Origin of the sequence: Curtobacterium sp. BH-2-1-1, from assembly GCF_001806325.1 — a bacterium.
Taxonomy (GTDB): Bacteria; Actinomycetota; Actinomycetes; order Actinomycetales; family Microbacteriaceae; genus Curtobacterium.
Window position 1 is genome coordinate 115,343 of sequence record NZ_CP017580.1, and the last position, 114,080, is coordinate 229,422.

108 protein-coding genes, 1 tRNA gene and 1 pseudogene (2 of these 110 running past the window's edge) are annotated in these 114,080 nt (G+C 72.0%); 41 read left to right on the forward strand and 69 right to left on the reverse strand.

Features of this window, described 5'->3' with window-relative positions; all coding sequences use genetic code 11:
- The 8 genes from BJK06_RS00500 to BJK06_RS00535 form a co-directional block, all read right to left on the reverse strand.
- Window positions 1-115, reverse strand: the beginning of a protein-coding gene (locus BJK06_RS00500) for a proline--tRNA ligase (protein ID WP_070416271.1). 1,637 nt of this gene lie to the left of the window's left edge; the window shows 115 of its 1,752 coding nt (coding positions 1-115); its start codon is at window positions 113-115; the stop codon falls past the left edge of the window.
- Window positions 116-308: 193 nt separating this feature from the next.
- Window positions 309-1,439: a flavodoxin-dependent (E)-4-hydroxy-3-methylbut-2-enyl-diphosphate synthase gene (gene ispG, locus BJK06_RS00505; RefSeq protein WP_070419067.1), complete on the reverse strand. Its 1,131-nt coding sequence runs from the start codon at window positions 1,437-1,439 to the stop codon at window positions 309-311.
- A 74-nt stretch (window positions 1,440-1,513) separates the two neighbouring features.
- A complete protein-coding gene (locus BJK06_RS00510; protein ID WP_070416272.1) occupies window positions 1,514-2,074 on the reverse strand; it encodes a cysteine hydrolase family protein in 561 nt (186 codons plus the stop codon).
- Complete coding sequence (locus tag BJK06_RS00515) at window positions 2,071-3,516, reverse strand: cytosine permease (RefSeq protein ID WP_070416273.1); 1,446 nt, start codon at window positions 3,514-3,516, stop codon at window positions 2,071-2,073. Before BJK06_RS00515 ends, BJK06_RS00510 begins: the two co-directional genes overlap by 4 nt.
- Before the next feature lie 35 nt (window positions 3,517-3,551).
- Complete coding sequence (locus tag BJK06_RS00520; protein WP_181015120.1) at window positions 3,552-4,886, reverse strand: RIP metalloprotease; 1,335 nt, start codon at window positions 4,884-4,886, stop codon at window positions 3,552-3,554.
- Window positions 4,887-5,013: 127 nt separating this feature from the next.
- Window positions 5,014-6,099, reverse strand: coding sequence for a 1-deoxy-D-xylulose-5-phosphate reductoisomerase (gene dxr, locus BJK06_RS00525; RefSeq protein ID WP_070416275.1), 1,086 nt, complete (start codon window positions 6,097-6,099; stop codon window positions 5,014-5,016).
- 2 nt (window positions 6,100-6,101) lie between these two features.
- The gene (locus BJK06_RS00530) at window positions 6,102-7,073 is read right to left on the reverse strand and encodes an FKBP-type peptidyl-prolyl cis-trans isomerase (protein WP_070416276.1); all 972 of its coding nucleotides are present in this window, start codon (window positions 7,071-7,073) and stop codon (window positions 6,102-6,104) included.
- Window positions 7,074-7,079: 6 nt separating this feature from the next.
- Window positions 7,080-7,556, reverse strand: coding sequence for an OsmC family protein (locus BJK06_RS00535; RefSeq protein WP_070419068.1), 477 nt, complete (start codon window positions 7,554-7,556; stop codon window positions 7,080-7,082).
- Between the two features lie 33 nt (window positions 7,557-7,589).
- Between BJK06_RS00535 and BJK06_RS00540 the strand changes: the two genes are divergently transcribed.
- Window positions 7,590-8,582 (forward strand): asparaginase, encoded by a 993-nt coding sequence (locus BJK06_RS00540; protein WP_070416277.1) that lies wholly within the window; start codon window positions 7,590-7,592, stop codon window positions 8,580-8,582.
- Between the two features lie 32 nt (window positions 8,583-8,614).
- Here the strand turns inward: BJK06_RS00540 and BJK06_RS00545 are convergent, their stop codons facing one another.
- The 23 genes and pseudogenes from BJK06_RS00545 to BJK06_RS00650 form a co-directional block, all read right to left on the reverse strand.
- Complete coding sequence (locus tag BJK06_RS00545) at window positions 8,615-9,385, reverse strand: hypothetical protein (protein ID WP_070416278.1); 771 nt, start codon at window positions 9,383-9,385, stop codon at window positions 8,615-8,617.
- 98 nt (window positions 9,386-9,483) lie between these two features.
- The gene (locus tag BJK06_RS00550) at window positions 9,484-11,256 is read right to left on the reverse strand and encodes an FHA domain-containing protein (RefSeq protein WP_070416279.1); all 1,773 of its coding nucleotides are present in this window, start codon (window positions 11,254-11,256) and stop codon (window positions 9,484-9,486) included.
- 27 nt (window positions 11,257-11,283) lie between these two features.
- A pseudogene (locus BJK06_RS19145) lies at window positions 11,284-11,328 on the reverse strand (hypothetical protein); the annotation flags it as partial.
- Window positions 11,325-13,823: a transglutaminaseTgpA domain-containing protein gene (locus BJK06_RS00555; RefSeq protein ID WP_070416280.1), complete on the reverse strand. Its 2,499-nt coding sequence runs from the start codon at window positions 13,821-13,823 to the stop codon at window positions 11,325-11,327. The gene BJK06_RS00555 and the pseudogene BJK06_RS19145, both read right to left, overlap by 4 nt.
- Entirely contained in the window at window positions 13,820-15,235 is a 1,416-nt protein-coding gene (locus tag BJK06_RS00560) for a DUF58 domain-containing protein (protein ID WP_083294951.1), read from the reverse strand. Before BJK06_RS00560 ends, BJK06_RS00555 begins: the two co-directional genes overlap by 4 nt.
- Window positions 15,232-16,203: a MoxR family ATPase gene (locus BJK06_RS00565; protein WP_070416281.1), complete on the reverse strand. Its 972-nt coding sequence runs from the start codon at window positions 16,201-16,203 to the stop codon at window positions 15,232-15,234. The genes BJK06_RS00560 and BJK06_RS00565 overlap by 4 nt, the downstream gene beginning before the upstream one ends.
- A 98-nt stretch (window positions 16,204-16,301) precedes the next feature.
- Window positions 16,302-22,154 carry an Ig-like domain-containing protein gene (locus BJK06_RS00570; protein WP_156794713.1) on the reverse strand — a complete coding sequence of 1,951 codons (5,853 nt, stop codon included), beginning with the start codon at window positions 22,152-22,154 and terminating at the stop codon, window positions 16,302-16,304.
- The gene (locus BJK06_RS00575; protein ID WP_070416283.1) at window positions 22,151-23,563 is read right to left on the reverse strand and encodes a serine/threonine-protein kinase; all 1,413 of its coding nucleotides are present in this window, start codon (window positions 23,561-23,563) and stop codon (window positions 22,151-22,153) included. Before BJK06_RS00575 ends, BJK06_RS00570 begins: the two co-directional genes overlap by 4 nt.
- Before the next feature lie 129 nt (window positions 23,564-23,692).
- Window positions 23,693-24,514 carry a PP2C family serine/threonine-protein phosphatase gene (locus BJK06_RS00580; RefSeq protein WP_070416284.1) on the reverse strand — a complete coding sequence of 274 codons (822 nt, stop codon included), beginning with the start codon at window positions 24,512-24,514 and terminating at the stop codon, window positions 23,693-23,695.
- Window positions 24,515-24,517: 3 nt separating this feature from the next.
- Entirely contained in the window at window positions 24,518-25,426 is a 909-nt protein-coding gene (locus BJK06_RS00585) for a hypothetical protein (RefSeq protein WP_070416285.1), read from the reverse strand.
- A 54-nt stretch (window positions 25,427-25,480) separates the two neighbouring features.
- Complete coding sequence (locus BJK06_RS00590; protein ID WP_139202004.1) at window positions 25,481-26,038, reverse strand: hypothetical protein; 558 nt, start codon at window positions 26,036-26,038, stop codon at window positions 25,481-25,483.
- A 108-nt stretch (window positions 26,039-26,146) separates the two neighbouring features.
- Window positions 26,147-26,920, reverse strand: a complete 774-nt coding sequence (locus BJK06_RS00595) for a YaaA family protein (RefSeq protein WP_156794714.1) — start codon at window positions 26,918-26,920, stop codon at window positions 26,147-26,149.
- Window positions 26,917-27,180, reverse strand: a complete 264-nt coding sequence (locus tag BJK06_RS00600) for a F0F1 ATP synthase subunit epsilon (RefSeq protein ID WP_022905458.1) — start codon at window positions 27,178-27,180, stop codon at window positions 26,917-26,919. The genes BJK06_RS00595 and BJK06_RS00600 overlap by 4 nt, the downstream gene beginning before the upstream one ends.
- Before the next feature lies 1 nt (window position 27,181).
- Window positions 27,182-28,636, reverse strand: a complete 1,455-nt coding sequence (gene atpD, locus BJK06_RS00605) for a F0F1 ATP synthase subunit beta (RefSeq protein ID WP_022905457.1) — start codon at window positions 28,634-28,636, stop codon at window positions 27,182-27,184.
- Window positions 28,637-28,683: 47 nt separating this feature from the next.
- Entirely contained in the window at window positions 28,684-29,586 is a 903-nt protein-coding gene (locus BJK06_RS00610) for a F0F1 ATP synthase subunit gamma (protein WP_070416288.1), read from the reverse strand.
- Entirely contained in the window at window positions 29,587-31,215 is a 1,629-nt protein-coding gene (atpA, locus tag BJK06_RS00615) for a F0F1 ATP synthase subunit alpha (protein ID WP_070416289.1), read from the reverse strand.
- A 107-nt stretch (window positions 31,216-31,322) separates the two neighbouring features.
- A complete protein-coding gene (locus BJK06_RS00620; RefSeq protein WP_070416290.1) occupies window positions 31,323-32,117 on the reverse strand; it encodes a F0F1 ATP synthase subunit delta in 795 nt (264 codons plus the stop codon).
- Window positions 32,118-32,119: 2 nt separating this feature from the next.
- Window positions 32,120-32,683 carry a F0F1 ATP synthase subunit B gene (locus BJK06_RS00625; protein WP_070416291.1) on the reverse strand — a complete coding sequence of 188 codons (564 nt, stop codon included), beginning with the start codon at window positions 32,681-32,683 and terminating at the stop codon, window positions 32,120-32,122.
- Between the two features lie 9 nt (window positions 32,684-32,692).
- Window positions 32,693-32,929 (reverse strand): ATP synthase F0 subunit C, encoded by a 237-nt coding sequence (atpE, locus tag BJK06_RS00630; RefSeq protein ID WP_070416292.1) that lies wholly within the window; start codon window positions 32,927-32,929, stop codon window positions 32,693-32,695.
- A 67-nt stretch (window positions 32,930-32,996) separates the two neighbouring features.
- Complete coding sequence (atpB, locus tag BJK06_RS00635) at window positions 32,997-33,857, reverse strand: F0F1 ATP synthase subunit A (RefSeq protein ID WP_374115161.1); 861 nt, start codon at window positions 33,855-33,857, stop codon at window positions 32,997-32,999.
- Window positions 33,858-33,961: 104 nt separating this feature from the next.
- Window positions 33,962-34,441, reverse strand: coding sequence for a hypothetical protein (locus BJK06_RS00640; RefSeq protein ID WP_229085036.1), 480 nt, complete (start codon window positions 34,439-34,441; stop codon window positions 33,962-33,964).
- On the reverse strand, window positions 34,438-35,664 hold the full coding sequence (locus tag BJK06_RS00645; RefSeq protein ID WP_070416293.1) for an MraY family glycosyltransferase: 1,227 nt from the start codon (window positions 35,662-35,664) through the stop codon (window positions 34,438-34,440). The genes BJK06_RS00640 and BJK06_RS00645 overlap by 4 nt, the downstream gene beginning before the upstream one ends.
- Window positions 35,661-36,335 (reverse strand): L-threonylcarbamoyladenylate synthase, encoded by a 675-nt coding sequence (locus BJK06_RS00650; protein WP_070416294.1) that lies wholly within the window; start codon window positions 36,333-36,335, stop codon window positions 35,661-35,663. Before BJK06_RS00650 ends, BJK06_RS00645 begins: the two co-directional genes overlap by 4 nt.
- 37 nt (window positions 36,336-36,372) lie before the next feature.
- On the opposite strand from BJK06_RS00650, the gene BJK06_RS00655 reads away from it, so the two are divergent.
- The gene (locus BJK06_RS00655; RefSeq protein ID WP_258027671.1) at window positions 36,373-37,020 is read left to right on the forward strand and encodes an HAD family phosphatase; all 648 of its coding nucleotides are present in this window, start codon (window positions 36,373-36,375) and stop codon (window positions 37,018-37,020) included.
- A gap of 33 nt (window positions 37,021-37,053) precedes the next feature.
- Here BJK06_RS00655 and prmC read toward each other — a convergent pair whose 3' ends face one another.
- The 9 genes from prmC to argS form a co-directional block, all read right to left on the reverse strand.
- The gene (gene prmC / locus BJK06_RS00660) at window positions 37,054-37,965 is read right to left on the reverse strand and encodes a peptide chain release factor N(5)-glutamine methyltransferase (RefSeq protein ID WP_083294952.1); all 912 of its coding nucleotides are present in this window, start codon (window positions 37,963-37,965) and stop codon (window positions 37,054-37,056) included.
- A complete protein-coding gene (gene prfA, locus BJK06_RS00665) occupies window positions 37,962-39,044 on the reverse strand; it encodes a peptide chain release factor 1 (RefSeq protein ID WP_070416296.1) in 1,083 nt (360 codons plus the stop codon). The genes prmC and prfA overlap by 4 nt, the downstream gene beginning before the upstream one ends.
- Before the next feature lie 3 nt (window positions 39,045-39,047).
- Complete coding sequence (gene rho, locus BJK06_RS00670; protein WP_070416297.1) at window positions 39,048-41,273, reverse strand: transcription termination factor Rho; 2,226 nt, start codon at window positions 41,271-41,273, stop codon at window positions 39,048-39,050.
- A gap of 161 nt (window positions 41,274-41,434) precedes the next feature.
- On the reverse strand, window positions 41,435-42,394 hold the full coding sequence (thrB, locus tag BJK06_RS00675; RefSeq protein WP_070416298.1) for a homoserine kinase: 960 nt from the start codon (window positions 42,392-42,394) through the stop codon (window positions 41,435-41,437).
- Window positions 42,395-42,426: 32 nt separating this feature from the next.
- Complete coding sequence (gene thrC / locus BJK06_RS00680; RefSeq protein WP_070416299.1) at window positions 42,427-43,506, reverse strand: threonine synthase; 1,080 nt, start codon at window positions 43,504-43,506, stop codon at window positions 42,427-42,429.
- Between the two features lie 44 nt (window positions 43,507-43,550).
- Window positions 43,551-44,858, reverse strand: coding sequence for a homoserine dehydrogenase (locus BJK06_RS00685; protein WP_070416300.1), 1,308 nt, complete (start codon window positions 44,856-44,858; stop codon window positions 43,551-43,553).
- A 44-nt stretch (window positions 44,859-44,902) separates the two neighbouring features.
- Window positions 44,903-46,306, reverse strand: a complete 1,404-nt coding sequence (gene lysA / locus BJK06_RS00690; protein WP_070416301.1) for a diaminopimelate decarboxylase — start codon at window positions 46,304-46,306, stop codon at window positions 44,903-44,905.
- Window positions 46,307-46,364: 58 nt separating this feature from the next.
- Window positions 46,365-47,120, reverse strand: a complete 756-nt coding sequence (locus BJK06_RS00695; RefSeq protein WP_070416302.1) for an LmeA family phospholipid-binding protein — start codon at window positions 47,118-47,120, stop codon at window positions 46,365-46,367.
- Between the two features lie 209 nt (window positions 47,121-47,329).
- Window positions 47,330-49,000, reverse strand: a complete 1,671-nt coding sequence (argS, locus tag BJK06_RS00700; RefSeq protein ID WP_070416303.1) for an arginine--tRNA ligase — start codon at window positions 48,998-49,000, stop codon at window positions 47,330-47,332.
- 59 nt (window positions 49,001-49,059) lie between these two features.
- Between argS and BJK06_RS00705 the strand changes: the two genes are divergently transcribed.
- The 5 genes from BJK06_RS00705 (at window position 49,060) to BJK06_RS00725 (ending at window position 56,290) form a co-directional block, all read left to right on the forward strand.
- Entirely contained in the window at window positions 49,060-49,635 is a 576-nt protein-coding gene (locus tag BJK06_RS00705) for a hypothetical protein (protein WP_070416304.1), read from the forward strand.
- A 111-nt stretch (window positions 49,636-49,746) separates the two neighbouring features.
- Window positions 49,747-49,818: transfer RNA gene (locus tag BJK06_RS00710), tRNA-Arg, on the forward strand.
- Window positions 49,819-50,006: 188 nt separating this feature from the next.
- Complete coding sequence (locus BJK06_RS00715; protein WP_258027672.1) at window positions 50,007-51,002, forward strand: Gfo/Idh/MocA family protein; 996 nt, start codon at window positions 50,007-50,009, stop codon at window positions 51,000-51,002.
- 45 nt (window positions 51,003-51,047) lie between these two features.
- On the forward strand, window positions 51,048-54,974 hold the full coding sequence (locus BJK06_RS00720; protein ID WP_070416306.1) for a Pls/PosA family non-ribosomal peptide synthetase: 3,927 nt from the start codon (window positions 51,048-51,050) through the stop codon (window positions 54,972-54,974).
- Complete coding sequence (locus BJK06_RS00725; RefSeq protein WP_070419073.1) at window positions 54,971-56,290, forward strand: M1 family metallopeptidase; 1,320 nt, start codon at window positions 54,971-54,973, stop codon at window positions 56,288-56,290. The genes BJK06_RS00720 and BJK06_RS00725 overlap by 4 nt, the downstream gene beginning before the upstream one ends.
- Before the next feature lie 25 nt (window positions 56,291-56,315).
- On the opposite strand, the gene BJK06_RS00730 is transcribed toward BJK06_RS00725, so the two are convergent.
- Window positions 56,316-56,612 (reverse strand): helix-turn-helix domain-containing protein, encoded by a 297-nt coding sequence (locus tag BJK06_RS00730; RefSeq protein WP_070416307.1) that lies wholly within the window; start codon window positions 56,610-56,612, stop codon window positions 56,316-56,318.
- A gap of 45 nt (window positions 56,613-56,657) precedes the next feature.
- Between BJK06_RS00730 and map the strand changes: the two genes are divergently transcribed.
- Window positions 56,658-57,425, forward strand: a complete 768-nt coding sequence (gene map / locus BJK06_RS00735) for a type I methionyl aminopeptidase (protein WP_070416308.1) — start codon at window positions 56,658-56,660, stop codon at window positions 57,423-57,425.
- On the opposite strand, the gene BJK06_RS00740 is transcribed toward map, so the two are convergent.
- Together BJK06_RS00740 and BJK06_RS00745 are read right to left on the reverse strand one after the other, a co-directional pair.
- Window positions 57,409-57,972: a 4'-phosphopantetheinyl transferase superfamily protein gene (locus BJK06_RS00740; RefSeq protein WP_070416309.1), complete on the reverse strand. Its 564-nt coding sequence runs from the start codon at window positions 57,970-57,972 to the stop codon at window positions 57,409-57,411. The two genes, map and BJK06_RS00740, sit on opposite strands and share 17 nt — an antisense overlap.
- Before the next feature lie 24 nt (window positions 57,973-57,996).
- Window positions 57,997-58,200 (reverse strand): hypothetical protein, encoded by a 204-nt coding sequence (locus BJK06_RS00745; protein WP_022905704.1) that lies wholly within the window; start codon window positions 58,198-58,200, stop codon window positions 57,997-57,999.
- A gap of 274 nt (window positions 58,201-58,474) precedes the next feature.
- Between BJK06_RS00745 and BJK06_RS00750 the strand changes: the two genes are divergently transcribed.
- From BJK06_RS00750 to BJK06_RS00770, 5 genes are all read left to right on the forward strand, one after another.
- A complete protein-coding gene (locus BJK06_RS00750) occupies window positions 58,475-60,418 on the forward strand; it encodes a YgcG family protein (RefSeq protein WP_181015121.1) in 1,944 nt (647 codons plus the stop codon).
- Window positions 60,419-60,474: 56 nt separating this feature from the next.
- On the forward strand, window positions 60,475-61,200 hold the full coding sequence (locus BJK06_RS00755; RefSeq protein WP_070416310.1) for a PspA/IM30 family protein: 726 nt from the start codon (window positions 60,475-60,477) through the stop codon (window positions 61,198-61,200).
- Window positions 61,201-61,245: 45 nt separating this feature from the next.
- Window positions 61,246-62,067 carry an arginase family protein gene (locus BJK06_RS00760; protein ID WP_070416311.1) on the forward strand — a complete coding sequence of 274 codons (822 nt, stop codon included), beginning with the start codon at window positions 61,246-61,248 and terminating at the stop codon, window positions 62,065-62,067.
- 88 nt (window positions 62,068-62,155) lie between these two features.
- Window positions 62,156-63,559 (forward strand): NAD(P)/FAD-dependent oxidoreductase, encoded by a 1,404-nt coding sequence (locus BJK06_RS00765; RefSeq protein ID WP_070416312.1) that lies wholly within the window; start codon window positions 62,156-62,158, stop codon window positions 63,557-63,559.
- A 2-nt stretch (window positions 63,560-63,561) separates the two neighbouring features.
- Window positions 63,562-63,918 (forward strand): Fe-S oxidoreductase, encoded by a 357-nt coding sequence (locus BJK06_RS00770; protein ID WP_175496070.1) that lies wholly within the window; start codon window positions 63,562-63,564, stop codon window positions 63,916-63,918.
- A gap of 543 nt (window positions 63,919-64,461) precedes the next feature.
- On the opposite strand, the gene BJK06_RS00775 is transcribed toward BJK06_RS00770, so the two are convergent.
- Together BJK06_RS00775 and BJK06_RS00780 are read right to left on the reverse strand one after the other, a co-directional pair.
- Complete coding sequence (locus tag BJK06_RS00775; protein WP_219810645.1) at window positions 64,462-65,289, reverse strand: ABC transporter ATP-binding protein; 828 nt, start codon at window positions 65,287-65,289, stop codon at window positions 64,462-64,464.
- Window positions 65,286-66,182 carry a siderophore-interacting protein gene (locus BJK06_RS00780; protein ID WP_258027673.1) on the reverse strand — a complete coding sequence of 299 codons (897 nt, stop codon included), beginning with the start codon at window positions 66,180-66,182 and terminating at the stop codon, window positions 65,286-65,288. Before BJK06_RS00780 ends, BJK06_RS00775 begins: the two co-directional genes overlap by 4 nt.
- Window positions 66,183-66,247: 65 nt before the next feature.
- Between BJK06_RS00780 and BJK06_RS00785 the strand changes: the two genes are divergently transcribed.
- The 7 genes from BJK06_RS00785 (at window position 66,248) to BJK06_RS00815 (ending at window position 73,912) form a co-directional block, all read left to right on the forward strand.
- Complete coding sequence (locus BJK06_RS00785) at window positions 66,248-67,195, forward strand: alpha/beta fold hydrolase (protein WP_070416315.1); 948 nt, start codon at window positions 66,248-66,250, stop codon at window positions 67,193-67,195.
- Between the two features lie 57 nt (window positions 67,196-67,252).
- A complete protein-coding gene (locus tag BJK06_RS00790; protein ID WP_070416316.1) occupies window positions 67,253-68,788 on the forward strand; it encodes an ABC transporter substrate-binding protein in 1,536 nt (511 codons plus the stop codon).
- Window positions 68,789-68,825: 37 nt separating this feature from the next.
- A complete protein-coding gene (locus BJK06_RS00795; RefSeq protein WP_070416317.1) occupies window positions 68,826-69,779 on the forward strand; it encodes an ABC transporter permease in 954 nt (317 codons plus the stop codon).
- Window positions 69,776-70,675: an ABC transporter permease gene (locus BJK06_RS00800; protein WP_070416318.1), complete on the forward strand. Its 900-nt coding sequence runs from the start codon at window positions 69,776-69,778 to the stop codon at window positions 70,673-70,675. Before BJK06_RS00795 ends, BJK06_RS00800 begins: the two co-directional genes overlap by 4 nt.
- Window positions 70,672-71,490 carry an ABC transporter ATP-binding protein gene (locus BJK06_RS00805; protein WP_070416319.1) on the forward strand — a complete coding sequence of 273 codons (819 nt, stop codon included), beginning with the start codon at window positions 70,672-70,674 and terminating at the stop codon, window positions 71,488-71,490. Before BJK06_RS00800 ends, BJK06_RS00805 begins: the two co-directional genes overlap by 4 nt.
- Window positions 71,487-72,269: an ABC transporter ATP-binding protein gene (locus BJK06_RS00810; protein WP_070416320.1), complete on the forward strand. Its 783-nt coding sequence runs from the start codon at window positions 71,487-71,489 to the stop codon at window positions 72,267-72,269. The genes BJK06_RS00805 and BJK06_RS00810 overlap by 4 nt, the downstream gene beginning before the upstream one ends.
- 107 nt (window positions 72,270-72,376) lie before the next feature.
- A complete protein-coding gene (locus tag BJK06_RS00815) occupies window positions 72,377-73,912 on the forward strand; it encodes a hypothetical protein (RefSeq protein WP_083294954.1) in 1,536 nt (511 codons plus the stop codon).
- 52 nt (window positions 73,913-73,964) lie between these two features.
- Here BJK06_RS00815 and BJK06_RS00820 read toward each other — a convergent pair whose 3' ends face one another.
- The 4 genes from BJK06_RS00820 to BJK06_RS00835 form a co-directional block, all read right to left on the reverse strand.
- On the reverse strand, window positions 73,965-74,633 hold the full coding sequence (locus BJK06_RS00820) for a ThuA domain-containing protein (RefSeq protein ID WP_070416321.1): 669 nt from the start codon (window positions 74,631-74,633) through the stop codon (window positions 73,965-73,967).
- The gene (locus BJK06_RS00825) at window positions 74,630-76,498 is read right to left on the reverse strand and encodes a heparinase II/III family protein (RefSeq protein ID WP_070416322.1); all 1,869 of its coding nucleotides are present in this window, start codon (window positions 76,496-76,498) and stop codon (window positions 74,630-74,632) included. The genes BJK06_RS00820 and BJK06_RS00825 overlap by 4 nt, the downstream gene beginning before the upstream one ends.
- Window positions 76,499-76,512: 14 nt before the next feature.
- The gene (locus BJK06_RS00830; RefSeq protein WP_070419077.1) at window positions 76,513-77,496 is read right to left on the reverse strand and encodes a hydroxyacid dehydrogenase; all 984 of its coding nucleotides are present in this window, start codon (window positions 77,494-77,496) and stop codon (window positions 76,513-76,515) included.
- A 176-nt stretch (window positions 77,497-77,672) separates the two neighbouring features.
- On the reverse strand, window positions 77,673-78,794 hold the full coding sequence (locus BJK06_RS00835; RefSeq protein ID WP_181015122.1) for a substrate-binding domain-containing protein: 1,122 nt from the start codon (window positions 78,792-78,794) through the stop codon (window positions 77,673-77,675).
- A 120-nt stretch (window positions 78,795-78,914) separates the two neighbouring features.
- Between BJK06_RS00835 and BJK06_RS00840 the strand changes: the two genes are divergently transcribed.
- The 3 genes from BJK06_RS00840 to BJK06_RS00850 are packed head-to-tail and all read left to right on the forward strand — an operon-like array spanning window position 78,915 to window position 82,492.
- Window positions 78,915-79,898, forward strand: a complete 984-nt coding sequence (locus tag BJK06_RS00840; RefSeq protein WP_229085653.1) for a sugar ABC transporter permease — start codon at window positions 78,915-78,917, stop codon at window positions 79,896-79,898.
- Window positions 79,895-80,788, forward strand: a complete 894-nt coding sequence (locus BJK06_RS00845; protein ID WP_070416323.1) for a carbohydrate ABC transporter permease — start codon at window positions 79,895-79,897, stop codon at window positions 80,786-80,788. Before BJK06_RS00840 ends, BJK06_RS00845 begins: the two co-directional genes overlap by 4 nt.
- Window positions 80,789-80,836: 48 nt before the next feature.
- The gene (locus tag BJK06_RS00850; RefSeq protein ID WP_070416324.1) at window positions 80,837-82,492 is read left to right on the forward strand and encodes an extracellular solute-binding protein; all 1,656 of its coding nucleotides are present in this window, start codon (window positions 80,837-80,839) and stop codon (window positions 82,490-82,492) included.
- A gap of 24 nt (window positions 82,493-82,516) precedes the next feature.
- Here BJK06_RS00850 and BJK06_RS00855 read toward each other — a convergent pair whose 3' ends face one another.
- Complete coding sequence (locus BJK06_RS00855) at window positions 82,517-83,962, reverse strand: amidase (protein ID WP_070416325.1); 1,446 nt, start codon at window positions 83,960-83,962, stop codon at window positions 82,517-82,519.
- A gap of 280 nt (window positions 83,963-84,242) precedes the next feature.
- Between BJK06_RS00855 and BJK06_RS00860 the strand changes: the two genes are divergently transcribed.
- From BJK06_RS00860 to BJK06_RS00875, 4 genes are all read left to right on the forward strand, one after another.
- Window positions 84,243-85,028, forward strand: a complete 786-nt coding sequence (locus tag BJK06_RS00860; RefSeq protein WP_070416326.1) for a glycoside hydrolase family 16 protein — start codon at window positions 84,243-84,245, stop codon at window positions 85,026-85,028.
- Window positions 85,029-85,180: 152 nt separating this feature from the next.
- Window positions 85,181-86,149: a CPBP family intramembrane glutamic endopeptidase gene (locus tag BJK06_RS00865; RefSeq protein ID WP_070416327.1), complete on the forward strand. Its 969-nt coding sequence runs from the start codon at window positions 85,181-85,183 to the stop codon at window positions 86,147-86,149.
- The gene (locus BJK06_RS00870) at window positions 86,136-87,542 is read left to right on the forward strand and encodes a sensor histidine kinase (protein WP_070416328.1); all 1,407 of its coding nucleotides are present in this window, start codon (window positions 86,136-86,138) and stop codon (window positions 87,540-87,542) included. Before BJK06_RS00865 ends, BJK06_RS00870 begins: the two co-directional genes overlap by 14 nt.
- A complete protein-coding gene (locus BJK06_RS00875; protein WP_070416329.1) occupies window positions 87,539-88,213 on the forward strand; it encodes a response regulator transcription factor in 675 nt (224 codons plus the stop codon). The genes BJK06_RS00870 and BJK06_RS00875 overlap by 4 nt, the downstream gene beginning before the upstream one ends.
- On the opposite strand, the gene BJK06_RS00880 is transcribed toward BJK06_RS00875, so the two are convergent.
- From BJK06_RS00880 to BJK06_RS00890, 3 genes are read right to left on the reverse strand one after another with little or no spacing between them, the layout of a single operon-like run.
- Window positions 88,210-88,818 (reverse strand): dihydrofolate reductase family protein, encoded by a 609-nt coding sequence (locus tag BJK06_RS00880; RefSeq protein ID WP_070416330.1) that lies wholly within the window; start codon window positions 88,816-88,818, stop codon window positions 88,210-88,212. The genes BJK06_RS00875 and BJK06_RS00880 overlap by 4 nt on opposite strands.
- 41 nt (window positions 88,819-88,859) lie before the next feature.
- Complete coding sequence (locus BJK06_RS00885) at window positions 88,860-89,759, reverse strand: NmrA family NAD(P)-binding protein (protein ID WP_070416331.1); 900 nt, start codon at window positions 89,757-89,759, stop codon at window positions 88,860-88,862.
- Window positions 89,756-90,061 (reverse strand): hypothetical protein, encoded by a 306-nt coding sequence (locus tag BJK06_RS00890; protein ID WP_070416332.1) that lies wholly within the window; start codon window positions 90,059-90,061, stop codon window positions 89,756-89,758. Before BJK06_RS00890 ends, BJK06_RS00885 begins: the two co-directional genes overlap by 4 nt.
- 455 nt (window positions 90,062-90,516) lie before the next feature.
- Here BJK06_RS00890 and BJK06_RS18390 point away from each other — a divergent pair, with 455 nt between their 5' ends.
- A complete protein-coding gene (locus tag BJK06_RS18390) occupies window positions 90,517-90,687 on the forward strand; it encodes a hypothetical protein (RefSeq protein ID WP_156794716.1) in 171 nt (56 codons plus the stop codon).
- A gap of 265 nt (window positions 90,688-90,952) precedes the next feature.
- Window positions 90,953-91,519 (forward strand): cysteine hydrolase family protein, encoded by a 567-nt coding sequence (locus BJK06_RS00895; protein WP_258027674.1) that lies wholly within the window; start codon window positions 90,953-90,955, stop codon window positions 91,517-91,519.
- An 8-nt stretch (window positions 91,520-91,527) separates the two neighbouring features.
- On the opposite strand, the gene BJK06_RS00900 is transcribed toward BJK06_RS00895, so the two are convergent.
- Complete coding sequence (locus BJK06_RS00900) at window positions 91,528-92,499, reverse strand: phosphotransferase (protein ID WP_181015123.1); 972 nt, start codon at window positions 92,497-92,499, stop codon at window positions 91,528-91,530.
- Between the two features lie 85 nt (window positions 92,500-92,584).
- Here BJK06_RS00900 and BJK06_RS18060 point away from each other — a divergent pair, with 85 nt between their 5' ends.
- Window positions 92,585-93,013, forward strand: coding sequence for a hypothetical protein (locus tag BJK06_RS18060; protein ID WP_070416334.1), 429 nt, complete (start codon window positions 92,585-92,587; stop codon window positions 93,011-93,013).
- A 59-nt stretch (window positions 93,014-93,072) separates the two neighbouring features.
- Here the strand turns inward: BJK06_RS18060 and BJK06_RS00910 are convergent, their stop codons facing one another.
- A complete protein-coding gene (locus tag BJK06_RS00910) occupies window positions 93,073-94,155 on the reverse strand; it encodes a hypothetical protein (RefSeq protein WP_070416335.1) in 1,083 nt (360 codons plus the stop codon).
- A 121-nt stretch (window positions 94,156-94,276) separates the two neighbouring features.
- Window positions 94,277-94,855 (reverse strand): NADPH-dependent FMN reductase, encoded by a 579-nt coding sequence (locus BJK06_RS00915; protein ID WP_219810646.1) that lies wholly within the window; start codon window positions 94,853-94,855, stop codon window positions 94,277-94,279.
- A gap of 41 nt (window positions 94,856-94,896) precedes the next feature.
- Between BJK06_RS00915 and BJK06_RS00920 the strand changes: the two genes are divergently transcribed.
- On the forward strand, window positions 94,897-95,484 hold the full coding sequence (locus BJK06_RS00920) for a GNAT family N-acetyltransferase (RefSeq protein WP_070416336.1): 588 nt from the start codon (window positions 94,897-94,899) through the stop codon (window positions 95,482-95,484).
- Between the two features lie 123 nt (window positions 95,485-95,607).
- On the opposite strand, the gene BJK06_RS00925 is transcribed toward BJK06_RS00920, so the two are convergent.
- The 4 genes from BJK06_RS00925 to BJK06_RS00940 form a co-directional block, all read right to left on the reverse strand.
- Complete coding sequence (locus BJK06_RS00925; protein WP_070416337.1) at window positions 95,608-96,138, reverse strand: glyoxalase superfamily protein; 531 nt, start codon at window positions 96,136-96,138, stop codon at window positions 95,608-95,610.
- Between the two features lie 252 nt (window positions 96,139-96,390).
- Window positions 96,391-97,413: an LD-carboxypeptidase gene (locus tag BJK06_RS00930; RefSeq protein WP_070416338.1), complete on the reverse strand. Its 1,023-nt coding sequence runs from the start codon at window positions 97,411-97,413 to the stop codon at window positions 96,391-96,393.
- Between the two features lie 2 nt (window positions 97,414-97,415).
- Window positions 97,416-97,715 (reverse strand): hypothetical protein, encoded by a 300-nt coding sequence (locus tag BJK06_RS00935; protein ID WP_229085629.1) that lies wholly within the window; start codon window positions 97,713-97,715, stop codon window positions 97,416-97,418.
- A 31-nt stretch (window positions 97,716-97,746) separates the two neighbouring features.
- Entirely contained in the window at window positions 97,747-98,181 is a 435-nt protein-coding gene (locus BJK06_RS00940) for an HIT family protein (RefSeq protein ID WP_156794719.1), read from the reverse strand.
- A 114-nt stretch (window positions 98,182-98,295) separates the two neighbouring features.
- On the opposite strand from BJK06_RS00940, the gene BJK06_RS00945 reads away from it, so the two are divergent.
- The 5 genes from BJK06_RS00945 to BJK06_RS00965 are packed head-to-tail and all read left to right on the forward strand — an operon-like array spanning window position 98,296 to window position 102,091.
- Window positions 98,296-98,880, forward strand: a complete 585-nt coding sequence (locus BJK06_RS00945) for a DUF308 domain-containing protein (RefSeq protein ID WP_156794720.1) — start codon at window positions 98,296-98,298, stop codon at window positions 98,878-98,880.
- A complete protein-coding gene (locus BJK06_RS00950; protein WP_070416341.1) occupies window positions 98,877-99,767 on the forward strand; it encodes a universal stress protein in 891 nt (296 codons plus the stop codon). The genes BJK06_RS00945 and BJK06_RS00950 overlap by 4 nt, the downstream gene beginning before the upstream one ends.
- A 25-nt stretch (window positions 99,768-99,792) precedes the next feature.
- Window positions 99,793-100,560 (forward strand): LamB/YcsF family protein, encoded by a 768-nt coding sequence (locus BJK06_RS00955; RefSeq protein ID WP_070416342.1) that lies wholly within the window; start codon window positions 99,793-99,795, stop codon window positions 100,558-100,560.
- On the forward strand, window positions 100,557-101,210 hold the full coding sequence (locus BJK06_RS00960; protein ID WP_070416343.1) for an allophanate hydrolase subunit 1: 654 nt from the start codon (window positions 100,557-100,559) through the stop codon (window positions 101,208-101,210). The genes BJK06_RS00955 and BJK06_RS00960 overlap by 4 nt, the downstream gene beginning before the upstream one ends.
- The gene (locus BJK06_RS00965) at window positions 101,207-102,091 is read left to right on the forward strand and encodes a biotin-dependent carboxyltransferase family protein (protein ID WP_070416344.1); all 885 of its coding nucleotides are present in this window, start codon (window positions 101,207-101,209) and stop codon (window positions 102,089-102,091) included. The genes BJK06_RS00960 and BJK06_RS00965 overlap by 4 nt, the downstream gene beginning before the upstream one ends.
- A 1-nt stretch (window position 102,092) precedes the next feature.
- Here BJK06_RS00965 and BJK06_RS00970 read toward each other — a convergent pair whose 3' ends face one another.
- Both BJK06_RS00970 and BJK06_RS00975 read right to left on the reverse strand, forming a co-directional pair.
- Entirely contained in the window at window positions 102,093-102,953 is an 861-nt protein-coding gene (locus BJK06_RS00970; RefSeq protein WP_070416345.1) for a hypothetical protein, read from the reverse strand.
- Window positions 102,950-103,510 (reverse strand): RNA polymerase sigma factor, encoded by a 561-nt coding sequence (locus BJK06_RS00975; protein WP_070416346.1) that lies wholly within the window; start codon window positions 103,508-103,510, stop codon window positions 102,950-102,952. The genes BJK06_RS00970 and BJK06_RS00975 overlap by 4 nt, the downstream gene beginning before the upstream one ends.
- A 119-nt stretch (window positions 103,511-103,629) precedes the next feature.
- Here BJK06_RS00975 and BJK06_RS00980 point away from each other — a divergent pair, with 119 nt between their 5' ends.
- The 3 genes from BJK06_RS00980 (at window position 103,630) to BJK06_RS00990 (ending at window position 106,434) form a co-directional block, all read left to right on the forward strand.
- Complete coding sequence (locus tag BJK06_RS00980; protein ID WP_070416347.1) at window positions 103,630-103,935, forward strand: putative quinol monooxygenase; 306 nt, start codon at window positions 103,630-103,632, stop codon at window positions 103,933-103,935.
- 65 nt (window positions 103,936-104,000) lie between these two features.
- A complete protein-coding gene (locus tag BJK06_RS00985) occupies window positions 104,001-105,665 on the forward strand; it encodes an ABC-F family ATP-binding cassette domain-containing protein (protein WP_070416348.1) in 1,665 nt (554 codons plus the stop codon).
- A 37-nt stretch (window positions 105,666-105,702) separates the two neighbouring features.
- Window positions 105,703-106,434 carry a 3-keto-5-aminohexanoate cleavage protein gene (locus BJK06_RS00990; protein WP_070416349.1) on the forward strand — a complete coding sequence of 244 codons (732 nt, stop codon included), beginning with the start codon at window positions 105,703-105,705 and terminating at the stop codon, window positions 106,432-106,434.
- Here BJK06_RS00990 and BJK06_RS00995 read toward each other — a convergent pair.
- Both BJK06_RS00995 and BJK06_RS01000 read right to left on the reverse strand, forming a co-directional pair.
- Window positions 106,406-106,885 carry a gluconokinase gene (locus BJK06_RS00995; protein ID WP_083295375.1) on the reverse strand — a complete coding sequence of 160 codons (480 nt, stop codon included), beginning with the start codon at window positions 106,883-106,885 and terminating at the stop codon, window positions 106,406-106,408. The two genes, BJK06_RS00990 and BJK06_RS00995, sit on opposite strands and share 29 nt — an antisense overlap.
- A gap of 38 nt (window positions 106,886-106,923) precedes the next feature.
- Window positions 106,924-108,486 (reverse strand): GntP family permease, encoded by a 1,563-nt coding sequence (locus tag BJK06_RS01000; RefSeq protein ID WP_258027675.1) that lies wholly within the window; start codon window positions 108,484-108,486, stop codon window positions 106,924-106,926.
- Between the two features lie 206 nt (window positions 108,487-108,692).
- Between BJK06_RS01000 and BJK06_RS01005 the strand changes: the two genes are divergently transcribed.
- Window positions 108,693-109,391, forward strand: a complete 699-nt coding sequence (locus tag BJK06_RS01005; RefSeq protein ID WP_070416351.1) for a FadR/GntR family transcriptional regulator — start codon at window positions 108,693-108,695, stop codon at window positions 109,389-109,391.
- Window positions 109,392-109,752: 361 nt separating this feature from the next.
- On the opposite strand, the gene BJK06_RS01010 is transcribed toward BJK06_RS01005, so the two are convergent.
- The 5 genes from BJK06_RS01010 to BJK06_RS01030 all read right to left on the reverse strand — a co-directional run bounded on the left by BJK06_RS01010 (window position 109,753) and on the right by BJK06_RS01030 (window position 113,169).
- Window positions 109,753-110,355, reverse strand: coding sequence for a GNAT family N-acetyltransferase (locus tag BJK06_RS01010; RefSeq protein ID WP_070416352.1), 603 nt, complete (start codon window positions 110,353-110,355; stop codon window positions 109,753-109,755).
- A 10-nt stretch (window positions 110,356-110,365) separates the two neighbouring features.
- Entirely contained in the window at window positions 110,366-111,049 is a 684-nt protein-coding gene (locus BJK06_RS01015) for a uracil-DNA glycosylase (protein WP_070416353.1), read from the reverse strand.
- Between the two features lie 4 nt (window positions 111,050-111,053).
- Window positions 111,054-111,773, reverse strand: a complete 720-nt coding sequence (locus BJK06_RS01020; protein ID WP_070416354.1) for a Type 1 glutamine amidotransferase-like domain-containing protein — start codon at window positions 111,771-111,773, stop codon at window positions 111,054-111,056.
- Complete coding sequence (locus BJK06_RS01025) at window positions 111,770-112,303, reverse strand: phosphoribosyltransferase (RefSeq protein ID WP_175473674.1); 534 nt, start codon at window positions 112,301-112,303, stop codon at window positions 111,770-111,772. Before BJK06_RS01025 ends, BJK06_RS01020 begins: the two co-directional genes overlap by 4 nt.
- An 89-nt stretch (window positions 112,304-112,392) precedes the next feature.
- The gene (locus BJK06_RS01030) at window positions 112,393-113,169 is read right to left on the reverse strand and encodes an SDR family oxidoreductase (protein WP_070416355.1); all 777 of its coding nucleotides are present in this window, start codon (window positions 113,167-113,169) and stop codon (window positions 112,393-112,395) included.
- A gap of 80 nt (window positions 113,170-113,249) precedes the next feature.
- Here BJK06_RS01030 and BJK06_RS01035 point away from each other — a divergent pair, with 80 nt between their 5' ends.
- Window positions 113,250-114,080, forward strand: the 5' portion of a protein-coding gene (locus tag BJK06_RS01035; RefSeq protein ID WP_070416356.1) for an acyltransferase family protein. Its footprint extends 258 nt past the window's final position; only the first 831 of its 1,089 coding nucleotides appear in the window; the start codon lies at window positions 113,250-113,252; its stop codon lies off the right edge, out of view.

Below are 114,080 nucleotides of genomic sequence, written 5' to 3' on the forward strand. Positions count from 1 at the left end.
GGGACTGGCGACGGACGTAGCCGGCGCGGACGAGGAGCTTCGCGCTCGTCACCTCGGCGTCGGAGGGGTCGTCGCGGAGCGTACGGAGGAACAGATGCGAAAGCCGTGTGACCACGGGGCAAGCCTAGCGGCGCGTGGGAGTGGGTGCGGCGGGCGTCTGCGGTCGGGAGGCGCGGTGCGGGCTGGCACCGTGCCTCCCGCCCTGCGTTCGGTCCGGTGTGCGGCACTTCGTGAGCAGAAGAGGTCGGGTGCGTTCGCGCGACCCGACCTCTTCTGCTCACGAAAGCGCTGCGCGCGCCCGCGCGCGCCTACGACGTGACGACGAGCGGCTTGCCGGTGCCGGCCGCCGGCCCCATCTCGTCGGCGAGACGGTTCGCCTCGGTGATGAGGGTCTCGACGATCTCGGCTTCCGGAACCGTCTTGATGACCTCGCCCTTGACGAAGATCTGCCCCTTGCCGTTGCCGGACGCGACGCCGAGGTCGGCCTCACGCGCCTCGCCCGGGCCGTTCACGACACAGCCCATGACGGCGACGCGGAGTGGCACGGTCATGCCCTCGAGCCCCTTCGTCACGTCGTTCGCCAGCTGGTAGACGTCGACCTGGGCCCGGCCGCAGCTGGGGCACGAGACGATCTCGAGCTTGCGCTCGCGGAGGTTGAGCGACTGCAGGATCTGCAGGCCGACCTTGACCTCTTGCGCGGGCGGGGCGGAGAGGGACACGCGGATTGTGTCGCCGATGCCCTCGGCCAGCAGGATGCCGAACGCCGTGGCGCTCTTGATGGTGCCCTGGAACTCCGGGCCGGCCTCGGTCACGCCGAGGTGCAGCGGCCAGTCCCCCGCCGCGGCGAGCTGCCGGTAGGCCTTCACCATGACGATCGGGTCGTTGTGCTTGACCGAGATCTTGAAGTCGTGGAAGTCGTGCTCCTCGAACAGGGAGGCTTCCCACACGGCGGACTCGACGAGCGCCTCGGGCGTCGCCTTGCCGTACTTCTGCAGCAGGCTCGGCTCGAGGGAACCGGCGTTGACGCCGATGCGGAGCGAGACGCCGGCGTCCTTCGCGGCCTTGGCGATGGCGCCGACCTGGTCGTCGAACTTCCGGATGTTGCCCGGGTTCACGCGGACCGCGGCACACCCGGCGTCGATGGCCTGGAAGACGTACTTCGGCTGGAAGTGGATGTCGGCGATCACCGGGATCTGCGACTTCTTCGCGATGATCGGCAGCGCGTCGGCGTCGTCCTGGCTCGGCACCGCCACGCGGACGATGTCGCAGCCGGACGCCGTGAGCTCGGCGATCTGCTGGAGGGTCGCGTTGATGTTCGTCGTCGGCGTCGTGGTCATCGACTGGACGGACACCGGCGCGTCGCCGCCCACGAGCACCTTGCCGACCCGGATCTGCCGGGACTTGCGGCGCGGGCTCAGGGTTTCGGGGACTTTCGGCAGACCGAGGTTCACTGCAGGCACGAGGTGCACTCTACGCGCTCCCGGTGACGCCCAGCCCCGCGCACGCGTGATGCTCAGACGACGGTGATGAGCGGCGCGTAGAGCCGCATCGCCGCGAGGGCGCGCTCGTGGTCCTCGTCGCTCGCCCCGGCGCACGCGTCCGCCACGACGGTCACCGTCGCGCCGGCGTCCGCGGCCGCCAGCGCGGTCGACAGGACGCAGCAGTCGGTGGACACCCCGACCAGGACGAGGTGCGGGTGGTCGCCGGTGACGGCCTGGAGGCGCGTCCCCCACTTGCCGAAGGTCGTCTCGGTGACGACGGGGTCGCGTCGGTCCGCCGCGGCCGTCGCGAACGGTTCGGTCAGGTCCCAGAGCGGGTCGGTGTCCGGCACGAGCGCGAACGACCAGTCCCGGTAGTAGGGCACCCAGGCACCCCGCGGGTGCTCCGGAGCGACGAAGCGGGTGAACACCGTGCGGCCGGTGAACCGCGGGAGCAGGCGCTCGATCCCGGCGGCGGCGTGGTCGAAGCGCCCGGTGGCCCAGGGGCTCTCGCCCGTGAAGACCTCCTGCATGTCGACGACGACGAGCCACGCGTCCTCCGGTACCCCGGCGACGGCGGCCTCGACCGCGCTCATGCCTGCTCCTGCCGGCGGACCGAGCCGCGGGCGAACAGCAGGGTGCCGAGGAACCCGACGACGAGCGCCACGAGCACCCCGAGGTTCGCGTACGCCCAGGCACCGGTGCGCCCGCCGAGGCCGAACGGCTTGAGCAGGTACCCCTGCCAGTTGAGCCAGGACGGCACGCCGTACGTGTTCGTCACCAGGCCCCAGCCGAGCGCGGTCCCCACGACGACGAGACCGACGGCGAGCCAGCGCACGTCGCCGTACCGGCCACGGCGGTCCTCGAGCTCCCGCTCCGCGTAGGGCGCCCGGCGGATCACGACGTCGGCGACGAAGACCCCGCACCACGCGGCGATCGGCACGCCGAGCGTCACGAGGAACGCCTGGAACGGCTTGATGAACGAGTCGGCGAAGAACACCACGTACACGGCGCCCGCCACCATGAACACGCCGTCGACCCCGGCCGCGACGGGCCTCGGGATGCGGATGCCGGCGCTGAGCAGGGCCAGTCCGGAGCTGTAGATGTCGAGCACCGCACCGCCGACGAGCCCGAGCACCGCGACGAGGGCGAACGGGATGAGGAACCACACCGGCAGCACGGTCGTCAGCGCACCGATCGGGTCGGCGGCGATCGCCGTGTTGAGGTCCTTCGACGAGCCGGCGAGCAGGACGCCGAGCACGACGAGCACGATCGGCGCGAGCGCCCCGCCGAACGTGGTCCACCAGACGACCCCGCGGGTCGAGGCCGACCGTGGCAGGTACCGCGAGTAGTCCGCGGCGGCGTTCACCCAACCGAGGCCGAACCCGGTCATCACGAGCACGAGGGCGCCGACGACGTTCTGGGCGCTCCCGGCCGGCAGCGCGGTGATCGCACCGAGGTCGATCGAGGGCAGCGCGAGCACCACGTAGACGATCGTCAGCACCGCGGTGATGACGGTGATCCACGTCTGCAGCCGCATGATCACGTCGAACCCGGCGATGCCCGCACCGACGACGAGTGCGGCGACGACCACGAGTGCGACGAGCTTCGTCAGGACGCCGCCGTCCCACCCGAGCTCCCGGAACACCGTCGACGTGGCCAGGACCGCCGCCGACGCGAGCGCGGTCTCCCACCCGACGGTGAGGATCCAGCTGAGGAACGCCGGCAGCCGGTTCCCCCGGACGCCGAACGCCGCGCGGCCGAGCACCATCGTCGGTGCCGAGCCTCGTTTACCGGCGATGGCGACGATCCCGCACAGCAGGAACGAGAACGCGACCCCGATGACGGAGACGATCGTGGCCTGCCAGAAGGAGATGCCGAACCCGAGGACGAACGAGCCGTACGACAGGCCGAGCACCGAGATGTTCGCCGCGAACCACGGCCAGAAGAGGTCCCTCGGACGTCCCTTCCGGTCGGACTCGGCGATGACGTCGGTGCCCTGCCGCTCGACCGTGCGGACTTCCGGAGCTGTGCTCATGTGCGAAAGCGTAGTGCGCGGCCGAGAGGTCGTCGCTACCCGAACAGGTTCACGGGGCGGACGATGTCGGCGTAGATGAGCAGGGCGCTCATGCCGGCGAGCAGGACCACGACGACCATCGTCAGCGGCATCGTCTTCGCGAGGTCGATCGGCCCCGGGTCCGCCTTGCCGACCAGCGTGAAGGAGCGGCGCTTCACGGCCTCCCACAGCGCGCCGGCGATGTGGCCACCGTCCAGCGGCAGGAGCGGCACCATGTTCAGGACGAACAGGCCGATGTTCAGCGAGGCGAGCAGTCCGAGGATCGTGTACGCCTTGTCGACCACCGGCACGCCGCTCATCGACGAGACCTCGCCGATCGCGCGGCCGACGCCGACGACCGACACCGGGCTGTCCTGCGACCGCTCCTGCGAGCCGAACGCCGCGTTCCACACCGCGACGAGCCGCTGCGGCAGGTCGATGATGAGGTGCGCCGACGCCGAGATCTGCGCCCCGGTGGCCGGCAGTACCGCGGCCGGCGACTGCCGCACGAGCGACTGGCCGATGCTCACGCCGACGACGCCGACCTGCTGCGTCTTCGTGCTGCCGTCGTCGTTCTTCGCGACCGTGCCGTCGGCTGTGTAGACGTCCCGCGTGGCGGTCGTCGGCGTGATGTGCAGCGTCTTCTCGGCGCCGCCGCGGGACACCACGACGGTGACGTCCTCGCCGGCGGACCGCTGGAAGACCTCGGAGACCTGGGCGATCGTCGGGTCCTGCTTCCCGTCGACCGAGAGCACGACGTCGCCCGACCGGATGCCGGCCTGCTTCGCCGGCGAGACGGCGTCCCCGGAGGTGCACGTCGTCGCCTGGCTCGTCGGCAGCACGCAGTCGACGCTCGATGTGAACGTGGTCGTCGGCGCACCGAACCCGACGAGCAGCACCCCGAACAGCACGATGCCGATCACGAGGTTCATCGCCGGACCAGCGACCATCACGATGATCCGCTTCCACGGGGTCAACCGGTAGAACGCACGCGAGTCGTCGCCGCCGGAGTCCGCGATCTGCTCGGCGCTCGCCTGCCGGGCGTCCTGCACGAAGGCGCCGTACATGCCCGTGTTCGTGATCGCACTCGGTCGCCCGGACGCCCGCGGCTTGAGCATGCCGACCATCGAGATGTAGCCGCCGAGCAGGATCGGGCGGATGCCGTACTCGGTCTCGCCCCGCCTGAACGACCAGATCGCCTTGCCGAAGCCCAGCGAGTACTGGGTCACCTTGACGTTGAACAGCTTCGCGAAGGACAGGTGCCCCAGCTCGTGGAGTCCGATCGAGACCAGCAGGCCGATGATGAAGACGACCACGCCGAGGACGAAGAGCAGGACGGTTTCGACGGTCACCGGGAAAGGGTACGGGACGGTTCCCATGACCGAGCCGAGCGCACCCTGGGAGGTGCGCCGCGCCTCCTGGACCGCCCGGTCCGTCTGCTCCCGCAGCCGTGCTGACGGACGGGAGGCGCGACTCGCCTCAGCGGGACAGCATGCGGTCGGCCGCGGTGCGCGCCCAGCGACCCGCTGCCAGCACGCCCTCGAGGGAGGGCTCCCCCGCCGTGTGCTCGTCGACCACGCGCTCGACCGTGTCGACGATGTCGAGGAAACCGATCGCTCCCGCGTGGAACGCGGCCACGGCCTGCTCGTTCGCCGCGTTGAACACGGCCGGGAACGTCCCCCCGAGCTGCCCGACGCGCTTCGCGAGGGCGACTGCACCGAAGGCCTCGTCGTCGAGGGGCTCGAACGTCCAGGTGCTCGCCGACGTCCAGTCGAGCGGCACCCCGACGCCCGGGACCCGGTCGGGCCACGCGAGACCGAGGGCGATGGGCAGCCGCATGTCCGGCGGCGACGCCTGTGCGATCGTCGAGCCGTCGACGAACTCGACCATCGAGTGCACGATCGACTGCGCGTGCACCGTCACGTCGATGCGGTCGTAGGGGACGTCGAAGAGCAGGTGGGCCTCGATGACCTCGAGGCCCTTGTTGACGAGCGTCGCCGAGTTCGTCGTGACCACGAGGCCCATGTCCCACGTCGGGTGGGCGAGCGCCTCGGCCGGGGTGACGTCCGTGAGGTCCGCGCGCGACCGCCCGCGGAACGGGCCACCGCTCGCGGTGAGCACGAGCCGGCGGACCTCGTCCGTCGTGCCGGAGCGGAGCGCCTGGGCGATGGCGGAGTGCTCGCTGTCGACCGGGACGATCTGGCCGGGTGCAGCGGCGGCCTGCACGAGCGGGCCGCCCACGATGAGGCTCTCCTTGTTCGCCAGCGCCAGCGTGGCGCCGGACTCGAGCGCGGCCAGGGTGGGGCCGAGGCCGACCGACCCGGTGATGCCGTTGAGGACGACGTCGGCCTCGACGCTGCGGACCAGGCGTTCGGTGTCCGCGGCGCCGAAGGCAGTGTCACGGACGCCGAAGCGTGCGGCCTGCTCGGCGACCACGGCGCGGTTGCTGCCGGCGGTGAGGCCGACGACCTCGAAGCGGTCGGGGTTGCGGGCGACGACGTCGAGTGCCTGGGTGCCGATCGAGCCGGTGCTGCCGAGGATCGCGATGCGCCGCTTCTGGCGCACGGTCAGCCCTTGGCGAGGATGTCGACGACGAAGACGAGCGTGGCGTTCTTCGGGATGCCCGAGCCCTCCTGCGGGTTCGCGCCGTAGCCGTCCTCCGGCGTGACGACGATGAGGACCTGCGAGCCGACCTTCTGGCCGACCAGCCCGGTCACGAAGCCCTTGATGAGCGAGCCCTCGGAGATGGTGAAGGTCGTCGGGACGCCCTTCGACCACGAGGAGTCGAACTCCTTGCCGGTGTCGTAGACGACGCCCTTGTACTGCACGAGCGCGGTGTCGCCGTCGGCGATGGTGTCGCCGGTGCCCTGCTTGATGACTTCGGGCGTGGTCTTCGACGGTGCCGCGACGCCCTTGGGGATGGTGATCTCCGGCTCGCCGTCCGCCTTGTCCTGCACGGTCGGGAGCTTCGGGTCCTGCTGCTGGGCCTTCCCGGTGGCCTTCGTCGGGGTCTGCGCCACGACGTCGGCGACGACGACGATCTCGCCGCCGGTGTTGAAGCCGAGCGCCGACGACTGACCGACCGCCGCGATGCGGTCACCGACCTTCGAGCACGCCAGGAGGGCGCCGAAGCCCGAACCGCCCACCGAGAGGACCTGCGGGTTGCCCTGGTCGAAGCCGACCGTGCCGAGCTTCTTCGCGTCCGACGCCTGGTACACGCTGTACGAGACCTGCGCGTAGTCGCCCTCGTCCAGCGACGCACCCTTGCCGCGCACGACCGTGCTCGCCTGGGGCTTGCTCGCCGTGAGGCCGCCCGTGAACTTCACCGTCGGTGCCGTGCTGCCGCCGAACGCACCGGACACCCTGATCGCCTTCGACGCCGAACCCGGGTCGGGGCAGGACGTGATGGCCGCGGCGGTCGCGCTCGACGACGCACTCGGGGTGGCGGTCGAGTCGCTCGACCCGGATCCGGAGCACGCGGCGAGTCCCAGCACGACGGCGGGGACGAGGGCGATCGGGAGGAGACGCAGACGCTTCACGAGGACCTAGTCTGCCGCACGGACCTTGGTGTGCGGGACGTGGTGCACAGGAAAGGCCACCGAGCGTGCGATGAAGCAGAGGCTGTTCGCGGTGGCGTGCGCGGCCTCGGCGTCGGCGACGCGGTCCGCCTCGAGGATGGTGACCACCGGGTGCAGCGTCGCCTCGGTGAGCTCCCCGGAGCCGTCGCGGTTGAGGTTGAGGCTGGCCGTGGCGCGGTCCTCGTAGTCGACGACGGTGAAGCCCTCGGTCACGGCGACGTGGAGGTAGCTCAGCATGTGGCACTGGGCGAGGGACGCGACGACGAGCTCCTCGGGGTTCCATCGGTCGCGGTCCCCACGGAACGTCGGGTCGGCGGAGCCCTCGATGCCGTGCTTGCCCGCGGCGCGGACGTCGTGGTCGCGCCCGTAGTCGCGGTAGCCGCTCGTTCCGGTGCCGCGGTCGCCGGTCCAGTGGACGGAGACCTCGTAGGAGTGGTCGGACACGGTGGGCTCCTCGAAGATCAGTACGATTGCGGCATGACGGTGCTCTCCGACGTCCACACTGACCGCCATCCTCTCACCGCCGAGGGGTCGGTCGAACTGGCGGTCCTCGACCGCAACGGGTTCGACGAGAGCCGACACGTCGGTGCCGGGGTCGTCGTCGCCGCGGACGGCACCGTGATCGACGCCGTCGGTGACGTGCAGGCCAGCGTCTACCCCCGCTCCACGATGAAGCCCTTCCAGGCGCTCGCGGTCCGCCGCGCCGGAGCCGTGTTCTCCGACGAGGAGCTCGTCCTCACCACCGCGAGCCACGCCGGCACCCCCGCGCACCAGGCCATCGCGCTGCACATGCTCGAGTCGTACGACCACGTCGAGTCGGACCTCGGCTGCCCGCCGGACATGCCGTTCGACCGCGCCACCGCCCGCACCATGACCGAGCCGAGGCGCCTCGCGATGAACTGCTCCGGCAAGCACGCGGGCATGCTCGCGGCGTGCCGGGTGAACGGCTGGGACGAGGAGACCTACCTCGAGATGGCGCATCCGCTGCAGCAGCGCGTCCGCGAGACCGTCGAGGGGTTCACCCACGAGACCGTCGACGTCGTCGGGACCGACGGGTGCGGGGCCCCGGTGTTCCCCCTGACGCTTGCCGGACTCGCCCGGGGCTTCGCCGGTGTCGTCGCGCGGGCCGAGTCCGACACGGCAGCGCTCACCGATGCGGTGCTCGACCACCCCTGGGCCATCGACGGCATCGGACGGGCGAACACGGTGACGATCGAACGACTCCGGGTGCTGGCGAAGCTCGGCGCCGAGGGCGTCATGGTGATGGGGCTGCCCGGTGGTGCAGCGGTCGCGGTCAAGACCCTCGACGGCGCGCAGCGGTCCGGGACGCTCGCGGCCCTCACGCTGCTCGAGCGCAACGGCATCGTGGACGCGGCGGGGGTCGCGGACGTCATGGCGGCCACGGGCGAGCGGGTGCTCGGTGGCGGGGTGCCGGTGGGGACGCTGCGGGCGGGGTCCGGGCTGCGCTGAGGGCGGGTTCGTGGGGTGGCCCTGTGCCGGGGTCATCCGGGTTCGTCCTGCAGTTGCGGCAGTGCCGGTGCCACGGGGGTACCCCGCCGTTCGTGCGGGTGTCGGACGGTGCATCCGTGGCGGGTGACCTCGACGGCGACGTCCCAGTGCCGGGGCAGGACGCTGAGGCCGGGTACGAGGACCACGGTCGTGCGGGTCGGCGGGCACGCCCGGTCCGGGTGGCCGCCGTTCGCTGCGTGGGCTGGGCCGTTCGGGCTCGCTGTGCGGGCTGGGCGGTCGACCACGACGGCGGCCGTGCCGGAGGGCATCGCCGGGCAGTGATCGGCCCCCGCAGCCACCACCGCGCGCGCTTCGGCGCCGCACGCGGCTCGGACCTCGTCGTCCGGACCAGCCGCGGCGCGGACCTGCGACACGACGGCCCGGAACACCGCCAGCGCGAGCACGCCGGACCCGATCACGACGATGTGGGGCCGCGACCGATCGTCGACGGCGAGCTCGCGGCCGTTCGACGCCGTGCCGAGGACGATGGGCCGCCGGTGCGTCCCCGTCCCGACGGCCCCGTCCACGGTGCCCGGCTGTCCGAACGGTGTCGGAAACAGGACCGCCACGTCCGCCCCGCACTCGGCGCCGCGGGAGGGACGGACCCTGGTCGCGGGGACCACGAGGACGTCGAGCACCGCGCAACACCCCGCCGCTGCGAGGAGCACCGCGCGCGACGGCCACTCGACCGGCACGACGAGCCCCACCACGAGCAGCACCACCGCTGCGCCCACCAGGGTGCAGCGGGCGGTGAAGGGGGTCATGCCTCCAGAGCACCACACGACCCCGGTGCCACCGACGCTCAGCCACCGAACTGTGGAGAGCGCGGACGATCACACCGTTGTGGAGAACTCCCCCGCCCTCACTGGACGAGGAAGAACTGCTCCCCGATGTCCACCCGCGCGCCGCGCTCGACCCGGTAGCGGCGGCCCGGCTCGCAGCGACGGATCGACCCATCGATGTGCCGGACGACGGTGCCGTTGCCCGAGAACCGGTCGGACACCCACAGGTCGTCGCCGTCGCGCCCCAGCTCGAGGTGTGTCTTCGACACGGACTTGCCCGGGTCGTGGACGGTCAGCAGGTCGTCGAACCGTTCCCCGGGCTGGGGGCGCGGGAGTCGTCCGACGAGGCCGGTGCCGTGCACGCCGAAGCGCTCCCCGGTGCTGAAGTGCAGCACGAAGGGTGCGTGGGTCGGGGTCGCGGAGACGATGCGGGTCTCGTCGACGTCGTCCTCGAGGTCGCCGTCGGCGCTCGTCGGAGCGTCGATCGTCGACGGTGCCGGCAGCGCGGCACCGGCCACCCCGGGCAGCGGCGGCAGCGGCGCGGCCATCGGTACTCCGATCGCGCCGCTGTCCTGTGCTGAGGGTGCCGACGACGGGACGGTCGCGGAACCGGGAGCGGGCGGGACGAAGGGTGTGTCGACGGCCGGTGACTCGGGCTCCGGGGCCGCGTGCAGACCGCGCGGTCGGGGCGGGGTGTCACCGGCGGGTGCACCGTCGCCGCCACCGTTCACCCACGAGGGGAGCACACCGGCGGAGCCCTCGGCGCCCTCGTCGCCGTCGTCGGCGACCGCAGGCTCCGGCAGCGCATCGCCGTCACGCACGACGTCCGGAGCAGCGTCGTCCGACACCTCGGCGACGTCGTCGTCGGTGAGCTCGTCGTCCGGAACGTCAACCGCGTCGTCGGGAGTCTCGGCTGCGTCGTCCGCCGCCCAGTCGGGTCGGTCCATCGGGAGCGGCACGATGGGTCCGGTGAACGCCGCGGTCACGGCGGGCCGCACGGCGCCGCACTCGGCGCAGAAGATGTCGTCGGGCTCGAGACGGTGCCCGCACACGTGGCACGTCGTCGCCTGCGAGCCCGGAGTGACCAGCGGCGCCGGGCGCGGCGGGCGTCGGTCGACCAAGGGCTCGACGACCGCGGTGTCACCGGGCTGCGGCGGGGAGACGACCGCGTCCGGAGCACCGGCGGTGTCGGGGGTCACGTCCGCCGCGTCCGCAGCGGAGTCGTTCGCAGCCGTAGATCGTCCGACCCACCACGAGGGCCCGGACGGCGCCGGTGCAGCGGCCTGCTCTGCTGGTGGCGCCCAGCGCTGGGCGGCTGGGCGCTCGGCGATGCGGGTGACCTCGGGGTCCTCCCCCTCTGGCGAGGCGGAGGCCGAGACGGCGTTCGATTCCGCCGCGTCGGCGTCGGACGGGTACGCGTCCGGGTCGAGCGGCGGCTCGGGCGGCTGCGGGGTGAACGGCACCTCCGGCGCACGCGGAGCGATCGGCTCGTCGGGCTGGGACGGCTCCGACGGCTCCGCCGGACGGGCGGGCTCCGACGGGCCGACCCCACCCGGCTGCTGCCCGGACCAGTCGGTCAGCCCGGAACCGCTCCCGTGCACGTGGCTCGGTGCCGTCCGGGGCGTGAAGTCGTCGGGACGCTCGACCGGCACGGCCGCGGGCTGCTGCTCGCCACCACGGTCCGCACCCGTCAGCCAGGCACGGGTCGCGGGGTCGAGGGTCGATTCGGGCAGCCAGGCCTCGGCTGCCGGGTCCTGACGGCGTCCGTGCAGGTCCGGCTGCTGGAGCGGCGGCGGCGGTGCCTGCTCGACGGGGGGCGTCGCGACCGGGCGCCGACTCGCCGCAGCGGTCACGGCGCGTCCGCACTCACCGCAGAAGATGGCTCCGTCCGGGAGCGTCGATCCGCAGTGTTCGCATCTGATCACGTGTTCCGCCTGTCCTCACTCGGCCGTCCACGACGCTCGCCGGCCTGCACGCCATCGTAGTCGCGCCCCCCAGCGGCTCCCTCGCCACCTGTGGAGCGTCGGCCTCGGACCGTCACCGCGGAGGCGACCGATGCCCGCGCAGACCGGGTGGCGTCGACGACACGGAGCGAGCGCAGGGACACCGCCGCGCGGATCCGTTCCTTGCGGGTCCGACCGGCCCGCAGGCTCGTGATCGCGTCGTCCGTCGCCGACCACATCCGGTCGGCAGCGGTGCCGTCGGCCTCGCTCGGCCCGAAGACGGACCGGTCGGCCAACGCCGCGAGTCCGGTGCCGCCCTCCCCCGGAGCTCCCACGACGGCCTCGCGGCGGGTCGCTGCCCGCGCGACCTCGTGACCCCGGTCGACCAGGGCGTCGCGGTACTCGTCCCATGCCCCGACGATCCGGGCACGTGGCGTCGGGGCTCGGCGCCGGCGACGACGACGGATCCGCTTGAGCAGCACGATGACGCCGAACGGCAGCAGCACGAGCGCGGCGAGCCCCAGCACCCCGAGGGCCCACGGCAGCACGGCGAGCAGGATCTGCAACCAGAGCGGCTGCACCGGAGGCGTGTTGCGGTCGCTCTGCGGCGGCGCCTGCTGCGACTGGTCCTGCTGCTCGGCCGGGGGCGGCGGCACGACCGTCTCCGGGCGCGTGACCGGCTGCGGCGTCTGCTGCTGCTCGTCCGGGATCTCACGGACGGCGGGGTTCGGGTCGATCATGACCCACCCCCACTGCGCCGTGTCGACCTCGACCCGCGCGGTGACGTCGGACCCGCGGAACGTCGTCGTCCCGCCCGAGGTCGCGCTCCGGCCCGCTCCGCCGCCCGCGTCGCCGCCGGCGGTGAACCCCATGACCACGCGCGCCGGGAAGCCGAGCTGGTCCGCCATCAGCGCCGCCGCGGCAGCGTACTGCTCCTGGTCGCCGATCATCAGCGGCGACGTCAGGAGCTCCTGGATGCGATCGGCACCGTGCCCGGAACGACTCGCTCGGTCGTCGCCGACGCCGTGGCTGACGTACCCGTTGCGCTTGAGCGCCTGCACCATCGCCACGAGCTTCGCACCGTCGGTGTCGGCATCGCCGGAGTAGGCGTCCACGGTGTCCCGCACCGCGTCGGGGACCGACCGCGGCGTCGGCACCGAGGCGCTCCCCGGGCGTGCGGACGCGAGCTGCTCGTCCGTCGGTTGGTCCGGCACGACGGCGGTCAGGTCGTACCGGGTGCCGTCACCGACGCCACCGACGACCGCTCCGGTCGCGGTGGAGCCGTTGTAGAAGAACGCGCCGCGCTCCTTCTCGGCGCCGGACCCGGTGAACTCGACCCGTTCGAGGTCGCCCACCGTCGGCAGCCACACCCCGCTGTACCCGTCGACCCGGACACCGACGCGCACGGTCGTCCCCTCGACGCCCCGGACGTCGACCGAGGTCGGGACGCGCTCGAAGGTCCCGGACGCCGTCGATCCGTCCGACCCACCGACGCGGTAGACGACCCCGTCGTAGGTGTCGAGCGTGGCGATCCGGACGAACCCGTTCTCCGGCAGCCCCGTGACCGTGAGCTGCGGCGTGTTCGACGCGGTGTCCTCCTCGTAGGCGCGGAAACCGCTGAGCGGACTGACGTAGTCCCGCGGGTCGAAAGGCTTCACCACGTCGGTCCGGGCGACGGTCCGGCCGACGGACGGCGGAGCGACGAGCCCCAGTCCGGTCGCGACGACCGCCGCGGCGACGATGGTCCCCGTCCCGACGAGCGCCGGCCGGATCACCGAACGCGCCACCGGCACCCGGGACCCGATGGTCGTCGCGACGGCGACGGCACGCCGTGCGTGCCGCACCGTCAGCGCCCACACCAGCGCGATCCCGGTGAGCGCGACGGCCGTCACGATCGACGTGTCGAGCCGACCGGGTCCGACGACCACACCGGCTGCGAAGACCACCAGCGCCGGGATGCTGGCGAGTTCCTGCCTGGAGGCGCGGGTCGCCACGCTCACGCCGGTCACCGTGGCGACGAGCAACGTCGCGAAGTACGGCACGAGCAACGACTCGTAGGAGCCGACCGGCAGGCTGATGGTCACCAGCTGCTTCCAGCCGAGGGCGACGCCGGCGAACAGGTCGACGAGTCCCTGGCCGGTCGGCAGGATCCCGTTCGCCTCGCCCGGCACCGCTGCTGGCACTCCGGTGAGCGCGAACGCTGCGACCGTGGCGACGGCGACGACCGCGGTGGGCAGCCGGAACACCGTGCCCAGGAGCGCGACGAGCGTGCCGAACACCACCGCGGTGACGGCGGCGACGATCATCGCGTCGTCGCGGTAGACGGGCCACCAGGCGACGCTCGCGACGGCGAGGACGAGCCACACCGCGAGCGTGCCACCCACCAGCCGGAAGGGCGAGAGGCGGCGAGCGACACGGCGGGCATCGCGCCGGACCGTCTTCCGTGCCCGGGTGTCCGGGCCCGCTGCGACGCTCATGCGGCCGACGCCGATCGGTGCAGCGCGTGGCGGAGGTCGTCGAGGTAGCCGATCGTCATCACCGTCAGGCCCGCCACACGCAGGAACCGGGGCTGGGCCTCGGGTTCGCAGATCACGGCGACGACCTCGACGCCGACCGGGAACCGCGTCGCGGCCAGTCGCAGCGCCGGCAGCTCGACCGTCGAGCCCACCACCAGGAAGGCCACGGAGATGCCCGCGGTGTCGGTGCCGACGATGCGCGCGACCTCGGCGATCGGCAGGCAGGCGTCGGCGAGTCCGACGGACGCGAAGTCGTCGAGCAGGCGGGTGGGCGTCACGGTGGGCAGCGGGTGCACGGCGTACACGGGGCGCTTGGCGAACTCCGGCGTCCGCTCCGACACCACCACGGTGACCTCGCGGCCGTCGCGGATCGCGCGTGCGCCGAGCGACGCTGCCGCGCTCACCGCGAGCTCGAACTCCTCGTCGTCGGCGAACTCGGCACGTGAGAGGCCGAGGGCCACAACGAGGTGCGACCGGCGGGTGTCCTCGAACTGGCGCACCATCAGCGCACCGGACTTCGCCGTGGACTTCCAGTGGATCGTGCGGGGGTCGTCACCGGGCATGTACTCCCGGATGGCGTGGAAGGCGATGTCGGACGGCGACAGGTCGGTCGTCGCCTGCCCCTCGAGGTCCCGCACCAGGCCGGTGCTCGTCGACGGGATCGCGATCGTCCGCGGGTGCACGATGACCTGCTCCCGGGCCGTCCAGACGATCTCGCGCCGGACCAGGCCGACCGGGTCCGCTCGCACACCGGTCACCGGACCGACGTCGAGCACGCCGCGCCGGACCGTCGGCACCGGGACCTCGCGCTCGAACGTGCCGCGCGGGCCGATCGACGGGATCGCCACGTCCACCAGCCCGGACCCGACCGGCACCTCGACCGTCGTCGGGACCGAGGGGAACCGCACCGGGTTCTCCGCCGTGACCACCACGCCGGCGGCATCGCCCACCGCCACCCGGTGCTGCGGCAGGCGCATCCGGATCACGAGCCGCGAACGACCGATGAGCGCGACCGCAGCGACGACGACGAGGAGCGCCCCCGCGAAGCCCACGACGACGACCTCGCGCAGGCCGAACCGGTAGCCGAGCACGAACGCGACCAGCGTGAGCGCCGCGACGGTCCACCCGAGGCCGGTGACCACGGACGAGACCTCTGCCCACCCACGCTTGACGAGCCTCCAGGCCGTCGACCAGGCCCTGGCGAGACCGACGACCGCGTCCGCTGCCACGCCGTCACGGTCGCCCACCAGGCGCGTCCGGACGTTCGTGAGGCCGGCGACCGTCCCGGTGCGCTCGTAGGCCGTCGAGCCGCGACGCGACCGCGTCGAGGACGGACGGCGCGAGCGCGTCGAGACGGGCCGGCGGTCGGTCACGACCCGGCCCGGTCCGCCGGCGGCGGGGTCTCGACCAGCAACTGTGCGATGACGCTCGTGGCGCTGACGCCGTCGAACTCGGCCTCGGCGTCGAGGACCAGGCGGTGCGCGAGGATCGGCACCGCGAGTGCCTTCACGTCGTCCGGCGTGACGTAGTGGCGACCGGCCAACGCCGCGAAGACGCGGGAGGCGCGCATGAGGCCCATCGCACCGCGGACGCTGACGCCGAGCCGGACCTCGCTCGCTGAGCGGGTCGCGTCGACCAGTCGGGCCACGTAATCGGCGATCACCGGGTCGACGTGGACCGAGCGCGCCAGCGTCGCCATCTCGGTGATCGTCGCCGCGGGCACGACACTCGCGAGCGGCACCGAACTCGACGGCGCCGACGACGTCTCGAGGATCTTCACCGTCGCGGCGTGGTCCGGGTACCCGATCGACGCCTTCATGAGGAAGCGGTCGAGCTGGGCTTCCGGCAGGCGGTACGTGCCGGCCTGCTCGACGGGGTTCTGGGTCGCGATCACCATGAACGGCGCCGCGAGTCGGTGGTTCACGCCGTCGACCGTGACGGCGGACTCCTCCATCGCCTCGAGCAGGGCCGACTGGGTCTTCGGGCTCGCACGGTTGATCTCGTCAGCCAACACGATGTTCGAGAAGATCGGGCCCCGGTGGAAGTCGAACTCCTGGGTCTTCTGGTCGTAGACGCTGATACCCGTGATGTCGCCCGGCAGCAGGTCCGGCGTGAACTGGATGCGGTTCGTCGAGCCCTGCACGCTCTGTGCCATCGCCCGCGCCAGGCTCGTCTTGCCCGTGCCGGGGACGTCCTCGAGCAGCAGGTGACCCTCGCTGAGCATCGCCGTGACCGCGAGGCGGATCACGAACGTCTTCCCGAGGAGCACCTGCTCGACGTTGGTCACGATGCGGCCTGCGACGTCGGCGAACCAGGTGGCCTGCTCCGGGGTCATGCTCATGCGGTGTCGTTCCTCGTTCTCGGGGATGGTCGGTTGCCGTCGGGGGAAGTGATCGGGCGAGCGCTACTGGGCAGCGTAGGGCGTGTCCCGTGAGTTGCTCAGTTGCCCGCCGCGTTTCCGGAGTCAGCGGGCGCCGGAGCGACGGCCGCCAACGGTGAGTAGTCGCCGTTCGTCGTCAGCGCCCCGTTGTCGTTGAAGGTCACCTCTGCGCGTACTCGGACCGACTTCGCGGTGAAGAGCAGGTCGTCCGGCGGCTGTGGAGCGGCAGCACCCGCGTCCCACGAGTCCGTCCGCGGGAAGCCGCTACCGTCGTCGGTCGAGTACCAGTAGGCGGTGTACCGCACGGACACCGCCGAGGACGTCGGCCCGCTCACCGTGATCGACTTGGTCAGCTGCGCGCTCGTCACCGAGGACGTCGCGTCGAGCGCGGCGATGTTCGCGGTGTACGAGGAGCCGTCGTCCGTCGTGCAGAAGTTCGAGCCGGGGCTCCCGCACGCGCGCAGTGTCATCGCGACGGCGACGTTCCGGGCACCGTCACCGGGCACCCCGCTCCACCGTTGCCCGGGCTGCAGCGTGATCGGAGCGCCGCCCACCTCCAGCTGGTAATGGTCGACCGGGGTCGTCGGAGCGGCGACGACCACGTCCGGGGTCGAGGAGCTGTCCGACGTGAGGAAGACCGCAGGAGTGGAGGTACCCGAAGGGCGTTCGTAGGTCTGGGTGGTCGTCGTCTGCGCGTTGCAGAAGTAGCCGTTCCAGACGGTCACCGAGTAGGTCGCCGTCCCGCCGCCGACGCCGGAGTCACTGGCGGGACTCGTCTGGCCGAGCGAGCCTCGGGCGGTGCAGTCGCTCTGCGCGCCACGGAACGCGTTGTAGGAGCCGCTCGTCCCGCCGGCGAGGTCGGCGGCGCTCCACGTGATGGTGACCGACGACTTGCCGTCCCGGTCCGGGTTCTTCCCCGCCACGGCGGAGACGTTGGTCGGTTTGCCCGGCACGCCCACGGCGGAGCCGGTGGCCGAAGCGGAGTTCCACTGCACCACGGTCCCGTTGCGGTCGGCGCCGTTCCGGGCGGACACCGTCACCGTGTACTGGGCCCCGCTCTGCGCACCGGTGAAGGACGTGTTCGTGGCCGTGCCCGTGCTGCGGGTCGTCGACAGGTCCGGCCCCTCGATCGAGACGACGTAGTTGTCCACGGCGCTGCCGTTGTTCGGCGCCGCGACCGCGTTCCAGGTCACGTCGAGCTGGTTCGGCGTGCTCTTGCTCGGGGTGACGCTGATGCCGGTGGGCGGCGCCGGGACGAAGTCGGCGCTGATCGGCGCGGAGTTCGCGGAGGCAGCCGAGTCGCCGACGGCGTTCGTGGCCACGACGGAAAACTGGTACGAGCCCTTCGGGTCGAGCCCCTTGATCGTGCAGACCGTCGCCGTACCGCAGTCCTTCGACACCCCGTTCGTGCCCTGCAGGCGGTACCCGGTGATGGGCGAGTTGTTCGCCTGCGGCGTCGACCACGTCAGGGTCGCCTGCCCGCCTTCGTACGATCCGGTGCGGGTGGGAGCACCGGGTGCGTCCGGGACGTCCTGCACCGAGATCGTCACGTCGCCCCACACGTACCGGTCCGGATCGTCGGTGGCGTCGGCGACCTGGTACTGCAGGTGCGTGTCGACGGGCTTCGCACTGTCGGAGACACTGACCTGCAGCCGCGACTTGTCGGCGCTCGGCGTGACGGTCACGCCGCCGGGAAGCCCGCCGCCGAGGCCGCGGATGTTCACGACGCGCAACCGCTGGCCAGGGAACGGGTTCGTGGGCTGGTCGTTGGCGAGGACGTCGATCGTGGTCGTCTGGCCACGCTTCGTGACCGACTTGTCCGCCCCGGGCTGCACGAGCGGCCGCGTCGAGGCGACGACGTCGACGCTCACGACCCCGGACCGGCCGGCGTTGGCGTCGTCGGCGACCCCGATCCCGATCGAGGCGCTCGTGTTCTTCTTCGCGGTGTCGGCGACCTTGATCGTCAGGTTCTGCCCGCTGATCGTGGCGGTGGTGCCGTCGCTCGGCTTGCTGACGACGGAGTACTTGAGCTCGGGGAGGTCCTGCGGGTACGGGTAGTCGGTCAGCTTGCTGAGGTCGATTGTGCGCGACTCCCCCGGCTGCATGTCGACGGCGGAGCCGGTGAACGCCGGCGGCTGGTTGGACCGGGGCGTGACCTTGACCGGCAGCACGAGCGTCGCGACGCGTCCCTTGCCGCCGTTGGCGTTCGAGCCGTCGGTGACCTCGAACGAGATGGAGGCGTTGCCGTAGTAGAGCTTCGACGAGGTGAACTGCAGCGTCGAGGAGTCGACGACGAGACTCTGCCCGTTCGCGTGCGTCGCCTTCACCGTGCCCCGGTCGGTGATCTTGGCGGTCTGCCCGTTCGCCGTGACGACGTACTTCGACAGCGGGATCCGGACCGTCGCCTCGCTCTTCACCGTGATGGCACCGGCGGTCCGGTTGACCTGCGGCAGGGCGTCGTCGAAGCCGGGCACGTGGATGAACCCGTAGGAGACGATGTCCGGGTGGTCGACGCGGGCGACCGAGAACGGGATCACCTGCGAGTCGTCGGAGAGCCGGACGACGATGCGCCCGTCGTCGGTGGTGCGGGCGTTGTCGCCGTAGCCGTCGACGACACCGACCTTCAGGTCGGCCGTGGTCCCCTCGGCGAAGAAGACGTTCTCGAGGACGTCGACCGTGACGCTCTGCCGGTGCAGGATGTCCTGCAGGTCGAGCGTGGTGTCGTCGACCTCGGGCCGCAGCGGCTGGGCGTCGGGGTCGACCGTGACGGTGAGGAAGGCCGTGCTCGCCCCGCCGTTCTCGTTCGTCACCGTGTACAGCACCGCGTAGTCGCCGTTCTTCGCGGTCTTCGGGGGTGTGACCCGGATCTGCTGCTTCTGCAGGATCTTGGCGGAGACCGACTCGGCGGTGGGCTCGGCCTTCGTGACGGTGAGCTGGCCACCCTCGGGATCGGAGTCGTTCTGCAGGACGCGGACGGTCACCGAGCCGCCGGGCCGGATGGTCACGTGGTCGGCTTCGGCGACGGGGTTCGACGCCTGTTCGGCGCGGGGTGCGATGCCGACGCGCACGGTGCCGGTCGCACGGGCGCCGAGCGCGTCGACGACCGTGTACGTGAACTCGTCGGTGCCAGCGGAGTAGTCGCCGGCCTCGTACGTCAGCGAGTCGGACGACACGTCGGCGACGGAGCCCTTGTCGGGGTTCGACGCGACACCGACGAGCTGCACCGAGTCACCATCGGGGTCGATCCCGTTCAACGGGATGGACACCCGGACGGACTGCCCGGCGACGACCCGCGCGGTCACCGTCTGCGGGACGGGCGGGTTGTTCGTCGCGGCGTCCTGCTCGCGCACCGAGATCGAGACGGTCGCGTCGGCGTACTGGCCGTCGGGCCCGGCGACCCGGTACACGGCGGTGTAGTTGCCCGGGGTCTTCGGGGCGAGGTACCGCAGGTGGTCGCCCGAGACGAACAGCAGGCCACCGTCGCCGGGGACGTTCTGCACGAGGTCGGGCTGCAGCGTGAGCGGCTCCCCCTCGGGCTGGGTGTCGTTGTCGAGCACGTCGATGTTCGCCACGTCGCCGACCCGCACGGTCGCGGTGTCCGGCTGCGCCACGGGCGGCTGGATCCGGTCCGGCTTCGGGATCTCGACGACCGTTATCGTGCCGGTCGCCGAGGCGAGTCCGTTCGTCTCGGTGTAGCCGAAGGAGACCGGACCGTCGAGCGGCGCGGTGAGCGTGACCCGGACGGTGTGCTGGTCGAGGATGCTCGCCTCGACCCCGGAACCACGGCCCGGACCGTCGAGCGCGGTCACGAGCAGCACGCCGCCGGCCGGGTCGATGTCGGTGGCGGTGACGTCGGTGTCCTTCGTCGACAGGGTGTTGACGAACACGGTCTTCGGCGTCGTGATCGGCGCGGTCGAGGCGTCCGGCGGCGCGAGGATCGTGACCCGCACGATGCCGCTCGTCGTCTTCGTGCCGTCGGTCACGGTGTACTCGAGCTGGTGGTCCCCCGCGCCGGCGCCCTGCACGCGGAACGTGCCGGAGTCGTAGCTCGGGGTGACGGTGAGGCCGGTCGACGACGACACGCTCGTGAGCGTGACGGTGCCGTTCCCGCCGCGGACGTGGTCGAGCGGGTCCACCGTGAACGCCTTGCCCGCGTACCCCTGCACGGGGAACGGGTCGGCGTAGAGCGGCACGCTGCCCTGCTTCGCCACGTGGACCGTGACCGAGCCCCGACCGTCCGCACGCCCGTCGCTCACGACGAGCTGCACGGCGCGGTCACCGGTCCGCGCGCTCGCGTTCCGGTAGTCGAGGAGCCCGTCGGGCGTCGTCGACACCCGGTCCCCGTCGGCCGCGGTCGCCGACTTGAGGTACACCGGGTCGCCGTCGGGGTCGACCCAGTCACCGAGCACGTTCGAGACGACGTGCCCGTTCTGCACGACGTCGGCCGAGGTGTCGCGGACCTGTCGGGGCGGGTCGTTCTCGGAGTCGGGGCGGACGGTCACCCGGACGGTGGCGGTGTCCGACCCGCCGTTGCCGTCCGTGATCGTGTAGGGGAAGGAGACGGTCCCGGTGGCGCGGCCGGACAGCGTGATCTGGAGGCGCTGGCCGTCGCCGACGATCGCGACGTCGCCGACGGCGTCGTCGATCTTCCCGACCTCGCTCACGACGATCGGGTCGCCGTTCGGGTCGTAGTCGTTCAGCAGGACCGGGAGGCTCGTGGTGCGTCCCGGACGAGCGCCCAGGTCGTCGTCGACCGCCACCGGCGGCTTCTGGTCCTTCTCGACCTCGGGGTCGTCGTCGGACACCTGCTCCTGCCGCTGGTCCTCGTCCTTCTTGATGAGGTCGGCCCAGTTGTCGATGAGCTGTCCGCTCCGGTCGATCGCCCAGGCGCGCCCGCTCTGCGGGTCGTTCGCGACGACCGTCTCGCCGTTGTGCAGGATCTGCAGGTCCCCGGTGCCCGCGGTGCTCGCGAGTCGCTGCAGGCCGGACCCCTTGCAGGTGTCGATCGCCTGCCCGCCGGCCCACGCCGCGTACGTGCAGGAGCCGACGACCATCGGTCGTGCCGCACGACCGGAGACCTGCATCGCAGTGTTGCTGACGTCGCCGGATGCCGAGACACGGACGAGCCCGGCGGTGCCGGCGACGACGACCTCGGACGAGCTGTCCGTCGAGTGCTGCAGGGCGGGTGCACTGCCGACGCGGTCACCGAGGTCGACCGTGCGACCGTCCACCGACATCCGGCCCGAGCTGCGGTCGAGCACGGCCAGGTGGTCCCCGAAGGACGCGACCTGGAAGTCGTCGGCGCGGTCCATCTTCACTGTCCAACGCTTCGCGACCGTCGGCGTGGTGCCGACGTCGACGAGTGCGGCGGTGCCGGTCTTCGGCGAGTAGACGGCGACGTGGTCGTCCGAGGCGTCGAAGACGGCGTCGGCGCCGAGCGTCAGGTCGGCCTTCGTCGACGCATCGAATTCACCGAGGTCCTTCGCCGGGGTCGCCCAGAGCTCGCCGGTGTCCCCGTTGCCGATGACCGCCGTTGACCCTGCGAAGAAGACCTGCGGCGTGCCGGCCGGCAGCGTGACCGGGTCGGCCACCGTGGCGTCGGCCACGTCGACCTTCGCGACGGTGCCCTTCGTCTCGTCGACGCTGTAGACCGTGGAGCCGCGCTGCAGGACGGACAGGTCGTCGCTCGCGGTCTCGACGGCGGTGTTGAGCTGCAGGACGCCGGTGTTCGCCCGGCCGACCGCACCGTACTCGGCGGACGGCACCCACACGGTGCCGTCACCGAGGTCGACCCGCTGCGTGTGGTACCCGGTCGACGCGATGGCCGCGGTGGCGACGACCGCGCCGACGACGACCGAGGCGCCGACCGTCACCGCTGCGGAACGGTGCTTCTCGAGGAACGCCCGGATCACCCGGCGCTCCCGATCGTGGCGCACTTCTGGGCGCTCGCGACCCCGGTCTTGCCGTCACGGTTGACCGCGACGGCGATGCACTCCTCGTCGCCCTTCTGACCCGAGACGACGAAGCTGGTGCCGGTCTGCTGGCTCGCCGCACCGTTCGACGAGATGACGTAGGTGTCCCCCGTGCGCAGGCCCGGGTCGGCCCAGGTGAAGGTCACGGACGACGGTGACGGCTCGGCGCGCACGTCGGCGACCACCGGGATCGCGCCGGAGCCGAGGCGACCGATGACGAGCACGGTGGCGACGGCGAGTGCGGCGACCACCACGACCGCGATCGAGGTCGCCCAGACCAACGTCGACCGCGTGCGGCGGCGGGCGCGCGTGACGGAGCCGGTGCGGTGGACGGTGCCGACGCTCTGCGCCGCGGCCCCCGCCGATCCGCCCTGCAGCGCCTTGCGCGTGCGCCGACGTGCACCCACGCGGGTCGGGGGCTGCAGCTCGCGGATCATCGTCCGGTCACCGTGCGGTGTCGGCGTCGCGACGGCCCACGCCTCGACCGCGACGTCCGCCGAGGTCTGCGGGATACCGAGCTCGGCCTCGACCTGCTGGAAGCCACGGACGAGCTCCATGACGGTGGACGGCCGTCCGGCGACCTTGCGCGACATCGCGGATGCGAGCAGCCGCTCGAGCGACGGCGGGACGTCGGTCCGCCCGGTGGGCTTCACACCGCCCTTGTCGATGCGCCCCATGAGGTCGGCCGCGCCGTTCTTGCCGCCTCGGACCTCGAAGGGGCTCCGGCCCGCGAGCAGGGAGAAGACCGTCGCCGCCAGCGAGTAGACCTCGGACTGGACCGTGCCGCGGGACTCGTCGATGAGCACCTCGGGCGCGGACCACGGGATCGACATGCCGATCGGCTCGTCGGGGTCGGCCTCGCCGATGGTCGCCGCGATGCCGAAGTCGGACAGCACCGGGTTGCCGTACGCCGTGAGCAGGATGTTCGACGGCTTGATGTCGCGGTGCAGCACGCCTTCACGGTGCGCGGTCTCGAGCGCGGATCCGATGCGGATGCCGATCGCGAGGACCTCGGACACGGGGATCGGCTCGCGGCGGTACCGCTCGCTGAGGGATGACGAGCAGAGCTCCATCACCAAGTACGGCCGGCCGTCGGAGGCCACGCTCGCCTGGAACACCGTGAGGATCGACGGGTGCGTGCTGAGTCGCGCCATCAGGTTCGCCTCGGCCTGGAACATCTGCCGGACGCGGTCGTCCACGACCTCGTCGAGCAGGATCTTCACGGCGACCTGCCGGCGCGGCATGTCCTGCTCGTAGAGGAAGACGTCCGCGAAGCCGCCGGAACCGAGGACGTGCACGGGGCTGAAGCCCGCGATGACGGGCGGGGTGGACGGCAGGCGTCGCGCCATCGTCCCCTCCTCCCCGGCCGAGCGGCCAGCTCTCTCGTCACGGCCATGCCATTGTACGAACCGTGGGTGACCGACATTCCGCACACTGCGCGCAGCCCGAGGTCACCCGTCCCCCAGTTCGGGGGGCACTCAGTGCCGCGGCAGCGTGTCCTCCACGTCGCCGTCGTCCGGGGCGTCGTCCACCTGGAGGACGACGACCGTCACGTTGTCCCGACCGCCCGCGACGACCGCGTCGCCCACCAGACGCTCGGCGAGGTCCTGCGCCGCCGGCACGCGTGCGGCGATCCGGGCGATCCCGGCGTCGCCGAGTTCCTTGGTGAGCCCGTCCGAGCACACGATGTACCGGTCCCCCGCACGGAGCGGCAGGGTCCACCAGTCCGGCTCCGGCGGTTCGCCGAAGCCCACGGCCCGCGTGATCACGTTGCTGTCCGGGTGCCGCTCGGCATCCTCGGCGCGGAGGAGGCCGGCGTCGACCATCTCCTGCACGACCGAGTGGTCGACGGTGACGCGTCGGAGGACGCCGCCCTCGATCCGGTAGGTCCGGGAGTCGCCGACGTTGAAGACGAGCGCGGCCGGCTGTCCCTGCGCGGCGACGAGCGCGATGCCGGTGACGGTCGTCCCGGCGCCGATCGCGTTGCCGCCCGCTGCGCGCTCGATGTCGGCGGTGGCGAGCAGGAGCGCCCGCTGGATTGACTGCCGCGTCGTGAACGCGCTCTCCGTCGCCTGCTCGAGGCGGCGGACCACGGCGTCGCTCGCACGGTCGCCCGCGAGGTGGCCGCCCATCCCGTCGGCGACGACGAAGAAGGGCGCCCCGACGATGTAGCTGTCCTCGTTGTGGTCACGGCGCCGACCGACGTCGGTCGCGGCTCCCCACGAGAGCGTCAGGGTGGCGCCGTCGGCACCGGGGACGTCGATGGCGTGCGCAGTCGCTGCTCGGCCGAGTTCGGTCACGTTTCAGGATCGCTCTCTGGGGGTTCGGGGCGTGCCGGCGGGTGGGTCGGTCGGCCACGTGGGAAGGGGTGGGAGGTCCCTCGACGACGGTGCGACCCGCAGGTGTGGCGAGAGGACCTCGATCACGTTGCCGTCACCGATCTCGACAACCGTACCCGTCAGCACGACGTTCGACGCACCCGCCGGCATCCGGAACGGCGCCGACCCGGCGGGCCGCACCACGGTCCCGTTGGTGGACCGGAGGTCGTCGACCACGGCGGCTTCGCCCTCGGCGTGCAGCATCACGTGCGACGACGACACCTGGCCGCTCGATGACGGGACGGACACCAGTTCGGGAGCCGGACCGCGCAGGATCCGCGGCAGCGCGGGCCGCCGGCCGACGATGACGGGGTGGTCGAGTCGGATGACGCGGTCGCCGATCCGCACGGACGGCACCCTGGTCGCCGGTGCGGAGACGTCGGACGGGAGGCGCGGCTCGCCCCCGACGCGCGTCCCGCCCTGGGTGGTGGGGTGTGTCCGGGCCCCGACCACGGTGTCGTCGATCGACCCGTCCCCCGGGCGCGGCGCGCGACCGGGCCGCAGCACCGTGTCGTCGAGCGAACCGGTCGCCGGAGCGACCCGCGCACCCGGCACGGGCGGCACCGGACGGATCACCGTGTCGTCGATGTCCTGCGCTTCCGAGACGCCGTGCACCACCGGCGCGGCCGGCAACGGCGGCACCGGGCGGATCACCGTGTCGTCGACCGAGTCGGCGGTCGGAGCGCCCGGGAGTCGGGACGCACCGGGGACTGGCGGGACCGGACGGATCACGGTGTCGCCCAACAGGTCGTCCACCGACGCGTGCACCGGTTCGTTGGACGCGGCGGCGCGGGGTCGACGGACGACCGTGTCGTCGATGTCGTCGTCGCGCACCCGAGCCCTCCAAGCGTGGTCGAGACAACCGTAGACGATCCTGTCCGCCGACCGTCATCCACGGTCCCACGCGGGACCGCTCCCCGCCCGGACCGAGCGCAGCACCAGGCCCGCCAACGGATCGTCCGCCCGGGTGTCGAGGGCGTGCTGCGCCCGCGTCTGTGCCCGCGCGGCGGACCCGAGCGCCCAGGAGCACCACGCCGCCACGGCCAACGCCCCCGCGGCGCCGGCAGCCGAGTCGGCCGACGGGTCCTCCGCACGCCAGTGCCGCCAGGCATCGGCGCACCGGTCGCCGGCGGTCCGGAGTCGCGCCCGGTCCGGCTCGGGACCGAACCCGCACAGCGCCGGCGGTGTCGGGTCGGAGAAGGGGTCGAAGGCGGCCACCGCGCGGGGCTCGATCGGCCCGGGCTCGGCGAGGAACCGGATCACCGCGAGCCGGGTCGCCAGTGCTCCGCAGGCCGTGACGACGGCGATCGACGCACCACGCGACGACGGTGCGTCGCCGGGCGCGACGAGGGCCGCGCAGGCGGCGGGGAGGGTGACGGCGGCCGCGATCTCGCGCGGGTAGCGCACTGCGGCGTCGGGGTGGCTTCGTGTCGTGACGGGGATCATGCACGTCATCGAAACGCACGCCGCGCCTCCTGGACCCGCCGACCGGGGCATCTGTGGAACGCGACCGCCCCGCCCGTCCTGTGGAGGACGAGCGGGGCGGACCCGGGATCAGACCGTCGCGGGCTCGAGGCTCTCCGCGACGAGGTCCCACGAGCCGTCGTGCTCCTCGAGGACGACGCCGTGCGCGCCGGCCCAGTCGACCAGCTCGGCCGTCGTCGTGACCGCCGCGCCCGTCCGGGCGAGGAGCGCGACCAGGCGACCCTTCGCGGTCTTGTTCCAGTGGTTCAACGCCTTGCGCCGACCGGAACCGTCGATGCTCACGACGCGCGGGACGACCGCGCCCGCGACGGGGCCGAGTTGCCGGTACCCCTCGGAACGCAGGTCGAGCACCAGCCCGTCCGCCGTGTGCGCCGCGAGCACCCGGGCGGACGGCTCCGGCCAGTGCGACGCGAGCCGGACGGGGCCGAGCCGAGAGTCGTGGGAGAGCCGGTAGGCCGGGACGAGATCGCCACCGCGGACGGGGCCGAACATCGCGGACTGCACGACCACGTGCTCGAACCACCACGCGCGCGTCGCAGCGTCCGCGTCGAGCGAACCGAGCGGGTCGTAGAGCACACCCGTGTACCGGTCGATCGCCGGCATCGTGCCCGACGTGTCGAGCTCGAGGTTGCGGAACCGCTCCCCGATCGACTTCGGGCCGAGCTTCAGCGCCGTCCGGGCCGAGGACTCCTCGGAACTGACGGAACGGGCCGCGGTGATCACCGCGGCCCGTTCAGCAGCCAGTTCCGGGAACGACAGCGCACGCAGGTCGAGCGTGCGGTCCGTGTCCCCGCCCTCCCGCTTCGTCTCCGAAGGCGGGAGGAGGACGGTCAGTCCGGTCAGGACGCCAGCGCGGCCTGCCGCGCCACGATCGTGACCGTGTCGTGCTCGACCGACAGGAAGCCGTCCTCGGCGTCCGCCGCCACCGTCGAGCCGTCGGCTCGGGTGATGCGGACCTGTCCCTGCGCGAGGGTCGCGAGCAGCGGCTCGTGTCCCGCGAGGATACCGATCTGGCCCTCCGTCGTGCGAGCGACGACCATGGTGGCGTCGCCCGACCAGACCTCGCGGTCGGCCGAGACGACGCTCACGGTGAGTGCCGCCATGTCAGCGGTTCTCCTTCTGGATCTGCGCCCACTTCTCTTCGACGTCGTTGATGCCACCGACGTTGAAGAAGGCCTGCACGGCCACGTGGTCGAACTCGCCGTCGGCGATGGCGCGGAAGGACTCGATGGTGTCCTTCAGCGGGACGGTCGAACCCTCGACGCCCGTGAACTTCTTCGCCATGTACGTGTTCTGCGAGAGGAACTGCTGGATACGACGAGCGCGCTCGACCGTGATCTTGTCCTCTTCGGAGAGCTCGTCGACACCGAGGATGGCGATGATCTCCTGCAGTTCCTTGTTCTTCTGGAGGATCTGCTTGACGCGCGTGGCCGTCTCGTAGTGGTCGGCACCCAGGTAACGGGGGTCCATGATCCGCGAGGTCGACGTCAGCGGGTCGATCGCCGGGTAGAGACCCTGCGAAGCGATCTCACGCGACAGCTCGGTCGTGGCGTCGAGGTGCGCGAACGTGGTCGCCGGCGCCGGGTCGGTGTAGTCGTCAGCCGGCACGTAGATCGCCTGCAGCGAGGTGATCGAGTGACCACGCGTCGAGGTGATGCGCTCCTGGAGCACACCCATCTCGTCGGCGAGGTTGGGCTGGTAGCCCACCGCGGACGGCATGCGACCGAGCAGCGTGGAGACCTCGGAGCCGGCCTGCGTGAAGCGGAAGATGTTGTCGATGAAGAGGAGCACGTCCTGCTTCTGGACATCGCGGAAGTACTCCGCCATCGTCAGCGCCGACAGGGCCACGCGCAGACGCGTTCCCGGCGGCTCGTCCATCTGGCCGAACACGAGGGCGGTCTTGTCGAAGACGCCCGCCTCTTCCATCTCGCCGATGAGGTCGTTGCCCTCACGGGTGCGCTCGCCGACACCGGCGAACACCGACACACCACCGTGGTCCTGCGCGACGCGCTGGATCATCTCCTGGATGAGGACCGTCTTGCCGACGCCCGCACCACCGAAGAGGCCGATCTTGCCACCCTGCACGTACGGGGTGAGGAGGTCGATCGACTTGATGCCGGTCTCGAACATGGAGGTCTTCGACTCGAGCTGGTCGAAGGCCGGGGCCTTGCGGTGGATCGGCCAGCGCTCGGTGATCTCGAGCTTCTCGTCGGTGTTGAGCACGTTGCCCAGCACGTCGAAGACCTTGCCCTTGGTGACGTCGCCGACGGGGACCGAGATCGGAGCGCCCGAGTCACGGACCTCCTGGCCACGGACCAGACCGTCGGTCGGCTTCAGGGAGATGGCGCGGACGAGGTCGTCGCCGAGGTGCTGCGCGACCTCGAGGCCGATCTCCTGCGACGAGTCACCGATGGTGATGGTCGTGAACAGGAGGTTGTACATCTCGGGGATGGCGTCGTGCGGGAACTCGATGTCGACGACGGGGCCCGTGACACGGGCGATCCGGCCGACACCGGGCGCCGACGACGTCTCGACCGCGGTGGTTGCGGTGTCGGTCATGGCTGGTGCCTTCCTGAGGGTGGGTAACTGTCCGCGAACGACGCGGACTACTTCTTCTTCGACGAGAGGGCGTCGGCGCCGCCGACGATCTCGGAGATCTGCTGGGTGATCTCGGCCTGTCGGGCGTTGTTCGCGAGACGCGTGAAGTCGCGGATGAGCGAGTCGGCGTTGTCGCTCGCCGCCTTCATCGCCTTCTGCCGGGCGGCGTGCTCGGAAGCAGCCGACTGCAGCATGGCGTTGAAGATGCGGCTCTCGATGTAGACCGGGAGCAGCGCGTCGAGCACCGCGTCGGCGTCCGGCTCGAACTCGTAGAGCGGGAGCGGCTCGTCGTTCGACGGTGCCTCGACCCCCTCGACGACCTCGAGCGGGAGCAGCCGGACGACCTGCGGCTCCTGCGTGGCGAGGCTCAGGAAGCGGTTGAAGACGATGTGGATCTCGTCCACGCCACCCTCGGCCGTGTCCTGCAGGAACTTCGCCACGACGGCGTCACCGATCGACTTCGCGGTCGAGAACTCCGGCTGGTCGGTGTTGCCGACCCACTGCTGCTCCGACTCGCGCTCACGGAACGCGAAGTACCCGACGGACTTGCGCCCGACCAGGTAGAACACGACGTCCTTGCCCTCGCTGCGGAGCAGGGAGGCGAGCTCCTCGCCCTGCTTGAGGACGTTCGTGCTGAACGCACCGTTCAGGCCGCGGTCCGACGTGAACAGCACGACGGCTGCACGCGTCGACGACTCCGGCTCGGTGGTCAGCACGTGGTCGACGTTCGAGAACGTCGCCACGGCCGACACCGCACGCGTCACGGCCCGCGAGTACGGACCCGACGCGGCCATGCGGGCCTGCGCCTTCTGGATCCGCGACGCCGAGATCAACTCCATCGCGCGAGTGACCTTCTTCGTGGTCTTCGCGGACTTGATTCGCTGTCGGTAGACCCGGACCTGCGCTGCCATCTAGCGACGACCCTTGACGATCTGCTCCTGGTCGACGTCGTCGGCCGAGGCGGCCTCGAACTGCTCGGACCCGAGCGTCTTGCCGTCGCTCGTCTGGAAGCTCTTGGAGAACTCGTCGATCTGCTTGGTCATCTCGGCGACGGTGTCGTCGCTTAGCTGGTTCGTCTCACGGAGCGTCGTCAGGACGTCCGAGTTGCGACGCAGGTGGTCGAGCAACTCCGACTCGAAGCGCAGGACGTCGGCCACGGGGACCTCGTCGAGCTTGCCGTTCGTGCCGGCCCAGATCGAGACGACCTGCTCCTCGACCGGGTACGGCGAGTACTGCGGCTGCTTGAGGAGCTCGGTCAAACGGGCACCGCGCTCCAGCTGACGACGCGACGCCTGGTCGAGGTCGGACGCGAACATCGCGAAGGCCTCGAGCGAGCGGTACTGCGCGAGCTCGAGCTTGAGCGTGCCGGAGACCTTCTTGATCGACTTGACCTGCGCGTCACCACCGACGCGGGACACCGAGATGCCCACGTCGACGGCCGGACGCTGGTTCGCGTTGAACAGGTCCGACTGCAGGAAGATCTGGCCGTCGGTGATGGAGATGACGTTGGTCGGGATGTACGCCGAGACGTCGTTCGCCTTCGTCTCGATGATCGGGAGACCCGTCATCGAACCGGCGCCGAGCTCGTCGGACAGCTTCGCGCAACGCTCCAGCAGGCGGGAGTGCAGGTAGAAGACGTCACCCGGGTAGGCCTCGCGGCCCGGCGGACGACGCAGGAGGAGCGACACCGCACGGTAGGCCTCGGCCTGCTTCGACAGGTCGTCGAAGATGATCAGGACGTGCTTGCCCTGGTACATCCAGTGCTGGCCGATGGCCGAGCCGGTGTACGGGGCGAGGTACTTGAAGCCGGCCGGGTCGGAGGCCGGGGCGGCGACGATGGTGGTGTACTCCATCGCGCCGGCGTCCTCGAGCGCACCCTTGACGGAGGCGATCGTGGAGCCCTTCTGACCGATGGCGACGTAGATGCAGCGGACCTGCTTGTCCTCGTCGCCCGACTCCCAGTTGGCCTTCTGGTTGATGATCGTGTCGATCGCGATGGCCGTCTTGCCGGTCTGGCGGTCGCCGATGATCAGCTGACGCTGACCGCGGCCGACGGGGATCATCGCGTCGATGGCCTTGATGCCGGTCTGGAGCGGCTCGTGCACCGACTTGCGGGACATGACGCCGGGCGCCTGCAGCTCGAGGGCACGACGACCCTCGGCCGGGATCTCGCCGAGACCGTCGATCGGGGCGCCGAGCGGGTCGACGACGCGACCGAGGAAGCCGTCGCCGACGGGAGCCGAGAGGACCTCGCCCGTGCGGGTGACTTCCTGGCCCTCTTCGACACCGGCGAACTCGCCGAGCACGATGGCGCCGATCTCGTCCTCGTCGAGGTTCTGCGCGAGGCCGAGCGTGCCGTCCTCGAAGCGGATGAGCTCGTTCGCCATGACGCCGGGGAGGCCCTCGACGTGCGCGATGCCGTCGCCGGCGTCGATGACGTGCCCGACCTCGGCCGTGGAGGCCTTCGTCGGCTCGTAGTTCGAGACGAAGTCCTTCAGGGCATCACGGATCTCATCGGGGCTGATGGTGATGTCTGCCATGGGATTTTCCTTGTTGGTTTCCGGGGCCCTTCGGCTCCGAGAGGGTGACGCTGCCTGACTCGGCAGTTCCCGTTGTGGACTTGGGAGGAGCGGCTTCGACGGTACGCCTAGCCGGCGAGCTGGAGCCGGAGCTCCGAGAGCCGCGTGGACACGGTGCCGTCGATGACGTCGCCGCCGATCTGCACCCGGACCCCGCCGACGACCGAGGGGTCGACCACGTGGTTGATGCTGATGCCCTTGCCGTGCTGCTCCGCGAGGGCACGGGCGACGCGAGCCGCCTGACCGTCCGTGAGCGGCGTCGCGGTGATGACCGTCGCGACGAGCTTGCCGGCCTGCTCGGCCACGATGCGCGAGGCGTCGCGGACGAGTTCACCGATGCGACGACCACGCGGCTGCTGCACCAGGTGCGACAGGATCACGATGGTCTGCTCCGATGCCTTGCCGCCGAGCAGCCGCTCGACGAGGGCGCTCTTCTCCGACGGGCTGCCGAGCTTGGTGCCCAGCGCCAGCTCGAGGTCGGCGTCCGAACGGACGGCGGTCTCGAAGGAGAACAGTTCGGCTTCGATGGGCGTGCCGGACGCTGCCGTGGCGGCGACGGCGCGGATGCCCGCGTCCTCGATGCCGACGAGCAGGTCCTGGTGCGAGGACCAGCGCGAGCCGGCCACCGCGGTCAGGACCGCACGCGTCGCGGCCGACTGGCCGGCGAAGACGCGGTCGAGGACCACCTTCTTGCCGGCCGGGTCGGCCGTCGGGTCGGACAGCAGACCGAGCAGCTGCGGCGCACCGGCGATCGCACGCCCTGCGGCGAGGATCTCGGCACCGGCGGCGAGGTCGGCCGCACCGCCGAGGTCGGCGAGCACCGCCCTCGTCGACGCCAGTGCTTCCCTGGTGGCGCTGCGCATGCTCAGCGCTCCCCGGCCGACGATGCCGACGAACCCTGCGAGGCTTCGAGGTCAGCGAGGAACCGGTCCACGACCGCGGTCGACTTGGCGTCGTCCTTGAGCGACTCCCCGATCACGCCGGAGGCGAGGTCGAGGGCGAGGGTGCCCACCTCGGTCCGGAGCGACTGGAGCGCGCTCTGACGCTCGGCCTCGATCTGGGCCTGCGCGTTGGCGGTGATGCGTGCTGCATCGGCCTGCGCCTGCTCGCGGAGCTCGTTGCCGATCGCGTTGGCGTCGGAACGGGCCTGCTCACGGATGCGCGATGCCTCGGCACGGGCCTCGGCGAGCTGCTTGTTGTACTCGTCGAGCGCGGCAGCGGCCTGCTCCTGAGCAGCCTCCGCCTTCTTGATGCCACCCTCGATGGCCTCGGTGCGCTCGTCGAGCATCTTCGTGATCCGCGGGATGATGACCCGCCAGAAGACCAGCAGGATGACGACGAACGCCACCGCGGACCACACGATGTCGTACAGCGGCGGTACGAGGGGATTGTGCGTCTCCTCGGCCGCGATGATGAGTGCGTTCTGCATCGAGAGGCCTTAGTTGGTGAAGATGAAGTACGTCGCGATACCGATGAAGGCGAGGGCCTCGGTGAAGGCGATACCGATGTACATGAGGGTCGTCAGGCGGCCCTGGAGCTCCGGCTGGCGAGCGACGGACTCGATCGTCTTGCCGACGACGATGCCCACGCCGATGGCCGGGCCGATCGCCGCGAGGCCGTAGCCCACCGTCGCGATGTTGCCGGAGATTTCCGCGAGAACGGTCGTTGCGTCCACGTGTTTTCCTTTCAGGATGCGGCCCGGCGGATGCCGTGCCGTATTGGGGGTCAGTTCAGGTCGTTGGTCAGTGCTCGTCAGCCAGCGCGAGCTGGATGTACACAGCGGTCAGCAGCATGAAGACGTACGCCTGCAGCAGCGCGACCAGGATCTCGAAGAAACTGAACGCGATGCCGAATGCGAGCGTCCCGACTCCGAACGCCTTGAAACCGAGCGAGGCGTCGAAGAAGAAGAACTGCGTGGCAGCGAAGAAGAGGACGAGCAGCAGGTGGCCGACGACCATGTTCATCAGGAGTCGCAGGGTCAGCGTCACCGGACGGAGCACGAAGGTCGAGACGAGCTCGATCGGCGTCACGATGATGTACAGGTACCACGGGACCCCAGGCGGGAACAGCGAGTTCCGGAGGAAGGTGCCCGGGTGCTTGCGCAGACCCGCGTAGATGAACGCCACGTAGGCGACGATCGCAAGGATCATCGGGTACGCGATACGGCTGGTGCCCTGCAGGTTGAGCCCCGGGATCAGACCCGTGAGGTTCAGGAACAGCACGGAGAAGAAGATCGTGGCCAGCAGCGGGAGGAACCGCTTGCCGTCCTTCTCACCCAGGTTGTCGAAGGTGTTCCGGCGGACGACGTCGAACGCGTACTCGATGAGCGCCTGGCCGCGGCCGGGGACGAGCTTGAGCGAACGGGTCCCGATGATGCCGATCAGCAGCAGGACCGCGACGGCGATGAACCGGATGATGACGAGTCGGTCGATCTCGAAGGGCGTCCCGGCGAAGAAGATCGCATCCGGGAAGAACTCGTTGATCGACGGACCATGGAACTCGGCGGCCTTGCTGCTCCCCGCCGCAACGGTGTTACCCGCAGCGGTGAGGGACAGGGGAAGAGCGTGGGATAGCAGCGCTGTCTCCTGTGTCGGCGCGCGCACGCATGGCACGCGATGGTGGACGTTGTGGAGGCTCGTCCGCTCCGAGCAATGCTCCGGACGCGGACTCCGAGAAGCCTATCAGGTGCGAGAGGCTTCCCGGGCTCTCAGTTGCGGGGCGCGTCCTTCTCAGGAGACGCGGAGTCTCCGGGAAGGCTGACCCCGATCGGGATCCGGGCCTTCGCGACCGCGACCACGTCGATCACGAGCGAGCCGACGACACCGACGATGATCGCGATCGCGAGCACCGGGAAGTCCACCCAGGCTCGGTCGCGCAGCAGGACGAGCACGACGATGAACACGACGAACTTGAGCAGCCACGTGCCCATCACGATCCCGAAGAACGCGCCGGAGATCATCTGCCCCTTGGAGACGCGCAGCGCCACCAGCACGCTCACAGCGGTCAGCCCGAGGAACACCACGCTGAGGACGGCTCCGAGCAGGCCACCGGCGAGCCCGGGACCGCCGGCGACGAGCAGTCCGACGACTCCCCCGACGACGGCGAGTCCGACGGCCAGGAGCGCGCCCCAGGTGATGATGCGGCGGAACACCGGCCGGACGTGGTCGAGCGCGTTCGGTGCGGTCACGAGTTGTCTCCTGGGATCGAGCGGTCGTTGGCGGCCCGGTCGAGCGGGTCGAGGCTGGCGTCCACCACGGCGGTGGACCGGGTGGCGACCTGTGCGGCGAACTCGGCGCGTTTGCGGCCGAGCGGGGCGAAGGTGGCGACGGCGCAGACGATGAAGCCGACGGCGACGAAGACGACCACCCAGTACCAGTCCACGAAGAGGAACAGCAGGCAGCCGATCGCCACGGTGGCCGTCCACGCGTAGAAGATGAGCACGGCGTGGAAGTGCGAGTGCCCCATGTCGAGCAGGCGGTGGTGCAGGTGCTTCCGGTCGGCCGAGAACGGCGACTTGCCCGCGCTGAGCCGACGCGTGACCGCGAGCCCGAAGTCGAGGATCGGCACGATGAGGATCGCGAACGGCAGCAGGATCGGGATGAACGCCGGCAGCAGCGCCTGGCGGGTCTGCACCGCAGCCGGGTCGATGTTGCCCGTGACCGAGACCGCGCTGGTGGCCATCAGGAAGCCCACGAGCAGGGCGCCGGCATCCCCCATGAAGAGCTTCGCGGGGTGCCAGTTGAGGATGAGGAAGCCGAAGCAGGCGCCGACGAGCACGGCGGTGAGCAGTGACGGCAGGTTGAAGAAGAACTCCGTCTGCACGACCACGCGGTTGATGAAGAACGTGTAGAGGAAGAACACGCCGCCGGCGATGATCGCCACCCCGGCGACGAGGCCGTCGAGGCCGTCGATGAAGTTCACCGCGTTCATGACGAGCACCACCGCCAGCACGGTGAAGATCAGGCTCATGTAGGACGACCCGACCCCGAGCGTGTTGCCGATCGGCAGCGACACGATCGCCACGCCCTGCCAGGCGAGGATCCCCGCGGCGATGATCTGCCCGGCGAGCTTCGTCATCCAGTCGAGGTCCCAGATGTCGTCGGCGACGCCGAGGACCACGATGATGGTCGCCCCTCCGAGCACCGCCAGCACACGACCCGGCTCGGAGAACACCAACCGGAAGTAGTCCGTGCCGGCGATCGACGGGAAGAGGAACCACGCCGCGAGCAGCGACACGATGACGCCGATGTACATCGCGATGCCGCCGAGCCGGGGCGTCGGCGTGCGGTGCACGTCCCGCTCACGGACCTTCGGGTACCACTTGTACTTCAGCCCCAGCTTCCAGACGATCCAGCTGACGCAGAAGCTCACCACGGCCGCGATGGCCCCGGCGAGCAGGTAGTACTTCATCCGACGAGGTCGGCTCCGACGACCCTGGTGATCTCCTCGTCCGGGATCACACCGTGGCGGACGATCCGGAGCTTGCCGCCGTCGGAGAGTCCCGTGGCGTCGACGATCGTCGAACCGGTCGACTCCGCGAACCCCTCGTGCGGCTCGAGCGAGCCCCCGTCGAGGTACACCGCGACGCTGTCGCCGAGCATCGCCTCGGCCTGGTCGGCGTCCATCGCGGCCGGGTCCCCCGTCGTGTTCGCCGAGGACACCGCGAGCGGACCGACCTCTTGCAGGAGCTCGAGGGCGATCCGCGAGTCCGGCATCCGGAGCGCCACGGTGCCGCGTGTCTCGCCGAGGTCCCAGTCGAGGGACGGCTGCGCACGGAGGATCACGGTGAGGCCGCCGGGCCAGAACTCGTCGACGAGGTCGCGCACCTGCTGCGGGATGTCGCTCGCGAGCGCGTCCAGGGTCGGCGGTCCGGGGATGAGCACCGGCGGCGGCGACTGCCGGGTGCGTCCCTTCGCGTCGAGCAGTCGCTGGACGGCGGCCGCGCTGAAGGCGTCCGCGGCCACGCCGTAGACGGTGTCGGTGGGGACCACGACGAGCTCTCCGCGCCCGAGAGCGGCACGTGCGAGCCGCATCCCGGTCAGGAGCCCGTCGGAGTCGGTGCAGTCGTATCGGGATGCCATGACTCGACGATGATAGTGCGACACAATGGGTGGCATCGTGAACGAGTCCCCTGCGCCCCGCCTCCTGTTCCTCTTCGACATGGACGAGGTCCTCGTCCGGTACGACTGGCAGGTGCGGATGGCCGCACTCGCCGAGTTCACCGGGCACGAGTTCGCGGAGCTCCGTCGCCGGTGGTGGGACTGCGGCAACGAGCAGCGCGCCGAGGCCGGCGGGTACGCCGACGGCGACGAGTACCTGGCCGCCTTCGCCGAGGCCATGGGCTGCGACGTCCCCGAGACCGACTGGGCGCGGATCCGCGGTGCCGCGATGACCGAGCTGCCCGACCGGATCGAGGCGGTGCGCGTCGCGAGCGAGCACGGCCGCGTCGGCCTCCTGACGAACAACGGACCGCTGGCCGGCCGGTGGATCCACCGCTGGGCGCCGTCCCTCGCGCCCGTCTTCGGCGAGCACCTCGACACCACGAGCAACTTCGGGGCGCGCAAGCCCGAGCCGGAGGTCTACCGGCGCGCGCTCGAGCACCACGGTGTCCCGGCCGAGCGCACGTTCTTCGCGGACGACATGCCGATCAACGTCGAGGGCGCGCAGAGCGTCGGCATCCACGCGGTGCTCGTCGAAGAGCACACCGACCTGCGCGAAGCCGTCCTCGCCTTCGTCGCGGAACAGCACGAGACGGCAGCTGTCTAGAGACAGGGTCCAGGAGGCGCGGCTCGACCCCGCCTAGCGCGTCGCCGTGGTCGTGCGGTCGCGTCCCGTCAGGTCGACGTGCGTCTCCGGGGAACGGAACCCCCGGCGCGCCAGGACCTCGCGCACGCCGGCGCCCTGCGGCTCGGCGTGCTCGATGACGAGGACTCCCCCGGGGACGAGCAGGCGCCACGCGGTGTCGGCGAGGGCACGCACCGCATCGAGTCCGTCCGGACCGCCGTAGAGCGCCACGGCCGGGTCGTGGTCGCGGACCTCGGGGTCGATCGGAACCGCGTCGTCGGGCACGTACGGCGGGTTCGACACGACGACCGACACCGTGCCGTCGAGCTCGGGCAGTGCGTCGGCGAGGTCGCCCTCGACGAGGCGGACCGTCCCGCCGTACGCGTCGATGTTGCGCCGCGTCCACGGGAGCGCCTCGGGCGAGCGTTCGACCGCGTACACGACCGCGTTCGGCACCTCGGTGTCCATGGCGATGGCGATCGCGCCGCTGCCGGACCCGAGGTCGACGGCGACCGGCGACGGCACGGGCACCGCGCGGAGTGCGTCGATGCCGAACTGCACGACGCCCTCGGTCTCCGGCCGCGGGACGAACACGCCGGGTCCGACGGCCAGGGTCAGCGCGCGGAAGTACGCCTCGCCGGTGATGTGCTGGAGCGGCTCGCGGGTGGCGCGTCGGGCGACGGCGTGCCGGAAGCGCTCGACGTGCTCGGCGGCGATCGCGCCGCCGGTCATCGCCCGGGCCTGCACGGCGCCGCGCGAGGTGTCGGTCGCCCAGGCGAGCAACAGTTCCGCGTCCACCTGTGGGGTCGGGACGCCGGCCGCGTCGAACGCCGCGGCCGCCTCGCGCAGGAGGCGGTCCGCGGCGAACGCGACGGGCGTGTCGGAGGCGGGTCGCGCCTCCGGGCCGTCCGAGGGGACGTCGCTCACGCGTCCTGGTCGCCGATGGCGGCCAGTCGCGCCTCTTCGTCCGCCTGGATGGCGGACTGGATGACGGGCTCGAGCGCACCGTTCATGACGCGGTCCAGGTCGTACGCCTTGTACCCGGTGCGGTGGTCCGCGATGCGGTTCTCCGGGAAGTTGTACGTGCGGATGCGCTCCGAACGGTCCATGCCGCGGATCTGCGACTTGCGCGCGTCCGAGGCGATGGCGTCGAGCTCCTCCTGCTGGCGCGCGAGGATGCGGGCACGCAAGACGCGCATACCGGCCTCGCGGTTCTGCAGCTGCGACTTCTCGTTCTGCATCGCGACCGTGATGCCCGTGGGCAGGTGGGTGATGCGGACCGCGGAGTCGGTCGTGTTGACAGACTGTCCCCCGGGGCCGGAGGACCGGTAGACGTCGATCTTGAGGTCGTTCTGGTTGATCTGGACCTCTTCGGGCTCGTCGACCTCGGGGAAGACGAGGACACCGGTCGTCGAGGTGTGGATGCGCCCCTGCGACTCGGTCGCCGGCACGCGCTGCACGCGGTGCACGCCGCCCTCGTACTTGAGGTGCGCCCAGACGCCCTGCGACGGGTCGGTCGCGTTCGACTTGATCGCGACCTGGACGTCCTTGTAGCCACCGAGGTCGGACTCGGTGCGCTCGAGCATCTCGATCTTCCAGCCCTTGGACTCGGCGTAGTGCGAGTACATGCGCAGGAGGTCGGCCGCGAAGAGCGCCGATTCCTCGCCGCCCTCGCCGCCCTTGATCTCCATGATCACGTCGCGCCCGTCGTCGGGGTCGCGCGGGATGAGCAGCCGGCGGAGACGCTCCTGGCGCTCCGACAGCTGCTCCTCGAGCGCCGGGACCTCGTCCGCGAACGCCTCGTCCTCACGCGCGAGCTCCTGGGCGGCGGCGAGGTCGTCCCCCGCCGCCTTCCAGGACTCGTACGCGGACTTGATCTGGTTGAGCTCGGCGTACCGCCGGTTCACCTTCTTCGCCCGGGCCGCATCGGCGTGGAGCGCGGGGTCCGACAGCTGCTGCGTCAGGTCCTCGTGTTCCGCCAGCAGCCCTGCCACCGACTCGAACACGCGTTACTCCTGGTGACCGTTGTGGTGCCCACCGGTCGTGGGGACCGACTTCTGCACCTGGACCAGGAACTCGACGTTCGACTGCGTCTCCTTGAGGTTCCGCAGCACGATCTCGAGGGCCTGCTGCGGGTCGAGCCCGGCGAGGGCACGGCGCAGGCGCCACGTGATCTTGACCTCGTCGGCGGAGAGCAGCTGCTCCTCGCGACGGGTGCCGGACGCGTTGACGTCGACGGCCGGGAAGATCCGCTTGTCCGCCAGGTGACGGTTGAGGCGGAGCTCCATGTTGCCGGTGCCCTTGAACTCCTCGAAGATCACCTCGTCCATCTTCGACCCGGTCTCGACGAGCGCCGTCGCGAGGATGGTCAGCGAACCGCCGTCCTCGATGTTGCGCGCGGCGCCGAAGAAGCGCTTCGGCGGGTAGAGGGCCGACGAGTCGACGCCACCGGAGAGCACGCGACCGGAGGCCGGCGTCGCCAGGTTGTAGGCGCGGCCCAGACGGGTGATCGAGTCGAGGAGCAGGACCACGTCGTGACCCAGCTCGACGAGGCGCTTCGCACGCTCGATGGCGAGCTCGGCGACCGTGGTGTGGTCTTCTGCCGGACGGTCGAAGGTCGAGGCGATGACCTCGCCCTTCACCGTGCGCTGCATGTCGGTGACCTCTTCGGGCCGCTCGTCCACGAGGACGACCATGAGGTGCGCCTCGGGGTTGTTCTTGGCGATCGCGTTGGCGATGGCCTGCAGCACGACCGTCTTGCCGGCCTTCGGCGGGGAGACGATCAGGCCGCGCTGGCCCTTGCCGATCGGCGACACGAGGTCGATGATCCGCGTGCTGAGCTTCGAGGGCTCGGTCTCGAGGCGGAGACGCTCGTTCGGGTACAGCGGGGTGAGGTCCTGGAAGTCGACGCGCGCGGCGGCCTCTTCGGCCGTCTGCCCGTTGACCGAGTCGACCTTCACGAGCGCGTTGTACTTCTGGCGGCTGTGCTGTTCGTTGTCGCGCGGCTGCTTGATCGCACCGACGACCGCGTCGCCCTTGCGCAGGTGGTACTTCTTCACCTGGCCGAGGGAGACGTAGACGTCGTTCGGGCCCGGCAGGTACCCGGTCGTGCGCACGAAGGCGTAGTTGTCGAGGACGTCGAGGATGCCCGCGATCGGGATGAGGACGTCGTCCTCGGTGATCTCCGGCTCGAACTCGTCGTTCTGCCCGCCGCGGCCGCGCTTGCGGTCACGCTGGCGACGGCTGCGGCCGCCCTCGGTCTCGTCGGCGTTCTGCTGGGCCTGCTGCTGCTTCTGCTGACCCTGCTGGCCCTGCTGCTTCTGCTGGCCGTTCTGCTGCTGGCCGTTCTGCTTTTGCTCGTTCTTGTCGTCCTGCTGGGCGTTCTTCTGCTCGCCCTGCTGGCCCTGGCCGTTCTGGCCGTTCTGGCCGTTCTTCTGGGCCGCGTCGGTCTTCGGGGCGTTGTCGCGACCGTTCTGGTCGCCGCCCTGCTCGCCGTTCTCGGCGTTCTGGCCACGGCCACGACCGCGACCACGGCTGCGACGACCGCGGCGCGAGCCACCTTCGCCCTGCTGGTCGCTCTGGTCGCCCGACTCGGTGCCGTGCGCGGACTGCTCCTGCTGGTCGCCCGCGGCGTCCGGCTGGGTCGGCTGCTCGGCCTGGTCCGGCGTCTGCTCGGTGCGCTCGGTGCGCTCTGCCTGCTGGCCGTTCTGCTGGTCGCGCTGCCCGCGGCCACGACGCTGGCCGCCGGTCTGCGCGGCTTCCTGGGCGTCCTTCTCGGCGCGGACCTGGTCGAGCCCGGCGAGGAGGTCCTCGGTGCCGGTCTGACCGTGGTTGGTGTGCTCGGCGGCCGAGGTCGGCGCGGCGCTCACGGTGCCGCCGGAGGAGGCACGGCGCGAACGGCGGGCCCGCGAGGACGCCGGCTGCTCGGCCGGGGCCTCGGTCGCTGCCGGTGCGTCGGCGACGGCCTCAGCGGCGGGTGCAGCGGGTGCCTCGGTCGGCTCCGGCAGCGTCGGCTGCTCGGCCACGGGGGCCTCGACCGCGGGTGCGGCCGGCTCGGCGGGAGCGTCGTCCGTCACGGGACGCTTGTCCTCGATCGAGGCGATGAGGTCACCCTTGCGGAGCTTCGAGAGCCCCGTGATGCCGAGGGAGGAGGCGATGCGCTGGAGTTCCGGGAGCCGGAGGGCGCGCAGATCGCTGGGGATCTCCACCTGGGTGGAGTCGTTGACGTTCGTCAAGGTCGGTGTTTCCTTTCGAACCGCAGAACGCGGAGAGTTTCCACCGTCCCGGATGCACGGGTATGCATCAACCGCCGTTCAGACGACGGACCGGGATTCGGTGATCAGAAAGAGATTGCCCCCGCGCACCGGACCCAGCATGGCGAGGAAGTTCCTGCTGCCTACGCGGGTTCGGCTTGGAGCGCCGAGTGCGGCACCACTGTAGCACCACCGAGGTCGACGGCCAGCATGAGCGCCCGCCAGTCGGATTCCCCGTGTCGCGACACGAGGTCGGCCGCGGTGAGTCGCTGCGCGGGGTCGCTGCCGAGGACCAGGAGGCTCGGGCCGGCTCCGGAGACGACCGCCGCCAGGCCGTGCTGCCGCAGCAGGCCGATGAGGGCGTCGGTCTCCGGCATGGCGCTGGCACGGTAGGCCTGGTGCAACCGGTCCTCGGTCGCCGCCAGGAGCAGCTCGGGGCTCTGGATGAGCGCGGCGACGAGCAGGGCGGAGCGGGACACGTTGAACGCGGCGTCCTCGTGCGGGACGCTCGCCGGCTGCAGGGAGCGCGCGAGCTTCGTCGAGAGCGTCAAGGTCGGGACGAAGACCACCGGCGAGACACCGCGGTGGACGAGCAGGCGCTTGTACGCCGGGCCCTCCGCGGTCATCCACGCGATGGTCAGCCCGCCGAACAGCGCCGGCGCGACGTTGTCGGGGTGCCCCTCCATCTCGGTCGCGAGCGTGAGCAGGGTCGAGGCGTCGAGGTCGACGACGCCTTCGAGCAACCCGCGCGCGGCCATCAGCCCGGCGACGATCGCGGCCGCCGAGGACCCCATGCCGCGGCCGTGCGGGATGGCGTTCACCGCGTGCAGCTCGAGGCCGGGCTGCTGTGCGACGCCGGCGTGCTCGAGCCCGCGGCGCACGGCGCGGACGACGAGGTTCGTGTCGTCGGTGGCGACCTCACCCGCGCCGACACCGTCGACCGTGACGGTCGCGCCGGGCTCGGGCCGGACCCGGACGACGACCTCGTCGTAGAGCGACAGGGCGAGGCCGAGGGAGTCGAACCCCGGTCCGAGGTTCGCGGAGGTCGCCGGGACCCGTACGCGGACCGCCCGTCCGGCCGGTACAGCGATCTGGGCGGTCATGCCCTCCCCCGGTCCGGACGAGCGGTCGGGGCTCACTCGGCGCCGACCAGTCCGAGCACGTCGGCGACCGACTTGGTGTCGACCGGGACGCTCGTCGGGGTGACCTCGCCGCCGTCCTGCGTGCGGAGGGCCCACTGCGGGTCCTTGAGGCCGTGGCCGGTCACCGTGATGACGACCTTCGCGCCCTTCGGCACGACGCCGGCGTCGGCACGCTCGAGGAGCCCGGCGACGCCGATGGCCGAGGCGGGCTCGACGAAGACGCCGACCTCGGCGGAGAGGATGCGGTGCGCGGCGAGGATCGCCTCGTCGGTGATGGCACCGAAGTAGCCGTCGGTCTCGTCACGGGCCTCGAGCGCGAACTCCCACGAGGCCGGGTTGCCGATGCGGATCGCGGACGCGATGGTGTCCGGGTTGCGGACGACCTCACCGCGGACGATCGGGGCCGAGCCCGCGGCCTGGAAGCCGAACATGCGCGGGAGCCTGGACGATCGACCGGCGGCCACGTCCTCGCGGTAGCCGCGGGAGTACGCCGTGTAGTTGCCCGCGTTGCCGACCGGCAGGAAGTGGAAGTCGGGCGCGTCACCGAGGACGTCGACGACCTCGAACGCGGCGGTCTTCTGCCCCTCGATGCGGTCGTTGTTGACCGAGTTCACCAGGTGCACCGGGTAGTTCGCGGCGAGGTCGCGCGCGATGTCGAGGCAGTCGTCGAAGTTGCCCTGCACCTGCAGCAGCTGGGCGTCGTGGGCGACGGCCTGGCTGAGCTTGCCCATGGCGATCTTGCCCTCGGGCACGAGCACCGCGGCGGTGATGCCGGCGTGCGTGGCGTACGCGGCGGCGGAGGCGCTCGTGTTGCCGGTCGAGGCGCAGATGACGGCCTTCGCACCGTGCTCGACGGCCTTCGAGATCGCCATGGTCATGCCGCGGTCCTTGAACGACCCGGTCGGGTTCATGCCCTCGAACTTGACGTAGACCTCGGCCCCCGTGCGCTCGGACAGGCGGCGCGCCGGGATGAGCGGGGTCCCGCCCTCACCGAGCGTGACGACGGGCGTCGCCTCGGTGACGTCGAGACGGTCGGCGTACTCGCGCAGGACACCCTGCCACTGGTGGGCCATGAGGCTCCCCTTCTTGTCGGTTCTGGAGTTCGGTCGGGCGCGGCTCAGGCGCCGACGACGCGGAGGACGCTCGTGACCTCGGCGACGACGTCCTCGTTGCGGAGGGCGACCACGGTCGCGGCGAGGTCGGACTCGCGCGCCAGGTGCGTGCCGATGACGAGGGTCGCGGTCGCGTTGGACCCGGTGGCGACGGTCTGCTCGACGGTCTCGACGCTGACGCCGTGCTTCGCGAGGACGCCGGCGACGGTCGACAGGACACCCGGGGCGTCCGTGACGTGCAGCGTGATCTGGTAGCGCGTGCGGACGGTGCCGATCGGGAACACCGGCAGCGCGGACTGGGTCGACTCGGCGATGCCGGGGCCACCGATGACGTGTCGGCGCGCGGCGGACACCAGGTCGCCCAGGACGGCCGAGGCGGTCTCGACCCCGCCGGCACCGGCGCCGTAGAACATCAGGTCGCCGGCGGCCTCGGCCTCGACGAACACGGCGTTCTTCGCCCCGTGCACGCTCGCGAGCGGGTGCGACTCCGGCACCAGGGCCGGGTACACGCGGGCGCTGACGCCCTCGGTGCCCTGCTCGTCGGTCAGGCGCTCGGCCGTCGCGAGGATCTTCACGACGTACCCGGCCTTGCGCGCGGCCCGGACCTGCTCGATCGTCACCGAGGTGATGCCCTCGCGGTGGACGGCGGCGAGCGGCACCGAGGTGTGGAACGCGAGCGACGCCAGGATCGCGGCCTTCTGCGCGGCGTCGTAGCCCTCGATGTCGGCGGTCGGGTCGGCCTCGGCGTACCCGAGCTCGGTGGCGGTCGCGAGGGCGTCCTCGAACGTCGAGCCCTCGCGGTCCATCAGGTCGAGGATGAAGTTGGTCGTGCCGTTGACGATGCCCATGATGCGCTCGATGCGGTCACCGGCGAGGGAGTCGTGCAGCGGTCGGATGATCGGGATCGCGCCGGCGACGGCGGCCTCGTAGTAGAGCTGTGCGCCCACCTGCTCGGCGACCGCGAAGAGCTCCGGGCCGTGGGTCGCCAGGAGGGCCTTGTTGCCGGTGACGACGTCGGCGCCGGACTGCAGCGCCTGGAGCACGAGCGTCCGTGCCGGCTCGATGCCGCCGATCAGCTCGACGACGATGTCCGCGCCGAGGATGAGCGACGCCGCGTCCGTCGTGAAGAGCTCCTTCGGCAGCTCGACGTCGCGCGGGGCGTCGAGGTCGCGCACCGCGATCCCGACGAGCTCGAGGCCGGCCCCGGCTCGAGAGGCGAGCTCGTCGCCGTGTTCGAGGAGCAGGCGCGCCACCTGGGAACCGACCGAGCCGGCTCCGAGCAGCGCGACGCGGACGTTGCGGTATTCGATCATCTGGTGCGGGTCCTGTTCGTGGGGAGTCGGGTCGTCCGAGGGGCTCAGGCCCCCGGGACCACCCCGGTGTCGCGGGCGAGGAGGTCGTCGATCGACTCGCCACGCACGAGGATACGGGGTACGCCGTCGGCGACCGCCACGACCGGCGGGCGTCCGACGTGGTTGTAGTTGCTCGCCAGGCTCCAGCAGTACGCGCCGGTGGCGGCCACGGCGAGGAGGTCCCCGCGGTGCACGTCACCGGGCAGGTACTCGTCGTTCACGACGATGTCGCCGGACTCGCAGTGCTTCCCGACCACGCGGGTGAGGACCGCTGGGGCGTCGGACGTCCGGGCGAGCCGAGCCGTGTAGTCGGCGCCGTAGAGCGCGGGCCGGGCGTTGTCGCTCATGCCGCCGTCGACCGACACGTACGTCCGGGTGGCGGCCTCCTGCTCGTCGTCCGAGAGCGTCACGGGCTTGATGGTGCCGACGCGGTAGAGCGTGATCCCCGCGGGCCCGACGATGTACCGGCCGGGCTCGACCGCGATCTCGGGGACCGGGATGTCCCGCTCGGCGCAGGCCTCGGCCACGATGGTCGCGAGCGCGTCGGCGACGTCCTCCGGCTCGAACGCCGAGTCGGCCTCGGTGTAGTCGATGCCCCAGCCGCCGCCGAGGTTGAGCTCCGGCACCGGGCCGGTCGCCACGAGCGAGGCGTGCACGTCCATCAGGCGCCGCGCGGCCTCGCGGAAGCCGGATTCGTCGAAGATCTGCGAGCCGATGTGCGAGTGCAGGCCGACGAAGGCGAGCGACGGCTCGGCGCGGACGGCCTCGGCAGCGGTGACGGCCTCGGTCAGGGGGATGCCGAACTTCTGGTCCTCGCGCGCGGTCGCCAGGTACTCGTGCGTCGACGCGTGCACCCCGCTGTTGATCCGGATGCGCACGCGCTGCACGACCCCGGCATCGGCCGCGGCACGGGCGACGCGCTGCACTTCCTCGTGGCTGTCGAGGACGATGGTGCCGACGCCGACCTCGACCGCGCGGGCGATCTCGGCGTCCGACTTGTCGTTGCCGTGGAAGCCGAGGAGCGCCGGGTCGACTCCCCCGGCCAGGGCCACCGCGAGCTCGCCGCCGGTGCACACGTCGACGCGGAGGTCGGCCTCGACCATCCACGCCGCGACCTGCGTCGTCAGGAACGCCTTGCCGGCGTAGTAGACGTGCGCCCGGGTGCCGATCCGCTCGAACGCCTCGGTGAAGGCGTTCCGCACCCGCACCGCACGGGACTGCACGTCGCGTTCGTCGACCACGTACAGCGGCGTGCCGAACTGCGCGACCAGGTCGGAGGCGGCGATCCCGCCGACGACGAGCTCGCCGTCGTCGGTCCGGGTCGCGGAGGCGGGCCAGATCCGCGCGGTCAGCGCGGAGGCGTCCGTCGGGAACCGCAGGTGCTGCGGGGCAAGGGGGTTCTCGCTCACGGGACCCGATCCTACCGAGCCGAGCCGCGCCTCCTGGCCGTGTGACGCAGCCACGTGCTCAACCGCACGAACCGACCGTCTGCAGCCCCGCCTCGTTGAGCGGCAGCGAGTCGGCCGTGACGCGCACCGTCGCCTCGGAGGCTGTGACGTCGAGCGACCGCACCAGGAGCCCCGACGGCAGGAACTGCGCCGTGCAGACCTCGACGGGGACGTTCGTGACGCCCGGGATCGAGTCCACCTTGAGGCCGAGCGACGAGTTCGTGATCCGCACCGTCTTCGGCGTGATCGTGATGCCCTTGCCGTCGTCCTGCGCGGCGACGTCGCCCTTCGCCGCGTAGGTGATGTCGTAGCCGAGGACCGCGGTCTTGCCGGAGAGCTCCACGCCGCCGTCGACCAGGCTGAGCCGGTCGAACAGCGGGCTGTACTTCGACAGGTCCTTCACGGACGCGGCCGCGAGCCGGACGTGGCCGTCGACGTCGCGCACGTCGCCCTTGCCGTCGACGGGCACGTCTCGCGCGGTGACGTCGGCGGCGAGGGGGATGCCGTCGATCGTGAGCTTCTCGGAGGAGATCTCGACCTCGTCGAGCTGCCCGCTGATCAGCTGCGGGATGACGATGCCCTTCGCGTGCGCCTCGACCTCGCCGGTGGCGCCGGACGGCAGCGACTGCTCGACCTGCTGGGCGATGATGCGGTCGACGACCCCGCGGAGGACGAACTCGGCGATCACGACGAGCGCGGCGAGGACGACCACGACGACGATCAGCACGACGGGCCAGCGACGGCGCTTCCGGGGGGTCACGGTGGCGGCGGACATGCGTCCCACCTTGCCAGGTGGCCCCGGCAGCGAGCCTGGAGGCGCGGCGTGCGCCCGGCGCGCCGGCCCCGGCGTCCGCGCGGTCGCGGTCGCGCCGGCCGCGTGCGCCCAGCGCCCGCCGCACAACGAAAGTCGCCCCGAACCACGACATTCCGCAGTTCGGGGCGACTTTGGTTGTGCGCAGCGCTCCGCGCCGGGCGCGACGTCCGCTACATGCGCTCCGGCGCCGTCACGCCGAGCAGGCCCAGCCCGTTGCGGACGACCTGGCCGGTGGCGTCGTTCAGCCAGAGGCGCGTGCGGTGCAGGTCGGTCACGGCCTCGTCCCCGAGGGGCGTGACCCGGCAGGCGTCGTACCAGCGGTGGTAGAGCCCGGCGAGCTGCTCGATGTACCGCGCCACACGGTGCGGCTCGCGGAGCTCGGCCGCCTGGCGCACCACGCGCGGGTACTCCGCCAGGGCGCCGAGCAGGGCCCCCTCGGTGTCGTGCGTCAGGAGCGAGGCGTCGAAGGCCGACCGGTCCACCCCGGCGTTCGCGGCGTTGCGGGCCACGGACTGCGTGCGGGCGTGGGCGTACTGCACGTAGAAGACGGGGTTGTCGTTCGTGCGCTTCGTGAGCAGGTCGAGGTCGATGTCGATCGCGGTGTCGCTGGCGAACCGGACGAGCGAGTACCGGCCGGCGTCCACGCCCACGGCGTCGACGAGGTCCTCCATCGTGACGATCGTGCCGTTGCGCTTCGACATGCGCATCGGTTCGCCGTCCTTGAGCAGGTTGACCATCTGCCCGATGAGGATCTCGAGGTTCTTGCCCGGCTCGTCCCCGAACGCGGCGCACATCGCCATCATCCGGCCGACGTAGCCGTGGTGGTCCGCGCCGAGCATGATGAGGTTCCGCTCGAACCCGCGCTCGCGCTTGTCGAGGTAGTACGCCAGGTCGCCGGCGATGTAGGCGGGCTCGCCGTCCGACTTGATGACGACGCGGTCGCGGTCGTCGCCGAAGTCGGTGGTCCGGAGCCACTCGGCACCCTCGGCCTCGTACATCACGCCCGCCGAGCGCAGTCGCTCGATGGCGCGCTCGACGGCCTTCGACTCGTGCAGGGCGTTCTCGTGGAAGTACACGTCGAAGTCGACGCCGAAGTCGTGCAGCGACGACTTGATGTCGGCGAACATGAAGTCGACGCCCTCGCGCCGGAAGAGCTCCTGCGCCTCGTCGCGCGGCAGGTCCTTGACGTCGACCGACGGGTCGAGCGTCGCGATCACGCGCGCCGCGATCTCGGCGATGTACGCGCCGCCGTAGCCGTCCTCGGGCGTGGGCTCACCGAGCGCCGACGCGACGAGGGAGCGGGCGAAGCGGTCGATCTGCGCGCCGTGGTCGTTGAAGTAGTACTCGCGGGTGACGAGGCCGCCCTGCGCCTGGAACACCCGCGCGAGGCTGTCGCCCACCGCGGCCCAGCGCACGCCGCCCATGTGGATCGGCCCGGTCGGGTTCGCGGACACGAACTCGAGATTGATCCGCACGCCGTCGTACAGGTCGCCGTGCCCGAAGGACTCGCCGCCCTCGACGATCGTGCGCGCGATCTCGCCGGCAGCGGCGGCCTCGAGCGTGATGTTGATGAAGCCGGGGCCGGCGACGTCGACCGAGTCCACGCCGTCGAGCTCGGTCAGCTCGCCGGCGATCTCCGTCGCGAGCTCGCGCGGGTTCGTGCCGAGCCGCTTCGCGAGCTGCATCGCCGCGTTCGAGGCCCAGTCGCCGTGCGCGCGGTTCTTCGGACGTTCGAGTGCCGCGTGGGACTCCTCGATGGTCACGGTGTCGGACGCGCCTCGTCGCTCGACGATCCCGGTCAGGATCGACAGGTACGCGGCGGAGAGTTCGGCAGGAGTCACGAGGGTCGAGTCTACCGGGACGCACAGGTCCTCCCCGGTCGATGCACCATCATGTCGGGATGACCACCCGCAGCCGCGTCCGGGCGATCAGCGTCGCCCTCCTCACCGTGTCCGCGTCCGTCGCCCTGGTGGCGTGCTCCGGCGGCGGCTCGGACGGCGCCACACCGAGCGCCACGGCGGGTCCGATCGGGAAACGGGTCGCACAGACGTGCACCGAGCTCCTGCCCGCCGACGCCCTGTCCGTCTACGGGAAGACGTTCACCCTCGACGACGACTTCACGCCGGAGAAGGGGACCCCGGCGGCGCGCATCGCCGAGCAGCGCGGCCGCGTGTGCCACTGGAGTGCGACCGACGACGCCTCGACGACGATCACGGTCGCCGTCGCCGACCTGCCTGAGAAGTCGCTCACGAACCTCAAGGACGCGCTCTACGAACGGGGCGGATCCGTGCCGACCTACCGGGTCGAGGGGTACTTCTCGCTCACCGACGGCGTCGGGCGCGCGGACGCCTTCGCCGACCCGTACTGGATCACCGCGACCTCCACCCTCTTCACCGAGCCCGGCGGCGCGCAGCCGGTCGTCGACGCGGTGCGGAGCGTCGTGCAGCCGAGCGCGTCCGCGACGCCGGCCGGCTGACCCGACACGGGTCGGACGGGAGGCGCGGTGCGGGCCCGACCCGCGCCTCCCGTCACGACACGCGTGGTCTCGGACAGCCGTGCGGACCTGCTACGGTTGGTTCCACCCAGGGCCCCCATAGCTCAGGGGATAGAGCACTGCCCTCCGGAGGCAGGGGCGGAGGTTCGAATCCTCCTGGGGGCACAGTGACATTCCCGCGCAAGGCGAGTTCTTCGCTTCGCTCAGGACGCGCCGCGCGATGTCGGCTTCGCCGACCTTCCCTCCGGGGCCGGTCGGGGCAGGGGCCATCCGGTAGCGTCGGGCGTATGAGCCTCGTGTTTCCGGAACCTGGTGTTGCGCCGCTGCGAGGCGGGCCGAGGCTCGGGTGGGGCGTGATCGGGCCCGGCGAGATCGCGGGCGATTTCACGTCGACGCTCCACGCGAACTCCGACCAGCGCGTCGTCGCCGTCGGCTCCCGCTCCCCCGAACGCGCCGCCGCCTTCGCCCGGCGCCACGGGATCCCCGGCGTGCACTGCTCGTACGAGGCCCTCGTCGCCGACCCCGCCGTCGACGTCGTCTACGTCGCCTCACCGCACCCGCAGCACCTCGGCCACGCGCTCCTCGCGATCGCCGCGGGCAAGCACGTCCTCGTCGAGAAGCCGATGACCACGTCGGAGGCGGACACCCGCACGCTCGCCGAGGCCGCCCGCAGCGCCGGGGTGTTCGCGATGGAGGCGATGTGGACCCGGTACCTCCCGGGGACCACCGTCGTCGCACGACTCCTCGCGGACGGCGCCCTCGGCGACGTCCGGCTCGCGTCCGTCGACGTCGGCTGGCCGCACGACCCCGACCCCGCCGACCGCATGTTCGACCCCGCCGCCGGCGGCGGCGCCCTCCTCGATGCCGGTGTCTACGGGCACTGGTTCGCGCGGTTCGCCACCGGCGCCCCGGTGACCAGCAGCACGACGGGAGCGGTCTCCGGACGCGGGGTGGACCTCCAGTCCGTCACCGTGTCGACGTCGGCCGGCGGCGCGCAGGCCGTGGTGACCACGACGATGACGGCGTGGACGCCCGGACTCGCGGTCATCGCGGGGAGCACGGCCACCGTGCGGTACACCGACCACTTCGTGTTCCCGGCGTCCTTCGCGCTGCACCACGGCGCGGAGGCGGTGCACTGGGAGGACGAGAGCGGCCTCCGAGGCAGACAGGGCCTCGTCTGGCAGACCGCGGCGCTCGCGCAGGACGTCGCCGAGGGGCGCACGGAGTCGCCGCTGCACTCGCTCGACGACTCGATCGGCCTCGCCGCGACGCTCGACGCGGCGCGGTCCGCGCTCGGTCCTCGGGCGGACGCCCCCGGTGTTTCCGAACGCGACACGTCCACCCCCTAGGATCACGGGCCGGTCGACCCCGCACGCGACCGGGAAGAGGACTCGATGACCGCAGCCACCGGGAACCCGCAGCACGAACTCGCCCGGGGCGCCGACGCCCCGGCACCACGGACCCTGCTCGACGTCCTCACCGCGACCGCCGCCGAGCACCCCGACGCCACCGCGCTCGAGGACCCGGCCGGCACGATCGACTACGCGACGCTCGTGCGACTGGTGCACGAGCAGGCCGACGACCTCGCGCGGCGCGGGGTCCGACGGGGCGACCGGGTGGGCGTCCGGATCCCGTCCGGCGGGCGCGACCTGTACGTGTCGATCCTCGCGGTGCTCGCCGCCGGCGCCGCGTACGTCCCGGTGGACGCGGACGACCCCGAGGAACGCGCCACGCTGGTGTTCGGCGAGGCCGGCGTCGTCGGCGTGATCGGAGTGGGCGGCGTCCTGCGCGACCGCGACGGCGCGGAACTCCCGGTGACCGACCCCGTGGCGAGCGCCGAGCTCCCCCGGCAGGACGACGACGCGTGGATCATCTTCACGTCCGGGTCGACCGGCGTGCCCAAGGGCGTCGCCGTGACGCACCGGTCCGCTGCGGCGTTCGTGGACGCCGAGGCGCGGATGTTCCTGCAGGCCGCGCCGATCGGTCCGGACGACCGGGTGCTGGCGGGTCTGAGCGTGGCGTTCGACGCGTCGTGCGAGGAGATGTGGTTGGCGTGGGGCCACGGTGCGTGCCTGGTGCCGGCGCCGCGGTCGCTCGTGCGCACCGGGGTGGACCTGGGGCCGTGGCTCATCGCGCAGACGATCACCGTGGTGTCGACGGTGCCGACGCTCGCGGCGCTGTGGCCGGACGACGCGCTGGAGCAGGTGCGGTTGGTCATCTTCGGTGGTGAGGCCTGCCCGCCGGAGCTCGCTGCGCGGATCGCGAGCCGCGATCGGGAGGTGTGGAACACGTACGGTCCGACCGAGGCGACGGTGGTGGCGTGCGGTGCCCTGCTCGACGGGAGCACGCCGATCCGGATCGGGTTGCCGTTGGACGGCTGGGACCTCGCGGTCGTGGACGCGGCGGGTGCCCGGGTGGAACCGGGGGGCGTCGGGGAGCTCGTCATCGGCGGCGTCGGGCTCGGGCGGTACCTGGACCCGGCGAAGGACGCCGAGAAGTACGCGCCGTTCCCGGAACTCGGGTGGGACCGGGCGTACCGGAGCGGTGACCTGGTGCGGTACGACCCCGAGGGACTCGTGTTCCAGGGTCGTGCGGACGACCAGGTGAAGCTCGGCGGTCGTCGCATCGAGCTCGGGGAGATCGACGCGGCGCTGCAGGGGCTGCCGGACGTGGCCGGGGGTGCTGCCGTGGTGCAGCGGACGCCGGCGGGCAACCAGGTGCTGGTCGGGTACGTCGCGCCGGTCGCGGGTGCGACGGTGGACGTGGCGGCGGCGAACGCTCGGCTGCGCGAGGAGCTCCCGGCGGCGCTCGTGCCGCTGCTCGCGGTGGTGGACTCGCTGCCGACGCGGACCTCGGGCAAGGTCGACCGTGCCGCGCTCCCGTGGCCATTGCCGGGGTCGTCGGACACGGCGATGCTCCCGGACACGGTGGCGTGGATCGCCGAGCGGTGGTCCGCGATCCTCGGGGTGCCGGTGGCGAGCGTCGACGACGACTTCTTCGCGCACGGCGGCGGGTCGCTGACGGCGGCGCAGCTCGTGTCGGCGATCCGTGAGCGCTTCCCGACGACGACGGTGGCCGACGTGTACGACCACCCGCGGATCGGGGCGCTGGCGGACGCGCTCGACGACTCCGGCCCGGTGACGTCGGTGCCGCGCGACGTCCGGCCGGTCCCGCTGGCGACGGGTGTGGTGATGACGGTGCTCGGGCTGCCCCTGCAGGTGCTCCGCGGTCTGCGGGTGCTGACGTGGACGGCGCTCGTGGCGGCCGTACTGCACGCGACGACGCTGCCGTCCGTCCCGGTCCTGCCCTGGCCGGCGCTCGTCGTGGCGCTCGTCCTGTTCGTCACCCCGGCGGGGAAGATGGCCGTGACGGTCGTCCTCGTCCGGGCCCTCCTCGTCGGGGTGCGTCCGGGTGACCACCCCCGTGGCGGGTCGGTGCACGTGCGGGTCTGGCTCGCGGAGCGGATCGCTGAGGCGGTGGACGGCCCCTCGACGGCCGGTGCGCCGTGGATCAGCTACTACGCCAGGGCCTTGGGCGCGACGATCGGCAAGGACGTGGACCTGCACGCGCTGCCGCCGGTGACCGGGATGCTGACGGTCGGCAAGCGAGCGTCGATCGAGCCCGAGGTCGACCTCGCCGGACACTGGGTGGACGGCGACGTGTTCCGGCTCGGCCGGGTCCGGATCGACGCGGACGCCGTGGTGCACAGCCGGACGACGCTGCTGCCGGGTGCGCACGTGGGCGTCGGTGCCGAGGTGGAGGCCGGTTCCGCGGTCGCCGACCGGGTCCCCGACGGGGAGCGGTGGGCGGGGTCGCCGGCGGAACGCGTCGGGTCGGCTCGGCACGACCGGGAGGCGCGGCCCCCGTCCCGACGCCGGTGGCTGTTGGCGTACGGGGCCGGGTCCCTGGCCGTGGTCGGGTTGCCGGTGATCGGTGTCGCCGCGGGTGTGGCGCTGGTGTGGCTCCTCGTCGGACCGGTCGCGTCCCTCCAGCGGGCCGTGCTGCTCGCGCTGGCGTGGGTACCGGTGGGGACGGTCGTCGCGGGGCTCGTGTACGCGGCACTCGTCGTGGCAGCGGTGCGGTTGCTCGGGATCGGTCTGCACGAGGGTCGGCACCCGGTGCGCTCCCGGATCGGCTGGCAGGTGTGGACGACCGAGCGGATCCTCGACGGCGCACGGACGCTGCTGTTCCCGGTGTACGCGTCGCTCGTGACCCCGCTCTGGCTCCGACTGCTCGGGGCGCGGGTGGGACGGAACACCGAGATCTCGACGGTCCTGCTCATCCCGGCGCTCACGCAGATCGCCTCGGGGGCGTTCCTCGCCGACGACACGATGGTGGCGACGTACGAGCTCGGCGGCGGTCGGGTGCGGATCGGTCGGTCGAAGGTGGGGCGGCGGGCGTTCCTCGGCAACAGCGGGATGACCGGCGCCGGACGTTCGGTGCCGCGCGAGGCCCTGGTCGCGGTGCTGTCCGCCGTCCCGAAGAAGGCGAAGCGCGGATCGTCGTGGCTCGGCTCTCCCCCGGTGCGGCTCCGTCGCGCCACGGCGGAGTTCGACGAGGAGCGCACGTTCCGGCCGCCGCGGTCCCTCAAGGTCGCTCGAGGCTGCTGGGAACTCCTGCGCCTGGTCGCCCCGATGGTGTCCGCGGGGATCGCGCTCGGGGTCGTCGGCACGCTGCTCGCGCTCTGGACGGCCGTCGGCATCGGGTGGACGGTGCTGCTCGTCGGGCCGGTGCTCATCGTCGCCGGTGCCGTCGCGGCCGTGGTGTCGACGATCGCGAAGTGGTCCTTCGTCGGCCGGATCGCCGCCCGTGAGCACCCGCTCTGGTCGTCGTTCGTGTGGCGGAACGAGGTGCAGGACACGTTCGTCGAGACCGTCGCCCGGCCGTGGTTCGCCGAGCAGGCGACGGGGACCCCGGCCCTCGCGGCGTGGCTCCGCAGTCTCGGGGCGACGATCGGCCGCGGTACTTGGCTCGAGACGTACTGGCTCCCGGAGGCCGACCTCGTGACGATCGGGTCCGGAGCCGCCGTGGCCCGCGGCACGGTCGTGCAGACGCACCTGTTCCACGACCGGGTGATGCAGCTCGACGAGGTCCGCCTCGACCCGGGTGCGACGCTCGGGCCGCACAGCGTGGTGCTGCCGGCGGCGGGCATCGGACCGGGCGCCACCGTCGGGCCGGCGTCCCTCGTGATGCGCGGCGAGCAGGTGCCCGGCGGGACGCACTGGTCTGGTAACCCGATCGCTCCGTGGACATCGGCGCCGCCGGTGCCGGCGGGGTCGTCCGTCGAGGACATCGCCGTGGCAGACTCGACGGCACCGTGAAGCCCGCCTCGACGAACCCAGACGCCGACCCGTACACCCCGCACAGCGGCGACCGACGGTGGAGCGCCCACCACTACGAGCTCCGTCTGGAGTACCGCGTCGCGACGAACCGCCTCGACGGCACCGCGACGATCACCGGACGTGCGCACGAGGACCTCGACCGTGTCGTCCTCGACCTGCACGGCATGACGGTCGACCGGGTGGACGTCGACGGCAAGCGGGCGAAGAAGCACACGACCGCGACGCACAAGCTCACCGTGACCCCGGCCGAGCCCGTCGCCGTCGGCACGGACTTCACCGTCCACGTGCGGTACCGCGGCACACCGCACCCGCTCCGCAGTCCGTGGGGCCAGATCGGCTGGGAGGAGCTGACCGACGGTGTCATCGTCGCGGCACAGCCCACCGGCGCCCCGTCGTGGTTCCCGTGCAACGACCGACCGAACGACAAGGCCACCTACCGGTTCGAGATCACCGCCGAGGCCGCCTACGACGTCGTCGCGAACGGCGAGCTGCTCGGTAAGGAGCGCGCCCGCGCCGGCACGACGTGGACGTACTCCACGACCGAGCCGATGGCGACGTACCTCGCGACGGTGCAGATCGGGCGCTACCGCACGACGAAGCTCCGCGGCTCGGACACCCCCGTCACGCTGCACCACCCCGCCGACCTCGGCACGGCCGCGAAGACGGACTTCGGGCGGGTGCCGGACATGCTCGCCCTGTACGCGGACCGGTTCGGGCCGTACCCGTTCGCGTCGTACGGCGTCGTGGTGACCGACGACGAGCTCGAGATCCCGCTCGAGGCGCACGGCCTGGCGGTCTTCGGCCGGAACCACGTCGACGGCGAGCACGGCACCGACCGGCTCATCGCACACGAGCTCGCGCACCAGTGGTTCGGCAACTCCGTGACGGTCGCCAGGTGGAAGGACATCTGGTTGCACGAGGGCTTCGCCTGCTACGCCGAGTGGCTCTGGTCGGAGCACCGCGGCGGCGAGTCGGCGGACACCCTCGCGGCGACGTACCGCGACGGGCTCCTGGAGCAGCCCGAGGACCTCGTCGTGGCCGACCCGGGCCCGAAGGACATGTTCGACGACCGGGTCTACAAGCGCGGCGCCCTGGCCCTGCACGCCGTCCGTCGGTCGGTCGGCGACGACGCCTTCTTCGCCGGGCTCCGGACGATCACCGAGCGACACCGGTACGGGTCGGTCGCACCGGAGGACGTGCACGCCGCGTTCGCCGACGCAGCCGGGACCGACGTCGACGCGGTCCGGGCCGTGACGGCACCCTGGCTCGACGAGCCCGCCGTCCCCGCGCTCTAGGGATCGGTCGGCGGCGTCGCGCGCGTCAGCTCGCGGTCTCGACCAGGTCCGGAGCGCCGCCGACGTCGGCCGTCTCCGGGGTACCGTTCACCTCGGCCCACACCGCGTCGAGGGACAGCCCGACGACCCCGGCGACGGACGCGATCGTCGAGAACGCCGGCGTCGCGATGCGGCCGGTCTCGATCTTCCGCAGCGTCTCCGGCGAGATCCCGGCCCGCAGCGCCGTGTCGAGCATCGAGCGCTCCCCGCGGGCACGACGGAGCAGCGCTCCGAGCCGCCGACCACGGGCGACCTCGTCGGGGCTGAGCGGGAGACGGACCATGTGCCCACACTAATACCGGTCTTCCAGTACCGGTATGATCATCCCATGATCGAGATCCTCACCCCGGCCGAGGTCGACCGGGCCCGCGCCACCGGAGCCCTCGTCGGCACGATCCTGCAGACCCTGCGCGAGCGCACCCGCGTCGGCACGAACCTGCTCGAGATCGACCGGTGGACGAAGGCGATGATCGAGGACGCCGGCGCCGAGTCCTGCTACGTCGACTACGCCCCGTCGTTCGGACGCGGGCCGTTCGGCCACCACGTGTGCACCGCCGTCAACGACGCCGTCCTGCACGGACTCCCCCACGACCGGACCCTGCAGGACGGCGACCTGCTGACGCTCGACCTGGCCGTCTCGCTCGACGGCATCGCCGCCGACGCCGCCGTCAGCTTCGTGGTCGGCACACCGGACCCGGCCGACCTGGCCCTCATCGACGCCACCGAGCGCGCCCTCGCCGCAGCGATCGACACCGCCGGCCCCGGGGTCCGCACGGGCGACCTGTCGCACGCCATCGGCACGGTGCTCGAGGGCGCCGGCTACCCCGTCAACGTCGAGTTCGGCGGCCACGGCATCGGCTCGACGATGCACCAGGACCCGCACGTGTCGAACACCGGGCGACCCGGACGCGGCTACACCCTCCGCCCCGGGCTGCTCCTCGCGCTCGAGCCGTGGGTGATGGCCGACACCGACGTGCTCGTCACCGACCCGGACGGCTGGACGCTCCGCAGCGCCACGGGAGCACGCACCGCGCACACCGAGCACACGGTGGCGATCACCGAGGACGGCGTCGAGGTCCTCACGCTCCCACGCTGACCGGAGCCCCTCCCGCCGCGACCGCGAGCACCACGTCGACCGCGGGGAACGACACCGAGACCGGCTGCGACACCCCGTCCAGGACCGCCGTGCCCCTGCCCAGGTCGACGTCGACGCGGTTGGGGTCCACCCGGAGTCCTCGGCCGTCACGCTTGAGGACGGCCTCCTTCACCGCCCAGCACGCCGCCCGGGCAGTGTCGTCGCCGGACCGGGCGAGCTCCCCGGGCGTGAACGCTTCGAGCGGGGCTGCTGCGACCCGCGACACGCGCTCGAGGTCGACGCCGATCCCGGGTGGTCCGACGGCCAGTGCGACGAGGTCGGTGGTCCGTGCGAGGCTCACGCCGACGGCGGAGCCGTCGACCTCGGCCCAGGGGCGGCCGTGGTCCGTCGCGGCGCAGTGCGGGCAGACGCGCCCCGCGCGCACGGCCGAGACGCCGACACCCGCCGCCGACGCGACGGCGGTGAGCAGCGCCTCCCGGTCCGCGTCGGGACTGCCGCCGGACCGCCGGATCGTCACCACGACGGTCTGGAGGCGCGGGAGACTCACGCAGGCGAGCCTACGTCGGGTGGTTCAGGCGTGGGTGAGCGCGATGAGCGCGACGTTCATCGTGCTGTAGAGCCCTTCGGACCGGGTCGCCTGGCGCACCCGTCCGCGGAGGACCTCGTAGCGGCCGTCGTGCTCGCGCACGAAGCCGATGACACCGCTCGCCGGCGTCGACACACGGTGGTAGCCGTCCTCGAGTGGGACGACCTCGGTGCTGGTTGTTCGCTCCATTGCAGTTCCCCTGTCTCGTTCGTCGTCGAACGCTCCCCGAGCATACCCCGGTCCGGGGTACAACACCTGCACAGGCCCGGGGTTCCACGAGGGTTCGCCCGGAGTCTGTCCGAGCGCTGCGCGGCGTGGATAGACTCCGGGCAACAGCGCTCCGGGGCGCGGTTCCGGGGGTACTCGGACCGTGACCACGGCGACGGACGGAGGACGGATGCGAGCGGTCCAGGGCGGATCGGCCACGGGCAGGACGAGGACCGACAGGGGGACGCCGGGGCTGGTGGGACGCATCGCTGCGGCACTCCTGGCCGTGTTCCTCGTGCTGGCGCCGGCGGCGACGGCGCGAGCGACCGCACCGGTCGACCTCGGTGGCGCGTACGTCCTCGACGAGGCCGACGCGCTCAGCTCCTCGCAGCAGTCCCGGATCGAGAACGCCGTGCAACAGCTCTACACGGACACGAAGACCCAGCTCTACGTCGTCTTCGTCCCGACGTTCACGAACCCGTCGGACCACACCGAGTGGGGCGCCGCGACGATGTCGGCGAACCAGATCGACTCCGACGGCATCCTGCTGTCGGTCGCCGTCGACGACCGGAACTACGACGTCCAGCAGACGAACGAGACGAGCATCTCGGAGTCCGACGTCCAGTCCGCGGTGGACGACGACCTGCTGCCGGCCCTCAAGCAGAGCGACTGGTCGGGTGCCGCGCTGGCCTTCGCGAACGGCCTCGCCGACACTCAGGCGCCGCCGGACCTCACCTGGCTGTGGATCCTCCTCGCCGTCGTGGTCGTCGCGGTCGTCGTCGTGGTGCTCGTCATCCGGACGCGGAACAAGCGCCGGACGGCCGCCGCGACGAAGGCGCAGGAAGCGTCCCTCGCCGACCTCGAGCGGACCGCCGGTGGCGCCCTCGTGACGATCGACGACGAGCTGCGCACCGCCGAGCAAGAGGTCGGGTTCGCCACCGCGCAATTCGGTGCCGACGCCGCGAAGCCCTTCGCCGAGGCGGTCGCCGCGGCGCAGCAGGCCGTGCGCAAGGCCTTCACGTTCCAGCAGCAGCTCGACGACGAGATCCCGGACTCCCCGCAGCAGCGCGCCGACTGGGCGAACCAGATCATCGCCATCTGCGAGCAGGCGCACGCCTCGATCGAGGAGCAGACGGAGTCGTTCGACAAGCTCCGCTCGCTCGAGGACGGCGTCGAGGAAGCCGCTGCCGCGCTCGCGCAGGCCGTCGCCGCCGCCCCGGCATCGGTCCAGCAGGCGAGCGCCGCGCTGGACCGGGTCCGCTCGGCGTACACCGGCCGGACCCTCGCGACCGTGTCGGACAGCGTCGACCAGGCCGAGCAGGTCCTCGCCTACGCGACCGAACGGTCCCAGGCGGCCACCGCCGCGATCGCCGCGGGCAACAAGGGCGAGGCGGTCGTCGCCGTGCGCGACGCCCAGCACGCCCTCGCGCAGGTGCAGCAGCTCACGTCGAGCGCGAGCGCTGCCGAAGCGAGCTTCGCCGAGGCCACTGCACGCGCCGAGGCGATGCGCGTCGACATCGAGGGCGACGTCGCCGCGGCGCGTACTCTTACCGTCGGCGGACCGGAACTCGCCGCCGCGGTCACCCGTGCCGAGACCGTGCTGCGGCAGGGCTTCGACCCGAAGGACCCGATCACCGCGGTCGACGCCCTCACCAAGGCCAACACCGAGATCGACCAGGCCATCGCCGCGGCCCGTGGCGCCGAGGAACAGCAGCGTCGGGCGTCCCGTGCGCTCGACGACGCGCTCCGCGACGCCCGGAACCGGATCAGCCAGGCGCGCGAGTTCATCTCGCTGCACCGCGGCGGGGTCGGACCGACGGCGCGGACGCGGCTGTCCGAGGCGCAACGAGCACTCGACGACGCCGTCCAGCTCGCCACGACGGACCCGGGGCAGGCGCTGCAGGCAGCGCGTGCGGCCGAGCAGTACGCGGCGGCCGCGATGGACGCCGCGAACGACGACATGGGCGGCTGGGGCGGTGGCGGCGGCTTCGGCGGCGGTGGCGGCAACGGCGCGCAGCTCGGCGGCCTCGTCACCGGCATCGTGCTCGGTGGCCTGCTCGGCGGTCGCGGCGGCAGTTACGGCGGCGGCTCCTTCGGGGGTGGCGGCTTCGGCGGAGGCGGCGGCTTCGGGGGCGGCGGCGGCTTCGGCGGGGGCGGCGGAGGCGGCGGGGGCGGTTTCTCCGGCGGCGGCCGCTTCTAGACCGGGCTCCACAGACCAACAGCACCACACCAGTCCTTCCACGAAAGGGAACAGCAATGGCAAAGCAGACGATCTTCGGGCGGATCTCGACCCTCGTCCGGGCGAACATCAACCAGCTCATCGACGACGCCGAGGATCCCCAGAAGATGCTCGACCAGCTCGTGCGGGACTACACGAACAACATCGCGGACGCCAAGACGGCGATCGCGCAGACGATCGGCAACGTCCGACTGCTCGAGCAGGACCACGAAGAGGACAAGCGAGCAGCGGTGGAGTGGGGCCAGAAGGCCGCCAACGCCTCCTCCGCTGCGGACAAGTACCGCACCGAGGGCAAGACGGCCGAGGCGGACAAGTTCGACAACCTCGCCAAGATCGCGATCGGCAAGCAGATCGCGGCCGAGCAGGAGGTCAAGGACGCCGAGCCGAACCTCGCCTCGCAGAACGAGGCGGTGGAGAAGCTCAAGTCGGGCCTCGCCGGCATGGAGCAGAAGCTCGAGGAGCTCCGCTCGAAGCGCGACAACCTCGTCGCCCGGTCGAAGACGGCCGAGGCGCAGTCCAAGGTCAACGACGCGCTCGGCAACATCGACGTGCTCGACCCGACGAGCGACCTCGGCCGCTTCGAGGAGAAGGTGCGCCGCGAAGAGGCGAAGGTCCTCGGCCAGCAGGAGCTGCAGTCGTCGAGCCTCGACTCGCAGTTCGAGAGCCTCGAGGACGTGGGCAAGGACGCCGAGGTCGAGGCACGGCTCGCCGCCCTGAAGTCCGGCGGTTCGTCGAGCATCTGACGCGCTCCTCGGACGACGCCGGACCCCGCCTGACAGACTGGCACGATGCAGTTCCTCGTGGTCGGTCAGTGGCAGGGTTCGGCGTCGTCCCGTGCGATGCGCCTCGGGGACGGAGCCGCGGCGATCGCGGCCGACCTCCCGCGCGCGTCGACCACCGTGGTCGACGTCCCGGCGGGCGCCGGCGATCGTCTCGAGACGGCCGTCGCCCGATACACCTCGGTGCTCTCGGTGGCCGAACGGGTCGCCGAGGAGACCACGGTGTCGAGCGAGCCGGTCCTCGTCGTCGGCGGTGACGGTGCGAGCGTGCTCGGCGCCACGGTCGGGCTCGGACCGGACACCGCCTTCGTGCGGATCGCGGGGTCGAGCGGCTTCCGGGCACTCAACCGCGCCCAGCCCGTCGCCGCCGAGACCGCCGTGCTCCGCATCCTCGTGGACCGCCCCGACGACCTGTTCCCGGCCCTTCCGACCCTGGCGGCCTCGTCCGTCGTCGTCGCCGGCGTGCGCGGGGTCGAGGACGCCGAGGCAGGTGCCCTCGACCGTGCCGGGATCGTGCACCTCGACGTCGACGCCGCCACCCCGGACGCGATCTCGGCAGCGGTGGACGCCACCGGTGCCCAGGCGGTGTTCGTGCACGTCGACCTGGACGTCCTCGACCCGTCAGAGGTCGACGGGCTGCTCGAGCCCGTCCCGTTCGGGTTGGACGGCGCCGGACTCGTCGAGCGCATCCAGGCCGCCACGCGCGGACGACGACTGGCGGGCGCGGCCCTCACCGGGTTCGCGCCGGTCGACCCGGACCGCGCGGTCGACGACCTCGGCGTCATCCTGCGTGCGGTCGGCGCGCTGACGAGCGCGTCCCGCACCGTCTGACGGTCCCCGCGCTCCCCCGCGGACCCGTTCTCCACGGGTACGCACCGCGCCCGGCATGACCCATGCCGATCCGCGTACGCTCGGCGACATGACGGACTACGACCTCATCGTGATCGGCGCCGGCGCAGTCGGCGAGAACGTGGCGGACTACGCCAAGAAGCGCGGCCTGTCGGTCGCCATCGTGGAGGCCGAGCTCGTCGGCGGCGAGTGCTCCTACTGGGCGTGCATGCCGTCCAAGGCCCTGCTGCGCAGCGGGCACGCGCTCGCAGCGGCGAAGCGACTCGACGGTGCGAAGCAGGCGGTCACGGGCGACCTCGACGCGGCGCACGTGCTCGCCCGACGGAACTCCTTCACCTCGGACTGGAAGGACGACGGCCAGGTCTCGTGGCTCGAGTCCGCCGACATCGACCTCATCCGCGGCCACGCCCGGATCACCGGCGAGAAGACGATCGAGGTCGACGGCACGACGTACACGGCAGCCGCGGCGATCGCGGTCGTCACGGGCTCGCTGCACACCCTCCCCGACGTCCCGGGGCTGGCCGACGCGACGCCGTGGGGCACGCGTGAGGCCACCAGTGGGCAGACGGTGCCCGAGAGCCTGTTCGTCATCGGCGGCGGGGTCTCCGGCTCGGAGCTCGCGACCGCGTGGGCGTCCCTCGGGGCGAAGGTCACGCTCGTCGCACGGCACGGGCTGCTCGGCGGCATGGAGCCGTTCGCGGGAGAGCTCGTCGCCGACTCCCTCCGCGAGCTGGGCGTCGACGTCCGCACCGGCGTGAACCCCACCCGCGTCGACCGCGACGAGCACGGCCTCGTCACGACGACGCTCGACGACGGCTCGACGGTCATCACGAGCGAGGTCCTCGCCGCGACCGGACGCGCCGCGACCACGAAGGACCTCGGCCTCGAGTCCGTCGGGCTGACCGCGGGCGACTGGCTGCAGGTCGACGACACGATGCTCGTGCAGGGCACCGACTGGCTCTACGCCGTCGGCGACGTCAACCACCGCGTGCTCCTCACCCACCAGGGCAAGTACCAGGCGCGTGCCGCGGGCGAGGCGATCGCCGCCCGGTACCAGGGCACGCCGCTGCACACCGAACCGTGGGGTGCGCACGTCGCCACCGCCGACCACGCTGCGGTCCCGCAGGTCACCTTCACCGACCCCGAGGTCGCGAGCGTCGGCCTGACCGAGGCCACGGCCCGCGAGCAGGGGCTGAACGTCCGGGCGGTCGAGTACGAGCTCGGCAACGTCGCCGGCGCCTCGCTGCAGGCGGACGGCTACACCGGGCGGGCGAAGATGGTCGTCGACGAGGACCGCGGGGTCGTCGTCGGCGTGACCTTCGTCGGGCAGGACGTCGCCGAGATGCTGCACGCCGCGACGATCGCCGTCGTGGGCGAGGTGCCGGTCGACCGCCTCTGGCACGCCGTCCCCGCCTACCCGACGATGAACGAGATCTGGCTGCGACTGCTCGAGACCTACGGCCGCCCGGAGTAGCGGTGCGGAACCCCCTGCTCGACTCCCCCGTGTCCCGGGCGGGGTGGGCGTTCGCGACCGCGGTCGGCCTCGCCGTCGGCGTCCCGCTCTCCACCGGGAAGGTGCGGGTCGTCGACGGGCTGATCGTGTGCACGGGGCTGCCGCGGTGGGTGTTCCGCCGAGGTGGCACGTGCGTGGGGTCGGTCTACCTCACGCGGGACAACGACGGCGACCGGGTGCTCCGGCACGAGCGGGTGCACGTCGACCAGTGGCGGCGGTACGGGATGCTCATGCCGATCGTGTACGCGTTGGCGGGGCAGGATCCGCTGCGGAACCGGTTCGAGATCGAGGCCGGCCTCGAGGACGGCAACTACCGCTGACGCGCGGCGCGCCCGCGCGCCCGCCCCGAGCGGGCGAAATCTGTCCCGTTCGACGCCGGCGAGCAGCAGGTTCCGCCCGGTCGGCAGACGCGAGCGGCGTGTCGTACCCGCTCGGCTGACCGGCTGCGGGCCGGCCAAACCCGACCCAACCCGACCCAACCCAACCCGGGCCGGCCCGGCTTCGGCCCGACCCAACCCGCGCCGAGCGGGCGAAATCCGTCCCGTTCGGCGCCGGCGAGCAGCAGGTTCCGCCCGCTCGCAGTACGCGAGCGGCGCGTCGCGCCCGCTCGGGGAGCGCCCCGCCCGGAAGGAAGTGCATCTGAAGCCACGGCCGGACGGGAGGCTCGGCTCAAGCCCGCCCCGCGCCTCCCGTCCGACGGTCGCACCGCACCGGACGCGCCGCCCCGAGCGGGCAGAATACGTCCGGTTCGGGGCGGGCGAGCGGCAGGTTCCGCCCGGTCGGCAGACGCGAGCAGCGTGTCGTGCCCGCTCGCGGGCGCGCGGCGGCGCGCCCGCGCGCGGCGCCCGCGCCCGCGCAGCGCGTCAGGCCGCGGGGCGCCGCGGCACCACGAGGGGCGTGCCCGTCTCGGGGTCGGCGACGACGACGCACGGCAGCCCGAACACGTCCTCGACGAGGTCGGCCGTCACCACCGACGCCGGCGGCCCCGACGCCACGATCGACCCGTCACGCATCGCGATCACGTGCGTGGCGTACCGCGCCGCCTGGTTGAGGTCGTGCAGCACCGCGACGACCGTCCGACCGGCCGCGTGCAACGCCGAGGCCAGCTCGAGCACGTCGTACTGGTGCGCGATGTCCAGGAACGTGGTGGGCTCGTCGAGCAGGACGATGTCGGTCTCCTGCGCGAGCACCATCGCGATCCACACCCGCTGTCGCTGCCCGCCGGACAGCTCGTCCACGCTGCGGTCGGCGAGCGACACGGTCGACGTCTGCTCGAGCGCGGCCCGCACGGCCCGCCGGTCCGACCCCGACGAGGGGTGCAGCAGGTCCTGGTGCGGGAACCGCCCCCGGGACACCAGGTCGCGCACGGTGATGCCGTCCGGCGCGATCGGGGTCTGCGGGAGCATCCCGACGCGGCGCGCGACGGCCTTCGGGCGGAGGGACGAGATCGGCGACCCGTCGAGGTACACGGTGCCGGCGGTCGGCTTCAGCGTCCGCGCGAACGACTTCAGCAGCGTCGACTTGCCGCAGGCGTTCGGCCCGACGATGACCGTCAGTTCACCGTCCGGGATGTCGACGTCGAGCGCGGACACCACGACCCGGTCGTCGTACGCGAGCGTCAGCCCCCGGGCCCCGAGCGCGGTCGCCGGCACAGTCGACGCAGCCCCGGCACCGCCGACGGATCCGGTCAATTCTCGGCCTTGCCGTGCCGCCAGTACCCCATGAACGCGACCTGCTTCCGGTCGAGCCCGACACCGCGCACGAGGTGCCGGCGGAGTTCCTTGACGCACCCGGCCTCGCCAGCGATCCAGGCGTAGACGGGTCGCGGCTCGTCGCCGGCCGGGATGTCCCAGAGCACCTGCTCGTCGACGTCGACGTCCGCGAGTTCCCCCGCGTCGCCGCACGCCGGCCCCGCCGCGACGGTCGACGCCCAGGCGTGCACCTGGTCGGTCATCCGGACGCCGTGCGAGGCGCCGTTCCGGGCGATCCAGCGGACCTCGACCCCTGCGGGCGCGGACACGGGCAGCCGGTCGGCGTCGGTCGGGACCTCGATGAAGACGTGGCCGACGGTGGCGACGTCGAGCGCCTCGAGGATGGCGCAGATGGCCGGGGCGGCGGTCTCGTCGCCGGCGAGCAGGATCCGGTTCGCGGCGCCGGGGTCGAACTCGGCCGCACCGGTCGGGAGCTCCGCGGGCGACGACGGCACCGCCGGCCCGACGATGCGCAGTTCGTCGCCGACCCGGCACGCCGAGACCCAGCGCGAGGCGGGTCCGGTGTCGCCGTGCGCGACGAAGTCGATGTCGAGCTCACGGGCGTCCGGTCGGAAGGAGCGGACCGTGTAGGTGCGGAGCGGGTTCCGGAACGCGTCGGGCAGGGCACGCCAGGCGCCGTACCAGTCCTCGCCGTCGGGCAGGTCCGTGAAGCCGTGCCCGGGGATCGGCAGCACGATCTTGATGCGCTGGTCGAGGCCGACGGACGAGAACTCGGCGAGGGCGTCGCCCGTCAGGGTCACCCGGACGAAGTGCGGGGTGAGGGACGTGACGGCTGCCACGCGGACGGAGAAGACACGGTACCGGGCTGCCACGACGGCAAGTATGGCATGCCTTACCTAAGAGACCCAAGGGTCCGCACGGTGCGAGGATCGTCCCCGTGCCCGATGCCGACGAAGAATTCGCAGACCTGGCCGACCTCGCCCACGCGAGCGGCGTGACGGCGCCGATGCGCGCCTCCAGGCAGGTGGTCCGCACCACCGACGGACAGGAGATCGCCGCGATCCGCTGGGACACGGCGGACGGCCAGGAGGCGCGGATCACCTACCTGCACGGGCTCGGCATCGACGCCCACAGCTTCGACCAGACCGCGCTCGCCGTCGGCGAGCCGGCGGTCGCCGTGGACCTGCCCGGCCACGGCCGGTCCGGGTGGCGCGACGACGCGGACTACGGGGCCGGCGCGACGGCACCGAGCGTGCTCGCGGCCCTCGACGCGCTCGGGGTCCGGCCGGGGATCGTCGTGGGGCACTCCCTCGGCGCGATCCTCGCCGCCCGGCTCGCAGCGACCGCGCCGGAACGCGTCACCGGACTCGTGCTCGTCGACATGTCACCGGACTTCGCCCAGCGGGCCGTCGACCGGATCGCCCGCGCGCTCGAGGCCGAGGAGCCGTTCACGTCGCTCGAGCAGGTCGTCGACCGCGCCGTGGAGGCCCGCGTCGGCGACGACCGCGCGGTGCTCCTGCGCGAGGCCCGGCACACCACACGTCTCGGTGCCGACGGGCGGCTCGTGCGGCGCCACCACTTCCCGCACCTCCCCGCCGGACGCACCTCGTCGGTGGGGCGGTTCGCGGACGCGTGGCCGGACCTCGAGGCCCTCGACGTCCCGATCCTGCTCGTCCGCGGCGACCGCGGCTACGTGTCACCGAAGCTGCACGCGCAGTTCGCCGAGCGCCTGCCCGACGCCGAGATCGTCACGGTCGAGGCCCGGCACGCCGTGCAGAACCAGGCCCCCCTCGAACTGGCCACGGCGATCCGGGCATGGGCGGAACGTAACGGTTTGTTGCACCGGATCGAAGAACCGTCGCCGGAGCACCCCGGCCGCCGCTAACCTCGTGCAAGCGCGCGCGACGACCGTCGCCACCGCGCCGGAAGGAACCCACCACCCATGAGTCCGCTCCCCGCCCGCAGCACCTCCCGCCTCGGCCGCGCGGCCCTCGCCGCCACCGCGGTGGCCGTCGCCTCGGCCCTCGTGCTGACCGGCTGCTCCGGATCCCCGAACGAGGACGGCGGCACCGACGCCACCGTCCGCGTCGGTCTCGTCCTCGAACCGACGAGCCTCGACATCCGCACGCAGTCCGGTGCCGCACTCGACCAGGTGCTCATCGACAACGTCTACCAGGGGCTCGTCGGCCGCACGGCGGACGGTGACGTCCGCGACGTGCTGGCGTCGAAGCACGAGGTGTCGGACGACGGCCTGACGTACACGTTCACGCTGCGCGACGGCACCACGTTCCAGGACGGCAAGGACGTCACCGCGGCCGACGTCGTCTGGTCGCTGCAGCAGGTCAAGTCGAACGATTCGTACGTCGACTCCGCGCAGCTCGCCAACGTGACGTCGATCACCTCGCCGTCCTCCGGTGTGGTGGAGCTCAAGCTCGCCAAGCCCGACTCCGACCTGCTCTGGAACCTCACGGGGCGCGCAGGTCTGGTACTCGAGAAGGCCGCGAAGAACGACCTGTCGGACACCGCCAACGGCACCGGTCCGTACGAGGTGTCGAGCTGGAAGCAGGGCGACTCCCTCACCTTCGAGCGGAACGCCGACTACTGGGGCACGAAGGCCAAGGTCGCCAAGGTCGTCTTCCGGTACATCACGCAGCCGTCCACCGCGGTGAACGCCATGGCGAACGGCGACCTCGACGTGCAGACCGCCGTCGACGGCACGCTCAAGAGCCAGCTGCAGAACAGCTCGGACATCTCGCTGCACACCGGCAAGACGACCGACAAGTACACGCTCGCGTTCAACGACCAGAAGGCGCCGTTCACCGACAAGCGGGTGCGCCAGGCGATCCGGCAGGCGATCGACGCCAAGGCGATCATCAAGGCGATCGGCGGCACCGGCGTGGAGCAGGGCGGCCCGATCCCCGAGCTCGACCCCGGCTACCAGGACCTCACCGACATCGACGCGTACGACCCCGCGAACGCGAAGAAGCTCCTCGCCGAGGCCGGTCACCCGAAGCTCGACCTCACGCTGACGTTCGCGAACATCTACTCGGCGACGATCGGCGACGTGCTGAAGTCGCAGCTCGCCGACGTCGGCATCACCCTGACGGTCAAGCGCGTCGACTTCGCCACCTGGCTGTCGCAGGTGTTCGAAGCACCGAAGAGCGGCACCCGCGACTTCGACCTGTCGATGGTGAACCACGTCGAGGCGCGCGACTTCGGCAACTGGGCGAACCCGGAGTACTACTTCGGCTACGACAACGCCGAGGTGCAGTCGCTCTACGCCGACTCGGTCGCCGCGACGGACGAAGCCGCCAAGGTCGCCGACCTGCAGAAGGCGGCGCGGATCGTCAGCGAGGACGCCGCCGGCGAGTGGCTCTACACGGCGACGTCGATCACGGCGGTACGGAAGGGCGTCACGGGCTTCCCGTACGACGGCACGAACTCGCGCCTCGACCTGTCGAAGCTCGCCGTCAAGTGAGGCGGGCACGGACCACGGCTCCCGTAGCATCGGTGTCGTGACCCGGTTCCTCATCGGGCGGGTGCTCCTGCTCGTCGTCGGCCTGCTCGTGGCCAGCGTGATCATCTTCGCGACGCTCCGGGTGCTGCCCGGCGACGTGGCGCAGATCGTCGCGGGCACCCAGGCGTCGCCGGCGCAGGTGGCCGAACTGCGCCAGCAGCTCGGGCTCGACCGATCGGTCGTCGTGCAGTACCTCGACTGGATCGGCGGGCTGTTCCGCGGCGACCTCGGGCGGTCCCTCGTCACCGACGGACGGGTCGCACCCGAGATCGCCCAGAAGCTCAGCGTCACGCTGCCGCTCGCGGCCATGTCCCTCGTCGCCGCGCTCGTCATCGGGGTGCCGCTCGGCGTGCTCGCGGCGGTGCTGCGGCGTCGCCCGGGCGGGGCCGTCATCGCCTTCGTGGCGCAGGCGGTCGCGGCGATCCCGATCGTCTGGGCGGGCATGCTCCTCGTGGCGCTGTTCGCCGTCACGCTGCACTGGCTGCCGACGCAGGGCTTCCCGCTCGACGGGTGGGACGAACCCGGTCGGGCGTTCGCCGCGCTCGTGCTGCCCGCGCTGACGATCGGCGCCGTCGAGGGTGCGGTGATCCTGCGCTTCGCCCGCTCGGCGACGCTCGGGGTGCTCGACGCCGACCACGTCCGCACGGCGGCGGCGATCGGCCTCACCCGGACGCAGGCGCTCGTCAAGCACGGGCTCCCGTCGGTGGCGCTGACCGTGCTGGCCGTGCTCGGCGTGCAGATCGCCGGGCTCCTGGTCGGGGCCGTCGTCGTCGAACAGCTCTTCTCGCTCCCCGGCGTCGGGCGCATGCTCGTCACCGACGTGGGGCGCCGTGACATCACGAAGGTGCAGTCGGAGCTGCTCGTGCTCACCGGACTCGTGCTGCTCGTGGGCTTCGCGGTCGACGTCGTGCACCGCACGCTGGACCCCCGACAGCGCGAGGTGTCCGAGTGATCCGCCGCCTCCTCGCCCGGCCGACCGGGGTCTTCGCCGTGGTCGTCCTCGGCCTGCTCGTCGTCCTCGCCGTGGTGTCGCTCGTGTGGACGCCGCAGGACCCCTTCCGCGCCGACCCCTTCCACCAGTGGGAGTCACCGAGCCCCGCGCACTGGTTCGGGACCGACGCCTCCGGCCGGGACATCGCGAGCTACCTGCTCGCCGGCACCCGCACGACCGTGCTCGTCGCGGTGGGCTCCGGCGTGATCGCGAGCGTCGTCGGCATGGTCCTCACCGCGATCGGCTCGCTCACCGCGCGCTGGGTCCGCGAGGGCACCGCCGTCCTGCTCGACATCCTCGTGGCGTTCCCGACCCTCCTCACCGCGATGCTGCTCACCGCGATCGCCGGCGGGTCGCTCGGCGTCGTGATCGTCAGCGTCGGCCTGTCCTTCGGCGTCACGATCGCCCGGGTGGCCCGCGGGGAGATCCGCCGCATCGCCCGCAGCGACTACGTCACCGCCGCGCGGGCGTCGGGCGTGGGCGGTGCCGGGGTGCTGTTCCGCCACCTCGTGCCGAACGCGGCGCCGCTGTTCACCGTGCAGCTCTCGCTCGCGATGGCCACCGCGGTCCTCGCGGAGGCCGGGCTCTCGTACCTCGGGTACGGCGCCGGCTCGAACACGGCCTCGTGGGGCAGCATGCTCGCCGACCTGCAGACGTACATCGGCGTGCACCCCTGGAGCGCCACCTGGCCCGGTGCGGCCATCGCCCTGGTCGTCGCGGCACTGTCGCTGCTCGGCGACGCCGTCCGCGACGCGACGGACCCGCGCCTGACGACGAACGACCGCGCGGCCGGTGGCGGACCCGCGCCCCGCACGCCGGACGACCCGGCCACGACGAGCACGGGGGTGACCGCATGAGCGACGCGACCACTCCGGGCACCGCAGCCTCCGGGCTCGAGGTGCGGGGGTTGACGGTCCGCATCGACCGTCGGACGATCCTCGACGACGTGACGTTCACCGTGCCTCCTGGCCGCCGCGTCGGCGTGATCGGCGCGTCCGGGTCTGGCAAGTCGATGACCTCGCTGGCCCTGATGGGACTCGAGCCGACCGGCGCGACCGTCACCGGCAGCGTCCGGTTGGACGGCACCGAGCTCGTCGGCCTGCCCGACCGCGAGCGCGCCCGCCACCGCGGCGCCGGCATCGGGATGGTCTTCCAGGAACCCGGCACCGCGCTCGACCCGCTCCGCCGGGTCGGCGCGCAGATCGCCGAACCGCTGCGGCTGCACCGCGGACTCGACCGGCGTGCCGCAGCGGCCGCCGCGCTCGACCTCGCCGTCAGCGTGGGGCTGCCGGATCCCGAGTCGCTGCTGCGGCAGTACCCGCACCAGCTCTCGGGTGGGCAGCGGCAGCGGATCTGCATCGCGATGGCGATGGCGGGTCAGCCGTCCTACCTCGTGGCGGACGAACCCACCACGGCGCTCGACGTCACGACCGAGGCCCGGATCCTCGAGCTGTTCGAGGGCCTCACCGCGGGCATGGTCTTCGTCACGCACGACCTCGCGGTGCTCGCCCGGATCGCGGACACGGCCGTCGTGCTCGACGCCGGCCGGGTCGTCGAACACGGGTCGGTCGCAGGACTCCTCGCGGCACCGCAGCACCCCGCGACGGCCGCCCTCGTCGACGCCGCCCGCGCCACCGCCCGTCGTGCCCCTCGGACCGGAGGCTCCGCATGACCGACGTCCTGCACGCCAGCGACCTGCACCGCACTTACCGGCTCCCCCGCCGCGGACCGTTCGAACCCGGGCCCGTCCGGACCGCGGTGGACGGCGTCGACCTGACGGTCGCGCCCGGCGCACGCCTGGGGATCGTCGGCGAGTCCGGATCGGGCAAGTCGACGCTGGTGCGGCTGCTCGCCGGCCTGGAGGCGCCTTCCGCGGGCACCGTGACCGCCTCCGGTCGTCCGGTGGTGGCGTCCGGGTCCGCGGCCGCGATGCGCTGGTTCCGTCGCGAGACCGGGGTGGTCTTCCAGGACCCGTACGCGTCGCTCGACCCGCGGATGCGCGTGGGCGCGATCGTCGCGGAACCGCTGCGGGCGCTCCGGATCGACGGTTCGCACGACGCGCTCGTGCGGGACGTCCTCGCACGCGTCGACCTCACCGCCGACGTCGTCGACCGGTACCCGCACGAGTTCTCCGGCGGCCAACGGCAGCGCATCGCGATCGCCCGGGCCGTCGTGCACTCGCCGCGGATCCTGTTCGGGGACGAGCCGATGAGCGCCCTCGACGTGGTGGTCCGGGCCCGCGTGATCGAGCTGTTCCGGTCGCTCGCGGACGACCTCGGGCTGACGCTGGTGCTGGTGTCGCACGACATCGGCGTGGTGCAGCGGCTGTGCGACACGGTGGCGGTGATGTCCGCGGGGCGGATCGTCGAGCACGGGCCGGTGTCCCTGCTCGATGCGCCGGAGCACCCGGTGACCCGGGCCCTGGTGGAGGCTGCGCCGACGCTGCCGTAGCGCCGGCGATGTGCGACTCCTGTTCGACTGGGCGGGAGTCCTTGCCCACTGTGCGGGACCCTCGGGAGCATCGACGTGCATCGATCGCTTCTCGAAGGGGAGAACGCATGAGCACGTCGAACGACATCACCAGACGGACGGCACTCGGTCTCGGCATCGTCGCCACCGCATCGGCCGCGAGCGGGGTCCTCGGACCAGGGCACGGCCGACCACACCTCGCCGCCACGGTCACGAAGGAGTTCGCGGCCGACACGACCACGCTGCTGAAGAACCCGCTCAACGGCTGGGCGCTGTACGGCTCGTCCACCCCGGCGGCGGACTACTGGACGCAGTACGACGACGTCCCGCTGCCCGACGGCACCACGATCACCGTGTCCGACCACGCCTCGGTGCTGTACATGCGGGTGTCGTGGACGATCCTCGAACCATCAGAGGGCGTCTACGGATGGGACACGAACGCTGCCTTCGCGGGCATCCTCGCCGAGGCCCGCCGTCGGGGACTCCGGCTGGCGTTCCGCGTGGTGGTCGACAGCCGCGACAAGGCGTCGAACTTCACGCCCGACTGGGTGCGGGCCGCGGGTGCCTCCGGGTACGAGACGCAGACCGGCAGCAAGACGGTCTGGTCGCCCTACCCGGACGACCCGGTGTTCCAGGCGAAGTACGCGGCGTTCGTCGCCGCCTTCGCCGCGCAGTACGACGACCCGGAGACGACGGACTTCATCGACGGGTACGGCCTCGGCAAGTGGGGCGAGGGACACTCGATGCTCTACCGGGACGCCGCGAACCGCGAGCCCGTGTTCGACTGGATCATCGACCTGTACCAGCGGCACTTCACCACGGTGCCGCTGGCGCTGAACTACCACCGGATGATCGGCGGCGGGAAGGACTGGGGTGCGCCGGACCCCGAGAGCGAACGGATGCTCGACGGCGCGTACGAGAAGGGGTACGTCCTCCGCCACGACGCCTTCGGGATGACCACCTACTACTCCGACTGGGAGAGGTCGATGGCCGCGAAGTGGCGGTACCGGCGCCCGATCATCATGGAGGGCGGGTGGGTCACCGCCCAGCACGACGTCACGCAGGACCCCCGCGGCTACGAGACGGTCGCCGACGTGCGGCAGGGCGAGTTCGACGACTCCGTCGAGGCCCACGTCAACATGATGGACTTCCGGAACGGCGAGACACTCTCGTGGTTCGCCGCCGAGACCGCCCCGCTCACGCAGCGCTTCGACGCCGAGGGCGGGTACCGGCTCTACCCGTCGAAGGTCGTCGCCCCGGACGCGCTCCGTGCCGGCGGCACCGCTGCGATCACCCACGAGTGGACGAACCTCGGGTGGGGCTTCCTGCCGACGAACCTCCCGGTCTGGAAGCACAAGTACAAGGCCGCGCTCGCGCTGCTCGGGGCGGACGGAACGCCCGTCCGGGTCGTCGTGGACGCGGCGTCCGAGCCCTCGGACTGGCTGCGGGGCACGCCCACCGCGTACTCGTACACGCCGTCGGTCGCTGGCGTCGCCCGCGGCTCCTACCGCTGGGGCGTCGCGATCGTGGACACGACCCGGTCGGACACCCCGGCGATCGCGCTCGCGGCGCAGGGGACGACGACGAACGGCTGGCTCGTCGTCGGGGACGTCACGGTCTCCTGAGCCGTCCTGACCGTTCCGGTTCGCGATCCCCCGCGATCGCGAACCGGAACGGTCACGAGCCGGACTCGATCAGGAATCCCAGCGCCTGTGCGACCAGCCGGCGGTGATCCGGCGAGGCGAACGACGCCCCGGCGTGGCCGAGGCCGTCGTAGACCGTGACGCCGCCGCCCGGACGCTCGTGCACCCAGACCAACGGGTGTCGGACACCGTCGTGCTCGTGGTCGACCAGGACCCGGACCGCCGCCGAGACCCGCTGGTGGGAGTACCGCTCGTCGTCGAGCGAGAAGTCGCCGATGCCCGCCGTGACCGGGTGCTGGTCGTCGACCACGTGCACGGTGCACGGTCCGGACGGCGGGTGCATCGTCGTGCCGCGCACCCACACGCCGCCGAGGGCCCGTTCCCAGTCGTCGTCTCCGGCGAAGGACGTCGACGACACGTGCACGACGAGCATCGGCACGCGGCTCGCGAGCAGCCGACGGAACCCCGGTTCCGCTGCGGGCAACGGCACCGGCAGGCCGTCCCGCGGCAGGCCGAGGTCCACGACCACGAGTGACGGCAGCGGGCCGACCCCGAAGGACTCGAGCGTCCGGTCGACGTCCGACGACGACGACAGCCCGATCCCCACCTGGGCCGCGATCGCCGTCAGCGCCGCGGTCGTCTCGTCGAAGGGGTGCCAGGGGTCCGTCCACCGTCCGACCCCGCCGAGCAGCACCGCACTCACGCGGTGGCCCTCGTGATGCAGACGGTGTGCGACCCCGCGCGGGCGGGCTCGCGTTCGACGAGCAGGACCCGGTGCAGCGCCGCGCCCCAGGCCGCCCGCAGCTTCTCGTCGTCGAGCTCGCGTCGCTCCGTGCGCACCTCGAAGCGCGCGCCGTCGACCGCCACGTGTGCCGGCCCGACGTCCAGACCGCCGGGGGTCCCCACCGGTTCGTGGAGCGTCAACAGCACGAGCGTCATGACGCCCGGTTCCGCGAACGCCCACTCGTCCTGCAGCTCGACGACCTCGGCGGCCCGGTCGAGCGAGGCGATCCGCACCGCGCGCACCAGTCCGGACGCCGCGGGGTACGCCGCGGTCAGGTCCGTGGACAGCGTCGCTCGGTCGCCGTCGTCGGCGAACTCGGTGCCCGTGGCCCGGAACGACTCCCCCTCGTGCTGCTCGACCCCGTTCGGCCACGGCACGCTGTGCCAGCTCGACCGCATGGTCCAGATGCCGTACCGGTGCTCGGGCATGAACGTCTCACGGCGGTACACCCCGACACCGGCGTCCACGACGACGGGTTCGCCGTCGAGCGAGACGATGACGGACCCCGCGTCGTTGTGGTTGTGGCTGACGGCGTTGTGGCCGCCCTTCGCCGACAGGAAGAAGGCGTCGGAGCGGGCAACGGCCACCTCGGTGCCGGGCAGGTACAGCGACGTGGGCATGCCCGGCGCTGCGGGTCCGGCGTCCTGCCACCCCGGTGCCCGGAGCTCGGCGAGGGTGCGGCGGAAGAGCGCTGCGAGCTGCCCGTCGAACCGCAACGCGTGCCGGCGCCCCATCCACCGGGCATGCTGCACGACCTCGTCGTCCCCGACGCGTGCACCGCACCGGGCCAACAGGTGCCAGTTCGCGTTCTCGGGCAGCACCGGCGACCCGTCGGAGTGGTTGACCTGGCGGTGGGCGTCGATCTGCATGCCCATCGGGAACCGTGCCGTGGCGGCCACCGGCTCCACCACGAAGCCGTCGAAGGCCCCGTCGGTGAGCTGCTCGACGAGGTCGAGGGCCTCGAACAGCGTCGCACCGGCCCACCACCAGTAGGTCGCGCCCTCGTCGCAGCTGCCGTCGGCGTCGTACCCGGCCCGGAACCGGTCGAGGATGACGAGCGCGCGGTCGATCGTCGCTCCGAGTCGCTCGGCGTCGGGCTCCACCACGGCAGCACAGACGAGCACGTTCGACACGATCCACGGCGCCCAGTTGTTGGGCGGTCCGTCGACCCCGTGCCAGAAGTACTCCTCGCGTTCCCACGGGTCCAGGACGCGGCGGCGGACCTCGTGGTGCACGTGGGCACGGATGCCCGGCGCGTCGCGTTCGAGCCGCTCACCGGCGATCGCGTCGATCGCCGCCAGCATGCCGCCGACGTACGCGTCCGACAGGTCGAGCACGTCCCGGCCCGGCACCGGCAGGAACGGCCGCTCGCCGCTCTCCGGCAGCGCGTAGTGCGACGGCAGGCACCACGCGCGCAGTTCGCAGATCCGCCAGACCTGGTCGGCGAGGACCGTCGCCCACTCGTCCTCGTCGGTCACCGCGAGCGCGAGCGCGGCCGAAGCGGCCGACTCGAGCAGGTTCCGCTGCGCGCGCTCGTACGGCTGCCGGTCGCCGTCCCGGCTGTAGCGCGCCCAGAGCGAGAGGGTCGGGAAGGCGACCGCGGCGGCGTCGCGACGGTCCCTCGCCACCGCGAGCAGCGCCTCCTGGTCCGCCGTCCCCACGTCGGCCCACGCGGCGCGGTCGGTGACGGGAGGCGCGGGTCGCCACGTCCTCGGTCGGAGCGCCCGGCGGGCGGTCGCGGTGAAGCGGTCGGTGAGGGTCTGGGCGTCGACGGTGACGGTCATGGGGGTTCCAGCGGTCAGGCCTGGACGGCGAAGCCGTCGGGGACGATGGGGTCGGTGAAGGCGCCGGTCGCGGCGAAGGCGATGGTCTCGCGCACCGCGTTCTCGGCGAGCCGGCGGAGCTCGTTGCCGAGTGAGCCCGCGATGTGGGGCGTGATGAAGGTGTTCGGCGTCGAGCGGAGGCGCGCGTCCGGCGGCAGGAGCTCGGGTTCGGTGACGTCGAGCACGGCGGCGAGGTCACCGCGGTCCAGTCGGTCGGCGAGGGCGTCCTGGTCGAGGATCGCGCCACGGGCGGTGTTCACGACGGTGGTCCCCGGGCGGAGCAGGCCGATGACGTGCCGGTCGATCATGCCCCGGGTGGACGGCAGCAGCGGCGCGTGCAGCGTGACGATGTCGCTCGTGACGGCGAGCGTGTCGAGGTCGACCACGGTGACACCGAGCAGCGTGGCCTCGTCGTCGTCGAGGTACGGATCGCTGACGAGCACTCGGACGTCGTGTGCCCGGAGCCGCTCGATCACCGCACGGCCGACGCGGGAGGCACCGACCACGCCGACGGTGATGCCGTGCATACCGACGACCGGCCAGGACCCCTCGACGTCGACGGGCCCGGTGGCGGACCCGAGGGCGGCAGCGGTCGCGAATGCGCGCTTGGCGGCGAGGACGATCATCGCGACCGTGAACTCGGCGACCGGCACGGCGTTCGCAGCGGCGCTCGAGGTCACCGCGATGCCCCGGGACCAGACGTCGTCGTCCACCACGGGTTTCACCGACCCGGCGGAGTGCGCCACGGCGCGCAGCCGCGGCATCCGGTCGAGGCGGCCCGCGTCGAGCTCCGGACTCCCCCACCCGGTCACGAGGACCTCGACCTCGGTGAGGAGCACGGCGTCACGCGGGTCGTCCGGGTCGAGCGGGCGGTCGGCGATGAGCCGGACCGCCTCGGAGGCGTGGAGTGCGGCGAGGTCCCCGTGGTCGAACACCCGCGCGAAGGTCGTCTCCGGCATCACGAACGCGACGGGTACGCGGCCTGTTCCGGGCGGGGGCACGGGTTCGGACACCCGCGGTACGGCGCGGTGCGTGCGGGGGTGTGACGTCATCGTCGGCGGCTCCTCGTAGGCGGTCGGCGATCACCATGCCAGCGCCGCGCGGTGTTCGATGTCAAGAACGGCCGCGCAAACGATCACGAAGCGAACACCGTCGCGACCGAGGACCCGCGCACGCTCAGCGTCGGCGTCAGGGTCATGTGTCGTCGGGCGAACCCGGTCTGCGCCGTGGCGGAGATCCGCTCGAAGCACATCGTCGCCGCGAACCGGCCGACGTCGTTCTTCGGTGGCGCCACCGCGGTGAGCGGGACCCCGGCGAGCGCGGCGACCTCGTCGTCGTAGGCCACCACGGAGAGGTCGCCCGGGATCGTCAGGCCCATCTCGGTGACGGTCTCGACGAACTCCACGGCGTAGTGGTCCGAGTGCACGAACACCGCGGTGGTGCCCGTGTCGATGCAGCGTCGGACGAACGCCCGTGTGGCCTCGCCGACCGCGTGCGTCTCGTCGATCACCTCGACGGGTGCGTCGGTGCCGAGGCCGAGCTGGCGGACGCTGCGCTCGTAGCCGGTACGGAGCTGCGGGGTCGTCGGGGTCTCGAACACGGCCATGCCGATCTTCCGGTGCCCGAGCGAGGCGAGGTGGCGGAGGGCGATCCCGGCCCCGGCGTCGTGGTCGCTCCGGACGGACTCGAGCTGCGTGCCGACGGGTGCCTCGGTGAGGGAGCGCTCGACGACGACCACGGGCATCGGTGCCCGGTCGAGGAGCTCGAGGGTGTCGACGGCATCCGCGACGGTGGTCGTCACGAGGAGCCCGTCGACCCCGGCGGCGATGAGCCGTTCGACCTGCTGTCGTTCGCGGTCCGGGTCGTAGCGGGACACCCCGAGGACGACCCGTCCGCCGAGGGCCTCGGTGCGCTCGGCGACGCCCGCGACGATCTTCGGGAAGTAGTAGCCCGGGTCGGGGACGACGAGTCCGAGGGTGAACAGCGCGCCGGGTTCGGTCGCGGTCCGCGTGGTCGGCTCGGGTCGCGGTGCCGGACGGTGCGGTGCGCCGGCGGTGGGCAGTGTCTCGACCGACACCGCGCCGCCGTGCACACGTCGCACGAGTCCGCGGTCGGCGAGTTCGGACAGGTCGCGGCGCACCGTCATCGCCGAGATCCCTTCGCGCGCGGCGAAGTCCGAGGCGGACAGGCTGCCGTGGACACGGAGTTCGGCCAGGATCCGTTCCTGCCGTCTGGTCGGGCGCATCGTCGCTCCCATGTTCGTTTCGTGTGCGGGTGAATACGCCCGCTTGACCGTCATCATACGGACGTCCCAGGATGACGAAACCGCCACCGGAGGTCCGGCCGCGGACCCCAGCCACGTGAGCAAAGGAGCCACATGAGCGCGACGATGGTCGACCCGGCCACCGAGACGCGGACCCCACGGTCCGACGGCGTCCCGGTGGCCCGCAAGGTCCCGTTCACCGCGAGGTTGCGACGGGACTACCCGCTGCTGATCATGGTCGCGCCGGCGGTGGTCCTGCTCCTGCTGTTCGTGTACGTCCCGATGCTCGGGAACGTGATCGCGTTCATGGACTACCAGCCGTACATCCCGATCGCTCAGAGCCCCTGGGTCGGGTTGTCGAACTTCCAGGTGCTCTTCGCGGACCCGGACTTCTGGCGCGCGACGCTCAACACGCTGGAGATCACGTTCATCCAGCTGGTGCTGTTCTTCCCGGTGCCGATCGCCCTCGCGCTGCTCATCCACTCGCTGGTGTGGCCGTGGCTGCGGGCGACCGTGCAGTCGGTCCTCTACCTGCCGCACTTCCTGTCCTGGGTCATCGTCGTCGGGTTCTTCCAGCAGTCGCTCGGCTCGGGCGGTGTCGTGAACCACGCGCTCCGGCAACTCGACGCCGGCACGATCAGCGTGATGAGCGACCCGTCGACGTTCAAGCTGCTGCTGACGAGCCAGGTGATCTGGAAGGACGCCGGCTGGGGGACGATCATCTTCCTCGCGGCCCTCGCGGCGATCGACGACAACCTGTACGAGGCCGCCGCGATCGACGGCTCGGGTGCGTGGAGCCGGTTCTGGCACGTGACGCTGCCCGGCATCCGGCCGATCATCGTGCTGCTGCTCATCCTGCGGCTCGGCGAGGCGCTGTCCGTCGGCTTCGAGCAGATCATCCTGCAACGGAACGCCGTGGGGGCCGATGCCGCCGAAGTGCTCGACACCTACGTCTACTACCACGGCGTCGTCGACGGCAACTGGTCCACGGGCATCGCCGTCGGCCTGATCAAGGGCCTCGTCGGGTTCGTCCTCATCATGGCGGCGAACAAGGCCGCCCACATGCTCGGTGAGCAGGGAGTGTATTCGCGATCATGAGCACCATCGTCCGTCCGGTCTGGGCCGGGAAGCCCAAGCCCGTCGTCCTCGCGCTGAAGGCCGTCGCGATCGTCCTGATCCTCGCGGTGGTGCTGTTCCCGTTCCTCATCGTCTTCTCGACGAGCGTGTCGAGCCAGGCCGACGTCACGGCCGCCGGCGGCTACGTCGTCTGGCCGCGGTCCTTCGACCTCTCCGCCTACGTGCAGATCCTGTCCGGCGGGGTCGTCACCCGCGCCGTGGTGGTCACGCTCCTGGTGACGATCGTCGGCACGGCGATCAGCCTCGCGTCGACCGTCCTCGCCGCCTGGGCGCTCAGCCGGCAGGGATCGCTCTTCCAGCGGCCGCTGCTGACGTTCGTCCTCATCACGTTCCTGTTCGCGCCGGGGATGATCCCGCTCTACCTGATGGTCAAGCAGCTCGGGCTCCTCGACAACTACTGGGCGCTGATCCTGCCGAGCGCGTTCAGCGTGTTCAACATGGTCGTCGTCCGCGGCTTCATGATGAGCATCCCGCAGGAGCTCATCGACAGCGCGAAGATCGACGGCGCCGGCGAGTTCCGCGTCCTCTGGCAGATGGTGCTGCCGCTGTCGCGCGCGGTGATCGCCGTCGTCGGGCTGTTCTACGCGGTCGGGTACTGGAACGCGTTCTTCAACGCCCTGCTCTACCTGTCGGACTCGACGAAGTGGACGCTCCAGCTGGTGCTCCGGACGTACGTGCTGCAGGGATCGAGCCTGGTGTCCGGCGCCGGGTCGGACGCGACCATGCAGCCGCCGGCGGAGTCGATCCAGATGGCGGTGGTGATGATCGCGATCATCCCGATCCTCGCCGCCTACCCGCTCGTCCAGCGCCACCTCACCAAGGGCGTCCTGACCGGCGCCGTCAAGGGCTGACGCGGCCCCGCCGAACCACCCTCCACCGAACGCTTCAAGGGAGAAGCCATGACCGACACGACCACCGCCGGCCTCAGCCGACGGACCCTCCTCTCCGGCGCCGCCTTCGGCCTCGTCGCGTTCAGCGCGGCGGGCGGCCTCGCCGGCTGCTCCTCCGGCGGCACCGCCGCGACCATCTCCGACACGGTCGCCGCGCTGCCGACGTACGTGCCGATCACGAAGGGTCCGAAGCCGGACCTGCCCGGCAACGACGTCGTGCAGCCCGTGTACTACTCGTACCCGCAGGACAGCGAACTCTTCACCTCGGTGACCGGGAAGGTCGCCGACGGGTCGAAGACGTCCGGGTTCGTCGTCACGTACACGGCGCCGCCGCCCGCCGACAACTCGTTCCTCGACTACATCGGTGGTCTGACGAACACCGAGTACGACCTGACGTTCGTCCCCGGCGACTCGTTCGACACGAAGTTCGCCACGATGACGGCGGGCAACGACATCCCGGACATCGTCGAGTTCCTGACCTTCGCGATGCCACCACGGTTCCCGCAGCTGCTCGACGCGAAGTTCTCGGACCTGTCGGAGTACCTGTCCGGCGACGCCGTGAAGGACTACCCGAACCTCGCGAACATCCCCACCGCGTCGTGGCGGAGTGCCCGCATCAACGGGAAGATCTACGGCGTCCCGGAGCACCGTCCGCCGTTCGGCTCGGTCATGGTCTGCCGCCCCGACCTCATCGAACAGCTCACCGGCGCAGCACCCGCGCCGAAGGACAAGGACGAGTTCACCGAGCTCTGCAGGGCGGTCACGGACACCAAGGCCGGCCGGTACGCGATCGCCGGTGGCGGTGGGTCGAGCGGCGTCGACTGGTCGTACGACTTCATCGGCGCGACCTTCGGCGTCCCGAACCAGTGGAAGCAGTCCTCGGGCGGGACGCTCACGCACAAGAACGAGACCGGCGCCTGGCTCGAGATGCTCTCGTACATCAAGAAGCTCTGGAACCTCGGGATCTACCACCCGGACACCCCGAGCCTCGAGAGCGCCAAGGCGAAGACGTACATCAACAACGGCACCGTGCTCATGCACCTCGACGGCATCTCGGCGCTGCTCGACGTCACCATGCCGAAGGGGATCGTGACCGGCGGCATCGTGCCGTTCGGTGCCGACGGCGGGAAGGGCGCGAACTACCAGGGCACGTCGAGCTTCTCGTTCGCCGCACTGAAGAAGACCACCCCGGCGAGGATCCGCTCCCAGCTCCGGCTGCTCGACTACCTGTCGGCACCGTTCGGCTCGCGCGAGGCCTTCACGCTCACGCACGGCAAGAAGAACGTGCACCACACCGGCAGCGGACCGGATGCGGTGCTCACGAAGACCGGCGAGCAGATGATCAACGCCAGCTCGCTGTACCGGCTCGCGGCGGGTCCGCAGGTGCTCAACACCGCGGTCCGGATCGACGAGCAGCTCCGCCAGTCGCACGCGTGGCAGGTCGCCACGCAGGACATGCTCGTGAAGAACCCGGTCGACGGCTTCTACTCCCCGTCGGCCACGTCCACGCAGTCGGCGAACCAGGCGTTCAACAGCGTCTGCAACGACTACGTGCTCGGTCGGACGAACCTCGCCGCCGTCAAGGCCGGGGTGAAGACGTGGACCGCTGCCGCAGGCGACAAGATGCGCAAGGAGTACACCGAGGCGATGGAGAAGCAGGGCTGAGCCCCGCGCCCCGGCGGCGCCCGGTCAGGCGGTCCAGGCCGCCGGGTGCCGCCGCTGCCACCGGAGCCGCCGCTCGAGCTGCGCACCGATCGCGAGGAGCACCCGTTCGCCACCGGGACGCCCGATGAGCTGCACGCCCATCGGCAGTCCCGCGCCGTCCGGGTGCTCCTCGTCCGTCACACCGACGGGCAGCGTGATCGCCGGCAGCCCGGCCACGTTCGCCATCGACGTCCACGGCGAGTAGGCGCACTGGCGGCGGAAGTCCTCCTCCGGGTCGGACCCGTACCAGCCGAGCGGCCGCGGCGTGAGCGCGAGGGTCGGCGTGAGGACGGCGTCGAACCGGTCGAACGCGCCGATGAGCTCGGCCGAGAAGGTGTCGAGCGCCGTCATCGAGTCGAGCACCTGCGTGCCGGTCAGTGCGCGGCCGCGGTCGACGAGCCACGACACCAGCGGCGTCAACCCGGACAGGTCGATCCCGGGGACCATCGGCAGCCGGGCGGCGCTCGACTCCCACGCCACCCGGAACGCGTCGGCGTACGGCGCCCGGGGCATCCGGACGTCCTCGACGCCGTGCCCGACCTCGCCGAGCACCCGGACGGCGGTCTCGACGGCGGCGCGTGCCGCGGGGTCGACCACCACGTCGACGGTCTCGTCCCACGGGGAGCCCTCGAGCAGTCCGACGACGAAGCGCCCCTCGCCGCGGACGGCCGCGGCGGTGAACGGCCCCTCGCCGACGTCGGGCGTGACCAGCGCGTACGGGTGCGGTTCCGGGAGCCCGGTCGGCGCCACGAGCGCGTCGAGCAGCATGCCCGCGTCCGCGACGTTCCGCGTGATCGGCCCCGCGACCGACAGCCCGCCGACGCCCGAGCGCCCGGGCATCGACGGCACACGACCACGGCTCGGCTTCAGCCCCACCAACCCGGTCGCCGCCGCCGGGATCCGCACCGAGCCCCCACCGTCCGACCCCACCGCGGCCGGGAGGAGTCCGGCCGCAACCGCGACCGCCGCACCGCTCGACGATCCCCCGGGCGCGCGGCTCGTGTCGTACGGGTTCCGGGTCACGCCGAACCGGGTCTCCGACGACGACGACATCCCGAACTCGGGCGACGCCGTCTTGCCGAGGCTCACCGCGCCGGCGGCGTCGAGCGCCGCGACGAGCGGATGGTCGGCTGCCGCGGGGCGGTCGGGCAGACTCGTGGTTCCGTTCCGCGTGGCGACGCCGGCGCGGTCGTACAGGTCCTTGTCGGCGGACGGGAGGCCCCACAGCAGCCTCGACGTCGGCACCCGGTGGCCGAGGTGCTCGGCTCGGTCGCGTGCGGCGTCCGCCGTCACCGTCACGAAGGCGCCGAGACCGGGATCGAGCCGGGCGATCCTCGCCAGGTAGTGGTCGGTCACCTCGAGCGCGGTCGCCTCACCGCGTCGGATCCAGTCCCAGAGTTCCTGCGCGGCGAGGTGGTGGAGTTCGAACACCGCCTCAGCCTAGGTGCGACCCAAATCCTGAACATCCACTCAGTGACGCGTCCCCCGTTCGGGGGGCGGATCCGCGGCTGTCCCAGAGCATTGCTCATCCGATTTCCCTGCGGACTCCTCGGCGCGCGGGCAGTGAGCACGGGGTACGGTTCCGCGTCGCTCACGACCCGCAGGAGGACGCGAGCAGACGGTGATCAGGGACACCCGGAAGAAGGACATGGACAACAGGGAAACGAACCACACGACCAGGACCCGCACCAGGAGGCGAGTCGCCGCAGGGATGGCACTCGTCGCGGCCGGCGCCGTCGTCATCGGACTCGCGCAGCAACCGAGCGCGTCCGAAGCGGCGACCACCTCGCTGACCAAGATGCCCACGGGCACGGTGGTGTCGAACGGTCGGACGTGGAAGCAGACGTACGCCGAGGACTTCTCCACCGCTGCACCGCGCGGCAGCGTCCTCAGCAAGTACCCGGGCCTCGGGGCCTACGACGGCTACCGCGACACGAGTGGTCGCGGGCTCTACGCACCGGACAAGGTGCTGAGCGTCAAGGACGGCAAGCTCGACTTCTGGGTGCACTCGGAGAACGGGCAGCCACTCGTCGCCACGGTGCTGCCGGACAACTACCGCGCACACACCACGGGTCGGGTGTCCATCCGCTACAAGACGACGGACACCCCGGGCTACAAGTTCGTCGGGATGCTGTGGCCGACGGACGACGACTGGAACAAGGGCGAGATCGACTGGCCCGAGGGTGACCTCGGCAGCACGGCTCGACCCGCGTCGGCGATCCCGGGATCGATGCGGAACGGGATGATGTCGTTCGACGGCAGCGTGCAGAAGCCGACCAGGTCGGCCCAGAGCAGCGGCTACCACGTGGCGACCACCGAGTGGGACCACGGCGTGGTCCGGTTCTACTGGAACAACTCGCTCGTGTCGGTCACCCGCAAGGCGGTCCCGACGGACCCGATGCGGGTCACGCTGCAGGCGGAGACCGCCATCGGCGGCTCCGTGCCGGCGTCCGCGAGCGGACACGTCGACATCGACTGGGTCTCGATCTGGGACTGACCGAGTGAAGGACTGGAGGCGCGGTGCCAGCTGGCACCGCGCCTCCAGTCCGTGGTCCTCGCGTCCACGTCCTTGCATCCTTCGGAGGAACCCCGCGGAGTGCGTCCCTTCGCCGGTCGTCCGTCGGACGCGCCGTTCGTAGCGTCGATGCCATGACGATCACCACCGAAGACCGGCACACCGCCGGCACCGGCACCGCCCGTCGGACCGGGGTCCGCGGGGTCATCACGCGGCACCCGCTCGCCTCCTTCGCCACCCTCGCCCTCGGCCTCAGCTGGCTGGCGTGGATCCCCTACATCCTGTCGCCGCACGGCCTCGGCGTCTGGGACCTCCACTTCCCCGAGTTCCTCGGCACGGCGCAGTTCACCGGCGTCCTGCCGGGAGCGTTGCTCGGCCCCCTCGGCGGTGCCTTCCTCGTGACGGCGATCGCCGACGGCCGCCCCGGACTCCGCCGCTGGGTCGGTCGGCTCTGGCGCTGGCGGGTCGCCTGGTACTGGTACGCCCTCGCCCTCGTCGGCGTGCCCGCGATCATCGTCGCCACCGGGCTGCCCTTCGCCGGCGGCCAGGTGCAGGCGCCGAGTCCGCTCGCGCTGCTCGCCCTCGTTCCCGGCCTCGTGGTGCAGCTCTTCTCCACCGGGCTGTCCGAGGAGCCCGGCTGGCGCGACTTCGCCCTGCCGCGACTGCAGGAGCGGTTCGGCCCGCTGGGCGCAGCCGCCGTCCTCGGCCCGCTGTGGGCGCTCTGGCACATGCCGCTCTACCTCAGCGACTGGGGCGGGTGGCCGGACGCGCACTGGACGGAGCCGGTCGTGTTCGCCCTGTTCACCATCACCTTCAACGTCGTGATGACGTGGGTGTTCAACCGCACCGGCGAGAGCCTGCCGGTCGCCCTCCTCCTGCACGTCGGCGTCAACAACACCATCTCGACCCTGTGGGCCGACATGTACCCGGGGATGACCGCCGGCACGATGATGCACGGCCTCGCGATCGTGTCCACTGTCGCGGCCCTCGTCCTGCTCGTGGTGACACGGGGGCGGCTCGGCTACACCGGCGGCGGACGCGGCGGCAGCGGCCGCACCGTCGGCACGCCCCGGCTCGTAGGATCGAACGATGGCACCCGCTGACGCGCCCGACCGACGCGACGCACGCGGCGTGCCCACCCGACGACGCCGCTGGACCGACCTGCTCGTCGCCGCCGGTACCGCCGTGGTCACGCTCGGACTCCTGCTCGGCCTGCCGCCACTCGATGCCATGGACCCGGACACCACGGACACGATGGGCGCCGGTCCCGGGTTCCCCGATGTCGGCGGGACCGCGTGGACCCTCCTCGCGATCACCCTGGTCGCCCAGTCGGCCCTGCTGCTCGGCGCTCGCCGGGCTCCCCGGGCCGTGCTCCTCGCCGTCGGTGCGCTGCCGATCCTCCTGGCCCTCGTGTCGACGAGCGCCGCGTTCGGCCTCACCGCGCTGCCCGTCGTCGTGGCCGTCGTGCTCGCCACGCTCCGGGTCCCGCTCCCCCGCCTCTGGCCGGCCGTCGCGGGATCGGCGGTGCTCGTGGCGGTCGGCACGGGGATCACGTGGGCCCACGGCTCCGGCGCGATGCGGAGCGGCGTCGTGTCCGGGCTCGGCGCGTCGGCCGGGCAGGGCGTGCTGCAGGCCGTCGGCGCGGTCGGACTCCCCCTCGTGGTGACGCTCATCGTCCGGTCCCGCCGCGAGCTCCGGGCCGCACGCCGGGCCGAGTCGGACGCCCGCACCGCAGCAGCCGACGCCCGCACCGCGGCAGCCGACGCCCGGACCGCCGAGGCAGCCGCCCTCGCCCGGGAGCAGGACGCCCGCGTCGAGGCGGCCGTCTCCCGCGAACGCGCCGCGATGGCCCGCGAGCTGCACGACATCGCCGCCCACCACCTGTCCGGGATCGCCCTGATGTCGGCCGTCGTCGACCGGCAGATCGACACCGACCCGGACGGCGCGCACGAGGGTGTCCGGCAGGTGCGCGAGCAGAGCACGGCCGTCCTCGAGGACCTCCGCCGCCTCGTCGGACTCCTCCGCGACGACACCCCCGCCGAGACCGTGGTCGAGACCGTCGCCGGCATCGTCGACCTCGTCGAGGCCGCCCGCACGCGCAGCGCGGTCGAGCTCACCGTGCAGCCGGGCGACCACCCGCTGGCGGACGGCATCGGTCCGCTCACCCAGCTCGTCGCCTACCGCACCGTGCAGGAGGCCCTCGCCAACGTCGCGCTCCACGCCGCCGGCGCACCATGCCGGGTGACCGTCGACGACCGCGACCCCGACCACCTGACGGTCCGCGTCGAGAACGGGGTGCCCACCGCACCGTCCGTCGGCAGCTCGCCGTCGGGTGGGAACGGACTGCGCGGCATGCGCGAGCGGGCAGAACTGGTCGGGGCGCGCCTCCAGGTCGGACCCACCGGTGACGGCGGCTGGACGGTCGAGCTGGTGACGGCTCGGGAGGCGCGACCCGACGCCGACACGTCGGCCCACGCGCCGGAGGTGGCCGGGTGATCCGCGTGCTGGTGGCGGACGACCAGCCGCTGGTCCGCGCCGGTGTCTCCGCCCTGCTGTCCGCAGAGCCCGACATCGAGGTCGTGGGGGTCGCCGCCGACGGCGGCGAGGCCCTCGCCCTCGCCCGGAGCACCCGGCCCGACGTCGCGTGCCTCGACATCCGGATGCCGGTGCGGAACGGCATCGAGGTCACGCGCGAACTCTGCGCGCCCGGGGCCGACCCCGCGGTCCCGGTGCTCGTGCTCACCACGTTCGACCTCGACGACCTCGTGTTCGGCGCGCTCGAGGCGGGTGCGTCGGGCTTCCTCCTGAAGGACGCCGAGCCGGACGTGATCGTCGGGGCCGTGCGGCAGGTCGCCGCCGGCAACGGCACCATCGACCAGGCGCTCACCCGTCGTGTGCTGCGCGAGTTCGTCGCGCGGCGGAGCCTGCAGCCGGTGTCGGGCGACCGGGCGGACGAGGTCCTCACGGCTCGCGAGCGGGACGTGCTCCTGCTGCTCGCCCAGGGGATGTCGAACGAGGAGATCGCCGCCGCGCTCGTCGTCGAGGTCTCCACGGTGAAGTCGCACCTCGCCCGGATGCTGCCGAAGCTCGGGGTGCGGTCGCGGTTGCAGGCCGTCGTGTGGGCGTACCAGAACCGGATCGTGACGGTGCCGGGGGCGAACGGTTAGCTGCGGCGGCGGTACCGGATGTGGGTCGTCAGCGGCGAGTGCAGGACCTCGACGGGCTCGAAGTCGAACGACTCGGCGCCGTCCGCGAAGATCCGCTCTCCGGAGCCGAGCAGCACCGGGGCGATGTCGAGCGTGAGTTCGTCGACGACCCCGGCGGCGAGCGCCTGGCGGACCGTCGAGGCGCCGCCGGCGATGTCGACCCCGGCGTCACCGGCCGCCTCGACGGCGCGCGTGTAGGCGGCGTCGAAGCCGTCGGTGACGAAGTGGAAGGTCGTGCCGCCGTCGAGCTCGATCGGGTCGTGGGCCGTGTGCGAGAGCACGAAGACGGGTGCGTGGTACGGCGGTTCGTCGCCCCACCAGCCCGTCCAGTCGTCGGGCCGCTCGGTGCTGGGCGGCCCGAACATGTTCTGGCCCATCACGTACGCGCCGCGGGGGCGCATGAGCCAGCCCGCTGCCGTGCGGTCCGCCTCGCCGACGTCGGCGCCGGGCATGTGCCAGGTGTGGAGCTCCCCGCCCCGGCGTCCGAGGGGTTGGTCGAGGCGCTGGTCGGGCCCGGCGACGAAGCCGTCGAGGGAGATCGACATGTGGCAGGTGGTGTCGGTCATCAGGTGCGCTTCCGTTCGGGGGCTCCGGCTCGGTCGTGGGTTCAGGCTCGGACGTGTTCTGCGAGCACGTCCCGCACCGTCGTCCAGCCCTCTGCACCGTACCGCTCGTCGTCGACGTGACGCAGCGTGGCCTCGCCGCTGAACATGCTGACGAAGTACTGCATGCCCTGCCACGCCGGGAATGGCTCGTCGTCGCCGGCCTTCGACAGGCGTCGTCCGACCCGGGCCATCGCCGAGAGCGTCGTCGCGGTTCCCGCCCACTGCAGTCGGAAGGGGGTGCCGGTGAGCCGGGACATCGTGTCGGCGATGCTCCGCGAGGTCACCCGGTCCCCCGCGACCTCGACGAACCGCGGTGCACCCGGGTCGAGCGCGACGAGGGCGGTGGTGCGGGCGACGTCGTCCTTCGTGGTGAAGTCGAGCACCTGGTCGGCCGAGGACCAGTAGAGCACCCGCTGTCGGTCGAACAGGATGAGCGGCGCCTGCCCGGTGAGCATGTCCGTGAACGCGCCGTTCAGCACCGAGGTCGCCCGGATGCGTGCGGCGTCGACGTCGGCGGCGAACTCCCGGCGCAGCTCGAAGTTCCGGTTCGTCCCCGGAGTGATGGACCGGTAGTCGGCGGCGTAGTCGGACGGGATGAACCGTTCGACGCCGGCGTCCACCGCTGCCCGGAGCAGGGCGCGCTGCGCGTCGACGATGACCGAGCGCGTGCCGCTCACCGCGGACACCACGACCTCGGCCCCGGCGAGCGCCGAGGTGAGCGCTGCGTGGCCGTCGTAGTCGGCGCGGACCACCTCGACGTGGTCGTCGTCCTCGATCGGTGCCGTCGCCGTGGACCCGGGGCGGGTCAGGACGCGGACGTGGGTGTCGTGCCTGCGGAGTGCTCGGACGATGCGTCCGCCGAGGTCACCGGTCGCGCCGGCGACGAGGACGGTGGTGGTCACGCCTTCTCGACGTCGGAGAAGAGCCCGGTGAAGGTCGCTCCGGTGGCGCCGAGCTGGCCGAAGAACGCGCCCACTTCCTCGCCGGCGACGGCTGCGGACGCGTCGTCGTAGGAGTCGAAGTACAGGTCGAGTGTCCGGTGGGCCGGGGTGGGCGTGCCGTCCTCCTTCGGCCAGACCTTGCCGGCCTCGAGGCGGCGGAGCTGCGGCAGGGCGCCGGCAGCTTCCTCGAGTGCGGGGTACGCCTGCTCGAAGGCGGCGGGGTCGGTCGGGTTGTCGATGATGAGGGTGATCTTGGTCGTCATGGGGCCAGTGTTCTCCCTCGTCGCTGTCGTCGTCCGGAGGGGTCGGATCTCGTCGCTGCGCGCCCACTCGTCTCCGTCGCGTTCGACTGGTCACCGGGTGGTTCCGGGAGGTTCTGGTCCGCGATGCGACGCCGACTCGTGCGGTACGGCTGGCCCCAGCGAGCCCTCGGCCGCCCGCCTCGGTGGCCGATCGGCTGACGAGCCGAGCTCGCAGGCCCGTGGCTGGACGCGGCGAGTGTCAGACGCCCACCTGCCCAGGAGGACCGCGGGCTGGCCGACCGGTGGAGCACCTCCCCCTCTCGGTGGATGCGCGCGCTCTCGCGCAGCTGTCAGGCTCCGACCGGCGCAACGCGTCACACCGATGAGGGGATCGAACGTGAACACGAGAACACACGCACTTCGACGCACGACCGTCGTGAAGACCGCCCGGAACAACTGCCGTTGAGGTGCAACCGATGTTGCTGAAGTTCGTCCCGATCCCGATCATCATCCTCGGCTTGATCGGTTTCCTCGCCGACATCAGTTGGTGGTTGCTCGCCATCCTCGGAGCCGCCTCGGCACTCGCTCTCATCGCCGGAGACGCCCTGATCGCTCGACCCAAGCGCCAGACGTCAGCACGCCGTTGAGACAACGAGCGCCCCAACGCCCATCGGTGCTGGGGCTCTCGGTTCCCACGCCGCAGCGTTCTCAGCGTGACACTCATCACCAGAACGCCCCGCCCCGCCTACCGAACACGAGTTGATGCCCCGGCGTCCATGCTTCCCGCGATTGCAGGAGTGGCCCCGGCTCGAGTACTGAAGCCACGCGCCTGTGGCGGCGACCGGTTGCCGATCAGATGTCGAGACCTTGCTCAGGGCCCGACGCTTGTCCGACCAGTCGTCCGGATCGCACATGGGTGACAGGATGCTGGTCATGCCGACCATGAATGCGCTTCTTGTCATCGATCTGCAGCGGGGCGTGATGAGGAACTGTTTCGACGCGGAGGGTGTGCTCGCGCGGACCGCCCGACTCGTTGATCGTGCCCGAGCAAGCGATGTGCCTGTCGTGTGGGTGCAGGATCACGACGACTTCGCGGAAGGGTCCGCAGACTGGCAACTTGCGGTGCCGCTGGAGCGGCGATCCAACGAGCCACTGGTGAAGAAGGAGTACCGGGACTCGTTCTCGGACACGGACCTCGACGAGGTCCTGGATCGCTTGGGCGTGCGGCATCTCGTCGTCGCGGGTGCGCAGAGCGACTACTGCATCCGGACGACGACCCAGGCCGCGGCCGCCCGTGGCTTCGACGTGACGCTGGTGTCCGATGCACACACGACGACGGACGCAGAGCACGACGGTGTCCGCATCAGTGGGGAGCAGATCGTCGCCCACACGAACATGTACTTCGGCGGGCTCAGGTACCCCGGCCGGCACTACGCCGCCGAGCGACACGACCGAGTGGAATTCGCGCCCGCTCACTGACGGATCGGCTACCGGATGAGCTCCTGGATCACATCGAGGCCGTCGCGGCAGCGCTGGACGTACCCGGCGTACAGATCCGCACGGTTGTCGAGCGCCCAGCGGGTGACGTCGACGAGATGCAGAGCGGTCATCATCGCGAGTTCATCCCGCGCCCGGTCCGAGCCGAGACCGGCGGCTTGCACGAAGTCGTCGTAGTCCTGCCGATCGACCGATTCTTCGATGAAGCACCACTCGAAGACCCGTCGAGCGTCGGTCCAAAGCGTTGGTCCGGTCTCGGCGCCGCCCCAGTCGATCAGGACGGGTGGGGCCTCCGGGCCGCGTGAGATGAGGTTGCGGGGCGCGAGGTCGCCATGTGCCAGGCCGTGTTCGTAGGTCCCACGGGCCAGGTGGGCGAACATGCGATCGACGACTGCTCGTTGCTCGTAGGCGCCGTCCGTGAAGAGCACGTCATCCGGCCCGAGGGAAGTGCGGTTGTAGTCGAGGTGCGCGGCCCACGCGGTGTGATGGTCCTTCCCGAACCGGGAGTAGAGGGACAGCGGGGCGTCGTGCAGGGGCACCCTGCCGACCGTGCGGGCGTAGACGCCGAGCCATGACCACGGCCGCAGGACCGCGCGGTCGTCAGGTGCGACGTAGGTCGACAGCGAGAAGGCGACCCCAGCCTCCACTCCGTGAGCGAGGGGTTCCGCAGTGGCGATGCCCGTTCGGGCCGCAGCGTCCGCCGCCCAGGCCTCGACTGGGAACTCATCGGCGCGGAGCGGATCCACCGGGTACCGGAGAACGACGGGGTTGCCTCCTGCGCGTTCGACGCGGAACGTGTGGTTGACCGTGCCGCCCGGGAGCGGTTCGAGACGTGTGGGCGTTCCACCGATGCTCCGCATCACCGCGCTGAGCCAGGCGTCGTCGACCATATTGGTGTCCACCCTCCCATTGTGATGCGGATGGAGCCCGCAGCTGCGGGCCGACCGGTCGTCCGCCCGCACTCCTCTGGGTGGCGGCTGAGCGCGAGACGGGGACGGCCAGCAAGATGGATCGGACCACGCGAGCGCGGCGGTCGGAGAGGACACCGTGACGAACGACATCAGCGATGCCGGACTGCAGGCAATGATCGACCGAGCCGGGCAGATCACCGCCGACGAGGCAGAGTCGCTCGACATCGCGTGGAAAGCCGACGAGGCGATCCTGCTGCCGGAACCGAGTGCCTCCCTCGCGATCCAGGGAGGCGCTGACGGGCGGATGGTCACGAACGCCGACCTCGTGGCCGCTTGGCAGCACGCGCTCGATGCCGCTGGCGCAGCGGGACGCGTCGAGGAGATCGAGGCCGCGCAGGAGGCTGGACGCGCGGTGCGACACTCGGAGGCGCACCTCCGGGATCGTGCGGGCGCCGAGGAAGCCGTCCGATCCGCGGTGCTCGCGAGCGGGGTACGCGACCTCGTCTCGGACGACGAGTACGCCACGCTGACGGCCGTCTGGCGCAAGGTGCTCGGAGAGGTCTGACCCGTCGGCTGCTCGCGCTCCACCGAGAGCCTCTCGCCGCCTGGTGTGGGGCTGGCGGATCAGGGGCGAGCGACGCCGCTGAAGTCCGGGGAGCCGTCCGGCGCCGCCGGCAGCGGCGTTCCGTCGACGTAGCGCGGCCACGCGAGCGCGCGGGCGCCGTCCGGTCGACGTTCGTAGAGCAGACCGTCGCTGCCCGTGACCGTCAGCGCCGTTTCCTGGGTCGTCCGGGCGTCGTCCGCTCGGGCCGACCGGGCTGCCTCAGCCGGAGGCACCTCGTGGTCGACGAGCCGCCCGGATGCCGCTGGAGGGACGGCAGGTCCGGGCACGCTCGTCCACTCGCCGACGGGCGGAACGGCTGCAGCGTGCTTCTCCGAGCCCGACACCCCCGTGGGCTCCACCACCGGTGGCATGGTGGAGGCCGCACCGTCCGGCGTCGAGGACGGTCGTGGCCACACGGCTGCGGACGGCTCGGAGGACCCACCTTGACCCCCGCGGTCGTGGTCACGCGGTCGGAACAGCGCGTTGCTCAGCGGCACGACGACGGTTCCGAGCAGGTCGAGGATGACCACCACCCAGACCAGTCGCCAGAACCCGCTGGCGAGGTCGAGGTCGGGAGCGAGGAGGGGCACCGACAGCAGCAGGGCGAGGAGCGCGATCACCCCGACGGTCGCCTTCGCGACGAGCTGCAGCAGCGGGGTCGGGTACCGCCGGTGGATGACGAGGAGCAGGTGCACGTGCAGCAGCGCGAAGCGTGCGACGAACACGATGCCGATCCACTGCATGAACCGTTCGCCGACGAGCCAGATCCCGTCCCCGCCGAGCGGGTCGACCGGCACGATCCAGACCTTGACCAAGCCGGTCACGAGCAAGTACAGCGAGACGACGATGCTCGCGAACGCGAACCTCCCGGACCGCCGCGACGACACGTCGGCGTCGTACCAGGACAGGAGCGCGAACACGACGACCACGACGACGGTCAGCAGGAGTTGCACCGCGACCCGGCCGAAGTCCCCGAGGAGCACCGCGACGATGCCGACCAGGCCGGCAGCGACGACGGCACCGATGATCGTCCGGAACACCAGTGGACGGACCCTCGCCCACCGTGGGTCGATCGTGCCCGTCACCACATCCGTGCTCGCCATGCGCGCCCTCCCTCACGTCGATGTCCCCGAACACTAGCGGCGCTCGACCGTCCGCACAGCACCGTGAACGGGGGCCGCTCGGAGTCAACACGCCCAGGCCGGCGACCGGCACTCGGCGCCGTCAGATCTCCCAGTCCGACGAGTACGTCCGGCCCTGCAACAGGTGCGCGAGCTCGACGTGCACGTCCATGGTCTTGTCCATCCGCTCGGACCGGTCCGGGCGCAGCTGCTCGCCCTCCCAGTCGCGCTCCGAGAAGTACGCGGTGTACGGGTTGACGACGCACTTGAAGTCGAGCATCAGGGACTGCGCGAGCGCCCCGGTCGCCATCGTGCTGTGCGGGAGACCCGCTGCGCAGACGAAGGTGACGACCTTGTCGAACCAGGCCGCGCGCCGTCCGTTGCCCGTCGCGCCGGTGGCTTCCACGAGCGCCTTCACCGTCGACGAGGGCGCCCAGTTGTAGATCGGGAACGCCAGGACGATGCCGTCCGCATCGCTGATCGCCCGGTGCAGCTCCTCGAACGCTCGTGTGCCGAACACTCGGTCGTTGTCGAACGCTCCGAGCCCGGCATCGACGAGGTCGATGACACCGCCCCGGTGTCCTGCGCTCCGGAGGCGCTCTGCGGCACGGTCGGCAAGACGGCGGCTGACGCTCGCGGGATCGAGGCTGCACGAGACGACGGGCAGGTTCAGCGACTCCACCCGCAGCACGCTACCGGAGCGGCCGTGCGAGGATCGGAGCCGTGGGGGAAACGAGAGTGTTGCCAGCGGACGTGCCCGAGGTCGCGGAACTCGAAGCGCAGGGGTGGAGCGTCACCGCCCGGTCGTTCGGCGCCCAGCTCGACGCCGACCGGATCGACCGGCAGCAGCTGCAGTCGCTCGTGGACCGCACCGCCGACATCGGTGCGACGCGGCCGCTCGGTCATGACGACGTCGACGCGGTCCTGCGGCTCGACGCGCTGACGGCCCACGACTACCCCGGCGGAGTCGCGACCCAGCACGAGCCGCTCGACCGCGGGGCAGCGACCCCGACGACGTCGAGGCCCGCGTTCGGCACGGTCACGCCGGACGGCGAACTCGTCGCGATGACGTTCGTCGACACGGACGGGCCCCACGCCGAGACCCACTTCACGGTCGTGCACCCCGGACTACGCGGCCGCGGGCTCGGACAGGCGGTCAAGGCTGCGTCGGTGCTCGCGTTGGCGGACGCGGGCACCACCCGGTTCCGCACCGGCGGTTCCGCGGAGAACACCGCGATCACGGCGGCGAACGCCGCCCTCGGCTACGTCCGCGACGAGGAGTGGGTGACGCTCGAGCCGCGCCCGCGGTGAGGACGTGCGCACCGTCGGACGGGAGGCGCGGGTCGGGCCCGCACCGCACCTCCCGTCCGTCAGACCAGCCGCTGGGTGATGCTGCCGACCGGTCCGTCGAGCACGGCCTCGTCCTGGTCCAGCTCAGCTCCGCGACGACGCGTTCGGTTCCCAGAACTGGAGCCGGTTGCCGAACGGGTCGATGACGAGCATCGTCCGTCCCCAATCGTTGGAGTCCAGGCCGGGCCGGGATCGCGGGTGCCGCTGCGCGAGCAGGACGTCCCGGTAGGCGGCGACGTCGTCCACGACGAGCATGACGGCCCCTCCCGGTGTGGCGTCACCGTGGTGCTCGGTCAGGTGCAGCACCTTGCCGTCGAGCGACACCTGCGCGTACACGGGCAGGTCCGGTTCGAACCGGTGTTGCCATTCCCACTCGAACCCGAGGTAGTCGCAGTAGAAGGCTCGGGCGACCGCGTGGTCGAACACCCGCAACACCGGGATGACCCTCGGCGCGCTGCGCTTCTCCGGGTCCTGCCGGTGGTGCAACGCGGCCAGTGTGTTCCAGTCACGGAGGCCTGCTGCGTGGGCGGCTGCTTCGAGCACCTTCGAGTGCGGGATGTCAGTACCGGTGCTGAGCTCGCGGGCGAGTCGCTTGGCTTCTTCGATCGTGATCACGATGTTCCAATCGCGCGATGGGGCCTGGTTCCTGCGTTGCCAGGGATCGCGGAAGGATCGAGATCGACCGGAAGAGGATCGTTCGTCGGTGTTCACCGGATGCAGGGGCTGGCCACCGGAGCCGACGTCAGCCTACCTCCGGGCGTGCTACCGGTCGAGGGTCGCGGAGCGCACGGCGCTCCGGTCGTCCGGTCGGCGTGCGCACCGACGGACGGGAGGCGCGGGTCGGGCCCGCACCGCGCCTCCCGTCCGTCAGACCAGCCGCTGGGTGATGCTGCCGACCGGTCCGTCGAGCACGACGTCGGCGAGCGCGCCGTTCACCAGCGGCATCTGCGGCGGCTGGTGGCCGGTGTCGAAGTCGAGCACCACGGGGATGCCGAGGTCGCCGAGTGCGTGCCGGACGGCCTCGTCCTGGTCCAGCTGGGGAACCGCCGCTCCCTCGGTGCGCCCGATGAGGACGCCGTTCGCGTCGTCGAACCAGCCGGCGAGCCGCAGCGACGTGAGCATCCGGAGCGCGGTGACCGCGTTCGACTCCGCGACCTCGAGGTACACGATCGTTCCCTCCGGCGCGTGCCGCCGGGCGAAGCCGGAGACGTCGCCGTAGGAGGTTCCGGCGAGTAGTGACACGGTCTCGAGGCACCCGCCGATGAGGCGTCCGCGGATCGCGACCTGGGACGCGCCGTCGAGGGCGCGCCAGCGGGTCGGGGTGTCGTAGGCGCCGTCGCGGTCGAGGACCTCGTCGGCCCAGGCGCCCCACGGGCGGCTGCGACGACGCGGGGCACTGCGTTGGGCGACCGTGCCGCCCGGTGGGAGCGCTGCGACGTCGGTCCACCGGGCGAACTCGGCGGGGAGCTCGTACGGCTCGTCCATCAGGTTCGCACCGTGCAGGGTCGCGAGGCCCGTCATCGTCGTGAGCGGGAGGAGCAGGGTCGAGATGTCCGACCAGCCGGCGAACCAGGCGCGGGAGAAGGCGAGGGCGTGCCAGTCGACCGACCCGACGAGTTCGATCGCGAGTTCACCGCCCCACGGCGGGAGGACGACGTCGGCGCTCCGGAACGCGTCGTGCAGGTCGGCGACGCGTTCGGTGACGCTGGCCGGGACGAGCCCCGGGGTGGTGGCGTGCGGCCGCACGTGCACGCTGAGTCCGCGAGCCGTCAGGGCGTCCGCACCGTCCTGCAGTCGGCCGCGCAGGTGCTCGGGGACGCCCATCGACGGCGCGGGGACCTCGACGTGCCCGCCGGCGACCAGCGGCCTCGGGTAGGTGATGCCCGCCATGCTCAGGCGGGGGCCATCCGACCGGCGCCGACCGGCAGCGGTCCGGCGCGGTACACGAGCGACACGTCGGTCGCGGTCACCGTCCTGGTGGCTGCGCCGAAGCGCCACACGCGGTTGTAGAGGTAGACGCCGATCTCCGTGCCGCCGTCGTCCGGGACCGCCCACGTGCCGGTCCCCCACTGCGCCGGGTGCCCGACGCCGTCGATCGTCACAGTCGGTCGGGCGAACCAGGTGAGCATCGGGCGGGTGATCTCGAGTTCCACGCGACGCTTGGTCGTGCCGGACGGCTGTGTCGTTTCCACCGTCGCAGGATACGGGGCCGCCGCGTGCGACTCAGCCGTCGCGCATGTGCGCCGCGATCGCCGCGCGGTCGGCGGGGTCGAGCGGCGCCACCGGGTACCGACTCGTGTCCTCGCGGAACTCGTACCCGTCCCCGGAGGCGCGCGGGATGACGTGCAGGTGTGCGTGGGGGACGCCCTGGTCGGCCGCGGAGCCGTTCGACATCACCAGGTTCGTCCCCTCGACGGCCGCGCCGAGCACCTGGCGCAGTGCACGGTCGGCGCGCTGGGCGACGAGGGCGAGCTCGGTGACCTCGCAGGTGTCGAGCGCGGCGAGGTCGGTCGCGTGCCGGAGCGGCAGCACGAGCAGGTGCCCCGGGTTGATCGGGTGCCGGTCGAGGACCGCGACGACGAGCTCGCCGCGGACGACGACCTCGAAGGAGTCGGCCGCGAGGGCGGCGCAGAAGTCGCAGTCGTGGTCGTCGGTCATGCCCTCGACCGTACCGGGACGGATCGCGGTCGCCGGTTCCCGGACCGGCACACCGTCGAGGGGTGTAGGCCAGGAAGCACCTTGCAGGGAAGGTCGGTGGTCGCCGTGGACACCATGTCAGGGAACCGTGCTCCGCATCGACGGTTGCGGACGGCCGTCGCGGTCCTCGGCGCCGTCGCGCTCGCAGCGGGGATCGCGGCCTTGCTGCTCCCGCACGCGACGCTCGTCGCCGTGGTCTGGGTGTTCGGCATCTACTTCGTCGTCGCCGGGGGCACGCTCCTCGTGCGCGCCGTCCCGGGCGGGGCGCCGGTCTGGCGACGCGTCGCACTCGTCGTCGTCGGCGCGCTCGTCGTCGTCGCGGGGGTCTTAGCCATCGTGCACCCGCCCGTCGGCGCTCGGTGGCTGGCCTTCGCCATCGGGTTCGCGTGGCTGCTCGAGGGCATCACCCTGCTCTACGCGCCGGACACCGGCCACCGAGCGCTCACGGTCGTCGCGGCCGCACTGAGCTTCGTGAGCGGACTCGTCCTCATCACGCTGCCGGCACTCGGCGCGGTGTTCGTCGTCGCGGTGGTCGGCGGCGTCCTCATCGTCTCCGGCGTCGTCCAGCTCGTCATCGCCACCACGTGGGGGAAGACCCCCGGCACGAGGATCACCGAGAACGCACGGAACACCGGGAACACAGGGAGCACGGGCACATGAGCACAGCAGCCATCGGACGCATCGTCGTCGGGTACGACGGATCGGAGCCGGCCGACGCCGCGCTCGAGCGCAGCCTCGGCCTCGCCGCACGACTCGGCAGCCCGGTCGAGGTCGTGACGTCCTGGCGGTGGCCGATCACCTGGAGCACCCTGCCGGTCGCGAACAGCTGGTCACCGCTGCACGACGCCGAGGAGATCCGGCAGCAGGCCGTCGACCTCGTCGAGCGACACGGCCCGCTCCCCGTCGAGGTCACGACCCGCTCGGCGGAGGGCGGTACGCCGGAGGTGCTCCTCGACGCCGCGTCCGACGCCGGGCTGCTCGTCGTCGGCAGCCGCGGACGCGGTGGGTTCCGGGGGTTGCTGCTCGGTTCGGTGAGCGCTGCCTGCATCCAGCACGCGACGTGCCCCGTGCTCGTGGACCGGGGGCGAGCGGCGACCGGGACGGACGGCAGCGGTGCGTCCGGTGCCGGTGGGGCCGTCGTGGTGGGCGTCGACGGCTCCCCCGAGTCCGGGCGCGCCCTGCGGTTCGCGATCACCCTCGCCCGCGGCCTCGGGCTCCCCGTCCGGACGATCACGACGTGGCAGTGGCCGGAGGCCCTCAACCGCGACGAACCCCCGTTCGACCACTGGTCCCCCGAGCAGGACGCCCTCGCGACCGCCTCCCCCGCGCTCGAGACCGCCGAGGACCTCATCGACGACGACGTCGACGTCACGTCCGACCTCGTCGAGGGCCGCCCCGCCGAGGTCCTGCTCGACGCGAGCCGCGACGCCGCACTCCTCGTGCTCGGCAGTCGTGGCCTCGGCGGGTTCCGCGGGCTGCTCGTCGGCTCGGTCACCCAGGAGTGCGCACAGCACGCGTCCTGCCCGGTGGTGGTCCACCGTTCGTGACGGACCCCGCCGGTAGGTTGACAGCGTGACGACGATCGACCTCAACAGCGACCTCGGTGAGGGCTTCGGCGCCTGGACGATGGGCGACGACCGGGCGATGCTCGACGTCGTCTCCTCGGCGAACGTCGCCTGCGGGTTCCACGCCGGCGACCCCGCGATCATGCTCGACACCTGCCGCCTCGCCGCCGAGCGGGGCGTCGCGGTCGGGGCGCACGTCGCCTACCGCGACCTCGTCGGGTTCGGTCGTCGCGCGGTCGACGTCACACCCGAGGCGCTCTACGCCGACGTCGTCCACCAGCTCGGCGCCCTGCTCGCCACGGCCCGGGTCGCCAGCACCGCGGTGACGTACGTGAAGCCCCACGGCGCCCTGTACAACACGGCCTGCGCCGACCCGGTCCAGGCCGAGGTCGTCGTCCGTGCCACGGCCGACGTGGACCCGTCCCTCGCGGTCCTCGCGCTGCCGGACTCGGAGCTCCTCCGCGCAGCGACCGCCCACGGGCTCCGCGCCGTGTCCGAGGTCTTCGCCGACCGGGCGTACGAACCCGACGGGTCCCTCGTCCCGCGCAGCCGTCCGGGCGCCGTCCTGCACGACCCGGCATCGGTCGCCGACCGGGTCCTCCGGATGGTCACCGACGGCATCGTGACCGCGGTGGACGGCTCGGTCGTCCCGGTCCGGGCGGACTCGGTGTGCGTGCACGGCGACTCCCCCGACGCCGTCGCGATGGCCCGGGCGATCCGCACGCTCCTCGACCGGCACGGGGTCGCGACCACCCCGTTCGCCCCCACACCGTGAGCGCGCCGGCCGAGCACGTCGGACCCGCCCTCGACGCGCGTCGTGCGGGTACCAGTGCGGTGCTCGTGACCTTCGGCACGCTCGCCGAGGTCACCGCGTTCCGCGCCGGACTCGAGGCCGAACCCGTGCCGGGCGTGACCGAACTCGTGTCCGGAGCCCGCACGCTGCTCGTCCGCTTCGACCCGGAACGCACCGATCCCACGCGACTCGCACCGCGCCTCCAGGCCGTCGAACCCGTCGTGCCCACCGGAGTCGACGTCGGCGAGGTGACCACGATCCCCGTCACCTACGACGGCGAGGACCTCGACACCGTCGCCGCACTGGTCGGCACCACAGCCGCCCAGCTCGTCGCCTGGCACACCGGCCAGACCTGGACGAGCGCGTTCTGCGGCTTCGCACCCGGCTTCAGCTACCTCACCGGCTCCGCCCCGTCGCTCGACCTGCCCCGACGCACCAGCGCCCGCACGTCCGTGCCCGCCGGCAGCGTCGCCCTCGCTGGCGAGTTCAGCGCCGTGTACCCGCGCGCGTCCCCCGGCGGCTGGCAGCTCATCGGCCGCACCGACGTGGCGATGTGGTCGCTCGACCGCGACCCGCCCGCGCTCGCGCCGGCCGGCACCCGGATCCGGTTCGTCGACGCCGGCCGCGCATGAGCACCCTCACCGTCCTGCAGGTCGGCCCCGGCACGTCGACGCAGGACCTCGGCCGGCCCGGGTTCAGCGACACGGGCCTCGGCGCCGGGGGTGCGGCCGACAGCGGGGCCGCGGCACTCGCCAACCGGCTGGTCGGCAACCGTCCCGACGCGGCGGTCCTGGAGGCGCTGCTCGGCTCCGTCACACTCCGCTCGGACGCGCACGTGGTCGCGTCCCTGACGGGCGCACCCTGCCCGGTGACGGTCGAGTCCGCGGACGGCCGGGTCCGCGGCGGGGCTTGCTTCGAGGTCGTCACGCTCGCACCGGGTGACGTGCTCCGGGTCGGGACGGCCACCGCGGGGCTCCGCACGTACCTCGCGGTCCGCGGAGGCCTCGCCGTCGAACCCGTGCTCGGCAGCCGCTCGTGGGACTCCCTCGCGCGCCTCGGTCCGCCTCCCGTCACGGTCGGGGACGTCCTGCCGATCGGGGACGCCGCGGATGCCTGGCCGCTCGTCGACGCCGTCGCCCCGCCGCGCTGGTCACCACCGGGCGAGGCGGTCGTGCTCGACGTCACCGCCGGACCCCGCGACGACTGGTTCACCCCGGAGTGGCGGACGGTCCTGGCCGGCCAGGTCCACCACGTCACCCCCGACAGCGACCGGGTCGGCGTGCGGACCACCGCTGCCCGGCCACTCGTCCGCGTCGTGACCCGCGAGCTGCCGAGCGAGGGCGTCGAGACCGGGTCGCTGCAGGTCCCGCCGGCGGGCCACCCCGTCCTGTTCCTCGCCGACCACCCCGTCACGGGCGGCTACCCCGTCGTCGCGGTGCTCACCCCCGCGTCGGGCGACCGCGCCGCCCAGCTCCGACCGGGCGACGCGATCCGCTTCCGCGTGCTCGACTGACTCAGCCGGCGTAGCGCGGATCGGACGCGGGGTCGTACGGCTGCCATCCCCACGAGTCGTCGTCCGACGACGGGGCGGGGTGCTCGTTCTGCCAGAGCGTGTCGACCGCGGACCACTCCGATGCGCTGCACCAGTCGAGCACGTAGGCGTCGTGGGCCGTCGGCGCCACGAACAACGACGACCTCGGGATCCGGCCCAGCGACTCCCCCCGTGCGGTCATGCACCCCTGCAGTCGGTCGAAGGCCGCGAGGTACTCGCTCCGGGTGACGACGCCGTCCTCGGTCGCCTGGTCCTGCGCCGCGCTCGCCGCGGGCATCGGGGGTGTGCGCAGCCAGCCGTACGACAGCGTCCACCCCAGGTCCCCGTCCACGCTGAGCCGGATCCGGTGCCCGGCGATCTCCGACGCCGCGTACGAGCCCGTGACGTGCGACCCGGCGGCGCACGACGCTCTGCCCCCGTCGACCCCGGACCCGCGCTCGGTGATCTCGCCGCTCCCGGTGCGACACGTGGCGACCCAGGTGAACGTGTCGGCACGGGCGGGAGCGCGTCCGACCGAGATCGTCTCGTTCGACGACCCGACCCGCCCGACCGGGCTGCCGACGACCCGCAGGTACGTCGCGCCCGACCCGCCGACGACCGTCGCGGCCTGGCTCTGCGCCTCGAGGGCGGCCGGGTCCGGACTCGCCGCCGCGGTGATCGCACCACCGGCGGCGGCGCCACCGAGGACGCACACCACCGCTCCCGCGATCGTCGCCGCCCGCCACCGTCGACGCCGCCGAGGTGTGTGCTCGACCGTGTCGACGAGCAATGCCCGCAGTGCCCGGTCGCGGTCGTCGGTGTCCCTGTTCGTGGAGGTGCTCATGATCGTGCTCCGTTCCGTTCGACGGCCGGCTGTGTCGTGGGCCCGCTCGCGGTGAGTGCCGCGGCGAGCCGGGTCCGTGCGCGGGAGAGGCGCGACTTCACCGTTCCCGGCGCGATGCCGAGTGCACCGGCGATCTCCCGCTCGCTGTAGCCCTCGAGGACCGACAGCGTGATGATCTCCTGGTCGCGGTGCCCGAGCTGCCGGAGCGCCCGGACGGCGTCCCCGTCATCGTCCCGGTCCGCGTGGTCGGGGACGGGTTCGGGTGGTGGCAACCGGTCGAGCGCGGCCCGGTACCGCCGGGCCGCGCGGGTCTGGTTGCGGGCGACGTTGGTGGCCGTGACGAGCAGCCACGGCAGGAGTGACCCGTCGACCAGCCGGACCCGAGCCCGGTTCCGCCAGGCCTCGAGGAACACGATCGCGACCGAGTCGGCCGCGTCCGTGTCGACCGGCACGAGCCGCATGCAGTGTCGCTGCACCCGGTGGCGGTGCCGGTCGAACACCCGCCCGAACGCCTCGCCGTCACCCTCGAGCGCCATCGCCCAGTCCCCGCTGTCCATACCCTGCAGTGTCCGGGACGACCGGATCGGTTCCACCCCGCCGCACCGGTCGACGGCGAGTCCGGAACACCCCGCTGCCGGGTGCGGTTGCATCCGGCAACGACGACGAAAGGTGCACCATGTCGATGACCGTCCTGCTCGAGGTCCAGCTCCGGAGCGACCTCCCCACCGAGACCACCGAGGCCGCGATCCGCGAGACCCTCGCCCAGACCGGCGCGTTCGCCGGCAACGAGTCGCTCGAGGTCCTCGTCGACGACACCGACCCGTCACGGGTCGTCGTCGTCGAGCGCTGGACGACGCCTGAGGCCCACGACGCCTACGTCGCCTGGCGCGGCACGCCCGAGGGCGCGGCGAACGCCCTCGCCGCCGTCGTCGCCGCCCCGCCGGTCACCCGTCGGTTCGGTCGGACGATCACGCTCGACTGACGCGACACCGCTGACCCGGCCCCGCTCCGGTCGATGGTCCGCCGCGGGGATGGGACGATTGGGGCATGACCGCCACGCTCGTCGCCAAGGGACTCTCCGGCGGGTACGCCGCACGCACGCTCTTCGACTCCCTCGACCTCACCGTCGCCCCGGGGGACGTCATCGGCGTCGTGGGGGTGAACGGCGCCGGCAAGTCGACCCTGCTCCGACTCCTCGCCGGGGTGGACGAGCCGCTGGCCGGCACCGTGTCGCTCGCACCGACGGACGCGTTCGTCGGCTTCCTGCCGCAGGAGCACGAACGCCTCGCGGGTGAGACCGTCGCCGCGTACATCGCCCGGCGGACCGGGTGCGCCGAGGCCACCGCGACGATGGACGCCGCAGCCGCTGCGCTCGGCGACCCCGACGCCGGTGACGCCGCGGCGGACGCCTACTCGGCGGCGCTCGACCGCTGGCTCGCGGCAGGCGCGGCCGACCTCGACGACCGCATCCCCGTCGTGCTCGCCGACCTCGGCCTGGCCGTCGGGTCGGAGGAGGACGGCGTCGGGCCGGAGTCGCTCATGACCGCGTTGTCCGGCGGGCAGGCGGCCCGCGTCGGGCTCGCCGCACTGCTGCTCTCGCGGTTCGACATCGTGCTGCTCGACGAGCCGACGAACGATCTCGACCTGGACGGCCTCGACCGGTTGGAGGGCTTCGTCCGGGGCCTCCGCGGCGGTGTCGTGCTCGTCAGCCACGACCGCGAGTTCCTGGCGCGCTCGGTGACCGCCGTCCTCGAGCTCGACCTCGCGCAGGCCACCAACCGGCTCTTCGGCGGCGGGTACGACTCCTACCTCGAGGAGCGCGAGATCGCCCGGCAGCACAAGCGCGACGCCTACGAGGAGTACGCGTCCACCAAGGCGGACCTCGTGTCCCGTGCCCGGACCCAGCGCGAGTGGTCGAGCCAGGGCGTCCGGAACGCGATGCGGAAGAGTCCCGACAACGACAAGATCCGCCGTCGTGCCGCCTCCGAGTCGAGTGAGAAGCAGGCGCAGAAGGTCCGGCAGATGGAGTCCCGCATCGCCCGGCTGGACGAGGTCGAGGAGCCGCGCAAGGAGTGGCAGCTCGAGTTCACGATCGGCAGCGCGCCCCGGTCCTCGGCGGTCGTCGCGACCCTGTCCGACGCGACGTTCACCCAGGGCGACTTCACGCTCGGGCCGGTCTCCCTGCAGGTCGACGGCGGTGACCGCATCGGCATCACGGGTCCGAACGGTGCCGGCAAGTCCACGCTCCTCCGGGCGCTGCTCGGCAAGCAGGCGCCGACGACGGGCACGGCGTCGCTCGGGTCCAGCGTCGCGGTCGGCGAGATCGACCAGGCACGCGCAGCCTTCACGGGTGACCAGCCGCTGGCCGACGCGTTCGAGGCGATCGTGCCCGAGTACACGACGGCCGACGTCCGGACCCTGCTCGCGAAGTTCGGGCTGAAGGCGGACCACGTCGGCCGTCCGGCGAACGCGCTCTCCCCCGGTGAGCGGACACGCGCCGGCCTCGCGCTCCTGCAGGCCCGCGGGGTGAACGTGCTCGTGCTCGACGAGCCCACGAACCACCTCGACCTCGCCGCGATCGAGCAGCTCGAACAGGCCCTCGACTCGTACGACGGCACCCTGCTCCTCGTCACGCACGACCGCCGCATGCTCGAGACCGTCCGCCTCGACCGGCAGTGGCGCGTCGAGGCGGGCCGCGTCACCGAGGCCTGACCCGCCCGGCCTCCACCGTGATCCGTAGGCTCGGACCATGGTCGACCTGCAACTCGCGCTGAACGGGGACACCACCCACCCGGCGATGCCCCGGACCGCCGACGAGATCGCCCGGGACGCCGCGGCCTGCGTCGCCGCCGGCGCCACCCTGCTGCACCTGCACGCGTTCGACGACGACGGGGACGAGTCGCTCGCCGCCGGTCCGGTCGGCAGGATGCTGCGCGCGGTGCGGGCGACGTGTCCGGGCATCCCGGTCAACGTCACGACGTTCGCGGCGATCGTGCCGGACCCACGGGAACGCCTCGACCTCGTGTCGTCGTGGACCGAACTGCCCGACCTCGTCGCGGCGAACCAGGGCGAAGCGGGCATCGACGACGTCAGCGAGGTGCTCGCGCGGCGCGGCGTCGGCATCGAGGCGTGCCTGCTCAGTGTCTCCGACGCCGATCGGTTCGTCCGGGCCGGTCGCCACGAGCGGTTCGTCCGGGTGGTCGTCGAGCCCCTCGTGGAGGACGTCGACGACGCCCTCGCGCTCGACGCCGAGCTGGAGTCGATGCTCGACGCCGCCGGTGTCACGCTCCCCCAGCTCCACCACGGCATCGGCGCTGCATCATGGCAGGTCAGCCGACGTGCCCTCGCCCGCGGGCACGCGATCCGCACCGGCCTCGAGGACACGTCCGTGCTCGAGGACGGGACCGCGGCGACGTCGAACCGTCAGCTCGCCGCCGCCGCGGCCGCGATGGTCAGCGGCGGGGCGCCAGCCGCTCGATGACCTCGGCGCTCTCCTCCTGCGGGGTCCGGTCCGCCGCGACGGTGATGTGGGCCTCGTCGTCCTGCGGCGGCTCGAGGGTGGCGAGCTGGGACTGCAGGAGCGAGGTCGGCATGAAGTGCCCGGAGCGCTTCGACATCCGGTCCTCGATGAGGGACCCGTCGCCGGCGACGTGCACGAACACCACACCGGGAGCCCGGAGGACGTCGCGGTAGGAGCGCTTCAGCGCCGAGCAGGTCACCACGCCGGGGGTGCCACCGTCGAGGTGCGACCGGATCCACGCCGCGATCACGTCGAGCCAGGGCCAGCGGTCCTCGTCGGTCAGCGGGGTGCCGGCGTGCATCTTGTCGACGTTCGCCTGCGGGTGCATGGCGTCGCCCTCGGCGAAGTCCCACCCGAGCTGCTCGGCGACCATCGCGGCGACGGTCGACTTGCCCGATCCGGAAACCCCCATCACGACGAGGACGCGGGAGTCGAGTGCGGTGTCGTCACTCAATGGATGAACACCCCCGCCAGCATGACCCCGGCGAGGCCGAACACCGAGATGAGGCACTCGAGCATCGTCCACGTCTTGAAGGTCTGCCCCACCGTGGTGTTGAGGTACCCCTTCACGAGCCAGAACCCGGCGTCGTTCACGTGCGACAGGAAGACCGACCCGGCGCCGATCGCGAGCACGAGCAGCGAGGTCATCGGCGAGGACAGGTCGTGCGCGATCGGCGCCATGATGCCCGCGGCCGTGACGGTGGCGACCGTGGCCGACCCGGTGGCGACGCGCACGAGGGCGGACACCACCCAGGCGACGAGCAGTACCGAGATGCCGGAGTCCTTCACGGCGTCGGCGATCACCCCGCCGATCCCGGTGTCGATGAGCACCTGCTTGAAGCCACCGCCGGCACCGACGATGAGCAGGACGCCCGCGACCGGCGGCAGGGCGCTCTCGAGGGACTTCGACACGGCGGAACGGTCCATGCCGCCTCCGATGGCGAAGAAGATCATCGCGTAGACGGCGGCGATGCCGATCGCGATCATCGGCGACCCGAGGAAGTCGAGCAGGCTGACCCACGAGCCCGAGGCGTCCGGGACGGTGGCCTCGCGGATGGCCTGCGCGAGCATCAGGACGACGGGCAGCAGGATGCCGACGAGCGCGACCGTGAAGGACGGGCTGCGCGGCTCGCTGATGACGCGGGTGAAGTCGCTCTTGCCGTGGGGCAGGGATGCGGTGTCCTGCGTGGCGGGGCCGCGCCGCGCCTCCCGACCCGCGTGTGCCGGGTCGTCGCCGACGGGACCCGCGTCGGAACCGCGCGACCCGAACATGTCGGGCGCGGGGATGTCGACCCAGCGCGCCGCGAAGCGGGCGAACACCGGGCCGGCGAGGACGATGACGGGGATCGCGAGCACGATGCCGAACGCGAGCGTCGTGCCGAGGTTCGCACCGACCGTCGAGATGGCGACGAGCGGGCCGGGGTGCGGCGGCACGAACGCGTGCATCGTGGAGAGGCCGACGAGGGCGGGCACGGCGATCTTCATGATCGGGACGGAGCTGCGCTTCGCCACCAGGACGATGATCGGGATGAGCAGGACGAGACCGACCTCGAAGAACATCGGCAGGCCGATGAGTGCGCCGATCAGGGCCATCGTCCACGGCAGCGCCGCCTTCGACGACCTCCGCACGAGGGTGTCGACCACACGGTCGGCCGCACCGGAGTCGACGAGCATCTTGCCGAACATCGAGCCGAGGCCGACGAGGATGCCGACGCTCGTCATCGTCGCACCGAAGCCGTTGCCGAAGCTCGTCACCGCCTTGTCCGGAGCGAGGCCCGCGCCGATCCCGACGCCGAGCGCCCCGATCGTGAGCGCGATGAACGGGTGCACCTTCAGCCAGGTGATGAGGGCGATGATCACGACGATGCCGATGATCGCCGCGATGATCAGTTGCGCGACCGGCCCCGACGGGTCGACGGCTTCGGTGCCGGCTGGTTCCGCCGCCAGGACGGTGACCGCGTGGGCCGCGGCCGCGTGGACCGTGGCCGGATCGGCCGGGAGAGCGTGAGGCATCGGTGCCCCTTCCTGGAGCCGCTGCCGCGCGGCTCCGTCGCCTTCGTGTCGAGGACGGTCTGGCGTGCTGCGCGTCGACCGTCAATAATCTGATTAATCAGACTATACGACGATCCACCGCGCGGCATCCGCCCTCCGGGGCAGTCTGCCGATTCGATGGACACCGTGTCACGCGCCGTGCGTGCCGCGTACTGCACGGAGGAACGATGGCGACCGGCCGCGGACTGCACGCCCAGGTGCTCGAGACGCTCGGGCAGCGGATCGTCGACGGCGTGCTCGCCCCGGGCACCGTCGTCCGGCCCGAGGCCGTCGCGGCGGAGTTCGGCGTGTCGAGGTCGGTCGTCCGCGAGGCGCTGCGCGTCCTGCAGTCGCTCGGGCTCGTCGAACCCCGCCAGCGCGTCGGCACGCTGGTGCTCGACATCGTGTCGTGGGAGCTGCTCGCGCCGACCGTGATCCGGTGGCGCGGCGCCTCGCCCTGGTACTTCGCCCAGCAGCGGGAACTGCTCGAGCTGCGCCTCGGCGTCGAGCCGGTCGCCGCATCGCTCACCGCGGGGACCCCGGGTGCCGCAGCGGTACTCGCCGCCGCGACCGACATGATCGACGCCTGCGGTCGGGAGGACAGCCGCGCCTACCTCGAGGCCGACGTCCGCTTCCACCGAGCGCTCCTGACCGGTTCCGGCAACGCCGTCTTCGCACACTTCGCCGGGACCGTCGAGGCGCTGCTGCGGACCCGCACCTCGGAGTCGCGGGACACCATCACACGCTGGACCCGCGATGCGGCGACACGGCACGAGGCCGTCGGGCTGGCGCTCGTCGCGGGCGACGGCGGGGCCGCGTCGGCTGCGGCGCGCGAGCTGGTGCGGGTGACGCGGGACGAGTTCATCGCGGAGGCGCCGACGTCCTGACCCGAGGGCGCGGGGTCGCCTGGGTTGCCGGGGTCGCCGGGTTCGCGCAACACGCCGCGTGCGGGTCGCCGAGGTCGCACGACACGCCGCACGCGCGCGACGGGAGCGGCCGATCACGCGACCTCGCGTGCCCGGGTGGCGCCGTGTGCGCGCGACGGGAGCGGCAGATCGCGCGACCTCGCGCGCCCGGGACGCGACCGACGGACGGACTGGAGGCGCGGTGCGGGGCTGACCCGCGCCTCCAGTCCGAACGTGGCCAGGTCGCAGGACACGCCGCACGCTCTCAGCCGAAGTCGCGCAACACGCCGCGCGCGCACGCCGGAAGCGGCCGATCGCGCGACCTCGACGTCGGCCGCGCGCGCTACCCGCGCGCGAAGAGGCGCGGCCCGCGCAGGCGCAGCCGCATCGTCACCGTGCCGAGCCACCGGTCGTACTTGTAGCCGACCTTCCCCATGCGGCCGACCTCCTCGAAGCCGAGCCGCTCGTGGAGCCGGATCGACGCCTCGGCCTGGCGGTCGGCGATGACGGCGACGACCTCGCGGACGCCGGCCGAACGGCACTCGTCGATCAGCGCCTCCATCAGGGCCCGCCCGAGCCCCTTCCCGCCGGACGCGGCACCGAGGTAGATCGAGTCCTCGACGACGCGGTTCGAACGGTCGCGGGGGTTCCACGGGTCGACGAGCGCGTAGCCGAGCACCTGCCCGGAGGGGTTCTCGGCGACCAGGAACGGCAGACCCCGACGACGGATCTCGTCGTACCGACGCTTCCACGCGGCGAACGTGAACGCCGACGGGTCGAAGGTCACCGAGGAGTTCCGGACGTAGTGCGTGTGGATCTCGCGGACGTCGGGGAGGTCGCTGGGCTCGGCAGCCCGGATCGTGTAGGTGAACGCGGCTTCGGCGGGGACCGGGGCGCGCAGGTGTCGCGGCAGGACCCGCCGTCGCTGGTATTCCTCCTCGAGCACGGGTCCGAGCCTATGCCGCGGGCAGGGTCCAGTCGACCGGTTCGGCGCCCTGGGCGACGAGCAGCTCGTTCACCTGCGAGAAGGGGCGGCTGCCGAAGAACCCGCGCGAGGCGCTGAGCGGGCTCGGGTGGGCGGACGCGACGACCGGGGTGTCCCCGAGGAGCGGCCGGACCGAGGCCGCCTGCGCACCCCAGAGCACGGCGACGAGGGGCTTCCCGCGGGCCACGAGGGCACAGACGGCCTGGTCGGTGACGGCCTCCCAGCCCTTCCCGCGGTGGCTGCCGGCGGCTCCCGCCTCGACGGTCAGGACGCGGTTGAGCAGCAGGACGCCCTGGGCCGACCACGCCCGCAGGTCCCCGTGTGCCGGCGGCGTCACGCCGAGGTCGGCCTCGAGCTCGCGGTAGATGTTCGCCAGGCTGCGCGGGACGGGTCGCACGTGTGGGTCGACCGCGAAGGACAGGCCGATCGGGTGCCCGGGCGTCGGGTACGGGTCCTGTCCGACGACGAGGACCCGGACGTCGTCGAACGGCTCGGCGAAGGCCCGGAGGACGTGCTCGCCGGCAGGGAGGTACTGCCGACCGGCACCGGTCTCGGCGCGGAGCCAGTCGCCCATCCGGTGGACGTCGTCCTCGACCGGGGCGAGTGCCTCGGCCCAGCCGGGGTCGACGAGGTCGGCGAGCGGTCGGGCCTGCACGGGGCTAGGCACCCATCGTGGCGACGGCGACCGAGTCCTCGCCGGCGACGACGCGCCAGACGCTGCCGGTGCCGCGGACCTCGAGCGCGCCCTCGCCCACGACCAGCGTGGTGTCCTCGTCGATCGCCAGGCCCGCGGTGACGAACTCGGCCTCGGCGCTCGCGATGAGCCGGGCGAGCGTGCCGGCCTGGACGGCGTGCACGTCGATCGTCAGGTCCACCAGGCCGAGCCCCTCGCGGAGTTCGACCTCGTCGAGGCCCTCGGAGGCTTCCTCGGGGCAGATCTCGACGCCGCCGATGCGCCAGCCGCCGACGAGGGCACGATCGGCGGCGATCATAGCGCCGGCCGAGTAGCCGAGGTAGGGCAGGCCGTCGGAGACGAGCAAGCGGATCTGGTCGACGAGCGGTGCGACGGCGTCGAGGTAGTCCGGCGTGACCCCGCCGCCGACCACGAGGGCGTCGACGTCGCTCAGGACCGTGGTGTCGAACACCTGGCCGGCAGCGATCTCGGTGACGAGGACCTCGGCCGTGCGCGGACCGGCGAGCACCTCGGCGATGTCGGCCGTGCTGGACGGGCTCGCACCGGACCCGCCGGCGACGGAGAGCAGGGCGATGCGCGGGACCGTGCGGCCGACGGCTGCGGAGCGGACCGTGGCCTCGGCGACGAAGGGCGCGGCGGCGTCCGAGGCGGCGAAGGGTCCGCCGCCGACGAGGTGGATGCTCACGACTCGGCCGTCACCGGCGCGAGGGCGCTCCACGGGAAGGTGATCCACCCGTCGACGCGACGCCAGACGTGGTCCGGCTCGAGCACGGTGCCGGGCTTCGAGTAGAGGCAGGCGCTGCGGACGTCGGCGCCGGCGTTCCGGATGATGTCGACCACCAGGCGCAGGGTCCGGCCGGAGTCCGACACGTCGTCGACGACGAGGACGCGCTTGCCGGCGAGGCTCGGGGCGTCGAGCGCCGGCGACAGGATGACCGGCTCCTCGAGGCGCTGCTCGACGTCGGTGTAGAACTCGACGTTGATCGAGCCGCACTCCTTGGTGCCGAGGGCGTAGGCGACCGCGCCGGCGATGATGAGCCCGCCGCGGGCCACGGCGACGACGACCTCGGGTTCGAAGCCGGAGGACAGGACGTCCTTGGCGAGCAGGCGTGCTGCGTCACCGAACTCGAGCCATCCGAGCACCTCGGGCCCGCTCGTCACGGTCACGGTCGAGGGAGCCTGGGCGGGTGACCCGGATTCGCTGCTGATCGGCATCCGACAACGGTACCGGCACGGACCCCGCGCCCGCGACCCGCACGTGCGGCCCGGGCGCGTGCGGGTCGGGTGCGCGGCACCCGCGGGGATCACACCCGCGGGGTCAGCTTCCCCCGCGCGAGCTTGTGCTGGGCCGACTGCGCCACCGGGCGGATCGTCACGAGGTCGAGGTTCACGTGCGCCGGCAGCTCGACCGCGTGCACGATCGCCTCGGCGACGTCCTCGGCCACGAGCGGCTCCGGCACGTCGTCGTAGACCGCCGCGGCCTTCTCCGCGTCGCCACGGAACCGTGTCAGGGCGAACTCGTCGGTCTTCACGAGGCCCGGCGCGATCTCGACGACCCGGATCGGCTCCCCGTTCAGCTCGAGCCGGAGGGCGGCCACGAGGGCGTGCTCGGCGAACTTCGCGGCGTTGTACCCGCCGCCGTTCTCGTACGCGACGTGCCCGGCCGTGCTCGTCACCGTGACGATGTCGGCGCTCCCGGAGGCCGCCGCACGCCGCCGGAGGTGCGGGAGCAACGCCGCGACGACCCGCTTCGTGCCGATCACGTTCACCTCGAACATGGCGCGCCAGTCCTCGACGTCCGACTCCTCGACCGACGCGGACCCGAAGGCGCCGCCGGCGTTGTTCACGAGCACGTCCGCTCCCCCGAGTTCGTCGACACGGGCGGCCAGCGCCTCGACGTCGGAGGCGCTCGTGACGTCCGCCACGAGGACGTCGGCTCCGGTCGACCCGGCGAGCGCCTCCAGCTTCGAGGCACGGCGGGCGACGGCGAGCACGTCCCACCCGTGCGCGCGGAACAGTCGGACGGTCGCCGCTCCGATGCCCGAGCTCGCTCCGGTGACGACTGCGCGACGAGATGCCATGTGCTTCCTCCAGAGGGACGGGGTGGGATGTCCCAACCGTACCGATCCGGCAAGGTCACGATCGGGTAACGTGACGGGCGATGACGACGGACGCCGCCCCTCCCGCGCCCTCGGCGCCCGCCTCGCAGCTCGAGCCCGGACGTGCGAAGCGCCGTATCCCGATGTGGGACACGGCGCGGTTCCTGGCGGTCACGCTCGTGGTGATCGGCCATGCGATCCAGCGCCAGACGGCGGCGAGCGAGCACGCCCTCGCGCTGTACACCTTCATCTACGCGTTCCACATGCCGGCGTTCGGTGTCATCAGCGGGTACTTCTCCTCCGCCGACACCCCGACCGCGAAGCGCATGCGCCGGACGATCACGGACATCGTCGTGCCGTACATCATCATGCAGACGATCTGGACCGTCGTGCAGGCCCTGGTCGAGGGCGGCAAGAAGTTCAACCCGACGCAGCCGACCTGGACCCTCTGGTTCCTGCTCGCGCTGGGGATCTTCAAGCTGATCCTCCCGTACCTCGCGCAGCTCCGGTGGCCGCTGTTCTGGGCCGTCGTGTTCAGCATCGGCGTCGGCTACTTCGACAACGTCGACTCCACGCTCTCGCTGTCGCGGGCGATCAGCCTCCTGCCGTTCTTCCTGCTCGGCTGGCAGGTGAAGCAGTGGGGCGTCTTCGACCGCTGGTACGAGGCTCCGCGGCGGGTCGTGGTCCGGGTGCGCATCGCGGCCGGTGCCGTGTTCGTGGCGTGGGCGGTGGCGTGTGCGATCTGGATCCCGCAGTTCAAGCAGTTCGACCTGCACCACTGGTTCTTCTACGACGACTCGTACTCGGGCCTCGGCGAGGACGCCTGGTGGGCCGGTGCGGTCCGCTTCGGGCTGATGCTGCTGGCGACCGTGCTCACCGCGTCGTTCCTGCTG

What these genes read in the sequence shown, in the direction of transcription:
- thrB (WP_070416298.1), bottom strand. Translation starts at nt 42,394, where the DNA reads ATGACCGCCCAGATCGCTGTACCGGCCGGACGGGCGGTCCGCGTACGG.
- BJK06_RS00745 (WP_022905704.1), bottom strand. Translation starts at nt 58,200, where the DNA reads ATGGAGCGAACAACCAGCACCGAGGTCGTCCCACTCGAGGACGGCTAC.
- BJK06_RS00950 (WP_070416341.1), top strand. Translation starts at nt 98,877, where the DNA reads ATGAGCACAGCAGCCATCGGACGCATCGTCGTCGGGTACGACGGATCG.
- atpA (WP_070416289.1), bottom strand. Translation starts at nt 31,215, where the DNA reads ATGGCAGACATCACCATCAGCCCCGATGAGATCCGTGATGCCCTGAAG.
- BJK06_RS00685 (WP_070416300.1), bottom strand. Translation starts at nt 44,858, where the DNA reads ATGATCGAATACCGCAACGTCCGCGTCGCGCTGCTCGGAGCCGGCTCG.
- BJK06_RS00975 (WP_070416346.1), bottom strand. Translation starts at nt 103,510, where the DNA reads ATGGACAGCGGGGACTGGGCGATGGCGCTCGAGGGTGACGGCGAGGCG.
- BJK06_RS01005 (WP_070416351.1), top strand. Translation starts at nt 108,693, where the DNA reads ATGGCGACCGGCCGCGGACTGCACGCCCAGGTGCTCGAGACGCTCGGG.
- BJK06_RS00945 (WP_156794720.1), top strand. Translation starts at nt 98,296, where the DNA reads ATGTCAGGGAACCGTGCTCCGCATCGACGGTTGCGGACGGCCGTCGCG.
- BJK06_RS00705 (WP_070416304.1), top strand. Translation starts at nt 49,060, where the DNA reads ATGACCACCCGCAGCCGCGTCCGGGCGATCAGCGTCGCCCTCCTCACC.
- BJK06_RS01000 (WP_258027675.1), bottom strand. Translation starts at nt 108,486, where the DNA reads ATGCCTCACGCTCTCCCGGCCGATCCGGCCACGGTCCACGCGGCCGCG.
- BJK06_RS00645 (WP_070416293.1), bottom strand. Translation starts at nt 35,664, where the DNA reads ATGAAGTACTACCTGCTCGCCGGGGCCATCGCGGCCGTGGTGAGCTTC.
- BJK06_RS00515 (WP_070416273.1), bottom strand. Translation starts at nt 3,516, where the DNA reads ATGAGCACAGCTCCGGAAGTCCGCACGGTCGAGCGGCAGGGCACCGAC.
- BJK06_RS18390 (WP_156794716.1), top strand. Translation starts at nt 90,517, where the DNA reads ATGTTGCTGAAGTTCGTCCCGATCCCGATCATCATCCTCGGCTTGATC.
- BJK06_RS00825 (WP_070416322.1), bottom strand. Translation starts at nt 76,498, where the DNA reads ATGACCGTCACCGTCGACGCCCAGACCCTCACCGACCGCTTCACCGCG.
- BJK06_RS00765 (WP_070416312.1), top strand. Translation starts at nt 62,156, where the DNA reads ATGACGGACTACGACCTCATCGTGATCGGCGCCGGCGCAGTCGGCGAG.
- BJK06_RS00510 (WP_070416272.1), bottom strand. Translation starts at nt 2,074, where the DNA reads ATGAGCGCGGTCGAGGCCGCCGTCGCCGGGGTACCGGAGGACGCGTGG.
- BJK06_RS00985 (WP_070416348.1), top strand. Translation starts at nt 104,001, where the DNA reads ATGACCGCCACGCTCGTCGCCAAGGGACTCTCCGGCGGGTACGCCGCA.
- BJK06_RS00865 (WP_070416327.1), top strand. Translation starts at nt 85,181, where the DNA reads ATGACGATCACCACCGAAGACCGGCACACCGCCGGCACCGGCACCGCC.
- BJK06_RS00890 (WP_070416332.1), bottom strand. Translation starts at nt 90,061, where the DNA reads ATGACGACCAAGATCACCCTCATCATCGACAACCCGACCGACCCCGCC.
- BJK06_RS00850 (WP_070416324.1), top strand. Translation starts at nt 80,837, where the DNA reads ATGACCGACACGACCACCGCCGGCCTCAGCCGACGGACCCTCCTCTCC.
- BJK06_RS00555 (WP_070416280.1), bottom strand. Translation starts at nt 13,823, where the DNA reads ATGAGCGTCGCAGCGGGCCCGGACACCCGGGCACGGAAGACGGTCCGG.
- BJK06_RS00810 (WP_070416320.1), top strand. Translation starts at nt 71,487, where the DNA reads ATGACCGACGTCCTGCACGCCAGCGACCTGCACCGCACTTACCGGCTC.
- BJK06_RS00895 (WP_258027674.1), top strand. Translation starts at nt 90,953, where the DNA reads ATGGGTGACAGGATGCTGGTCATGCCGACCATGAATGCGCTTCTTGTC.
- BJK06_RS00860 (WP_070416326.1), top strand. Translation starts at nt 84,243, where the DNA reads ATGGCACTCGTCGCGGCCGGCGCCGTCGTCATCGGACTCGCGCAGCAA.
- BJK06_RS00805 (WP_070416319.1), top strand. Translation starts at nt 70,672, where the DNA reads ATGAGCGACGCGACCACTCCGGGCACCGCAGCCTCCGGGCTCGAGGTG.
- BJK06_RS00575 (WP_070416283.1), bottom strand. Translation starts at nt 23,563, where the DNA reads ATGGCGCGACGCCTGCCGTCCACCCCGCCCGTCATCGCGGGCTTCAGC.
- BJK06_RS00965 (WP_070416344.1), top strand. Translation starts at nt 101,207, where the DNA reads ATGAGCACCCTCACCGTCCTGCAGGTCGGCCCCGGCACGTCGACGCAG.
- BJK06_RS00790 (WP_070416316.1), top strand. Translation starts at nt 67,253, where the DNA reads ATGAGTCCGCTCCCCGCCCGCAGCACCTCCCGCCTCGGCCGCGCGGCC.
- BJK06_RS00845 (WP_070416323.1), top strand. Translation starts at nt 79,895, where the DNA reads ATGAGCACCATCGTCCGTCCGGTCTGGGCCGGGAAGCCCAAGCCCGTC.
- BJK06_RS00625 (WP_070416291.1), bottom strand. Translation starts at nt 32,683, where the DNA reads ATGCAGAACGCACTCATCATCGCGGCCGAGGAGACGCACAATCCCCTC.
- BJK06_RS01030 (WP_070416355.1), bottom strand. Translation starts at nt 113,169, where the DNA reads ATGGCATCTCGTCGCGCAGTCGTCACCGGAGCGAGCTCGGGCATCGGA.
- BJK06_RS01025 (WP_175473674.1), bottom strand. Translation starts at nt 112,303, where the DNA reads ATGCCGATCAGCAGCGAATCCGGGTCACCCGCCCAGGCTCCCTCGACC.
- map (WP_070416308.1), top strand. Translation starts at nt 56,658, where the DNA reads ATGATCGAGATCCTCACCCCGGCCGAGGTCGACCGGGCCCGCGCCACC.
- BJK06_RS00970 (WP_070416345.1), bottom strand. Translation starts at nt 102,953, where the DNA reads ATGAGCACCTCCACGAACAGGGACACCGACGACCGCGACCGGGCACTG.
- BJK06_RS00590 (WP_139202004.1), bottom strand. Translation starts at nt 26,038, where the DNA reads ATGATCCCCGTCACGACACGAAGCCACCCCGACGCCGCAGTGCGCTAC.
- BJK06_RS00910 (WP_070416335.1), bottom strand. Translation starts at nt 94,155, where the DNA reads ATGGCGAGCACGGATGTGGTGACGGGCACGATCGACCCACGGTGGGCG.
- BJK06_RS00720 (WP_070416306.1), top strand. Translation starts at nt 51,048, where the DNA reads ATGACCGCAGCCACCGGGAACCCGCAGCACGAACTCGCCCGGGGCGCC.
- thrC (WP_070416299.1), bottom strand. Translation starts at nt 43,506, where the DNA reads ATGGCCCACCAGTGGCAGGGTGTCCTGCGCGAGTACGCCGACCGTCTC.
- BJK06_RS00600 (WP_022905458.1), bottom strand. Translation starts at nt 27,180, where the DNA reads ATGGCGGCACTCACCGTGAGCGTCGTCTCGGCCGACCGCGAGGTCTGG.
- BJK06_RS00540 (WP_070416277.1), top strand. Translation starts at nt 7,590, where the DNA reads ATGACGGTGCTCTCCGACGTCCACACTGACCGCCATCCTCTCACCGCC.
- BJK06_RS00980 (WP_070416347.1), top strand. Translation starts at nt 103,630, where the DNA reads ATGTCGATGACCGTCCTGCTCGAGGTCCAGCTCCGGAGCGACCTCCCC.
- BJK06_RS00760 (WP_070416311.1), top strand. Translation starts at nt 61,246, where the DNA reads ATGCAGTTCCTCGTGGTCGGTCAGTGGCAGGGTTCGGCGTCGTCCCGT.
- BJK06_RS00695 (WP_070416302.1), bottom strand. Translation starts at nt 47,120, where the DNA reads ATGTCCGCCGCCACCGTGACCCCCCGGAAGCGCCGTCGCTGGCCCGTC.
- BJK06_RS00840 (WP_229085653.1), top strand. Translation starts at nt 78,915, where the DNA reads ATGAGCGCGACGATGGTCGACCCGGCCACCGAGACGCGGACCCCACGG.
- BJK06_RS00650 (WP_070416294.1), bottom strand. Translation starts at nt 36,335, where the DNA reads ATGGCATCCCGATACGACTGCACCGACTCCGACGGGCTCCTGACCGGG.
- BJK06_RS00940 (WP_156794719.1), bottom strand. Translation starts at nt 98,181, where the DNA reads ATGACCGACGACCACGACTGCGACTTCTGCGCCGCCCTCGCGGCCGAC.
- BJK06_RS00870 (WP_070416328.1), top strand. Translation starts at nt 86,136, where the DNA reads ATGGCACCCGCTGACGCGCCCGACCGACGCGACGCACGCGGCGTGCCC.
- BJK06_RS00730 (WP_070416307.1), bottom strand. Translation starts at nt 56,612, where the DNA reads ATGGTCCGTCTCCCGCTCAGCCCCGACGAGGTCGCCCGTGGTCGGCGG.
- BJK06_RS00830 (WP_070419077.1), bottom strand. Translation starts at nt 77,496, where the DNA reads ATGCCGGAGACGACCTTCGCGCGGGTGTTCGACCACGGGGACCTCGCC.
- BJK06_RS00995 (WP_083295375.1), bottom strand. Translation starts at nt 106,885, where the DNA reads ATGGGGGTTTCCGGATCGGGCAAGTCGACCGTCGCCGCGATGGTCGCC.
- BJK06_RS00545 (WP_070416278.1), bottom strand. Translation starts at nt 9,385, where the DNA reads ATGACCCCCTTCACCGCCCGCTGCACCCTGGTGGGCGCAGCGGTGGTG.
- BJK06_RS00620 (WP_070416290.1), bottom strand. Translation starts at nt 32,117, where the DNA reads ATGCGCAGCGCCACCAGGGAAGCACTGGCGTCGACGAGGGCGGTGCTC.
- BJK06_RS00880 (WP_070416330.1), bottom strand. Translation starts at nt 88,818, where the DNA reads ATGACCGACACCACCTGCCACATGTCGATCTCCCTCGACGGCTTCGTC.
- BJK06_RS00835 (WP_181015122.1), bottom strand. Translation starts at nt 78,794, where the DNA reads ATGGGAGCGACGATGCGCCCGACCAGACGGCAGGAACGGATCCTGGCC.
- BJK06_RS00755 (WP_070416310.1), top strand. Translation starts at nt 60,475, where the DNA reads ATGGCAAAGCAGACGATCTTCGGGCGGATCTCGACCCTCGTCCGGGCG.
- BJK06_RS00565 (WP_070416281.1), bottom strand. Translation starts at nt 16,203, where the DNA reads ATGAGCATGACCCCGGAGCAGGCCACCTGGTTCGCCGACGTCGCAGGC.
- BJK06_RS00930 (WP_070416338.1), bottom strand. Translation starts at nt 97,413, where the DNA reads ATGGCGGGCATCACCTACCCGAGGCCGCTGGTCGCCGGCGGGCACGTC.
- BJK06_RS00815 (WP_083294954.1), top strand. Translation starts at nt 72,377, where the DNA reads ATGAGCACGTCGAACGACATCACCAGACGGACGGCACTCGGTCTCGGC.
- BJK06_RS00990 (WP_070416349.1), top strand. Translation starts at nt 105,703, where the DNA reads ATGGTCGACCTGCAACTCGCGCTGAACGGGGACACCACCCACCCGGCG.
- atpD (WP_022905457.1), bottom strand. Translation starts at nt 28,636, where the DNA reads ATGACCGACACCGCAACCACCGCGGTCGAGACGTCGTCGGCGCCCGGT.
- BJK06_RS00610 (WP_070416288.1), bottom strand. Translation starts at nt 29,586, where the DNA reads ATGGCAGCGCAGGTCCGGGTCTACCGACAGCGAATCAAGTCCGCGAAG.